Origin of the sequence: Bradyrhizobium sp. 76, assembly GCF_023073025.1 — a bacterium.
In the GTDB taxonomy this organism is placed as follows: domain Bacteria; phylum Pseudomonadota; class Alphaproteobacteria; order Rhizobiales; family Xanthobacteraceae; genus Bradyrhizobium.
The window spans coordinates 57,672-171,595 of the sequence record NZ_JADPIS010000149.1 but is presented as its reverse complement, the minus strand read 5'-3'; the positions used below and the strand labels follow the sequence as shown (position 1 = coordinate 171,595).

At 64.2% G+C, this 113,924-nt stretch carries 107 protein-coding genes, 1 pseudogene and 1 riboswitch (2 of these 109 cut by a window edge); of the genes and pseudogenes, 35 read left to right on the top strand and 73 right to left on the bottom strand.

Annotation, left to right across the window (positions count from 1 at the left end):
- The 4 genes in view from cobG to IVB48_RS36265 are tightly spaced (each overlapping or abutting the next) and all read right to left on the bottom strand, a layout consistent with a single transcriptional unit that may run on beyond the window.
- Positions 1-533, bottom strand: partial view of a precorrin-3B synthase gene (gene cobG / locus IVB48_RS36280; protein ID WP_247407792.1) — the start only. Its footprint begins 631 nt before the window's first position; 533 of the gene's 1,164 nt are visible here — the first part of the coding sequence; the start codon lies at positions 531-533; its stop codon lies off the left edge, out of view.
- A complete protein-coding gene (cobN, locus tag IVB48_RS36275; RefSeq protein ID WP_247407790.1) occupies positions 530-3,778 on the bottom strand; it encodes a cobaltochelatase subunit CobN in 3,249 nt (1,082 codons plus the stop codon). The genes cobG and cobN overlap by 4 nt, the downstream gene beginning before the upstream one ends.
- Positions 3,778-4,812 (bottom strand): cobalamin biosynthesis protein CobW, encoded by a 1,035-nt coding sequence (gene cobW / locus IVB48_RS36270; protein WP_247288998.1) that lies wholly within the window; start codon positions 4,810-4,812, stop codon positions 3,778-3,780. Before cobW ends, cobN begins: the two co-directional genes overlap by 1 nt.
- The gene (locus IVB48_RS36265) at positions 4,809-5,192 is read right to left on the bottom strand and encodes a DUF1636 domain-containing protein (RefSeq protein ID WP_247288996.1); all 384 of its coding nucleotides are present in this window, start codon (positions 5,190-5,192) and stop codon (positions 4,809-4,811) included. Before IVB48_RS36265 ends, cobW begins: the two co-directional genes overlap by 4 nt.
- A gap of 94 nt (positions 5,193-5,286) precedes the next feature.
- A riboswitch (cobalamin riboswitch) is annotated at positions 5,287-5,505 on the bottom strand.
- 40 nt (positions 5,506-5,545) lie between these two features.
- Here IVB48_RS36265 and cobO point away from each other — a divergent pair.
- Entirely contained in the window at positions 5,546-6,181 is a 636-nt protein-coding gene (cobO, locus tag IVB48_RS36260) for a cob(I)yrinic acid a,c-diamide adenosyltransferase (protein ID WP_247407788.1), read from the top strand.
- A gap of 9 nt (positions 6,182-6,190) precedes the next feature.
- Positions 6,191-7,639 (top strand): cobyric acid synthase, encoded by a 1,449-nt coding sequence (locus IVB48_RS36255; RefSeq protein WP_247407786.1) that lies wholly within the window; start codon positions 6,191-6,193, stop codon positions 7,637-7,639.
- On the opposite strand, the gene cobD is transcribed toward IVB48_RS36255, so the two are convergent.
- Both cobD and cbiB read right to left on the bottom strand, forming a co-directional pair.
- Positions 7,628-8,590, bottom strand: coding sequence for a threonine-phosphate decarboxylase CobD (gene cobD / locus IVB48_RS36250; RefSeq protein ID WP_247407784.1), 963 nt, complete (start codon positions 8,588-8,590; stop codon positions 7,628-7,630). The two genes, IVB48_RS36255 and cobD, sit on opposite strands and share 12 nt — an antisense overlap.
- 11 nt (positions 8,591-8,601) lie before the next feature.
- Positions 8,602-9,543, bottom strand: coding sequence for an adenosylcobinamide-phosphate synthase CbiB (gene cbiB / locus IVB48_RS36245; protein ID WP_247407782.1), 942 nt, complete (start codon positions 9,541-9,543; stop codon positions 8,602-8,604).
- Positions 9,544-9,664: 121 nt separating this feature from the next.
- Here cbiB and cobU point away from each other — a divergent pair, with 121 nt between their 5' ends.
- From cobU to bluB, 3 genes are read left to right on the top strand one after another with little or no spacing between them, the layout of a single operon-like run.
- Positions 9,665-10,168, top strand: coding sequence for a bifunctional adenosylcobinamide kinase/adenosylcobinamide-phosphate guanylyltransferase (cobU, locus tag IVB48_RS36240; RefSeq protein WP_247407780.1), 504 nt, complete (start codon positions 9,665-9,667; stop codon positions 10,166-10,168).
- A complete protein-coding gene (gene cobS / locus IVB48_RS36235; protein ID WP_247407778.1) occupies positions 10,165-10,947 on the top strand; it encodes an adenosylcobinamide-GDP ribazoletransferase in 783 nt (260 codons plus the stop codon). The genes cobU and cobS overlap by 4 nt, the downstream gene beginning before the upstream one ends.
- A gap of 4 nt (positions 10,948-10,951) precedes the next feature.
- Positions 10,952-11,584: a 5,6-dimethylbenzimidazole synthase gene (gene bluB / locus IVB48_RS36230; protein WP_247407776.1), complete on the top strand. Its 633-nt coding sequence runs from the start codon at positions 10,952-10,954 to the stop codon at positions 11,582-11,584.
- Positions 11,585-11,712: 128 nt separating this feature from the next.
- On the opposite strand, the gene IVB48_RS36225 is transcribed toward bluB, so the two are convergent.
- On the bottom strand, positions 11,713-13,095 hold the full coding sequence (locus IVB48_RS36225) for a ShlB/FhaC/HecB family hemolysin secretion/activation protein (RefSeq protein ID WP_247408798.1): 1,383 nt from the start codon (positions 13,093-13,095) through the stop codon (positions 11,713-11,715).
- Between IVB48_RS36225 and IVB48_RS36220 the strand changes: the two are divergent.
- Positions 13,036-15,438 (top strand): annotated as a pseudogene (locus IVB48_RS36220) (ATP-binding protein); the annotation flags it as partial. The gene IVB48_RS36225 and the pseudogene IVB48_RS36220 overlap by 60 nt on opposite strands.
- Positions 15,439-15,519: 81 nt before the next feature.
- Here the strand turns inward: IVB48_RS36220 and IVB48_RS36215 are convergent.
- The gene (locus tag IVB48_RS36215) at positions 15,520-17,088 is read right to left on the bottom strand and encodes a hypothetical protein (RefSeq protein ID WP_247407774.1); all 1,569 of its coding nucleotides are present in this window, start codon (positions 17,086-17,088) and stop codon (positions 15,520-15,522) included.
- Between the two features lie 174 nt (positions 17,089-17,262).
- Positions 17,263-18,192 (bottom strand): LysR family transcriptional regulator, encoded by a 930-nt coding sequence (locus IVB48_RS36210; RefSeq protein WP_247407772.1) that lies wholly within the window; start codon positions 18,190-18,192, stop codon positions 17,263-17,265.
- 129 nt (positions 18,193-18,321) lie between these two features.
- Between IVB48_RS36210 and IVB48_RS36205 the strand changes: the two genes are divergently transcribed.
- Both IVB48_RS36205 and IVB48_RS36200 read left to right on the top strand, forming a co-directional pair.
- Positions 18,322-19,260 (top strand): ring-cleaving dioxygenase, encoded by a 939-nt coding sequence (locus tag IVB48_RS36205; RefSeq protein ID WP_247407771.1) that lies wholly within the window; start codon positions 18,322-18,324, stop codon positions 19,258-19,260.
- Positions 19,257-19,883 (top strand): alpha/beta hydrolase, encoded by a 627-nt coding sequence (locus IVB48_RS36200; protein ID WP_247407769.1) that lies wholly within the window; start codon positions 19,257-19,259, stop codon positions 19,881-19,883. Before IVB48_RS36205 ends, IVB48_RS36200 begins: the two co-directional genes overlap by 4 nt.
- Positions 19,884-19,927: 44 nt before the next feature.
- On the opposite strand, the gene IVB48_RS36195 is transcribed toward IVB48_RS36200, so the two are convergent.
- From IVB48_RS36195 to IVB48_RS36175, 5 genes are all read right to left on the bottom strand, one after another.
- Positions 19,928-20,902 (bottom strand): magnesium transporter CorA family protein, encoded by a 975-nt coding sequence (locus tag IVB48_RS36195; protein WP_247407767.1) that lies wholly within the window; start codon positions 20,900-20,902, stop codon positions 19,928-19,930.
- A gap of 158 nt (positions 20,903-21,060) precedes the next feature.
- On the bottom strand, positions 21,061-22,680 hold the full coding sequence (locus IVB48_RS36190) for a methyl-accepting chemotaxis protein (RefSeq protein ID WP_247407765.1): 1,620 nt from the start codon (positions 22,678-22,680) through the stop codon (positions 21,061-21,063).
- A gap of 65 nt (positions 22,681-22,745) precedes the next feature.
- A complete protein-coding gene (locus IVB48_RS36185; protein WP_027569212.1) occupies positions 22,746-23,066 on the bottom strand; it encodes a plastocyanin/azurin family copper-binding protein in 321 nt (106 codons plus the stop codon).
- A 17-nt stretch (positions 23,067-23,083) separates the two neighbouring features.
- Positions 23,084-24,169 carry a cytochrome c peroxidase gene (locus tag IVB48_RS36180; protein WP_247407762.1) on the bottom strand — a complete coding sequence of 362 codons (1,086 nt, stop codon included), beginning with the start codon at positions 24,167-24,169 and terminating at the stop codon, positions 23,084-23,086.
- 491 nt (positions 24,170-24,660) lie between these two features.
- Positions 24,661-25,260, bottom strand: a complete 600-nt coding sequence (locus IVB48_RS36175; RefSeq protein ID WP_247407760.1) for a response regulator — start codon at positions 25,258-25,260, stop codon at positions 24,661-24,663.
- Between the two features lie 181 nt (positions 25,261-25,441).
- On the opposite strand from IVB48_RS36175, the gene IVB48_RS36170 reads away from it, so the two are divergent.
- The gene (locus IVB48_RS36170) at positions 25,442-26,395 is read left to right on the top strand and encodes a helix-turn-helix domain-containing protein (RefSeq protein WP_247407759.1); all 954 of its coding nucleotides are present in this window, start codon (positions 25,442-25,444) and stop codon (positions 26,393-26,395) included.
- Here the strand turns inward: IVB48_RS36170 and IVB48_RS36165 are convergent.
- The 23 genes from IVB48_RS36165 to IVB48_RS36055 all read right to left on the bottom strand — a co-directional run bounded on the left by IVB48_RS36165 (position 26,347) and on the right by IVB48_RS36055 (position 51,208).
- Positions 26,347-26,703, bottom strand: a complete 357-nt coding sequence (locus IVB48_RS36165; protein ID WP_247407758.1) for a hypothetical protein — start codon at positions 26,701-26,703, stop codon at positions 26,347-26,349. The genes IVB48_RS36170 and IVB48_RS36165 overlap by 49 nt on opposite strands.
- Positions 26,704-26,772: 69 nt before the next feature.
- Complete coding sequence (locus IVB48_RS36160) at positions 26,773-28,449, bottom strand: methyl-accepting chemotaxis protein (protein WP_247407756.1); 1,677 nt, start codon at positions 28,447-28,449, stop codon at positions 26,773-26,775.
- Between the two features lie 571 nt (positions 28,450-29,020).
- Complete coding sequence (locus tag IVB48_RS36155; protein ID WP_247407755.1) at positions 29,021-30,517, bottom strand: ABC transporter substrate-binding protein; 1,497 nt, start codon at positions 30,515-30,517, stop codon at positions 29,021-29,023.
- 55 nt (positions 30,518-30,572) lie between these two features.
- Positions 30,573-31,577: an oligopeptide/dipeptide ABC transporter ATP-binding protein gene (locus IVB48_RS36150; protein ID WP_247407752.1), complete on the bottom strand. Its 1,005-nt coding sequence runs from the start codon at positions 31,575-31,577 to the stop codon at positions 30,573-30,575.
- Positions 31,574-32,587 (bottom strand): ABC transporter ATP-binding protein, encoded by a 1,014-nt coding sequence (locus IVB48_RS36145; protein ID WP_247407750.1) that lies wholly within the window; start codon positions 32,585-32,587, stop codon positions 31,574-31,576. The genes IVB48_RS36150 and IVB48_RS36145 overlap by 4 nt, the downstream gene beginning before the upstream one ends.
- Positions 32,588-32,589: 2 nt before the next feature.
- Positions 32,590-33,483, bottom strand: coding sequence for an ABC transporter permease (locus IVB48_RS36140; RefSeq protein WP_247407748.1), 894 nt, complete (start codon positions 33,481-33,483; stop codon positions 32,590-32,592).
- On the bottom strand, positions 33,480-34,430 hold the full coding sequence (locus IVB48_RS36135; protein WP_247407746.1) for an ABC transporter permease: 951 nt from the start codon (positions 34,428-34,430) through the stop codon (positions 33,480-33,482). The genes IVB48_RS36140 and IVB48_RS36135 overlap by 4 nt, the downstream gene beginning before the upstream one ends.
- Before the next feature lie 84 nt (positions 34,431-34,514).
- Positions 34,515-35,936, bottom strand: a complete 1,422-nt coding sequence (locus IVB48_RS36130) for an amidase (RefSeq protein WP_247407744.1) — start codon at positions 35,934-35,936, stop codon at positions 34,515-34,517.
- A 122-nt stretch (positions 35,937-36,058) separates the two neighbouring features.
- Positions 36,059-36,994, bottom strand: coding sequence for a carbohydrate kinase (locus IVB48_RS36125; protein ID WP_247407742.1), 936 nt, complete (start codon positions 36,992-36,994; stop codon positions 36,059-36,061).
- A gap of 5 nt (positions 36,995-36,999) precedes the next feature.
- Positions 37,000-38,646, bottom strand: coding sequence for an FGGY-family carbohydrate kinase (locus IVB48_RS36120; protein ID WP_247407740.1), 1,647 nt, complete (start codon positions 38,644-38,646; stop codon positions 37,000-37,002).
- A 38-nt stretch (positions 38,647-38,684) separates the two neighbouring features.
- Positions 38,685-39,458, bottom strand: coding sequence for an SDR family NAD(P)-dependent oxidoreductase (locus IVB48_RS36115; RefSeq protein ID WP_247407738.1), 774 nt, complete (start codon positions 39,456-39,458; stop codon positions 38,685-38,687).
- A 29-nt stretch (positions 39,459-39,487) separates the two neighbouring features.
- On the bottom strand, positions 39,488-40,495 hold the full coding sequence (locus tag IVB48_RS36110; RefSeq protein WP_027569197.1) for an ABC transporter ATP-binding protein: 1,008 nt from the start codon (positions 40,493-40,495) through the stop codon (positions 39,488-39,490).
- 16 nt (positions 40,496-40,511) lie between these two features.
- Positions 40,512-41,342: a carbohydrate ABC transporter permease gene (locus tag IVB48_RS36105; RefSeq protein ID WP_027569196.1), complete on the bottom strand. Its 831-nt coding sequence runs from the start codon at positions 41,340-41,342 to the stop codon at positions 40,512-40,514.
- A gap of 3 nt (positions 41,343-41,345) precedes the next feature.
- Entirely contained in the window at positions 41,346-42,218 is an 873-nt protein-coding gene (locus IVB48_RS36100; RefSeq protein WP_247288934.1) for a sugar ABC transporter permease, read from the bottom strand.
- Positions 42,219-42,308: 90 nt separating this feature from the next.
- On the bottom strand, positions 42,309-43,622 hold the full coding sequence (locus tag IVB48_RS36095) for a sugar ABC transporter substrate-binding protein (protein ID WP_247407735.1): 1,314 nt from the start codon (positions 43,620-43,622) through the stop codon (positions 42,309-42,311).
- A 315-nt stretch (positions 43,623-43,937) separates the two neighbouring features.
- Entirely contained in the window at positions 43,938-44,888 is a 951-nt protein-coding gene (locus IVB48_RS36090) for a sugar-binding domain-containing protein (RefSeq protein WP_247407734.1), read from the bottom strand.
- 8 nt (positions 44,889-44,896) lie between these two features.
- Complete coding sequence (locus tag IVB48_RS36085; protein ID WP_247407732.1) at positions 44,897-45,562, bottom strand: HAD family hydrolase; 666 nt, start codon at positions 45,560-45,562, stop codon at positions 44,897-44,899.
- A gap of 73 nt (positions 45,563-45,635) precedes the next feature.
- Entirely contained in the window at positions 45,636-47,552 is a 1,917-nt protein-coding gene (locus tag IVB48_RS36080) for a VWA domain-containing protein (RefSeq protein ID WP_247407730.1), read from the bottom strand.
- A 10-nt stretch (positions 47,553-47,562) separates the two neighbouring features.
- A complete protein-coding gene (locus tag IVB48_RS36075) occupies positions 47,563-48,375 on the bottom strand; it encodes a CbbQ/NirQ/NorQ/GpvN family protein (protein WP_247407720.1) in 813 nt (270 codons plus the stop codon).
- Between the two features lie 59 nt (positions 48,376-48,434).
- Positions 48,435-49,781, bottom strand: a complete 1,347-nt coding sequence (locus IVB48_RS36070) for a cbb3-type cytochrome c oxidase subunit I (protein WP_247288925.1) — start codon at positions 49,779-49,781, stop codon at positions 48,435-48,437.
- A gap of 39 nt (positions 49,782-49,820) precedes the next feature.
- The gene (locus tag IVB48_RS36065; RefSeq protein WP_247407718.1) at positions 49,821-50,273 is read right to left on the bottom strand and encodes a cytochrome c; all 453 of its coding nucleotides are present in this window, start codon (positions 50,271-50,273) and stop codon (positions 49,821-49,823) included.
- Positions 50,274-50,369: 96 nt separating this feature from the next.
- A complete protein-coding gene (locus tag IVB48_RS36060) occupies positions 50,370-50,630 on the bottom strand; it encodes a cytochrome C oxidase subunit IV family protein (protein ID WP_027569188.1) in 261 nt (86 codons plus the stop codon).
- A gap of 2 nt (positions 50,631-50,632) precedes the next feature.
- Positions 50,633-51,208: a cytochrome c oxidase subunit 3 family protein gene (locus tag IVB48_RS36055; RefSeq protein ID WP_247407716.1), complete on the bottom strand. Its 576-nt coding sequence runs from the start codon at positions 51,206-51,208 to the stop codon at positions 50,633-50,635.
- Between the two features lie 171 nt (positions 51,209-51,379).
- Between IVB48_RS36055 and IVB48_RS36050 the strand changes: the two genes are divergently transcribed.
- On the top strand, positions 51,380-51,535 hold the full coding sequence (locus IVB48_RS36050; RefSeq protein ID WP_247407715.1) for a hypothetical protein: 156 nt from the start codon (positions 51,380-51,382) through the stop codon (positions 51,533-51,535).
- An 83-nt stretch (positions 51,536-51,618) separates the two neighbouring features.
- On the opposite strand, the gene mmsB is transcribed toward IVB48_RS36050, so the two are convergent.
- The 16 genes from mmsB to IVB48_RS35970 form a co-directional block, all read right to left on the bottom strand.
- Positions 51,619-52,809: a multiple monosaccharide ABC transporter permease gene (gene mmsB, locus IVB48_RS36045; protein WP_027569186.1), complete on the bottom strand. Its 1,191-nt coding sequence runs from the start codon at positions 52,807-52,809 to the stop codon at positions 51,619-51,621.
- Entirely contained in the window at positions 52,806-54,383 is a 1,578-nt protein-coding gene (gene mmsA / locus IVB48_RS36040) for a multiple monosaccharide ABC transporter ATP-binding protein (RefSeq protein ID WP_247407713.1), read from the bottom strand. Before mmsA ends, mmsB begins: the two co-directional genes overlap by 4 nt.
- A gap of 119 nt (positions 54,384-54,502) precedes the next feature.
- A complete protein-coding gene (chvE, locus tag IVB48_RS36035) occupies positions 54,503-55,576 on the bottom strand; it encodes a multiple monosaccharide ABC transporter substrate-binding protein (protein ID WP_247407711.1) in 1,074 nt (357 codons plus the stop codon).
- A 73-nt stretch (positions 55,577-55,649) separates the two neighbouring features.
- Positions 55,650-56,528, bottom strand: a complete 879-nt coding sequence (locus tag IVB48_RS36030) for an SMP-30/gluconolactonase/LRE family protein (protein WP_247407710.1) — start codon at positions 56,526-56,528, stop codon at positions 55,650-55,652.
- On the bottom strand, positions 56,528-57,604 hold the full coding sequence (locus IVB48_RS36025) for an aldose epimerase family protein (RefSeq protein ID WP_247407708.1): 1,077 nt from the start codon (positions 57,602-57,604) through the stop codon (positions 56,528-56,530). Before IVB48_RS36025 ends, IVB48_RS36030 begins: the two co-directional genes overlap by 1 nt.
- A 2-nt stretch (positions 57,605-57,606) precedes the next feature.
- Positions 57,607-58,533 (bottom strand): Gfo/Idh/MocA family oxidoreductase, encoded by a 927-nt coding sequence (locus tag IVB48_RS36020; protein WP_247288915.1) that lies wholly within the window; start codon positions 58,531-58,533, stop codon positions 57,607-57,609.
- Entirely contained in the window at positions 58,530-59,309 is a 780-nt protein-coding gene (locus IVB48_RS36015) for a FadR/GntR family transcriptional regulator (RefSeq protein ID WP_247407706.1), read from the bottom strand. Before IVB48_RS36015 ends, IVB48_RS36020 begins: the two co-directional genes overlap by 4 nt.
- On the bottom strand, positions 59,306-60,286 hold the full coding sequence (gene yjfF / locus IVB48_RS36010) for a galactofuranose ABC transporter, permease protein YjfF (protein WP_247407704.1): 981 nt from the start codon (positions 60,284-60,286) through the stop codon (positions 59,306-59,308). The genes IVB48_RS36015 and yjfF overlap by 4 nt, the downstream gene beginning before the upstream one ends.
- Positions 60,283-61,275 (bottom strand): ABC transporter permease, encoded by a 993-nt coding sequence (locus IVB48_RS36005; protein ID WP_247407702.1) that lies wholly within the window; start codon positions 61,273-61,275, stop codon positions 60,283-60,285. Before IVB48_RS36005 ends, yjfF begins: the two co-directional genes overlap by 4 nt.
- Positions 61,272-62,816 (bottom strand): sugar ABC transporter ATP-binding protein, encoded by a 1,545-nt coding sequence (locus IVB48_RS36000; RefSeq protein WP_247407700.1) that lies wholly within the window; start codon positions 62,814-62,816, stop codon positions 61,272-61,274. The genes IVB48_RS36005 and IVB48_RS36000 overlap by 4 nt, the downstream gene beginning before the upstream one ends.
- Positions 62,817-62,937: 121 nt before the next feature.
- On the bottom strand, positions 62,938-63,903 hold the full coding sequence (ytfQ, locus tag IVB48_RS35995) for a galactofuranose ABC transporter, galactofuranose-binding protein YtfQ (protein WP_249806072.1): 966 nt from the start codon (positions 63,901-63,903) through the stop codon (positions 62,938-62,940).
- Positions 63,904-64,340: 437 nt separating this feature from the next.
- Positions 64,341-65,513: a fumarylacetoacetate hydrolase family protein gene (locus IVB48_RS35990; RefSeq protein ID WP_247407698.1), complete on the bottom strand. Its 1,173-nt coding sequence runs from the start codon at positions 65,511-65,513 to the stop codon at positions 64,341-64,343.
- 111 nt (positions 65,514-65,624) lie between these two features.
- Positions 65,625-66,602 (bottom strand): HEAT repeat domain-containing protein, encoded by a 978-nt coding sequence (locus IVB48_RS35985; RefSeq protein WP_247359804.1) that lies wholly within the window; start codon positions 66,600-66,602, stop codon positions 65,625-65,627.
- Positions 66,603-66,604: 2 nt separating this feature from the next.
- Positions 66,605-66,838, bottom strand: coding sequence for a ferredoxin family protein (locus IVB48_RS35980; RefSeq protein WP_007593252.1), 234 nt, complete (start codon positions 66,836-66,838; stop codon positions 66,605-66,607).
- A gap of 29 nt (positions 66,839-66,867) precedes the next feature.
- Positions 66,868-68,610, bottom strand: a complete 1,743-nt coding sequence (locus IVB48_RS35975; RefSeq protein WP_007608408.1) for a fumarate reductase/succinate dehydrogenase flavoprotein subunit — start codon at positions 68,608-68,610, stop codon at positions 66,868-66,870.
- Positions 68,611-68,714: 104 nt separating this feature from the next.
- Positions 68,715-69,488, bottom strand: coding sequence for a ferredoxin--NADP reductase (locus tag IVB48_RS35970; RefSeq protein ID WP_247288901.1), 774 nt, complete (start codon positions 69,486-69,488; stop codon positions 68,715-68,717).
- Between the two features lie 208 nt (positions 69,489-69,696).
- Between IVB48_RS35970 and IVB48_RS35965 the strand changes: the two genes are divergently transcribed.
- The 5 genes from IVB48_RS35965 (at position 69,697) to IVB48_RS35945 (ending at position 74,392) form a co-directional block, all read left to right on the top strand.
- Positions 69,697-69,993 (top strand): gamma-butyrobetaine hydroxylase-like domain-containing protein, encoded by a 297-nt coding sequence (locus IVB48_RS35965; RefSeq protein ID WP_247288899.1) that lies wholly within the window; start codon positions 69,697-69,699, stop codon positions 69,991-69,993.
- Positions 69,994-70,251: 258 nt separating this feature from the next.
- Positions 70,252-71,031 (top strand): Crp/Fnr family transcriptional regulator, encoded by a 780-nt coding sequence (locus IVB48_RS35960; RefSeq protein WP_247407696.1) that lies wholly within the window; start codon positions 70,252-70,254, stop codon positions 71,029-71,031.
- Between the two features lie 165 nt (positions 71,032-71,196).
- Positions 71,197-72,618 carry an ABC transporter substrate-binding protein gene (locus tag IVB48_RS35955; RefSeq protein WP_247407695.1) on the top strand — a complete coding sequence of 474 codons (1,422 nt, stop codon included), beginning with the start codon at positions 71,197-71,199 and terminating at the stop codon, positions 72,616-72,618.
- A gap of 68 nt (positions 72,619-72,686) precedes the next feature.
- A complete protein-coding gene (locus tag IVB48_RS35950) occupies positions 72,687-73,523 on the top strand; it encodes an ABC transporter permease (protein ID WP_007593263.1) in 837 nt (278 codons plus the stop codon).
- Positions 73,520-74,392 (top strand): ABC transporter ATP-binding protein, encoded by an 873-nt coding sequence (locus IVB48_RS35945; RefSeq protein WP_027569169.1) that lies wholly within the window; start codon positions 73,520-73,522, stop codon positions 74,390-74,392. The genes IVB48_RS35950 and IVB48_RS35945 overlap by 4 nt, the downstream gene beginning before the upstream one ends.
- 77 nt (positions 74,393-74,469) lie before the next feature.
- Here IVB48_RS35945 and IVB48_RS35940 read toward each other — a convergent pair whose 3' ends face one another.
- Both IVB48_RS35940 and IVB48_RS35935 read right to left on the bottom strand, forming a co-directional pair.
- Complete coding sequence (locus IVB48_RS35940) at positions 74,470-75,528, bottom strand: putative sulfate exporter family transporter (RefSeq protein ID WP_247288896.1); 1,059 nt, start codon at positions 75,526-75,528, stop codon at positions 74,470-74,472.
- Positions 75,529-75,658: 130 nt separating this feature from the next.
- Entirely contained in the window at positions 75,659-75,877 is a 219-nt protein-coding gene (locus tag IVB48_RS35935) for a hypothetical protein (protein WP_007593267.1), read from the bottom strand.
- 201 nt (positions 75,878-76,078) lie between these two features.
- Between IVB48_RS35935 and IVB48_RS35930 the strand changes: the two genes are divergently transcribed.
- Complete coding sequence (locus IVB48_RS35930) at positions 76,079-76,714, top strand: DsbA family protein (RefSeq protein WP_247407693.1); 636 nt, start codon at positions 76,079-76,081, stop codon at positions 76,712-76,714.
- A gap of 9 nt (positions 76,715-76,723) precedes the next feature.
- Here IVB48_RS35930 and ald read toward each other — a convergent pair whose 3' ends face one another.
- On the bottom strand, positions 76,724-77,839 hold the full coding sequence (ald, locus tag IVB48_RS35925) for an alanine dehydrogenase (protein WP_247407691.1): 1,116 nt from the start codon (positions 77,837-77,839) through the stop codon (positions 76,724-76,726).
- Between the two features lie 134 nt (positions 77,840-77,973).
- On the opposite strand from ald, the gene IVB48_RS35920 reads away from it, so the two are divergent.
- The 4 genes from IVB48_RS35920 (at position 77,974) to IVB48_RS35905 (ending at position 82,309) form a co-directional block, all read left to right on the top strand.
- Complete coding sequence (locus IVB48_RS35920; RefSeq protein ID WP_247407689.1) at positions 77,974-78,453, top strand: Lrp/AsnC family transcriptional regulator; 480 nt, start codon at positions 77,974-77,976, stop codon at positions 78,451-78,453.
- A 139-nt stretch (positions 78,454-78,592) separates the two neighbouring features.
- Positions 78,593-79,084 (top strand): (2Fe-2S)-binding protein, encoded by a 492-nt coding sequence (locus IVB48_RS35915; RefSeq protein ID WP_247407687.1) that lies wholly within the window; start codon positions 78,593-78,595, stop codon positions 79,082-79,084.
- The gene (locus tag IVB48_RS35910; protein ID WP_247407685.1) at positions 79,081-80,097 is read left to right on the top strand and encodes a xanthine dehydrogenase family protein subunit M; all 1,017 of its coding nucleotides are present in this window, start codon (positions 79,081-79,083) and stop codon (positions 80,095-80,097) included. Before IVB48_RS35915 ends, IVB48_RS35910 begins: the two co-directional genes overlap by 4 nt.
- A 7-nt stretch (positions 80,098-80,104) precedes the next feature.
- The gene (locus tag IVB48_RS35905) at positions 80,105-82,309 is read left to right on the top strand and encodes a xanthine dehydrogenase family protein molybdopterin-binding subunit (protein ID WP_247407683.1); all 2,205 of its coding nucleotides are present in this window, start codon (positions 80,105-80,107) and stop codon (positions 82,307-82,309) included.
- A gap of 57 nt (positions 82,310-82,366) precedes the next feature.
- Here the strand turns inward: IVB48_RS35905 and IVB48_RS35900 are convergent, their stop codons facing one another.
- Both IVB48_RS35900 and IVB48_RS35895 read right to left on the bottom strand, forming a co-directional pair.
- Positions 82,367-82,579 carry a hypothetical protein gene (locus IVB48_RS35900; protein WP_027517015.1) on the bottom strand — a complete coding sequence of 71 codons (213 nt, stop codon included), beginning with the start codon at positions 82,577-82,579 and terminating at the stop codon, positions 82,367-82,369.
- A 185-nt stretch (positions 82,580-82,764) separates the two neighbouring features.
- A complete protein-coding gene (locus tag IVB48_RS35895) occupies positions 82,765-83,814 on the bottom strand; it encodes a hydroxyacid dehydrogenase (RefSeq protein ID WP_247407681.1) in 1,050 nt (349 codons plus the stop codon).
- 278 nt (positions 83,815-84,092) lie between these two features.
- Here IVB48_RS35895 and IVB48_RS35890 point away from each other — a divergent pair, with 278 nt between their 5' ends.
- The 3 genes from IVB48_RS35890 to IVB48_RS35880 all read left to right on the top strand — a co-directional run bounded on the left by IVB48_RS35890 (position 84,093) and on the right by IVB48_RS35880 (position 85,727).
- Positions 84,093-84,659, top strand: coding sequence for a thiamine pyrophosphate-binding protein (locus IVB48_RS35890; protein ID WP_247407679.1), 567 nt, complete (start codon positions 84,093-84,095; stop codon positions 84,657-84,659).
- A gap of 11 nt (positions 84,660-84,670) precedes the next feature.
- Positions 84,671-85,273 (top strand): thiamine pyrophosphate-dependent enzyme, encoded by a 603-nt coding sequence (locus IVB48_RS35885; protein ID WP_247407676.1) that lies wholly within the window; start codon positions 84,671-84,673, stop codon positions 85,271-85,273.
- 76 nt (positions 85,274-85,349) lie between these two features.
- On the top strand, positions 85,350-85,727 hold the full coding sequence (locus IVB48_RS35880) for a VanZ family protein (RefSeq protein ID WP_247407675.1): 378 nt from the start codon (positions 85,350-85,352) through the stop codon (positions 85,725-85,727).
- Between the two features lie 42 nt (positions 85,728-85,769).
- Here IVB48_RS35880 and IVB48_RS35875 read toward each other — a convergent pair whose 3' ends face one another.
- The 11 genes from IVB48_RS35875 to IVB48_RS35825 form a co-directional block, all read right to left on the bottom strand.
- Positions 85,770-86,153 carry a DUF1236 domain-containing protein gene (locus IVB48_RS35875; protein WP_007593296.1) on the bottom strand — a complete coding sequence of 128 codons (384 nt, stop codon included), beginning with the start codon at positions 86,151-86,153 and terminating at the stop codon, positions 85,770-85,772.
- Positions 86,154-86,268: 115 nt separating this feature from the next.
- Complete coding sequence (locus IVB48_RS35870; RefSeq protein ID WP_247407672.1) at positions 86,269-87,153, bottom strand: 2-hydroxy-3-oxopropionate reductase; 885 nt, start codon at positions 87,151-87,153, stop codon at positions 86,269-86,271.
- A 12-nt stretch (positions 87,154-87,165) separates the two neighbouring features.
- Positions 87,166-87,951 (bottom strand): hydroxypyruvate isomerase, encoded by a 786-nt coding sequence (gene hyi / locus IVB48_RS35865; RefSeq protein WP_247407670.1) that lies wholly within the window; start codon positions 87,949-87,951, stop codon positions 87,166-87,168.
- 12 nt (positions 87,952-87,963) lie between these two features.
- Positions 87,964-89,754, bottom strand: a complete 1,791-nt coding sequence (gcl, locus tag IVB48_RS35860) for a glyoxylate carboligase (RefSeq protein WP_247288884.1) — start codon at positions 89,752-89,754, stop codon at positions 87,964-87,966.
- Positions 89,755-89,907: 153 nt separating this feature from the next.
- Positions 89,908-91,710, bottom strand: a complete 1,803-nt coding sequence (locus IVB48_RS35855; RefSeq protein ID WP_247407668.1) for an adenine deaminase C-terminal domain-containing protein — start codon at positions 91,708-91,710, stop codon at positions 89,908-89,910.
- 85 nt (positions 91,711-91,795) lie between these two features.
- Entirely contained in the window at positions 91,796-92,596 is an 801-nt protein-coding gene (locus IVB48_RS35850; protein WP_247407666.1) for an NYN domain-containing protein, read from the bottom strand.
- A 52-nt stretch (positions 92,597-92,648) separates the two neighbouring features.
- Positions 92,649-94,148 (bottom strand): tripartite tricarboxylate transporter permease, encoded by a 1,500-nt coding sequence (locus IVB48_RS35845; RefSeq protein ID WP_027569151.1) that lies wholly within the window; start codon positions 94,146-94,148, stop codon positions 92,649-92,651.
- Positions 94,148-94,633: a tripartite tricarboxylate transporter TctB family protein gene (locus tag IVB48_RS35840; protein WP_085352319.1), complete on the bottom strand. Its 486-nt coding sequence runs from the start codon at positions 94,631-94,633 to the stop codon at positions 94,148-94,150. Before IVB48_RS35840 ends, IVB48_RS35845 begins: the two co-directional genes overlap by 1 nt.
- A complete protein-coding gene (locus IVB48_RS35835) occupies positions 94,630-95,598 on the bottom strand; it encodes a tripartite tricarboxylate transporter substrate binding protein (RefSeq protein ID WP_018458586.1) in 969 nt (322 codons plus the stop codon). The genes IVB48_RS35840 and IVB48_RS35835 overlap by 4 nt, the downstream gene beginning before the upstream one ends.
- 103 nt (positions 95,599-95,701) lie before the next feature.
- Positions 95,702-96,544 (bottom strand): IclR family transcriptional regulator, encoded by an 843-nt coding sequence (locus IVB48_RS35830; RefSeq protein ID WP_027569149.1) that lies wholly within the window; start codon positions 96,542-96,544, stop codon positions 95,702-95,704.
- Between the two features lie 61 nt (positions 96,545-96,605).
- Positions 96,606-98,735 carry an acetate--CoA ligase family protein gene (locus tag IVB48_RS35825; protein ID WP_247288877.1) on the bottom strand — a complete coding sequence of 710 codons (2,130 nt, stop codon included), beginning with the start codon at positions 98,733-98,735 and terminating at the stop codon, positions 96,606-96,608.
- Positions 98,736-99,086: 351 nt separating this feature from the next.
- Here IVB48_RS35825 and IVB48_RS35820 point away from each other — a divergent pair, with 351 nt between their 5' ends.
- The 4 genes from IVB48_RS35820 to IVB48_RS35805 all read left to right on the top strand — a co-directional run bounded on the left by IVB48_RS35820 (position 99,087) and on the right by IVB48_RS35805 (position 103,491).
- Positions 99,087-99,779 (top strand): GntR family transcriptional regulator, encoded by a 693-nt coding sequence (locus tag IVB48_RS35820; protein WP_197031202.1) that lies wholly within the window; start codon positions 99,087-99,089, stop codon positions 99,777-99,779.
- A gap of 79 nt (positions 99,780-99,858) precedes the next feature.
- Positions 99,859-101,592 (top strand): oxalyl-CoA decarboxylase, encoded by a 1,734-nt coding sequence (gene oxc / locus IVB48_RS35815; RefSeq protein WP_247359825.1) that lies wholly within the window; start codon positions 99,859-99,861, stop codon positions 101,590-101,592.
- Positions 101,593-101,657: 65 nt separating this feature from the next.
- Positions 101,658-102,935, top strand: a complete 1,278-nt coding sequence (gene frc / locus IVB48_RS35810) for a formyl-CoA transferase (protein ID WP_247407663.1) — start codon at positions 101,658-101,660, stop codon at positions 102,933-102,935.
- A 373-nt stretch (positions 102,936-103,308) separates the two neighbouring features.
- Complete coding sequence (locus tag IVB48_RS35805; protein WP_007608360.1) at positions 103,309-103,491, top strand: hypothetical protein; 183 nt, start codon at positions 103,309-103,311, stop codon at positions 103,489-103,491.
- A gap of 66 nt (positions 103,492-103,557) precedes the next feature.
- On the opposite strand, the gene IVB48_RS35800 is transcribed toward IVB48_RS35805, so the two are convergent.
- The 3 genes from IVB48_RS35800 to IVB48_RS35790 all read right to left on the bottom strand — a co-directional run bounded on the left by IVB48_RS35800 (position 103,558) and on the right by IVB48_RS35790 (position 104,387).
- Positions 103,558-103,782, bottom strand: a complete 225-nt coding sequence (locus tag IVB48_RS35800; RefSeq protein WP_027569146.1) for a hypothetical protein — start codon at positions 103,780-103,782, stop codon at positions 103,558-103,560.
- 54 nt (positions 103,783-103,836) lie between these two features.
- Complete coding sequence (locus IVB48_RS35795; protein WP_007593322.1) at positions 103,837-104,079, bottom strand: hypothetical protein; 243 nt, start codon at positions 104,077-104,079, stop codon at positions 103,837-103,839.
- A 98-nt stretch (positions 104,080-104,177) separates the two neighbouring features.
- Positions 104,178-104,387, bottom strand: coding sequence for a cold-shock protein (locus IVB48_RS35790; RefSeq protein ID WP_007593324.1), 210 nt, complete (start codon positions 104,385-104,387; stop codon positions 104,178-104,180).
- Between the two features lie 397 nt (positions 104,388-104,784).
- On the opposite strand from IVB48_RS35790, the gene IVB48_RS35785 reads away from it, so the two are divergent.
- Positions 104,785-105,228 (top strand): SRPBCC family protein, encoded by a 444-nt coding sequence (locus IVB48_RS35785; RefSeq protein ID WP_247407661.1) that lies wholly within the window; start codon positions 104,785-104,787, stop codon positions 105,226-105,228.
- A 40-nt stretch (positions 105,229-105,268) separates the two neighbouring features.
- Here the strand turns inward: IVB48_RS35785 and IVB48_RS35780 are convergent, their stop codons facing one another.
- Entirely contained in the window at positions 105,269-106,600 is a 1,332-nt protein-coding gene (locus IVB48_RS35780; protein ID WP_247407659.1) for an Hsp70 family protein, read from the bottom strand.
- A gap of 278 nt (positions 106,601-106,878) precedes the next feature.
- Between IVB48_RS35780 and IVB48_RS35775 the strand changes: the two genes are divergently transcribed.
- The 7 genes from IVB48_RS35775 to IVB48_RS35745 form a co-directional block, all read left to right on the top strand.
- Positions 106,879-107,016 carry a hypothetical protein gene (locus tag IVB48_RS35775; protein WP_007593333.1) on the top strand — a complete coding sequence of 46 codons (138 nt, stop codon included), beginning with the start codon at positions 106,879-106,881 and terminating at the stop codon, positions 107,014-107,016.
- A gap of 252 nt (positions 107,017-107,268) precedes the next feature.
- On the top strand, positions 107,269-108,555 hold the full coding sequence (gene oxlT / locus IVB48_RS35770; protein ID WP_027569143.1) for an oxalate/formate MFS antiporter: 1,287 nt from the start codon (positions 107,269-107,271) through the stop codon (positions 108,553-108,555).
- Between the two features lie 260 nt (positions 108,556-108,815).
- The gene (oxlT, locus tag IVB48_RS35765; RefSeq protein ID WP_247407657.1) at positions 108,816-110,138 is read left to right on the top strand and encodes an oxalate/formate MFS antiporter; all 1,323 of its coding nucleotides are present in this window, start codon (positions 108,816-108,818) and stop codon (positions 110,136-110,138) included.
- Between the two features lie 174 nt (positions 110,139-110,312).
- Positions 110,313-110,738, top strand: a complete 426-nt coding sequence (locus tag IVB48_RS35760) for a CBS domain-containing protein (protein ID WP_247407655.1) — start codon at positions 110,313-110,315, stop codon at positions 110,736-110,738.
- A gap of 103 nt (positions 110,739-110,841) precedes the next feature.
- Positions 110,842-111,861, top strand: coding sequence for a 2-dehydropantoate 2-reductase (locus tag IVB48_RS35755; RefSeq protein ID WP_247407653.1), 1,020 nt, complete (start codon positions 110,842-110,844; stop codon positions 111,859-111,861).
- A complete protein-coding gene (locus IVB48_RS35750) occupies positions 111,861-112,646 on the top strand; it encodes a fumarylacetoacetate hydrolase family protein (protein WP_247407651.1) in 786 nt (261 codons plus the stop codon). Before IVB48_RS35755 ends, IVB48_RS35750 begins: the two co-directional genes overlap by 1 nt.
- A 283-nt stretch (positions 112,647-112,929) precedes the next feature.
- Positions 112,930-113,924, top strand: the 5' portion of a protein-coding gene (locus IVB48_RS35745) for a hypothetical protein (RefSeq protein ID WP_247407649.1). Its footprint extends 412 nt past the window's final position; 995 of the gene's 1,407 nt are visible here — the first part of the coding sequence; the start codon lies at positions 112,930-112,932; its stop codon lies off the right edge, out of view.

Sequence of the window (113,924 nt, the reverse complement as noted above, 5' to 3'; positions counted from 1 at the left end):
GCCTCGCCGCGCGCGACGGAGCGGCCGAGTTTGTCGCCATCAGCCCGCACCAACAGTCCGCCGGAACCATCGCGCTCGATCCGCACGTCCGCGGAATCGCCCGCAAGCACGCGTGAGGTGCCATCGTCGATGGCGAAGCCGAACTTGGTTGGGAGTTCGAGCGTGCTGTCGGCGAGCGCCTCCTCGAGCTCGGCGGCGAGCGATTGGGTCGCGTCGCCGGCACGCCAGAACGGCGTCACAAGGATGTTGCGACGGGATTCGGTGTCAGCGTCCGGATCGAGCAGCGCCAGTTGGGCAAGGCCCTCGAGCAGCAGCCTGTGGCTGGTCTCGTTGACGCCCCTGATCTGGAGATTGGCCCGGCTGGTCACGTCGATCAGGCCGTTGCCATGGCGTTCGGCAAGATGGGCCAGTCCGGAGATCTGGGCCGCGTCGAGCCGTCCGCCGAACGGACGCACGCGGACCACGAGCCCGTCGCCCGATTGCATCGGGCGCAGGGCGCCGGGACACCAGCCCTTGACCACGGAAGCGCTCATGACGCCTCCCGCAGCGCAGCCGCAATCGAATTGCGGCGCGTTCGCCAGAGCGAGGCCTCATGCAGGCGCGTGAAACACGTCTCCATCGCCGCGAGTGCCGCCGGATTTTCGCGGGCCATGAAGGCCCGGACCTCGTCATGTCCGAGCGTCGCATCGTAGTAGAGGTCGAACAGATGCGGCGGCACGGCGCCGGCCAGATGCGCGAAGGCGGCCATATGCTCGAGCGTTGCGGTGATCTCGGCCGCCCCGCGAAAACCGTGGCGCATCATGCCGGCGATCCAGGCCGGATTGGCCGCGCGCGCGCGGACGACACGGGAGATTTCCTCGGTCAGCGTACGCGCATGCGGCTGCTCGGGGCGCGTCGCATCGAGATGATAGAGCGATGGCCCTGCCGCACCGAGATGTGCCGCGGCGGCCGCAATGCCGGCCTCATGTGCGGCATAGTCGGCCGCGAGCAGAAGATCGGTTTCCGGCAAATCCTGCACGTGAACAAAAGCATCGGCCGATGCGAGCCGCTTCTCGATACCGGCACGATCGAGCCTGATCTCGCCATCGGCCGAAAACGCCCATGACGATGCCGAGAGCCAGGCTTCGCCGGCGGCTTCGCGCGTCTCGGGCGTGAAGGCGTCCGGGATTGCCGAGAGGCCGACGCCGTATTGTCCGGGACGCGGCGCGAACACGCGCGATGTGCGATGGCGATATGGATTTTCGTCGCCCTCGTCCTCGCGGGCCGACAGCGCCTCGGCTGCCGCCTCGAACAATTGCGCAAGACCTGAGAAGACGTCGCGAAACAGGCCCGAGACCCGCAGCGTGACGTCGATGCGGGGCCGGCCAAGCTCGGCAGGCGCGATGATGTCGTAGCCGGTGACGCGGCCGGAGGCGTGATCCCAGCGCGGTGCGAGGCCGGCCAGATGCAGCGCCATGGCAAACTCTTCGCCCGCAGTGCGCATCGTCGCCGAACCCCAGAGATCGACGACCAGGCCCTTTGGCCAGTCGCCGTGATCCTGCAGATGACGGCGCAGCAGCTCTTCCGCGAGCTTGACGCCTTGCGCGTGCGCCGACGGCGTCGGTACCGCGCGCGGATCGACGGCGAAAAGATTGCGTCCCGTGGGCAGCACATCGTGACGCCCGCGATAGGGCGAACCTGACGGCCCCGGCGCGACGCGCTGTCCTGCAAGCGCGGCCCGCAAAGCGTCGCGCTCCGCGTCGCCGCATGCGCCACGGCCGAACACGTGGAGGCCGTCACCGAACTGGCTTTCCTTGAGATCGCAGACGAAGCGGTCGATCCGCGGGATCGCTTCGGCCGGTGCGGCGGCTGCATCGAGGCCGAGATCGTCTTCGAGGCCTGCCGCGCGCGCCTCGTCACGGATCGCGGCGATCAGACGCTGGCGGCGGGCGGGATCGAGGCCATCAGCCGTCGAGTACTCGTCGAGGAGCTGTTCAAGCCTGCGCAATCCGTCCGGCACCGCCGATGCTGCGAGCTGCGGCGGCAGATGGCCGATCGTGACGGCACCCAGGCGCCGCTTGGCCTGCGCGGCCTCGCCGGGATCGTTGACGATGAAGGGATAAATGACGGGCACATCGCCAATCAGGGCTTCCGGCCAGCACGCCTGCGACAGCGCCACGGATTTTCCGGGCAGCCACTCCAGCGTGCCGTGCGCGCCCATATGCACAACGGCATCACAGCCCTGCTCGCGCAGCCAGAGATAGAACGCGACATAGGCGTGGCGCGGCGTGCGCGCGAGATCGTGATAGTCGCCATCGCGCGTAGTCGCATCGCCACGCTCCGGCTGAACCGCGATGATCGACCGGCCGCACTGAATCGCGGCGAAATGGAACGCGCCGTCGCGGCAACCGGGATCGGTCTCCGGCGCGCTCCAGGCTTGCGCGAGATCATCCTGCAAGCCTTGCGGAAGGCGCGACAGCGCAGCACGGTAGTCGGCAACGCTCCAGCTCAAGCTCTGCTTGAGCAACGTCTCGCCGAGCGCATGGACCGGCGCAACATCGAAGCCGGCCTCCGAGAGGTCGGACACCAATGCGTCGACCGACGCCAGCGCATCGAGACCCACCGCATGCGCAATCTGATGCGGACGGCCCGGATAGTTCGAGAGCACGAGCGCCATCCCCTTCTCAGCGACGGGCTTCTCCGCAAGGCGCTGCCAGGCCGCAACGCGCGCGGCAACGGCCTTCACGCGCTCCCCGTCGGGCCTGTGTGCCAGATGCGAAAATTGCAAATCGGGATCGCGCATCGCTGCCGATTTGAAGCTCACCACGCCCGCAAACAGGCGGCCGTCGACCTCGGGCAGCACCACATGCATGGCGAGGTCGCCGGGCGAGAGGCCGCGGAGCGAACTCGCCCAGTCCTCGCGGCGTGCCGTGGAGAGCGCGACCTGGAATACCGGGCAGGATGCGGCATCGAGCGGCGTCGTGCCGTCGTCGCCCATCGCCGAGAACGCCGTCGCATTGACGATCGCGGCCGGAGAATTTTGCGCGAGATATTCCCCTAGCCAATCCGCAACGCCTGGAGCCTTCAGCGAGGTGACGAACACACCATGCGCGTCGAACCCCTTCTCGCGCAATGCGGCGATCAGGGCATCGACCGGGCCAGTGTCGGCAGCGGTGAGATAGGAGCGATAGAAGGCCACGAGCGCTCGCGGCCTGCCCTCACCCGACGCCGGCGCGGCAATGACACCGCGCGCCGGATCGTAAAAGCCCATCTCGGGCATGGTCATCTCGCCGATCACGGGGCCGGCATAGAGGCCCGAAGCCAGCGCAAGCTGCGCGATCGCGGCTTGCGATGCGACGGGGCCGCCGGTGTCGCAGAGCACCTTGAGCCGCCGCAGCGTCGAGACCGGCAGGGTCGAATACGCATCCAGGCGCGTGTCGTCGCGGCCGTCGGCCGGCAGCACCGCCAGCACGATGCCGCGCTCCTTCGCCAGTTGCTGCAGGGCCCCGAGCCCATACGACCAATAGGATTCCCCGCCGATCAGACGCACGAGGATGCCGCGCGCCTGCGCAAGCGTGCGCTCGATATAGGTGTCGACCGAGAGCGGATGACGGAGTTCTGCGAGATTGACGAGTCGTAGCGACGGCAGGCTGTCGCGGCCACGGCGCCAGCCGGCCGCGAATGCGGCAAGATCGGAATCCGAATACGAGAGCACCACGAGATCGGCCGGGTCCTGGCCGATGTCCCTTGGTATCGCGGTCTCCTCGAGACCGCGGCTCTCGCGGAAGACGACGTGCATCAGATACCGAGTCCCGCCTTGATCGCGGCTTCATCAATGTTTCCGTGCTCGCCGATCACGACCAGCTTTGACCGTCTCGCACCCGCGCCCCAGGGCTTGTCGAACTGGTGCCGCACGCGCTCGCCGACCGCTTGCAGCAAGAGACGCATCGGCTTGCCCTCTACCGCGATGTAACCCTTGACGCGCAGCACATTCTGCTCGCGCGCCAGACGCTGAACGGATGCAACCAGCGCGTCGATGTCGGTGACTTCAGGAAGATCGATCACGACGGACGCAAAATCGTCGTGCTCGTGATCCTCTTCGCCGTCGTGATGCGAGGGACGCGCGGCGAGATCGTTCTCGGCGGCAGCGCCGAGACCGAGGATGAGGCGCGCGTCGATCGCGCCGTCGGTAATCGCCAGCATCGGCACGCGGCGCGACATCTCGGCGGTGATCGCCGCTTTGGCTGCTTCGAGCCCTGCCGCACCCGCAAGATCGGCCTTGGTCAGCAGCACGATGTCGGCGCAGGCGATCTGGTCCTCGAACACTTCCGACAGCGGCGTCTCATGGTCGAGATTGCCGTCCGCCGCGCGCTGCGCCTCGACCGCAATTGGGTCGGGCGCGAAACGGCCGGCAGCAACAGCTTCGGCGTCGGCAAGCGCGATCACACCATCGACCGTAATGCGCGAACGGATCTCCGGCCAGTCGAATGCCTTGAGCAGCGGCTTCGGCAGTGCCAGGCCCGAAGTCTCGATCAGGATGTGGTCGGGCCTGACCGGCCTCGACAGCAGCTTCTCCATGGTCGGAATGAAATCGTCCGCGACGGTGCAGCAGATGCAGCCATTGGCGAGCTCGATGATGTTCTCTTCCGGGCAATTCGCATCGGCGCAGGATTTCAGAATCTCGCCATCGACGCCCTCGCTGCCGAACTCGTTGACGAGCACCGCGAGCTTCTTGCCGTTAGCGTTGGCAAGCAGATGCTGGATCAGCGTGGTCTTGCCGGAGCCGAGAAAGCCCGTGACGACCGTGACGGGGACTTTTGCGAGCGAATTCATTCGGCGGCCTCCGGCACGACGGCCAAGGGGAGAATGGGGGGAATGCGGGCAAGCGATTGCTTGCGGAAGATCTCCGGGCGGCTGCGCCAGGGCACGAGGCCATCGGGTGCGGCCGCATAGGCCGCGGCGCCCGCGACCACGTCGCTCGCATGCGCATCCGAGAGGCGACCATAGACATAGGACCAGCGGCCGGGTGCGCTGAGCGCGACCGAGCAACCCTGGTTGCATGCAGACAGGCATTCGACCGGAACCACGCTGACGCCATCGGGCACGCCGGCCTCGAGGATCGCACCATGCAGGCGCTTGCCGGGCGTCGTCTCGCCCTCGCCAAGCGTCTGGCCGGCGCGGCAGGTGATGCAGACATGAAGTGTGACGGTCATCGCTTCTTCCAGAATAAACAGCGGGAAGCGAAGAGGCCCACGAACCGTTCTTGCGAAGGCCCGTTTCCCCGTCGCGGAACACCCCGTCCGCCGGTCCAAAATCGTCCACGCTGGCAGGTCTCCCGGCTTCCGGAGCAGGGTTTCCCCTTCGATCCCCGCCTTCCCGATCCCCAGGGGATCAGTGGCTTCGGGCATCTCTCCGGTCACGGTCGCGGGGGCGGCTGCATTTTGGAACCAAATCTTGCCGATTCGGACCCTATCGCATTCCCTCTTCGCCTGTCGTAGGACAGGAACCAACGCAGGGCCACCATTTGCCCCCCACCGCCTCTTGTCAAGCCGAAGGACCCCGTCCGATGACGTCAGAACCGGATACCCAGACGGGCGACCAAACCGACGCCCGTCACGCCTCGAAAATGGCGAAGAAGAAGGTCGCCCGCGACAAGATCATGGCGACCAAGAGCGGCGAAAAGGGCCTCATCATCGTCCACACCGGCGCAGGCAAGGGCAAGTCCTCCTCGGCCTTCGGAATGATCGTCCGCTGCGTCGCCCATGGCTTCCCCTGCGCGGTCGTGCAGTTCATCAAGGGCGCCTGGGATACCGGCGAGCGCCGCATGCTCACGGGCCATTTCGGCGACCTCTGCCAATTCCACGCCATGGGCGAAGGCTTTACCTGGGAGACGCAGGACCGCACCCGCGACATCGCCGCCGCCCGCGCCGGCTGGGAGAAGGCCAAAGAGCTGATCCTTGACCAGAATCTTCGCATGGTCGTGCTCGACGAGATCAACATCGCGCTGCGCTACGACTATCTCGACATCGCGGAGGTCGTCGAATTCCTCACGACGCAGAAGCCGCCGATGACGCATGTCGTGCTCACCGGACGCAACGCCAAGGACGAGCTGATCGAGATCGCCGATCTCGTCACCGAGATGACGCTGGTCAAGCATCCCTTCCGTTCCGGCATCAAGGCGCAAGCCGGCGTCGAGTTCTAAGAACTCGCGATGGCGCGCGCATTGATGATCCAGGGGGCCGGCTCGGACGTGGGCAAGTCGCTCATCGTCGCCGGTCTCGCGCGCGCCTTTGTGCGACGCGGCCTGCGCGTGCTCCCGTTCAAGCCGCAGAACATGTCGAACAATGCTGCCGTCACGGTCGACGGCGGCGAGATCGGCCGCGCCCAGGCGCTCCAGGCGCTCGCCGCCGGCGTCGAACCGCACACGGACATGAACCCGGTGCTGCTGAAGCCCGAGACGGATGTCGGCGCGCAGGTGATCGTGCAGGGAAAGCGCATCGCGACCGCGCGTGCGCGTGAATATGCGGCGATGAAGCCGTCATTGATGGGTGCGGTGCTGGAGAGCTTCGAGCGGCTGAAGGCGCGCGCCGATCTCGTGCTGGTGGAAGGCGCCGGCAGCCCGGCCGAGGTGAACCTGCGCAACGCCGACATCGCCAATATGGGTTTTGCGCGCAAGGCCGATGTGCCGGTCGTGCTGGTCGGCGACATCGACCGCGGCGGTGTCATCGCGCAACTCGTCGGCATCAAGACGGTGATCGACCCGGACGATGCCGCGATGATCCAGGGATTTGTCATCAACAAGTTTCGTGGCGATCCCACGCTGTTCGACGATGGCTACAAGCTGGTCGAAGAAAAGACCACATGGCGCGGCTTCGGCGTGCTGCCCTGGTTCGCGCGCGCCGGCGAACTGCCGGCAGAGGATGCGCTGGGCCTGAGCGATGCGCGCAAGCCGGGCCAATGCAAGATCGCCTGTCTCGCGCTGTCGCGGATTGCCAATTTCGACGATCTCGATCCGCTCAAGCTCGAGCCTGGCGTCGATCTCGTGATGGTGCGGCCGGGCGAGGCCATTCCCGGCGACGTCAGGCTCGTCATCATCCCCGGCTCGAAATCCACCCGCGGCGATCTCGCCTTTCTGCGCGCGCAAGGCTGGGACATCGATCTTCTGGCGCATTACCGCAGAGGCGGCCACGTGCTCGGCCTCTGCGGCGGCTATCAGATGCTCGGACGAAGCGTTGCCGACCCCGATGGGATCGAGGGCCCTGCGGGCGACACAGCGGGTCTCGGACTTCTGGATGTAGAGACGGAGATGAGTGCACAGAAGACGCTGACGCGTGTCGCGGCCGTGCATGCCGCGACGGATCAGCCGATCGAGGCTTATGAAATCCACATCGGCCGCACTGATGGGCCGGATCGCGCGCAGCCATTCGCAAGGCTGAACGGCGAACCGGAAGGCGCGATCTCGCGCGACGGTCGTGTGCAAGGCAGCTATCTGCACGGCCTGTTCACGTCGGACGATTTCCGCAAGGCGTTTTTGGCGAAGCTCGACATTCCCGCCGGCGACGAGCCCTATCACGCCAGGGTCGAGAGCGCGCTCGATGCCCTTGCCGATCACATCGAAGGCCATCTCGACGTCGAAGGCCTGCTCGCGCTAGCGCGCTAGAGCCTCGGCCAGGCGCGTCCATTCGGGTTCGCCGCCCGGAAGCCCGAGGCGTAGCCATGCCGGCTCTCGCGCGAACACGCGCGACCAGATATGGCGACGCGCCAGCTTCTCCTGCGCGGCAAGCGCGTCAGGCGTCGCGTAGAGACGAAACAGCTGCGTCCCGCCAATGACCGTCCAGCCTTGCGCCTGCACCATGCCATCGAGGCGACCGCAGTCACGCACGAGCCGCACGGACGTGGCCTCGGCCCAGGCATCGTCATGCAGAGCGCGGCAGCCGACCGCGATCGCCGCTCCCGAGACCGGCCAAGGTCCCGACATCGAGGCGATCCTGGCGATGTCGGACGAATTGCCGAGCGCGAAGCCGAGCCGCAGGCCGGCAAGGCCGTAAAACTTTCCGAAGGAGCGCAGGATCAGCAGCCCCGGCCGGTCCTCGGATGCAAGCGATAGCTGCGGGGCCACATCGGCAAAACTCTCGTCGACGATGAGACGGCCGACGCGCGGCAGCAGCGTCAGCAAATCCTTTGGCGGATGGCATCGGCCGTCGGGATTGTTGGGATTGACGACAATGACGAGGTCGGCGCCGACCAGCGCGTCGAGCTCCCCGACCTCCTGGACCTCCCAGCCCGCGGCCGAGAGGACCCCGGCATATTCGTTGTAGGTCGGCGCGAGGATGCGCGCGCGGCCGGGTGGTGCGAGTTGCGGCAGCAATTGAATTGCGGCCTGTGCGCCGCCAAGCGCGACAACCGCCGCGCTCGTGCGGTAAGCGTGCCGCGCCGCCCGATGCAGAGCCTCGATCTCGGCGCGCGACGGCAACGCGCTCCACGCGCGCGAACTCACCTCGCCCACGGGATAAGGCAGGCGATTGATCCCGGTCGACAGATCGATCCAGTCTTCCGCGCGACCGCCGAAGCGCTGCTGGGCCTGATCGAGATTTCCACCGTGCTCGCGCATGCGCTGTTCTTTCACGCGAAGGCCAGGATCGCAAGGAGGCCGGCGAGCAGCAGCATGGCGCGACGGTAAACCGTCAATCCCCGATCGATGTCGGCGGCAAGCGGATCGCGCGCACCTTCATTCAACCAGGGCTCGTTGGTGGTGCTGCCGTGATAGATCCGCGGACCGCTGAGCCGCACGCCGAGCGCACCCGCCATGGCGGCTTCCGGCCAGCCGGCATTGGGCGAACGATGACGGCGCGCGTCCCGCGTCATGCACGACAGCGCCTCGGATCGCCGTGGCGCCAGCAGCACGAACAGAAATCCGGTCAGCCGCGCCGGAATGAAATTGGCGACATCGTCGATGCGCGCCGCGGCCCAGCCGAAGGCTTCGTGCCGTTCGGAGCGATGGCCGATCATGGAGTCCAGCGTGTTGATCGCCTTGTAGCCCAAAATGCCGGGCAGACCGAACAGCGCGCCCCAGAACACCGGTGCGACGATGCCGTCGGACGCATTCTCGGCGAGGCTCTCGATCGCCGCGCGCGCGATGCCGGCCTCGTCGAGCGTCAGGGGATCGCGGCCAACGATGCGCGAGACCGCGTCTCGGGCGCCGGCAATGTCACCGGCCCGCATGGGATTTGCGACGGCAGCAACGTGGTCGTGCAAGGAGCGCAGCGCGACCAGCGGCCAGGCGAGGACGCCGACCAGCACGATCTGGATCCAGCCCAAGGGAAGCAAGGACTGAACTGCCCAGCCGAGCGCGACGGAGAGCGCGATCACCAGGAGCGCGCCAGCGATGCCGGCGGCGCGGCGAAATGCCGGCGGATCGGACGGCCGATTCCAGGCGCTGTCGATGGCAGAGATCAGCTGGCCCAGCCAGGTGACGGGATGGCCGATCCGCGCGAACAACCACGCCGGCCAGCCCAACAGGGCATCCACCGCCATCGCCACGACCATCGCACCGGCAAAACCCACGCACGCCTCCTGTCCCGCCCCTGTTGCGCAAACCCCAGCCGGAGCGCAAGCCCCCGGCCGGCGGATTTCGGCTTTGTCTTTGCCCAAGTTTGGTGATTAGTGCTGGCCGACAGGAGACTTCATGGCCGTCATTTTGATCACCGGCGGAGCACGGTCCGGCAAGAGCAAACGTGCGGAAACGCGCACGCGCGCCTTTCCCGGGCAGCCGGTCTATGTCGCAACGGCCGAGGCGCTCGATGCGGAAATGGAGACGCGTATTGCCATACATCGCGCGCGCCGCGGAACCGACTGGATCGAACGCGAAGTGCCGCTCGATCTCGTCGAGTCGCTGCTCGCAACTGATGGCGGCGGCGCAAGGCTGGTCGACTGCCTGACGCTGTGGCTCTCCAACCTCTTGCATGCGGAGCGCGACTGGGAGCGCGAGGTGAGCGAGCTCGCCGCCGCCCTGCTCCGCCTGAAGAGCCCCGTCGTCCTTGTCACCAATGAAGTCGGCCTCGGTATCGTGCCCGACAACGCGCTGGCGCGCAGCTTTCGCGACGCCGCCGGGATCATGAACCAGACCATCGCTGATGTCGCCGACGAGGTCGAGTTCGTCGTCGCCGGCCTGCCGATGAAACTGAAATGATGCCGCGCGCCGAGCTTCTGCGGGATCTCATCGCCGATCTCAGGATCGCGGCGTCCTTTGTCACGATCCTGCCGGTGGCATCGTCGGAGCCAGCCGGCGACGGCGCCATCGCGCGCGCGACCTGGGCGCTTCCCGTTGCGGGACTGGTGGTCGGCCTTGCCGGCGCTTTGGTTTATGCGATTTCCAGCCGGTTCGGACTGACATCGAGCCTCGCCGCCCTGCTCGCGCTGGCCGCGACGGCCCTCGTCACCGGCGCGCTGCACGAGGACGGTCTTGCCGATACTGCAGACGGGCTTGGCGGCGGCCGCACGCGCGAGCGCAAGCTCGAGATCATGCGCGACAGCCGGATCGGCACCTATGGCGTCTGCGCGCTGATCCTGTCGTTCGGCCTGCGCTGGAGCGCGCTCGCGGCGATCGCCAATCCGTGGGCGGTCGCGCTTGCGCTGTGCGCTGCGCATACTGCGGCCCGCGCGGGCTTGCCGGCCTTCATGTCGCAGGTCGCGCCTGCGCGATCTGACGGCCTGTCGGCGAGTGCGGGATCACCGCCGGGCCGCAGCGTTGCGATCGCATTCGCTGTTGGGATCCTCGCGCTCGTGCTCGCGCTTGGGCCGGGCAAGGCGCTGGTGAGCCTGATCCTGCTCTCCCTCGCCGGCCTGATGCTGGCGCGACTTGCCATCCGCCAGATCGGCGGGCAGACCGGCGACATCCTCGGCGCGTTCGAGCAGGCCGGCGAGATCCTGATCCTGCTGGTTGCCGCAGCTGTCCAGATCGGAGGCTGACGCAATGGTCGAGTTCGACGACACCTTCCGCCAGCACTTGCGCGAGCTGTTCGTGTGGCGCCGCGACGTGCGCCGCTTTCGCACCGACCCGCTGCCGGACGGCGCCATCGATCGCCTGATCGAGACGGCCTGTCTCTCACCCTCGGTCGGCCTCAGCCAGCCCTGGCGCTTCGTCATCGTTGACGACGCCGCACGGCGTCGCGCCGTGATCGACGACTTCAAAGCGTGCAACGCCGACGCGTTGAATGCCTATGCCGGTGAGCGCGCCGCGCGCTATGCGACGCTGAAACTGTCGGGTCTCGAACAGGCCCCCGGCCACCTCGCCGTGTTCGCGGACAAGGCCAGCGACATCGGTCACGGCCTCGGCCGCGCGACAATGCCGGAGACGACGGAATATTCCGTGGTCGCGGCGATCACCGCGATGTGGCTCGCCGCGCGCGCCGAGGGCATCGGGCTTGGCTGGGTATCGATCCTCCATCCAGATCGCATCCACGCTAGTCTCGACGTCCCGGACACCTGGAAGTTCATCGCCTATCTCTGCATCGGCTATCCGGAGGTCGAATGCGACCGGCCCGAGCTGGAACAGGCGAAGTGGGAGCAGCGGCGCGGCGCGGAAGAATTTACGTTGCGGCGTTAATCAGACCGCATCGCAGTCCATCGCCTGTCATTGCGAGCGCAGCGAAGCAATCCAGAATCTTGCCGCCGAATCAGTCTGGATTGCTTCGTCGCAAGAGCTCCTCGCAAAGACGACGGAGAGAGCTTCAGCTACGACTTGCTCCTGCCGGCCACTGCCGCGACAGGCGCAGTGCTTTCCTGCTTCTGGAACATCAACAACGGCCGGAAGATGACACGGCCATAAGCCTCGTAATGGTTCTGGGTCGAGACCGCCATCTTCAGCGGCGTCGCGTAGTTCGCCTCGAACGTCATGAACGAGGCGTAGGTCCAGGAGAAGCCGATGCCGACCGAGCCCAACTCGGTGATCCCGGGGAACGTCGAATACACCGCACCCCAGTCGGTGAAGATGTAGGTGTCGAAACCCCTGAGCCATTGCGACCAATTGTAGTGCAGCTCGGCGTTGAAATAATAGCCGCTGTCGCCGGACGCCGAGTTGGAGGGATAACCGCGCACGGTGGTCGGACCGCCGATCGAGAAGATCTGGTCGCCCGGCAGCAGCTTCTCCTGTGTGTACTGCCAGCTCGCCAGCACATTGGTGCTGAAATTTGCAGGCCCTGCGGCGCTGGTCGCGAACATCGAGCCGGTATAGGTGTTGAACGTGCGATTATTGCCGAGCACGTGGTCTTGCCACGTGATGTAGTTCACCGCCGGCGAGACCGTGATCGAATAGGTGTTGCCGGAATTGGTCACCGAGAGGCCCGCCGTGGCCTTGTCGTAATGATCCTGAGTCACGGCGACGGTGGCGAAGCGGCTGACCGTCTTGCCCTCGGTCTCCGCGGCGTTGAGCAGCACCAGCCAGTTCTGCGTCACCCAGACCGGCTGGCTGAAATTGACCGCGGCCTGGCTCGAGCGTCCGGTGACGTCGAGCGCGACGAACGGTCCCTGGATGATCTTGATCTTGCCTTCGGTATAGCTGACGCCGGCGCGGCCGCCCCAGGGATTGACCGGGATGCTGTAGGCGACATTGCCGTTGAGATTGCCGTCGGAACGAACGCCGTAGAAGGTCAGGCGGTCGTCGACGCCGAACAGGCCGTGGCGCTTGTAGAAGGCCCCACCCTCCCAACGCCCGGTGTTTTCCGCGCCCTGGTTGTCGGTGAAGAGCTGCAAGGTGTCGACCGGAGGCTCGATCACGGCGAACTGGAGATCGGTCAGGCCGAAGCTCGTGCCGGGCTGCAGCAGCGCCTTGATCTGCACGTCGTTGGTTCGGTTGAACCAGATCACGTGGCGATTGAGTTTGGGAACGTCGAGGACCTCGCCTTCGGGCTCCTTCACGCGCTGAAGGATGTATTCGGTGCGGGTCTGTTTGTTGCCCTCGATGGTCGTCTTCTGCAGCCGGCCTTCGGTCAGCTTGACGCGGACGATGCCGCCCTTGGCATCCTGCTCGCGCAGCGTCGCGATGCCCGTGACGATGCCGCGCTCGGCCTCCTGCGTCTCTCGCCCGCGATCGCGGAAATCGCCGAGCTCGACGCCCAAGGCCGCGAACAAGTGCGCGTGTCGCGCCGTGTCGCGGACAGGATCGGCAGCAAGGCCGACCTCTCGGCTTCGCAGGCCTTCCGCGGCGCCAATGAAAGCCGCGCCTATTACGGGCCGGTCTATTTCCTCGGCGACACCGAACCATTCATGACGCTCGCCACGCGCGGAACCGGCCTGACGCCCGATGTGATTGTCGCCGAAGTCAATCTTCGCTTCATCTGGGACCTCGTCGCCGGGATCAGGGTGGGCAACACCGGCAAGGCCTATGTGGTCGATCGGATGGGGTTGTTGATCGCGCATCCCGATTTGTGGCCGGCACTGCGTCGCAGCGATCTCTCCGGCCACGCCGACGTCCGCGCCGCGCTCGATGGCGTCGGGCCACCCTCCGGCGGCCTGGTCAAGGAGGATCTGTCCGGTCAACGCGTGCTCTCGACCTATGCGACGGTCCCCTCGCTGGGCTGGCTGGTATTCGTCGAGCTGCCGCTCACCGAGGCCTATGCGCCGATCTATGCGTCGATCGGACGCTCGACTTTTCTCCTGGTCATCCTGCTGGCATGTGCGGTGCTGGTCTCTCTCTTTCTGAGCCGGCGCATGACCGTGCCGATCCAGATCCTGACGCAGGGCGCGCGGCGGATCGGCAGCGGCGACCTCGGCCTGCGGCTCGCGATCAAGACCGGTGACGAGCTGGAGGCGCTCGGCGATCAGTTCAACCGGATGGCCGCTCACTTGCGCGAATCCTATGCGACGCTCGAGCGCAAGGTGATCGAGCGCACCTCCGAACTGGAAAAGACCCGCGACCAGGCCCTTGCCGAGCACGATGCCGCCGAGCGCGCGCGCAGCGCGGCGGTCGCGGCCAACGAGACCAAATCGCGCTTTCTCGCGGTCGTCAGCCACGAGCTGCGCACGCCGCTGAACGGTGTCATGGGGGTGCTGCAACTGCTCGACGACGGCAGCCTCGGCGAAGCGCAGCGGCGCCACCTCACGACCGCGGCCGCGTCGGGCGAAACGTTGATCGCGCTGGTCGACGGCATCCTCGAATATGCGCGCCTGGAGGCCAGCGCCGAGACTCTGGAGACCCGCGATTTCCGCCTCGACCAGCTCGTCGAAACGGCGGCCGATCTGATGCGTCCGCAGGCCTCTCACAAGGGTCTCTCCTTCGATCTCGCCTGCGATGCGACGGTCAATACCTCCGCGCACGGCGACCCGGTTCGGCTCAATCGCATTCTGCTCAATCTGATCGGCAATGCGATCAAGTTCACGCCGCGCGGCGGCATCGGCTTGAGCGCGGCCGCCGAGGCACATGACGATCATGTGCTGCTGCGCATCACCGTTCGCGATACCGGCATCGGCATCGCGCCCGACATGCACGAGCGGATCTTCGAGGATTTCGTCCAGGCCGACGACAGCATCGCGCGGCGGTTTGGCGGCACCGGCCTGGGCCTCGCGATCGCGCGGCGCCTCACCCGCCTGATGCGCGGCGAGTTGACGGTGGCGAGCACGCCGGGTACGGGCAGCTCGTTCATGCTTGAGGTACCGCTTGGCCTCGCCGCGAACGACATCGCGCAAGGGGCGGTTCAGCCGCCATCGCGGCAGCTTCGCGTGCTGCTGGTCGACGACGACCCCGTCAATTGCGAGGTCGGCGAAGCGATGTTGAAGAGGCTCGGCTACCACGCCACCATCGCCACGAACGGCGCGTCGGCCATCGCTCACGCGCGCGATCAGGCATTCGACATCATCCTGATGGATCTGCACATGCCCGACATTGACGGCGTCGAGGCGGCATCGCGGATCCGAACGCTCGGTCTGCCGACCATGCCGCGCATCATCGCGGTAACCGCCGACATGTCGCGCCGCGCCCGCGAGCGGCTCGCGGGGGCAGGCATTGCCAGGATCGTCAGCAAGCCGATCCTGATCAATGCGCTGCGCGAGGCGATCGAGGACGATGCCCAGAACCAGCCGGCCGCGGCGCAGCTCGCGGCAGGCGCTTTGATCGACCGGCATTTCCTCGATGACCAGAAGGAGCTGCTGGGCGCAGCGCAGATCGCAAAACTCCACGACCTGCTGGAAGAGACGAGCGAAAAACTGATCGAGGAGATTGCCATGGCTGCGGCGACTGACGATCCCACGCAACTCGCACGCTGCGCGCATCAACTCGGCAGCGGCGCGAGTGCGCTCGGCCTGGTCCGCCTGTTTGAATTCTGCCGTGAGGTCGAGCTGGCAGCAGTCACGATGACCCCGCCCGAATCCCAGAGCGCCGCCCGCCAAATCGCCGTGCTTCGAGAGGCCTCAATGAGCGCGCTGGACGATCTGCTCCGGCCGGCGGAGCAGCGTACGATCAGCTAGATGCGCTCAAGTTCTTCATTTTGGACCCGAAGAAAAATCTGGCGGAGCCTTACCAGTCCAGATCAAGGCAGGCGCCTTACATCAAACTGCCGGCGCGACCTTTTCCGCACCCGACTGCACCGGCTTTGTCGCCTCCAACTCTCCCCCTCTCATGGTTTTTCGATACCAGTACGGAATCGTGACGCCAAAGAGCGCACCGATTGAGGCGCTGAGCAGGCACGGTATCAACAGCAGGTGCTGTACTGTCGGCTGGTTCACGCTCAACCAGTGCATCACGAGAAAGCCCGAAAAGCCCATGAGTACGGCCAGCCCGGCGCTCTCCGCCCACCTGAGCCACCACGGTTCGTGATCCGCTTCGATTGTATCGTCACACGCAAAAGCCAATGCTATTGAAAGCACGGTGGGGAGCAGCAGCCATTTGGCCTGGGCCACGAACGGCAGGACCGGATGAACGGCATCGACTGGAAAATGCGCCCGGAGCAGATAGAAGCAAAACGAAACAGGCAGCGTTATCGTGAGGGTACATGCGCCGGAGATCAAATAAGACAGAGTAGGCCTTTCCCTGACGCAACGATAATCGGCAAAGTTCCACAACTGCTTCGGTGCGAGGGCACACACCGCCGCGATTGACTGATTGACCGCCACAAGCATCCCGATGCCTAATGCCCTGCCCAAATCGCCGCCGGCCAGGGAAATCGTCACTATGACGAACAGCGCAACGACCCCGGCGAAGTCCAAGCTCAGCAGATTTAACGGCAGGCGGATCAGAGACGGCCGTTGAATGGAAAAGCCAATCCTTGCAAACTGGTGAGCGACTTCGCTGTCGCTATTGCAACTGTACAGGAGCACTCTGGCAAGCATCAACCGAATGTCCTCGTAGGCTTCAAGTGCATAAGAACGAAACTGGTCAACCGGCTCCGCCGCTGGCTCAAGCTGACGCTGAGCGATCTGACTTGTGAGAGTGAAAAACGCCACGGACTGAGCGAAGAAGCTGCTCATCTTCTTCTCGAAAGTAGCTCGCTCTTCGGGAAAGTCGGCGGAATAAGCAGTCCAACCGGGCAGATTGCTCAAGGCAACGTAGAGCGCCAGACATCGCGTAAACCGAAAGCGCACGCTATCCAACGTGAAATCGGCCTGCAGCTGCGCGGCCAGAGAGTCAGGCAGAAGCGTGCTGTTGGCGATATAAAACTTGGTGTCTGCGACCAATCTTTCAGAAATCGTAAGCTGCGTCATGTTGATCCGCTGCGCCCAGCGAACAGCTCCAAGCGGGATCGCGCCCATACGGTGAAAAAAACGCAGCATGGCACCGTCAATATCCCGCAGAACAGGAACCGATGGCAGCAACGTCGTTAGGATAAGCGCGGCCACAAGTGGCGCATCAAGGCTCTTCAATCCGTCAGGGATGGGGCTTGGCGAGTACAGGAGACCAAGCAATTCCGGCTTGTGGGCAAGGGTCCAGCTCAAGAACATCAGAAGCCCGATGCACGATATGATATACGTCACGTAGCTGCTGTAATATTGAAAGCGGGTCGTCTCTGACCTGAGCGTCCTGGGCGTGGCAAAACGATGACCGGCGTAAAAGGCCGTCAACACTCCCGCCACAAGGTGCGCGGCGTCGAGGTGGATTGTTGTGAAAAACTGATCGATCATAGCGTGCCTCCAAAACAATAAGGCATCTGTAATCGGCTGAATCCATTCGCACAGCCGCACTACGCGTTACATTGCCAGAAACACTGGCAGGCGGTTGTGAACCAGCTCACAATGCTCGCGACGTTTGGTATCGGACGGACTCTCGCAAACTCACCTGTCGGCAGATCCATGGATCTATAGCCTGGCCTCCGCATGTCCGCTCCCGCCTGCTTCGTCGCCCTCCCGGCCAAAACGCTCCACCAGGAAATCGATGAACAGCCGCACCTTCACCGACAGATGCTGGGTCGGCGGATAGACCGCATAGAGCGCGAGCGGCGGCGCGGAATAATCGTTCAGCACCGTTCGCAGTTCGCCTTTCCTCAAGGCGTCGGCGGCGATGAACTCCGGGAGCAGCGCGAGCCCCCTGCCCTTGATCGCGACATCACGCAGCACTTCGGCATTGTTGACGCAGAGCGACCAGGCCGGCTGGATCCAGTGATCGCCGTCGGTGCCGGTGAGCTTCCACTGATTGCCCGTCAGCAGGAAGCCGTAGGTCAGCGAGGCGTGGCCGCGCAGATCCTGGGGATGTTTCGGTGTGCCGTGACGTGCGAGATAATCGGGTGAAGCGCAGATCATGCGTGCCACCGGCATGATTTTTCGCGCGATCAAACTCGATGATTCCAATTCCGCGATCCGCAAGGTCACGTCAAAACCGTCCTGGACGGGATCGAGCAGATCGTCGCTGAGCACGAGCTGGAGCTGCAGCTCCGGATATCGCGCCATGAAATCGGCGAGCACCGGCCCGAGCCGCAGGGTGCCGAACGACATCGGCGCGTTGACGCGCAACAGGCCGCGCGGCGCCGACTGGGCTTGCGCCACGGCCTGGTCGGCCGCCTCGATCTCCGACAGGATCACGACCGCGCGCTCGAAATAGCGCTGGCCGTTCTCGGTCGGGCTCGCATGGCGCGTGGTCCGGTTCAGGAGTTGCACGCCGAGGCTTTCTTCGAGGTCGGCGATGTATTTGCTGATCGCCGAGCGTGACAGCCGCAACTGCCGGCCCGCCTCGGCAAAACTGCCGCTTTCGACCACCTTTATGAAGGCCCGGAGGCTGGCGACCTTATCCATGGGCTGGCGCCGGCGATTGTTTCCAAATCGTAGACATAGACGTCATATTTGCATGGATTGTCTCCAATCCAAAGCGGAACGATATTTCCGGTTAGAGCAAGACCGCTCCCCGAGCTTTGGAGGACGACAATGTCTGGACTGCACCACGTGACCGCGATCGCCGGCGACCCGATCAGGAATTTCGGCTTTTACACCCGGGATCTCGGCCTGCGCTTCGTCAAGAAGACGGTCAATTTCGACGATCCCGGCACCTATCACTTCTACTATGGCGACGAGACCGGCCGCCCCGGCACCATCCTGACCTTCTTTCCCTGGGCCGGTGTGCCGGCCGGGCGGCGCGGCGTCGGCGAGACCCACCAGACCGCCTTCCGCGTGCCGCAACGCTCGCTCGGCTATTGGACGCAGCGCTTCGTCGAGAAGGGCATCACCTACGAGGCGCTGGAGAAGCGCTTTGGCGAATCCGTGCTGCCGTTCACAGACCCTGATGGCATGGCACTCGCGCTGGTCGGCATTCCCGGTGCCGAGAGCGAGCCCGGCTGGAGCAATGGCGACGTGCCGGCCGAGCATGCGATCCGCGGCTTCCACGGGGTGACCTTGCTGCTCGACAGCGCGGCGAAGACGGGGGCCGTCCTCACTGACGTGTTCGGCTTCGAGGAAACGGCGCGCGAAGGCTCCGTGATCCGCTTCAAGGCACCGGGCGATGTCGAAGGCAGCGTCGTCGACATCTACGAAGCCAAGGGCTTTTTGCGCGGGCACCAAGGTGGCGGCTCCGTGCATCACATCGCCTTCCGCGCGGCCGACGACGCCGAGCAAGGCAAGATGGCCGAGAGGCTCGTGAGCGATCACGGCTTGCACCCGACCGAGCAGAGGGACCGCAACTACTTCCGCTCGATCTACTTCCGCGAGCCTGGCGGCGTGCTGTTCGAGATCGCGACCGACATCCCCGGCTTCGCGGTCGACGAGCCCGTCGCGACGCTGGGACGCGACCTCAAGCTGCCGAGCTTCCTCGAAGGGCAGCGCAAGCAGATCGAGGGTGTTCTACCGAATTTGGAAGAGAGGGCGTCGTGATCGAGAATTCATTCGTCCATCGCTTCGAGCCCGCGACCGGCGCGGGCTCCCCTCCGCTCCTGCTGCTGCACGGCACCGGTGGCGACGAGAACGATCTGCTCGGGCTTGGCAAGATGATCTCGCCCGGCTCGGCCCTGCTCTCGCCGCGCGGCCGCGTGCTCGAGCATGGCATGCCCCGTTTCTTCCGCCGCCTGGCCGATGGCGTGTTCGACGAGGACGACGTGCGCCGCCGCGCGCACGAACTCGGCGGCTTCGTCGCGGAGGCGCGGCAGCGATATGGCCTCGCCGCGCCGGTCGCGGTCGGCTTCTCCAACGGCGCCAACATCGCAGCCGCGCTGTTGCTGCTGGAGCCGGACGTGCTGGCAGGCGCGATCCTGCTCCGCGCCATGGTGCCGCTGTCGGATCCGCCGAAGGCTGAGCTCGGCGGCAAGCCCGTCCTGCTTCTGTCAGGGCAGGCTGATCCGATCGTTCCGCCGAGCAATTCCGCGAAGCTAGCCTCGTTGTTGTCGGGAGCCGGAGCGCGGGTCGAACACAAGGTGTTGCCGGCGGGCCATCAATTGTCGCAAGCGGACGTGACGCTCGCCCGCGACTGGGTCGGCAAACTCGCCGTCGAAGTCGCCTGATCCGGAAAAAGCGGCGCATCGTTTTCGAACGGTACGCCGCGGCTTCATTCGAACCAGCCGCGCCGCTTGAACCAGATCAGCGGCAGCACGCCGCTGGCGATGATGGCAAGCCACGCCAGCGGATAGCCGAACGTCCAGTCCAGCTCCGGCATGTGCTTGAAGTTCATGCCCCAGATTCCGACCATGATCGTGGGCGGCACGCCGACGACCGAGACGATCGTTAATATCTTGAACAGCTCGTTCTGCTGGATGTTGATGAAGCCGAGCACCGCATCGAGCAGAAGCTGGATCTTGTCCGACAATCGCGTCTCGTAATCGCCGAGCGAGACGACATCCTTGGAGACGGCTTCGAGGCGCTTCTTCGAGGCGGGCGTGATCCATTCACCCCCGACATCGCCGGCAAACGAGGCGACGCGGCCGACGCCAAGCAGGACATCGCGCGCCTTGGCGAGCCGATCCGCCAACTCGCCGATGTTTTCCAGCGCCTCGCGCATCCTGCGGCTGGAGCGGACCGGCCGCTTGGTGCGAACGAGCCCGCCTTTGAAGACGCCCCGCGAGAGCCTGTCGACCTTCGCGCCGAGATGCTCAAGGACATCGGCGCCGCGATCGACCATCGCCTCGACCAGGCTGGTGAACACGCACATGCCGTTCTCCAGGCTGTCATCGGAACCGATGCGCTTGCCGATGTCGTCGAAGATCGGCAGCTGCGCGAAACGCACCGTCACCAGCACGCGCGGGCCGATGACGAATCCCACGGGCGTGATCTCGGCCTCGTTGTCCTCGTTAAGCCGGACCGCAGGCGAGCTGAGATAGAGCGTGCCGTTGTCGAGGATCAGGCGGCTCGACGCTTCGATCTCGCTGAGCGAATCCTCGGACGGAACGCGTATCCCGAGCAATCGTTCGACGAACTGCTTTTCCTCCGCGGTCGCGTCCAAAAGATCAGCCCAGATGATCTCGGACGGCATCTGCGCGCCGATCTTCTGCCAGTCGTCGGACGGCCACCTGTACAGTTTGAGCAAGAATGGAACTCCGTGGCCGCATCGTCAGGCCGGATGGTGCATCCGGCTGCCATCCACCGGGCTAACGTCTGGGGGTTCCAAACGTTCATTGCCTTGCCGCGCAGACCCGCGCTGAATAGCTGGCCGCGATCGCCAACTGAAATCTACGCAAGGACTGCTCAAGCCGCCACGTTGGCGAGGAAGCGATTCACCGACGAGCGCAGCTGTGCCGCCTGGCTGGACAGATCGTGGGCGGTTGCCAGAACCATGTCGGCGGAACGGTTGGCATTATCGGTGGCTTCGGCCGTTCCGGCAATGCTTCGGGCAACCTGGGCCGTACCAGTCGCGGCCTGACCGATACTTCTGGAGATCTCTCCCGCCGCCGCATTCTGCTGACTGACAGCCGCGGCGATCCGGCCTGTGAAACTGTCGATGTCGCCAATGATCAAGGCGATCGCTCCAACGTTGTCGACTGCCTGCCGTGTCGCCAACTGCACCTCGTTGATTTGCGACGAAATCTCCTCGGTTGCCTTCGCAGTCTGGGTGGCAAGCGCCTTGACCTCCGACGCGACGACGGCAAAGCCCCGACCCGCCTCGCCGGCCCGCGCGGCCTCGATGGTGGCGTTGAGCGCAAGCAGGTTGGTCTGCCCGGCAATGGTCCGGATGAAACCGACCACTTCGTCGATCTGCTGTGCCGCGCTTGCAAGCCGGCCGATGGTCTGGTTGGCGGACTCCGCCATACCGGAGGCGCGCTGGACGATTGTGGAGGCGTCGGCCAGCTGAGAGCTAATGGCCTGCACGGATTGACCGAGTTCGCTCGCGGCGCTCGCAACGGTCTGGACGTTGCTGGACGTTTGCTTGGCAGTCGAAGCCGCCTCGCTCGAACGTGTGCCAGCGACGCGCGCCGTCTCGGCCAGGTTCTGCGCCGTGTCCGTCAACTCCCCGGTCATGCGGTCGGTGTGGCTGAGCACGGAGCTGAAGGCGGCGCGGAACGCATCGATCTCGGCCTCCACACGTTGCCGGCGGCCGATCTGCGCGGCGCTGCTCTGATCTTTGGCGGCGATCAAGGCCAAGTCCTCATCGGCGCGGGCTTTCAGGCTGGATTGCATCACGGCCAGAGACTTCAGGAGCCGACCAAGCTCGTCGCGACGACGGACGGATATATCGTCCATGAAGTTGCCGGCTGCCACGCGTTCAGCGATCCGGACTGCGGCCGAAATCGGCCGGCTCATCGAGTAAGTGAAGGCGAGCGCGATGACGAGTCCGATCAGCGCCGTCCCGACCGCCACTGACACCATCGTGGTGCGGGCCGAATTGACCGCTGCTTCCGCCTCCGTGCGATATTCATAGCCGTAAGCCGCGACAAGCTCGACGAGATCGTCGATCGACGTCATCAACCGGTCGCCCTGTTGCGCGAGCAGGAAGCTGGTCGGAATCTCCGTTGTACCGCCGGCGGACGACTTGAGAATCTTCAGCGCGCCGCTGGACCACTCCTTGAGCTGGCCCTCGACCTTCTCGCGGACATTCGTGACATTCGGCGATGAGGTGCGTTCGCGCACGACTTTCAGATCTTCGAAGCTGCTGCGCACCAGATCCTCGAACTTCTTGACCTGTTCGCCCGAGCTGCCCGCGAGCAGGTTTCGCTGGAGCACGAGGCGGGCCTCATGCAGCGCCGCGTGGGCGGCCCGCGCATGGTTGATCCCCATCAGCGGCCCGTCATAGAGACGGATCACCAGATCGCCGGAATTGCCGATGGCGCGTATGCCGTAGAACGCGATCCCGCAGGCCAGCAGGATCACGACACTGAAGGCACCGAATATCTTGTAGCGTATCGACATCATCAATCTCCGGCGCCACGTGGTCGTTAGTCAGTTACCTTCACCATCATCTTCATGCGCGGATGGATGGCGCAGATCACCAGGACCTCGCCGGCATCCTTGAAGCTGACGTCCGTCGAGGTACCGGGCGCCTGCGATCCGAGGTTGAATTCGTTGCCTTTGCTGGCCGACATGATGTTGTGGGGCACCGTGTCATCGTTCAAAAACGTGACGGCAGCGCCCTTCTTGACCGAGATGTTCTCGGCTGAGAAGACGCGCCCCTGCTGGTGGATGACTTCGGTGGCCGCATAAGCGCCTACCGAAAGCCCGCTGACGATGACGCAAGTGAACAGAGCAAGTGCACGCATGGGGTATCCTTTTAAATTTAGCGCGGCAGGACCGGCACGGCCGTCGGGGCGAGTTCGCTGGTCAATGTCTTGAGGAACGCAACGAGATCGGCCTTCTCCTGCGCTGTCAGTTCGAGAGGGCGCATGAGATCCGAGCGGCTAGGTCGATCGATACCCGCGTGATCGTAGTGCTCGATGACCTCTTCGAGCGTTGCGAGCGAGCCGTCGTGCATGAAGGGGCTGCGGCGGCTGATCTCGCGAAGGCCCGGGGTTTTGAAGGCGTGCTTCATCTTGATGACACCGGGAAGGTACTCGCCACGGCCGACGTCGCTGCTCGGCAGCCCGATGTCCTGAAAACCTTCATTGGTGAAGTTCCAGCCTTCGTGACAGGCCGCGCACTGCGCCTTGCCGTTGAACACCGCGAAGCCCCGCTTGGCATCTTCCGAGATCGCCTTCTCGTCGCCGTCGATCCAGCCGTCGAACGGCGCCCGTTCGGAGACGACGGTACGCTCATAGGTCGCGATCGCCTGGCCCAGCGTCTTCGCCTTGATTCCCTCGCCCGGGAAGGCAGCCTCGAACATCGGCTTATATTCGGGAATGCCGGAAAGCCGCTGCATGAGCTCGTCGAGCTTCATGTTCATTTCGCCGGGGGACTGGATCGGGCCGAGCGCCTGCTCTTCCAGCGTCGGAAGACGGCCGTCCCACATGAAGATGGCGCTCCAGGCCGCGTTGACGATGGTCGGCGAATGACGACCGAGCTTCGCCATGCCGTGGCCGACGCCGACCGCCAGCCCGTCACCCCAGCCGAACCCGGGGCTGTGGCAGCTCGCGCAGGACTGCGCCGATGTCACCGACAGACGGGTGTCGAAATACAGCTTCTTGCCGAGCGCCGCTTTCTCGGGCGTGTATGGATTTTCTTTCGGGAACGGGATTGTCGAGGGTCTGCGATACAGCGCCTTGAGCGCGTCGAGCCCGCCCGGCGCCTTCTGTGTGATCTCGACCTTGCGGCTTTCACCAATGACGGCTGCGCCGAAGCCGATCGTGCTGAAGCCGATAACGCCAATACCGGCCGCTGCGACTGCGGCGGCGAAGACGATGTAACGTGAGGAGCCGAACATCGGCATGCAATGTCCCTCGAGAGAGTGTCATTCGCGACACTGGAAAACCTTCGAGGCAATGCACCGCCCTTCTGGCGTGATGAAAATAGAGGCAGATAGTTAAAATAAAATTGTGGGAGCCAGCGAACGGGAGTCTAATTTCGGCAAATCATAACTATAGATTGCAGGAAAAACAGGCAACAACCGCAATGGTACCGAAGTTGTCGGTCCGGTTCTGGAGCTAAGCCGACGCAGAGGCGCCACATGTGAGCTTTTCTGTCGGCGCCGCGCCCGCATGCATAAACTAGGAACTAGTGGCAATCGGCTTGCGGCGCGAAGGCAATCCCCTACCAAGAATGGACGGCCGAAAGACTGCCATCAGGCTTGAGCAGCGATCCTGTTCGGTCCTCGCATCGCTCCCAGGCCTCCTCTTGTCGTGAGGTAATCAACTGCGGCTGGTACGGGTAGTCAGAGACTGCGGCTCGACATGACTGACGATGCCGAGGTCGAATTTGTCTTCAGGTGCCAGGACGCTTCGCCGTGATCGCAAGGCGCACCAACTCGGCGGGATTTTTCGCGCCGACCTTCTGCATGATATTGACCCGATGGCTCTCGACGGTGCGTGGGCTCAGATCCATGCGGTCCGCGATCTCCTTGGTCGACCTCCCGCCGATGAGTTCGAACAGCACTTCCCGCTCGCGAAACGTGAGCGGCGGCCGTCCAGGGAAGTGAAATACAGGCCTCCTGGACTCCTCAGGTTTCAGAGCTGCCACAACCCGCGCAACGAGGTCGTTGCCCCGAAATGGCTTCTCGACGAAATCAGAGGCGCCCTCCTTGATGGCCCGGACAGCCGTCACGACGTCGCTGCGGCCGGACACCATGATGATGGGGCGATCAAACGCTCGGTTCCGAAGTTCCCTCAGTATTTCCAACCCCGAGAGGTTATTCAGAACGACGTCGACGAGGACGCACGAAGGATGGGAGTCGAGGCACAAGGCAATGAACGACTTCGGATCGCTGCAGCCGATCACATCGAACCCCGCCCTGGTGAGCACGAGCGAGACTGTTTGGCAGACGGCGGGTTCGTCATCCAGCACCAGAATAGGGCCGGCAGGCATTTGAACGGAAGGACTTCCCGTACAATTACGTCTCGCGCGATTCATAGGCTGTATGCCAAAAGATCAGTGTTGATGCTCGCCGAATCGAGCAAGGCTTTGCATCGACCCTAAACAGGCGCGGTTCATCCGCTCGGCTCATTGGGTCCAATCAATCGGCCAAGGGGGAATTGGGAGGAGATTTATGGAGGTCGCATTCTCCACCGCAGACGTGCATCCGCGGGACCGTTTTGACTATTGGCAAGCTGCAACGCGCGAGCGGATCGCCGACCACGACTCCTCGACTTCGTCCCGGGACAGCTTCAAAGCAGAGCTGTCGGTCGGACGTGTAGGCTCGCTAGGCCTGGTTAGATCACGTAACTCCGAGATTCAGGTCGCTTCCACAAACCGGCATGCGGCCCGCTCGGACCCCAGCGAAGTACTGTTATTCTGTTTGCTCGCTGGTCGAATCCTGCTCGAACAAAGCGATCGCAGGGTGCATTTAGAGGCAGGCTCACTCGCATGTGTGGACCCGCGGCTCGCCCACACGATGCAGTTTCTCGATCACTCGTCCACACTCATCATCAAAGTTCCTCGAACGGAACTTGAAGCAAGGATCGGTACGAACTTCGACATTGCGGCCTGCCGCATCGCTCCTTTGGGTCCGCAGGATCGCCTAACCCTATTCTTTGCAGCCAAGCTGGGTAAGCTGAGCGGTACGCTCGATAGGTCAAGTGAAGAAACCATCTCGACGCAGGCAATCGACTTGATTGCGCTCTCCCTCGGTAACGCGGTCGATAGACCAACGCAACTTCCAGCAAGCAAATCGCGCCTCGTCTGGGACATTCACCGTGCCATCGACGCGAGATTGCAGAATACCGACCTCACGCCGGAGCGGATCGCCGAACGTGTTGGAATTAGCGTTCGCCAAGCCAACAAATTGCTCGGAACGCAGGGCAGCTCACTTATGCGGCTCGTCCAGACCAAGCGACTGGCTCGATGCCGCCACGCGCTGGAAGACCCAAGACAAATACACCGCTCAGTCAGCGACATCGCTCTCGGCTGGGGATTTTCGGACCTGACCCACTTCAGCCGATCTTTCAAAAGAGCTTATGGAATTTTGCCCAGCGACCTCCGAAAGCTCAAAGAAAGCCGGTGAAAGCGGCCCTCCGTTTCGGCCACGGCTTGCCGCGCAAAATGTCGGCGAATGTCGCAGAGCTGCTTCTCCAACACCATCAGCTCCTCAACGGCAGCTTTTAGCTCGCTTTGAAGCCCTCGAAAGCGTATGCGATAGCCGTGCTGCTTCGCACCGTTCAAGGCTTCGATGGTCGATTCCAGCTCGGCGAAGCACTGTGCAAATTTCGCCGCCTTTTCCCTGGCCTCCTCGCTTTGCGCAATGAGATCGGCTGCGATGAGACGCTGTTTCAACACAGGCTGGCTAAGGTGCAAAGTTGTGACGTTCGACATCTTTGATAATCGATGCTTGAGGGAACGGGATGGCGCCTGGCGTTCACCAGGCGCCCGTTGCTTTTCAGATCAGGCGGCGCGTACGGTGGAGAGGAACCGCTGCACCTGAGCTTTCAGCCTGTTGCTGTCGGAGGACAGTGATTGCGCCGAGGACAGCACCTGGCTGGACGCCCCGCCCGTCTCGGTCGCCCCCCTCTGAACGTCGACGATGTTGGAGGAAACCTGCTGGGTGCCCTGGGACGCCTGCTGGACATTGCGGGCGATCTCCTGCGTCGCCGCGCCCTGTTCCTCCACTGCTGCCGCAATGGTCGACGAGATCTCAGAAAGTCGTTCAATCGTACCGCTGATACTTTTTATCGCCGTGACAGATTCCTGCGTTGCGGCTTGAATGCTGGTGATCTGCTGTCCGATGTCGCCGGTTGCCCGTGCGGTCTGCTCGGCCAACGCCTTCACCTCGGAGGCAACCACTGCAAAGCCGCGGCCCGCATCGCCTGCCCTCGCGGCTTCGATCGTCGCATTCAGCGCCAGCAGGTTGGTTTGTCCAGCGATCGTGTTGATGAGCTCAACCACGTCGCCAATGCGGGTCGAGGCCCGCGACAGCTCGCTGACCTGGCTCATTGTGTTGCGGGCCTGGTCGACGGCTTCGCCCGCCATTCGCGCCGATTCCTGAACCTGCCGGCCGATTTCGTTGACCGACGTCGACAATTCTTCCGTTGCGCTCGCCACCGACTGGACGTTGGCCGAAGCCTGCTCGGACGCGGCGGCCACGGTCGTGGTCACTTCCTGAGCCCGCGTGGCGGAATGGGTCAACGTATTCGCGGAGGCCTCCAGCTCGGTAGAAGCGGACGCCACGGCATCCACGATCTCGCCGACCGCATGCTCGAACTCGTCGGCAAGCTTCTCCATTTCCTGCTTGCGACGCCTTGCTTCCGCCTGCTCGTTGGCCTTTTGCTCGTCCTCCATCTGGCGCACGCGCAAGCCGTTCTCCTTGAAGACGAGGAGTGCCTTGGCCATATCGCCGATTTCGTCGTTGCGCGTCGTATAGACGACTTCGGTATCGAGCTTCCCGTCGGCGATGGTGCGCATCGTTCGGTTCAGACGCTGGAGCGGCGAAGTGACCCGCATCAACACAAAGTATGCAGCGATCAGACCCATCAAGAGTGCGACGCCCGCGACCGTGAACGTCACCAATTTCGCGAGCGAATAGCTGCCGCGTGCGTCCGAAACGGCCTGAGCGGCACCCTTCTCATTGAATTCGACAACGGCGTCGATGGCGTTCTGCGCCTCACTGAACGCTGCACTCCCCGAGCCATTGTAGTCGCTTATCGCCTTGGCCGGATCACTCGCGGCCAGCATCAGGATGCGATCCTGCTCATTCTTATAGAGACCTGACTTTTGCTGGAACTTATCCCAAAGCGCCCTTTCCTGAGGCGATACGATGGTGGTCTCATAGACCTTCGCGGCCTTCTCGGCACTAGCCAGATATTGCGAGAGCTGCCCTTCCGTAGTTTTGCGTTGCAAGGAGTCGGTGGTCATGATCAGGCGACTGCCGGCGACCCGACCACGTGTCGACCAGTACTTGACGTCACCCAGCGCTTTCGTCGCAGGCAGCCAATTGGTGGCAAGGTCTTCCGCATTCGCATTTAGCGCTGCCGCGCGGGAAAGCGCCATCCAGGCCTGCGCCAATAGAAGGAGAACGAGGAGGGAAACGATTCCAAGTAGGCAGATTTTTACGCTCAGGCGCATGTTTGTTCCCGCAAGCAAAGGGCTAATAAAACGCCCCGCATCCTTGTTCGAGATGGTTGACGAAAGCTAACTGATGACCATCGTGTGACTACGGGATTGCCGCAGCAGATCCGGGGCGGCGCTTTCAACTGCGGCGCTCCGGCTCAGACTGACGTGAGACAGACGGTCTGTTGTGAGTCAGCGGGAAAGAAGCGAGAGACGCTGCTTGGAAGACTAAGGTTGGTTTTGGTCTGCCTGGCCACGAGGTCTTGGCGATGTCGCCTGCAAGGTTTGCTCGCGCAATCGAGACGGCCGGTCAGATCTTCACCTCGTCCGGCAAACTTGGCATGTGGTGGCGACGGCGGCCAACGAGTTCTTCGATGATGCCATCATGCCAGTGTTTTGCCCGACGCGTCAACGGCACCGCGCGATGCGCAACTCATCAATCGCGTCGCGCGCAAGTCATTGAAATTACTACCCTCGGCTACTGTGCATGGGGTTGTTTTCAGGTTTTTTGATTGGACCGGCCTCGTGACGATCTCTTCCGTTGGGAGAGATCGTCACCGAAATCAGGCAATCGACCTGCGCGACCCTACTCCCACGCCCATGTCGAGAAATCGTTCTCGTATTGGGGCACGTCCTTCCAGACGCCCTTCAGCTTCTTGTTGGTGATGGTGATCAGCTGCGGCTGGTACAAATAGCCGGAGACGGCGTCGGTGGCCAGCATGCGCTGGGCATCGCCGAGAAGCTTGGCACGGGCGGCTTCATCCGGCGTCGACACGATCTGCTTGTAGAGCGCGTTGAAGGCGTCGTTGTTGTAGCCGAGATAGTAGTCCGGCTCGGTGATCTTGACGAGATCGAACGGCTCGACATGGCTGACGATGGTGAGGTCGAAATTGTGCGGACCATTGCCGGCGAATACCTGCGACAGCCATTGCGCCCATTCGACGTTCTCGATCTTGGCGATGATGCCGACCTTGGCGAGTTGGGCTGCGAGGATCTCGCCGCCCTGCCGCGCATAGGATGGCGGCGGCAGCTTCAGCGACAGCTCGAGCGGCGTGGTGATTCCGGCCTCGGCGAGCAGCTTCTTGGCTTTCTCGGGATCGAACGGGTTGATGCCTGTGGTGTCGACATAGCCGAGCGCGGTCGGGACGTAGAAGCTGCCGATCGGCGTGCCGAAACCATCGACCGCGCCGTCGATCATCGCCTTGCGATCGATCGCGGCGAGGATCGCACGACGCACGCGGACGTCGTCGAGCGGCTTCTTGCGATGGTTGATGCCGACGATGGTCTTCGCCCTGGAGCCGCCGACCATAACGTTGAAGCGCGGATCGGCCTTGAACTGCGCGATGGTGCGCTGGGCCGACACCCGGGGAAACGCGTCGACGTCGCCCGACAGCAGCGCCGCCGCCTGCGCCGACGGATCGGAGATGAAGCGGACCGTCACCTTCGAGAGCTTGATCGCGGCGGCGTTGCGATAGTCGGCCCATTTGGTCAGGGTCATCGAGGAGCCCTTGGCCCAGGCGCCGAGCTGATAGGGCCCGGTCCCGACCGGCTGCGTGATATTGGTGGCAGCGCTCTTCGGCTCGACGATCGAGCCGCTCGCCTGCCCCAGCAGGAACGGCAGGTTCGGCTCCGAATTCTTCAGGCTGATCACGATCGTGTCGGCGTCGGGCGCGGCAACGGACTCGAAGCTCTGGAACAGGCTCTTGTCCTTATTGGTGCTGGTGGCGACGGCGTTGCGCTCGAACGAGAACTTCACGGCGGCGGAGTCGAACGGCTCGCCATTGTGGAACTTGACGCCCTTGCGCAGCTTGAACGTATAGGTCTTCAGATCGGGCGATGCGGTCCAGCTCTCCGCCAGCAGGGGCGACGTGGTGCCGTCCTCGTTGATCTTGGTCAGGGTCTCATAGATGTTGTAGAGCGTGACCTCGGCGATCGCGGCGGCGGCGGCATTGGTGGGATCGAGCCCGGGCGGCTCCAGCGCCATCGCCATGACGACGCTGTCCTTCTTGGACTGCGCCAGCACCGGCAACGGAGCCACGGCAAGCGCGGCGGCGAATGCGACGATCGATAGTTTCCTGAACATGCGTAACTCCCCGGCCTTGTCTCGTCTCAAGCCTACGCCAATCCCGCCGCGGACGCTAACCTTCCACGGGCAATTGCGGCAACGCCATCACGGCTTCCGCCTTATGGCAGGCGGCCAGATGCGTCTCGCCCACCTTGCGTAGCTCAGGCAGAACCTCGCGGCAATGCTGGTCGGCGAGCGCGCATCGCGAGACATAGGGGCACCCGGTCGCCGCCGCCGATTGCGAGGCGATCGCCTGGGCCCCGCGCCGGCGCCGGCCGCCACCGGCGCGCACCCGCGGCACGGCGTCCAGCAGTGCTCGCGTGTAGGGATGGGCGCAGCGCTCGAACAAATCCTCTGGCCTGCCCTGCTCGACGATGCGGCCGAGATACATCACCGCGACCTCGTCGCAGAGATAGTCGACGACGGCGAGGTCGTGACTGATCAGGACGTAACTGAGGCCGAACTGTTCCTGGAGGTCCTGCATCAGATTCAAGACTTGCGCCTGCACGGAAACGTCGAGCGCGGAGACCGGCTCGTCGGCAACGATCAGCTTCGGCTGGGTGATCAGCGCGCGCGCAATAGCGATGCGCTGGCGCTGGCCGCCGGAGAATTCGTGCGGATATTTCTCCATGTCGGCATCGCGCAGCCCCACCTGCCGCAGCACCGCGGAGACGCGGGCACGGAACGTATTCCGGTCGGCGTCTTCCAGCACAGTGAGCGGTTCGGCAACAATGCGCGCGACGGTCTGGCGTGGGTCCAGCGATCCGTAGGGATCCTGGAACACCATCTGGAAATCACGGCGGGCGCGGCGCAGCTCGTCAGCGGAGATGCGGTTGAGGTCGCGGCCGAGCAGCGCGACCTGCCCCGATGTCGGCCGTTCCAGCGCCATCACCACCCGCGCGAAAGTCGACTTGCCTGAACCGGACTCGCCGACGATGCCGAGGCTCTTGCCGGCGTCGACCCGCACGCTCACACCGTTGAGCGCGCGCACCTGCCCCGGCGGGCGAAACACGCTTTCGCGCGGCAGCGTGTAGCGCTGCTCGAGATCCTTCACGTCGAGAAGAGGCGCCGTGCTCATGCGGTCAGCGCTCCGACGCGTTCGGCCATGGAGACGTCCGTCCGGATGCAGCGCACGAAGTGGCCGGGTCCGACGTCCACCATCGGTGGAAGCGCGGCCCGGCACTGCTCGATCACGAGCGGACAGCGATCGGCGAAGGTGCAACCGGAAGGCAGATCGGCGAGCTCCGGCACCGAGCCCGATATCGTCGTCAGCCGCGTCCCCTTGCGTGCGCCGAGTTTCGGTCGGGCGCGGAACAGGCCCTGCGTATAAGGATGGCCCATCCGGCGGAACACTTCGTCGGTCGGCCCGCTCTCGATGATCGTGCCGCCGTACATCACCATCATCCGTTGCACGTTCTCGGCGATGACGCCGAGATCGTGCGAGATCAGGATCATCGACATGCCGCGCTCTTCGACGAGATCGGCGATGAGGTCGAGGATCTGGCCCTGAATGGTGACGTCGAGGGCCGTGGTCGGCTCGTCCGCGATCAGAAGGTCGGGCTCGCAAGCGAGCGCCATCGCAATGGTGACGCGCTGACGCTGGCCACCGGAAAACTGGTGCGGATAGGCGTCGACGCGCCTCGCCGGATCGGGCAATCCAACGCGGTCGAGCAAGGCGATCGCTTCCTTGCGCGCCTGCGATGCCGAAAATTTCCTGTGACGCCGCAGCGGCTCGGCGACCTGGTGTCCGATCGTGTGCATCGGATTGAGCGCGGTCATCGGCTCCTGGAAGATCATGCTGATGCGATTGCCGCGCAAGCGACAATAGTCCGCGTCCGACAATCCAGCGAGTTCGCCTCCATCCAGCTTGATGCTGCCGGTGACGACCGCGCTGTCCGGCAGCAGCCCCATCAGCGACAACGCCGTCACCGACTTGCCGCAGCCGGATTCGCCGACGAGCCCGAGCGTCTCGCCGCGCTTCAGGGCAAAGCTGACGCCACGCACGGCCTGTGCCGGCCCGCGGCTGGTGTTGAGGCGTACGCCGAGACTGGCAACCTCGATCAACGGCATGGTCGAGCGCTCGCCCATCGTCATCGCTCCCGCGCCAGTCGTGGATCGAGCAGATCGCGCAGTCCGTCGCCGAGCAGATTGAGGCCGAGCACCGCGATCGCGATCGCAGCGCCCGGATAGACCGCGAGCATCGGCGACTGGAACAGCAGCGTCTGCGCGTCGTTCAGCATCCGCCCCCAGGACGGCTGCGGCGGCTGCGTGCCGAGACCGAGATAGGACAAGGCGGCCTCGGCAAGAATCGCGAGCGCAAACTGGATCGTCGCCTGCACGATCAGGATCGACATGATGTTGGGCAGCACGTGCTCGATGGTGATGCGAGACTTGCCCTTCCCGGCCGCGCGCGCGGCCAGCACGAATTCGCGCGCCCAGATCGCGTTGGCCGAGCCGCGCGTCAGCCGGATCAGCGTCGGGATCTGGAAGATGCCGATGGCGACGATCGAGGTCACCATGCCGGGCCCCACGACTGCGGCGAGCATGATGGCGGACAGCACGGCCGGAAAGGCGAAGGTGAAATCGGAGAAGCGCATGATGATCTCCTCGGTCCAGCCACGCCTGGCCGAGGCGATCAGGCCGAGACAGACGCCGAAGGTGAGACCGATGCTCACCGCGATGACGCCGACCATGATGGTGGAGCGGGCGCCGGCGAGCAGCAGCGAAACGATGTCGCGGCCGAAGACGTCGGTGCCGAGCCAGTGCGCGGCCGAGGGCGGTCGGAGCTTTGACGCGATGTCGATCTCGTAGGGCGACCAGGGCGTCCACACCAGCGACAGCAGCGCCGAGGCGAGAACCAGCACGCTCAGCGCACCGCCGAGCACGAAGCTGCGATGACGCAGCGCGCGGCGCCAGAAGGTCCGGGCCGGCAGAGGGCGCGCCATGGCCGGCGCCTCGACGAGGGTGGTCAGCGGCGCGCTCACAGATCGTGGACCTTGATGCGGGGATCGACGAAGGCATAGAGCACGTCGACCACGAAATTGACGATGACGACCATGGTCGCGAGCAGCATCACGCAGTTGCGCACCACGATGAGGTCGCGGTTGGCAATCGACTGGAAGATCAGGCGGCCGAGGCCGGGTAGATAGAACACGTTCTCGATCACGATGGTGCCGGCGAGCAGATTGGCGAATTGCAGCCCCATCACCGTCATCACGGGGATCATGGCGTTGCGCAGCACGTGTTTCCACAGCACCTCGCGCTTGCCGAGGCCCTTCGCGCGCGCCGTGCGGACGAAGTCTTCACGCAGCACTTCCAGCACCGCCGAGCGCGTGACGCGTGCGAGGATCGCGGCCTGCACCACCGCGAGCGACACCGCCGGCAGCAGCAGCGATTTGATGCCGGGCCAGATGCCGTCCTCCCAACCGGGAAAGCCGCCCGCGGACAGCCATTGCAGCCGCACCGAAAACAACAGCACCAGCAGGATCGCGAACCAGAAATTGGGCAGCGCGATGCCGACCTGCGTCAGCGACATCACGCCGACGTCGCCGAGCTTGTTGTGGTTGGCGGCGGTGTAGATGCCGGCCGAGAGCGCCAGCGTCACCGTGATCAACATCGACATCATCGCGAGCGGAATGGTCAGCACCAGCCGCTCCGCGATCAAGGCGGCAACCGGTGTGCCGTAGACATAGGAGTTGCCGAGATCGCCGACCAGCAGCCCCTTGACCCATTGCAAATAGCGAACCGCCAGCGGCTGGTCGAGGCCGAGCTTCACCGTGAGCGCACGGACCGCATCTGGCGAGGCATCGGCGCCCATCAGCATCTGCGCAGCGTTGCCCGGGAGAGCATCCAGCACCAGAAAAATGATCACGGATGCGCCGACCAGCGTCGCCAGCAAGGTCAGCATACGTCGGAGGACAAATACGCTCATGCGCGCTCGGATTCAGGGCTCATCCGTTGCACGATCAACATGTCCGGGCACCGGAGGCAAGTGCTTTGCTGCATCCCCATCTGCTCAACCGGGCCAGCGGGACAGAAGGCCTTGCGAGGCCTCGAACAGCGCGCTCACGTGCAGCAAGTCCGCATCAGCGCGGAAGCGGCCGACGAGTTGCAATCCGATCGGCAGGCCGTCGCGGCCGAAGCCGCAGGGCAGGCTGATCGCGGGGTGTCCGGTCATGTTGAACGGCATGGTCCAGGGGAACCAGTGCGGCCGGACGCTGTCAAACTGCTTACCGTCGATCTCGATGGTGCCGAACAGGTCTTGATCGATCGGCAGGGCGGTGCGGGTGATGGTTGGCATCGCCAGCAAATGCCCGCGCGCAAACAGGGATTGCACCCGGCGGAACAACGCTGTGCGCGCGAACATCGCCTCCTGATAGGCGACGCCGCTGACGTCGGTGGCAAGCGCAAGCTGCTTGAGGAAGGCCTCGCTCAGCGCGTCCCCATGCTCGGCCGCGAGTTTGGCAAAGCGCGTGCGCCAGACCGTGTGATTGATGGCGCGCCAGATCGGCTCGATGTCGAACCCCTCGCCCGAAAATTCCTCGAGCTCGGCACCCAGGCCCGCGAGCCGATCGAGGCTCGCCTTGAAGCCGGCCTCGACATCGGCAGAGACAGGGCGTCCGGGCGGCGACAGGCAGTACAGGATTTTCTGCCCACGCAGATCGCCGCGCGGGGCGGCCGCGCCGATGAAGTCGGGCACGGGAACACCGATCGACCAGGGGTCGCAAGAATCCTCGCCGGCCATCGCCTGCATCATCAGCGCGGTGTCGGCGACGGTCCGCGTCATCGGCGTGACATAGGTCTGGTTGCCGAACGCGTCCAGCGCCTGGCCGTGCGGGATTACGCCGTTGCTCTGCTTCAGCCCGACCACGCCGTTGCAGGCGGCGGGAATCCGCGTCGAGCCGCCGCCATCGGTCGCGATCGCAAGCGGCGCGATGCCGCTCGCCACCGCCACCGCCGCGCCGCCGCTGGAGCCGCCCGGCGAGCGCTCGGCGCTCCACGCATTGCGGGTGCGGCCGAACAGGGGCGAGTCGGTCAGGCACTTGCTGCCGAATTCGGGCGTCGTGGTCTTGCCGATCAGGATCGCGCCTTGCGCGCGCAGCCTTGCAACCGCGACGGCATCCTCGTTCGGAACATTGTCCTTGTAGGGAACGGCACCGAAGGTGGTCTTGACGCCCCTGGTGTTGACGATGTCCTTGACGGTGACGGGGATGCCGTGCAGCAGGCCGAGCGGCTCGCCGGCCATCACCTTGCGCTCGGCCTCGCGCGCGGCGGCAAGCGCCTCGTCGCCGCAGATCGTGATGAAGCAGTTCAGTTCAGGCTGGAGCGCCTCGGCACGGGCGAGCACCGCACTGACGAGTTCGACGGGGGAGACCTCCTTGCGGTCGATGCTCGCGCGCAATTCGGTGGCGGACAGGAAACAGAGATCATCGTTCATGGAAGGACCGGCTCGCGTCAGGATGCGCGGACCTTGCCAGCGTGCACCGATCCTGTCCATTTCGGCTTGCGCATGGCCGCTGGCCACCGAAACAACTCGGAAGTGCGCGAGGTCTGCCCTAGCTACCAGCTCCAGGTGACCTCATGGCTCCAGGGCGGATCGGCACCGGGACGGGTGCAGGTGAGACCGGCGCAATTGGCGGCAAAGGACAGCGCGCGGCGAAGATCGTCTGCGCCGATATCCTTCAATTGCTGTCGAGGGAGACGTCCCTGCTTGTGCAGGGCGAACAACAACGCCGCCTGAAAACTGTCGCCCGCGCCGATGGTGTCGGCGACCACGACTTTGGGCGCGGCGACCTCGATCTGCCCTGCCCCCGCATGCCACGCAATCGCGCCGCTGTCGCCACGGGTGATGACGACCAGGCTCGCGCCCCCCGCGAGCAGCGTGCTCGCACGCTGGTGATACGGCTCGTCGCCGAACAAATAGGCAAAATCGACGTCCGACATCTTGATGAGATCGGCGCTGGCCGCAAACGCGGTCATGCGCGCGAGATAGGCCGGTTTGTCCTTCACGAGGTTGGGTCGGCAGTTCGGATCAAAGGAGATTGTCGAGGACGCCCGCGCGTCCGCGATCAGGGCCTTGGTCTCGGTCGCGCCCTGGTCGTTAACGAGTGTGGTCGAGCCGACGTGGAGAACTTCGACCGCGTCGAAGGGAATGGAGCCGCGCTGGTAGACCCAGTTCCGCGCCGCCGTCTCGGCATCGTAGAACGCGTAATGCGACTCGCCCGCGACGATACGAACGAAAGCGAGCGTGGTCTGGTGTTCGCTGCTTGTGGCGAGCGCGAGCTCGACATTGGATGCAGCGGCGTGGTCGGCGATCATGCGCCCGAACATGTCCGTCGAGATCCCGCCGACAAAGCCGGTCGGCGCGCCAAGCCGCGCCATGCCGATTGCGACGTTGAGGCAGGAGCCTCCGACCGCCGGCATCACCGCTTCGCGCCCGTCGGTGATTCGCGTCGGAACGAAATCGATCAGCGCATCGCCGCAGGAAATCAGCATCCGTCTCAACCTCCCGCGATGTCGCGCATCGCGACGCGGCTGCCGCGATCGACCTCGCGCAGCAGCTTGTAGACCTCGCGCTTGCGGGCGTGAAAGGCGGCGATGTCGGGCGTGGTCGGCTCGCTCTTGCGTCCCAGCGCCGACATCTTTGCCATGGTCTCGCCGATCGAGGCGTAGGCGCCGCCGGCGACTGCGCCGAGCATGGCGGCGCCGAGCAGCACGGGTTCTTTGGTCTGCGGCAGCGCGACCGTGAGGCCGGTGGTGTCCGCCATGACCTGCCGCACCAGCGGACTGCGGCTGGCGCCGCCGCCCATGATCATGATGCCGGCATGGACGCCATGCGCGGCAAAGGCCTCGATCACTTCGGCAAGCCCATAGGCGAGCCCGCACAGACCGGCGACGAACAGCCGTTCCATCGAGGCGATACCGGTGTCGAGATCGAGGCCTGCGATCACCGCGCGCGTGTCAGGGTCGGCGTAGGGCGAGCGGTTGCCGATGAATTCAGGAAGTACATGGACGTCGCTGGCCAGCAGCGCGGCACGGCTGGCGCCGCCTGCGCGCGCGATGATGCGGCGCTCGAGGAACTCGATGAGGTCGAGGCTCTCGCTGCGCGCCGCCGCGCTCGCCTCGGCTTGGCCGGGGTGCGACTTGAGAAGATGGTCGATCGCAGCGCCCGCAGCCGACTGCCCGCCCTCGTTGAGCCAGAAATTTGGTACCATGCCGGAGTAATAAGGACCCCACACGCCCGGCACGAAACACGGCTCCCTGGTCGTCGCCATGATGCAGGCCGACGTTCCCATGATGTAGGCGAGGCGGTCGGAGACATCTGTCGCGCCGTCCGATTCATCGCGCCCGCCGATCGCCCCGATGCCGCCGGCATGCGCGTCGATCAGGGACGCTCCGACCGGTGTGCCCGCTGACAGGCCGAGATCGGCCGCGGCAGTGCGGGAGAGACCTGCGCCCAGGCGCGTACCGGGGGCGACGATCTCGGTGCCGATCCGGGCATATTTCTCGTTGACGAAATCCGACAGGCCGATGCGCTTGAAGAATGGCGCGCTCCAGCCGCCGCCGTCGTGGGCGAGATAGTTCCATTTGCAGGTGACCGTGCAGGTCGAGCGCTGCAGCGAGCCGGTTGCGCGCCAGGTCAGGTAATCCGCCAGATCGAAGAAGTGCCCTGCAGCATCGAAGCTCGCGCGCATGTGCCGCTTCAGCCACAGCAGTTTCGGCATCTCCATCTCGGGCGAGATCGAACCGCCGACATAGCGCAGCACGGCATCACCGGTTTCGTTGATCAGCCGCGCCTCGGCCGTGGCGCGGTGATCCATCCAGACGATGACGTTGCGCTGCCTGTCGCCGGAGGCGCTGACGGTGAGCGGTTCGCCTTGCCGGTCGAGCACCACGAGGGAACAGGTGGCGTCGAAACCGATACCGCCGACGCTGTCGGGCGCGATGGCAGCTTCCGCCATCGCGGCCCGCACCGACGCAGTGCAAGCGTCCCAGATATCCTGGGACGATTGTTCGACGATGTCGCCGGCCTCGTGCCATATCCTGATCGGATGCCGTGCGATCGCCAGTAAGGTGCCCGCCTCGTCGAACACCCCTGCCCGCGTGCTCGTGGTCCCTACATCGACGCCGATATACGCTCGCGGCATTGTCGCCCCCGGAAGCTCTCGTCAGTTTTGACGCAAGCCTACCAGCAAGTGTAGCCGCCATCCACCAGCACGATGCTGCCGGTCATCAAGCTCGCGGCCTCCGAGGCCAGGAACAGCACCACGGAGGCGATCTCATCGACCTGCCCCATCCGTGCCATCGGGGTTCCACCGGTCCAGGCGTCGTACATTCTCGGATTGCTTTTCACGAAGGCGTTGAGCGGCGTCTCGATATAAGTCGGCGCCACCGCGTTGACGCGGATGCCGCGCGCGCCCCATTCGGCGGCGAGCGATTTCGTGAGATGGTGCACGCCGGCCTTGGACGCATTGTAGAAGCACTGCTCCTGCGGTTTGTTGACGATGAAACCGGACATCGATCCGACATTGACGATGGCGCCGCTCCTGGCATTGAGCATGTGCTTGCCGAACTCGCGGCAGCACCAGAAGGTGCCGTTGAGATTGACGTCGATGACGTTGAGCCAGTGCTCGTCGGTCACGGTCTCCGCGGGCGTCTCGCTGCGGGCGATGCCGGCGTTGTTGACGAGGATGTCCACCTTGCCGTGGCGCGCGACGAGGTCGCTCGCCACCTCCGCCACGCGCTTGGTGTCGGTGACATCCATGATCGCCGTCTCGGCGTCGAAGCCCTTCGCCTTCAGGCTGGCTTTCGCACTATCGGCGACCTTGCTGTCACGATCGCCGATGACGACCCTGGCGCCGGCTTCAGCCAGCGCTTCGGCGCAGGCGAGCCCGATGCCCTGCCCGCCGCCGGTGATGAACGCGGTCTTGCCGTTCAGCTTGAACTTTTCCAGGTACATGTTGCTCTTCCGCTTCTTGCCGCTTCTTGTCAGTTCCGAATGGCGTTGCCGCTCGCGTCGAAGCGATGGATGCGCGCGGGCTCCGGCACCAGCGACACATGGTCGCCGGCGTGCAGGCTCAATTCACCGATGTAGCGCGCCGTCAGCATGCCGAGCTGTCCGGCATCGACATAAAGGAAGGTGTCGCTGCCGAGGTGCTCGGCCACCGCGATCGTTCCCTGCCAGCCGCCGGCACCGTCGCGTTCGATCTTGAGATGCTCCGGCCGCACCCCGATCGTCGCCGCGCCCTTCTGCAGGGCGTGCTCGCCGGTGACGAAGTTCATCTTCGGCGAGCCGATGAAGCCGGCGACGAAGAGGTTGGCCGGCCTCTCGTAGAGCTCCAGCGGCGAGCCGTATTGCTCGATCTTGCCACCGTTGAGCACCACGATCTTGTCGGCCATGGTCATGGCCTCGACCTGGTCGTGGGTGACATAGATCGCGGTAGTGCCGAGCTGCTTCTGGAGCCGCGTCACCTCGATGCGCATCTGGACGCGCAGCGCCGCGTCGAGGTTGGAGAGCGGCTCGTCGAACAGAAAGGCCTTGGGCTCGCGGACGATGGCACGTCCGATCGCGACTCGCTGGCGCTGGCCGCCGGAGAGCTCGCGCGGCTTACGGTCGAGATAGGGCGTGAGGTTCAGCGTCGCGGCGGCGGCCTCGACCTTGCGGTTGGTCTCGTCCTTGGAAAGGCCCGCCATCTTCAGGCCGAAGCCGATGTTGCCGCGCACGCTCATATGCGGATAGAGCGCATAGGACTGGAACACCATCGACAGCCCACGCTTGGCGGGTGGCGTGTCGACCACGTTCTTGCCGTCGATCAGGATCTTGCCGCCCGAGACGTCCTCGAGCCCCGCGATCAGCCGCAAGAGCGTGGTCTTGCCGCAGCCTGAGGGACCTACGAACACCACGAAGGAGCCGTCGGCAATCTCGAGGTCCGCGCCCTTGATGATGTGCACGGGGCCGAAGGATTTCTGCACGTCCTGAAGTGTGATCTGACCCATGATCCGGCAGCCCTTCCTACTTTACCGCGCCAAAGGTGAGCCCGCGCACGAGCTGCTTCTGGCTGAACCAACCGAGGACGAGAATGGGCGCGATCGCCAGCGTCGACGCCGCCGACAGCTTTGCCCAGAACAGCCCTTCCGGGCTCGAATAGGACGCGATGAACGTGGTGAGCGGCGCAGCGTTCGAGGTCGACAGATTGAGCGTCCAGAACGCCTCGTTCCAGGCCAGGATCAGGTTCAGCAGCATGGTCGATGCGAGTCCCGGGATCGCCATCGGCGTCAGGACATAGACCAGCTCACGGCCGATGGTGGCGCCGTCCATGCGCGCGGCTTCCAGGATGTCGCGCGGGATCTCCTTGAAATAGGTGAAGAGCATCCAGATCACGATCGGCAAGTTTCCCAGGCACAGGATGAAGACGAGCCCGATGCGGGAATCGAGCAAGCCGAAGGACTTGTAGATCAGGTAGATCGGCACCAGCACGCCGACCGGCGGCATCATCTTGGTCGAGAGCATCCAGAGCAGGATGTCCTTGGTGCGTTTGGTCGGCGAGAACGCCATCGACCAGGCGGCGGGGATCGCGATCAGCAGCGCGATCAAGGTCGAGCCGCCGGCGATGATGATCGAGTTCATTGCGTGGAGGAAATAGTCGCTGCGCTCCTGGACCGTTGCGTAGTTCTCGGTGGTCCAGTGGAAGAACAGGAAGGACGGCGGAATCGCGAAGGCCTCAAGTTCGGTCTTGAAGCTCGCCAATACCATCCAGAGGATCGGGAAGAAGATCAGGAAGCCGAAGAACCACGCCCCGATGGTCGAGACCACCACCCGCTGCCTCGTCGCTATCCGCGCCATGTCTCAAGCCTCCAGATTGCGGCCGACGATGCGGACCAGGAAGAAAGCTACGACGTTGGCGATCACGACGGCGACGAGGCCGCCCGCCGAGGCGGTGCCGACATCGTACTGGATCAGTGCCTGCGAATAGATCAGGAAAGCGATGTTGGTGGTCGACAGTCCCGGGCCGCCGCCCGTGGTGACGTAAATTTCGGCAAAGACGGTGAGCAGGAAGATCGTCTCGATCAGGATCACCACCGTGATGGGACGCGCGAGGTGCGGGAGCGTAATGTAGATGAAGGTCGAGACCGCGCTGGCGCCGTCCATTTCGGCGGCCTCCTTCTGCTCCTCGTCGAGCGACTGCATCGCAGTGAGCAAAATCAGCGTCGCGAACGGCAGCCATTGCCAAGACACGATCAGAATCACCGCGAGCAGCGGCGCGTCGGTGAACCAGTCGATCGGCGTCAACCCGAACAGCGACGCGATCCAGGCAAACAGCCCGGACACCGGATGCATCAACAGGTTCTTCCAGACCAAGGCGCTCACCGTCGGCATGACGAAGAACGGCGCGATGACCATCAGCCGCACGATGTTGAGGCCGATCACGGGCTGATCGAGCAGCAGCGCCAGCGGAATTCCGAGCAGGACAGTCAGCGCCAGCACCGAGCCGACCAGCACCAGCGTATTCTGGAGCGAGGCGAGGAACGCGGGATCGGTGAGGAAGTAGCGGAAATTTTCCAGCCCGACGAACGATTCCGAGCCGGGATCGAGCAGGCTGTAATGCAGCGTCGAGAAATAGATCGTCAACGCGAGCGGGACAATCATCCAGATGAACAGCAGCCCGACGGCCGGCGTCAGAAGCGTCCGTGCGAGAAGCTGCGTCTGCCGGGTTGCCATTGTTGGCTTCTCCGCTTGCGGGAAGAAGGCGGCCATCCATCCTTAGCGGTGGATGGCCGCAAGTCTGAGCTCAGGAGGGAGAGCTCGAGCTCACTTGATGTAACCCGCGCGCTTCATCTCGCGCTCGGTTGAGGATTGCGCCGCGGTGAGCGCGGCATCAACCGTCATCGATCCCGCAAGCGCGGCCGAGAATTGCTGCCCGACCTGCGTTCCGATGCCCTGGAATTCGGGGATCGCCGCATATTGCACGCCGACGTAGGGCACCGGCTTCACTGTCGGCTTGTTCGGATCGGCGGCGTCGATCGAGGCCAGCGTCAGCTTGGCGAACGGGGCGACCTTCAGATAATCAGGGTTTTGGTAGAGCGAGGTTCGGGTGCCCGGAGGCACGTTGGCCCAGCCCTCTTTCGCGGCGACGGTCTTGGTGTAATCCTTGCTCGTCGCCCAGGCGATGAACTTCTCGGCGGCTTCCGCCTTCTTCGAACCGGCGGGGATTGCGAGATTCCAGGCCCACAGCCAGTTGGCGTTCTTGCCGAGCCCGGTGTTGGGCGCCATCGCAAAGCCGACCTTGTCGGCGACCTTGGAGTCCTTCGGGTTGGTGACGAAGGAGGCTGCGACTGTGGCGTCGATCCACATGGCGCACTTGCCTGCATTGAACAGCGCCAGGTTCTCGTTGAAGCCGTTCGAGCTCGCACCGGGAGGGCCGGCCTGCTTCATCAGGTCGACATAGGTCGTGAGCGTCGCCTTCCATTCCGGGGTGTTGAACTGCGGCTGCCACTTCTCGTCGAACCAGCGTGCGCCATAGGAATTGGCCATGGCAGAGAGGAACGCCATGTTCTCGCCCCAGCCGGCCTTGCCGCGGAGGCAGATGCCGTAGACGCCGGTGCTCTTGTCGGTGAGCTTCTTGGCGGCGTCGACGACGAAATCCCAGGTCGGCTTTTCCGGCATCTTGAGGCCGGCCTTGTCGAACAGGTCGGTGCGGTACATCACCATCGAGCTCTCGCCGTAGAACGGCGCGGCGTAGAGCTTGCCGTCGACGGAGACCGCATCCTTGATCTTGGGCAGGAGGTCGGCGACGTCGTAGTCGGCGCCGAGATTCGCGAGCGGCACCAGCCAGCCCTTCTTGGCCCAGATCGGCACCTCGTAGGTGCCGATGGTGAGGACGTCGAACTGGCCGCCCTTGGTGGCGATGTCGGTGGTGACGCGCTGGCGCAGCACGTTCTCCTCAAGCGTCACCCATTTGACCGATATATCGGGGTTCTTCTTGGTGAATTCAGCCGTCAGCCCCTGCATGCGGATCATGTCGCCGTTGTTCACGGTGGCGATCGTCAGGGTGATTTCGGCCATCGCAGGGACGGCCAGCAACAGGCAAGACGCGCCGCAGACGGCGCCGAGGACGTGTTTCACGGTGACCTCCCTAGGATCGCGCTTTTGAGCATATGCCCACGCGTTGGGCGTATGTTCGACTGAGGGCGGGCCGTTGTCAAGCAGGCGCAAAGCTGTTCGCGCAACTTATGAGTGCTGCGGTGCGGGAGATGGGCTGAGCTCTCGTCTCACACTCAGTGTCTTGCCCCGCGAAAGCGGGGCATCCAGTACGCCGTGTCGTCTATTGGTTCGCCCTAAGAGGAGCCGCGGCGTACTGGATCGTCCGCCTGCGCGGATGATGACAGTGTGGTGTGGGGAAAGACCGCCTGCCTTGCCAGCGCGAAGAGCGAGCCTGCCTCAGCGCTCCAGAATCGCCGTTGCGGTCGCCTCGTCCGTGATCAGCCCGTTGATCAAGCGTCCATTCAACGCCGCCGCGATCGCCGGCACCTTGGCGGCACCGAGCGCGGCGCCGATCGTCGTGGTCTTCGCGGGCACTTCCGGCGGGATGCTGGTCAGGCGCCTGTTGGTGCCGGCCCTCAGCAGGCGGCCCTTGGAATCATAGGCCCAGCCGGTGATCTCGCCGATTGCCCCTTGCCGCATCATCTCGAACAATTCGTCGCGGGTGACGAAGCCGTCGACAAGGACCTGCGCCTTCTGGTCCATCTGGCCGATGCCGACGAGGCGTAAATCCGCCTTGGCCGCGACCGCCTTCACCTTCACGATCGGCTCGATCCGGACCATCTTGTTGCGCTCGTCCTCGGACGACATCAGGAACGGCAGCGGCATCGGATAGTGCCGTGCGCCGGTGCGATCGGCGAGCCGACCGACGGTGTCGTAGAAGCTCGCAGAACCGTCGGCGGAGATGTTGCCGACCAGCGAGACGATCTGGTGATTGGGCCGGTCGATCGGCGTGACGCGCTCGACCGCGGCGCGCACGGCGCGTCCCGTGCCGAGCGCGACGATGACGGGGGTCTCCGAACGCAGGGTGGAATCGAGCAGATTGGCGCAGCGTTCGGCAATGCCCGCTGTGGCCTGCGGTGCGGCGGAATCTACCGGCACCACCTCGCAATGGGTAAGCTCGAAATGCTCCTTCAGACGCCCCGCCAATTCCATGCACGCGGCGATGGGATGTTCCAGCCGGAAGGTGATGAGCCGTTCGGCGAGACACAGCGACACCAGCCGCTGCGCCGACGCGCGCGACACCTGGAGCATCTTCGCGATCTCGTCCTGGGTGTGACCGGCAATGAAATACAGCCAGCCGGCACGCGCGGCGTCATCGAGCCTGGTCTTTTCGTTCTCGGCGGCCATGGCAGGCGTCAGGCGTCCTTCCAGAAATCAATCATGCGCGCGAAGACCCGGTCGGCCCCCGCACCCGACAGTATAGCGTGCCCGTCGCGTCCGCGATAATGGCTGCCGCCGGCAAATCCCCAGACCATCATGCCGGCCGCCTTACCCGCCTGCACGCCGCTCGCACTGTCCTCGATCACCAGCGTGCGCGCAGGTTGCGCGCCCATCTGCTCGGCCGCGTGGAGAAAGAGATCGGGCGCCGGCTTGCCGTGCCTGACCATCTGCGCGGTGTAAATCCGGTCGCCGAAATGCGCCCGCAAGCCGGTGACGTCAAGGGAGAGCGCGATACGGTCGATGTCGCTGGACGAGGCCACGCAGAATGGTGTCCGCAATTCCGATACCACGGCGGCAACACCCGCGATCGGCTGGAGTGATCCGGCGAACGTGCTCAACACATGCGACTTCAAGCGCGGCAGAAAGCCGTCCGGCACGACCTGCCCGAGATCCCGATAATGCTGCTCGACCGCTTTGGTGCTGCGTCCGAGAAAGAGTTCGAACGCCTGCTCCGGGCTCAGCGCGATGCCGCATTCGGCCAGCACGTCGGACAGACACCGACAGCTCAACAGCTCACTATCGACCAGCACGCCGTCGCAGTCGAAGATGATCAGATCGGGTTTCGGCCGGCCCTGGTCCATCACGCCATTCGATCATATACCCATAGCATGGGCAATAGCTCACCAGAGACGGAAGGCCGCACCCTTTCCCGGATCAGTGCGCCACCTGCCGGTAGATCGCCGGCAGCGCCGCGGGCAGTCGGCGGATATTACCGACGATGGCGTATCCGCCACGCCCGAACAGCGTCGGGAAATAGGATTGCGCGGTTGCGTCCACCGTGACGCCGAAGGCGGCGATGCCGAGCCGGCGCGCCTCCTGCACCGATTTGCGGGTGTCCTCGACCGCGAAGCGGCCTTCGTAGTGATCGACATCGTTCGGCTTCCCGTCGGTGAGGACGAGCAGCAGCTTCTTGCGCTGCGGCTGACGGGCGAGCTCGGCCGAGGCGTGGCGCACCGCCGCGCCGATCCGCGTGTAGTAGCCGGGCTTCAGCGCACCGATACGACGCTCCACTGCCCCGCCCATCGGCTCGCCGAAGGCTTTGACCGTTTCGAGCCGCACCCAGGACCGTCGGCGGGACGTAAAGGTCAGGATGCTGTGGTGGTCGCCGCAGGCCGACAGGCCGTGCGCGAGCACGAGCAGTGCCTCCTTCTCGACGTTGAGCACGCGATGGCCCTCGACCCAGGCGTCCGTCGAGAGCGAGACATCGACAAGCAGCGTGACGGCGAGATCGTGCCCCTGCGGGCGCATCGCGATATGGATACGATCGAGACCGCCGCCGCTGCCGGCGCGAAGATCGCACCGCGCGCGCACGAGCGCGTCGAGGTCGAGGTCGTGCCCATCGGCCTGGGCGCGTATCAATTCGCGGCGCGGCCGCAAGATCTCGAAGCGCCGCCGCACCTGACGGATATGCCGGCGCATGGACTCGTCGGGCGACCAGGTCTCGCCGGTCTCGGACGCGGCGCCCGCGAGCACGTGGCAGTGATCGGGCAGGTAGGAGCTGCTGCGGTAGTCCCATTCGGGATAGGTGAGATCTGCGTTCAGCGGCGAGGCATCAAGGGCTTCCGGCGGCAGGTCGAGATCGAATTTGAGCCGGCTCGCCGGCTTGCCGCTGCGACGACTGAGCGTGATCTCCTCGAGATCGTCGGCGGCCTTCTGCGCGTCCTCGTCCTCGTTGTCGTCGGCCGGACGGTCGACATTGACCATCTCGGCCATCGCGAGGATCTTTTCGAAGCGGTTGAGCACGAAGGGATCGCGGCGATTGGCGTTGTTTTCGCGCTCGCGTACGGCAAAGCGCTTGCGATTGTCCTGGGTCGCGGCCCCCGCGCCCGGCGCGCACGCGTCGTCGCCCGCATGCGCGGGCGAAAGCTCGCGCGTCCAGCAATCGCCCCAGAGCGGACACGGCAGGACCGAGCGATAGCCCGGCGGCGCTTTGTCCGGCAGCGGACCTGTTCCCATCATCGCCGGCCACAGCCGGCCCGCGGGCGCCTTTCCGGCCCCGAGCAAGGCGAGAGCGATCTGCTCGATCTCCTGCTCGAGACGCGGCAACGGACGTCGCGGCCGAGCCTCGGCCATTGCTGCGGCGAGCTGCGCGTAATCGGCGGCGAGCCCGGGAAACTGCGTGAGCACAAAGACCGCCGTCTCGCTCGCCCGGCGCAGGACCAGAAGGTCCCGCCGCAGCGGATCAAGCTCCGTGATCGTCTCGATCGGAGCGACCGCGAACCACGCCGCAAGCCAGCGATAGAGGCATGCGTTGAGGCCGCGGTCGGCGAATATCGCGATGCGATCGGGGAGGAAGACGGTCGCGGCGTCGCGGCCCGGCTGTTCGAGACGTTCGTCTCCAAGGCCGATGCACTGCCGCCAGCCGAGCCGATGGCCCGCTCTGCGTGCGCCTGCGCTTGCGATCTGAACACCCGTCTCGCCCCCAAGCGCACGGAACATCACCGCGAGCCGGCCTCTCACCTCTGCGAGCGCGACCGCGTGATCATCGTGAACCGGATAGCTCGCGGTGCCGCCGACCATCCGGTGCCAGGCACGGCCGACCGTCTCCTCCAATTCGAGGAAGTCGAGCATGGAATCGGCCTCACCCAATCACGGCGCGCGTGACATCCAGCAGCGCCGCCTTGACGTCGGAATCGTCGGTCAGCGGCTCGATCATGCCGGCGAGCACGGCATCGGCGATCGAGGCTCCCGCCGCAATCAAGGTCGCGCAATACACCACGAGCCGGGTCGAGACGCCCTCCTCCAGATCATGCCCCTTCAGCGCCCGCAGACGTCCGGCGAGCGCGACCAGCGGCCGTACGCGATCCGGTGGCAGCCCGCTCTCGGCCGACACCACCGCAATCTCCTGCTCGGCCGGCAGGAAGGCGAACTCGATGGCGACGAAGCGCTGCCGCGTCGAGGGCTTCAACGCCTTGAGCAGGGTCTGGTAACCGGGATTGTAGGAGACGACGAGCATGAAGCTCGCGGGAGCAACAAGCTCCTCGCCGGTTCGCTCCAGCGGCAGGATACGGCGGTCGTCGGTGAGCGGATGCAGCACGACGGTGACGTCCTTGCGGGCTTCCACCACCTCGTCGAGATAGCAGATGCCGCCCTCGCGGACCGCGCGCGTCAACGGACCGTCGGTCCACACGGTGTCGCCGCCCCTCAGCAGATAGCGGCCGGTGAGATCGGCGGCGGTGAGATCGTCGTGGCAGGCGACGGTGTGCAGCGGCAAGCCCAGCCGTGCCGCCATATGCGCGACGAAACGTGTCTTGCCGCAACCGGTCGGCCCTTTCAGCAGGACCGGAAGCCGGTGCCGCCAGGCATGCTCGAACAGCACGCATTCGTTGCCGCTTGCGACATAGGCTGGTAGCGCGGGTGCCGGCGCGGCCAAGGCGTGAAGAGCTGCTTTCATGATCTCTCTCCGAAAATGTCTGAAGCGGCGGCCGCGATGAAACGCGGCCGCCTTCACGCTTACTCGGCCGGCTGCAGCGCGGCGGGAATGGTCGCCTGCCTTTCGCGGCCGGGCACCAGCACGGCCCAGACGAACATCAGCGCGGAGATCGCGACGAACACACCGGAGCCGAGCCGCACCCAGTAGAAGAAGGCGAGCTGGTCCTGCACGTCCATGTAGCCCTGACCGAGCACGCGCTGGAGATGGACCTGGACCACGCCGGCAAAGGTCAGCGCGAATGTCATGGTCATCATGGCCGTGCACATGATCCAGAAGCTCGTCATGCTGAGCCACTGGTTATAGGGCGCGCGTCCCTTGATCTGCGGGATGGCGTAAGCCATCACGGCAAGATTGAGCATCACATAAGCGCCGAAGAAGGCGAGATGGCCGTGCGCGGCGGTGACCTGGGTGCCGTGGGTGTAGTAGTTCACCGAGGACAGCGTGTGCAGGAAACCCCAGACGCCGGCCCCCAAGAACGCCATCACCGAACAGCCGACCGACCACAGCAGCGCGGCGCGGTTCGGGTGCTTGCGGCCGGCCTTCCAGGTCATCTGCACCGTGAAGATCACCATCGTGAAGAACGGCGCGACCTCGAGCGTCGAGAACAGCGAGCCAATCCACTGCCAGTAGCCGGGCGCGCCGATCCAGTAGAAATGGTGGCCGGTGCCGAGAATCCCCGAGAACAGCGCGAGGCCGATGATGACGTAGAGCCACTTCTCGACCACCTCGCGATCGATGCCATTGAGCTTGATCATGAGATAGGCGAGCACGGAGGCCATGATCAGCTCCCAGACACCCTCGACCCAGAGATGGACGACGTACCACCAGTACATCTTGTCGACCGCGAGGTTCGCCGGATTGTAGAAGGCGAAAAGGAAGAAGATCGCAACGCCCCACAGGCCGAACAGCAGGATATTGGTGACCGTGGTCTTGCGCCCCTTGAGCGCGGTCATGGTCACGTTGAACAGGAACATCAGGCAGACGACGACGATGCCGACCTTGATGATGAAGGGCTGCTCAAGGAACTCGCGGCCCTCGTGGTAGTGGAAGAGATAGCCCACCACCGCCACGCCCGCCGCGCCAAAGAACATCCAGAACTGGATCTTTGCGAGCAGCGGGCTGTACAGCTCGGTCTCGGTTTCCTCAGGCAGCAGGAAGTAGGTCGCGCCCATGAAGCCGATCAGCGACCACACGATCAGTGCGTTGGTGTGGATCATCCTGACGATGTTGAACGGCAGCAGCACCGACAGCGTGTTGGGCAGGACGTAGATGGTCCCGGCGAGGAGGCCGAACAGGACCTGGGCCAGGAACAGGGTCAGCGCGCCGTAGAAATACAGCATCGCGACTTTCTGGGTCTGATATTTCATCTCGGATTCTCTCTGTCTTGAAAGAGGAAAGCGGCGGGCTCAGCCGGCCTTGTTCGGCGGCCAATCCTGGCGCTTGATCGTGCTCACCCATTGCAGGAAATCGGCGAGATCGTTGAGCTCCTGGTCGGTGAGGTTGAATTGCGGCATCTGCCGCCGGCCCTCCGCGCCCGAGGGCTGCGACTGCATCCAGGCCTTCAGCGTCTCTCGCGCCCCGGCCGGGTCTTCCTTGCCGCCCCATCGATCCCAGACGTTGCCGACTTCGGGCGCGAAATAGGCGCCTTCGCCGAGCAAGGTGTGGCAGTTGATGCAGGAGTTCTTCTCCCAGACATGCTTGCCGCGGGCGACCGACGACGTCAGCGTCGCCGGGTCCGTGGATGTCGTGGCCATGTAGTAGTGGCTGTGCGCCGTCAGCCCGATGAAGATGGCGAAGAAAAAAGCCGAGCCGCCGTAGAAGACGTTTCGAGCGGCCGACTTGGTCAGGCGTTCAGCCATTGCCAATCCTTTCAATTGAGTCCTGTCGCGTAAATCGGTGATGCGATTTATTGCCGATTGGCCCAGCCCGTTCTTTGTCAGGGCGCAAGGAGTGAGTCAGATCAGGGCGACGACGGCGGATGTGAGCCAGGCAAACAGCACCACGATGAGGATCCAGGCGCTGACGAGGCCGCGCCAGAGCGCGGGCGCCGCGCGAAGATCGAGGAAGTCGAGTACTATCCGGCGGCCCTTGACGGCGGCCAAGGCCAGCAGCAGGGCGTTGCCGAGCAGTGGCCGCGGCACCAGCGGCGGCACCAGGATGGTCGCGAGCGCGAGGCCGATCAGCGCGATCCAGGTGATGTCCAGGCGATCCGGCATCGTCACCGCACCAGATAAAGAATCGGGAACATCACGATCCAGACCAGATCGACCATGTGCCAGAAGGCCGTTCCCGTCTCGACGCCGAACGCTTCAGCGCGGCGGCAGACCAATGCGAGGATGATGATGCCGAGGCAGACGTGCAGGAGATGGAAGCCGGTCAGGAGGAAGTAGAGTGTGAAGAAGGGGCTGGTTTCAATTCCGATGCCGCGTCCGATTTCTTCGGCATATTCGGCGAGCTTGACCGCCACGAACAGGCCACCAAGCCCCATGGCTGTGAGCAGCCAGTATCGTGTCGCCCGCCTCTCGCTGGCCCGCGCGGCCTTCGTAGCCCGGGCCGCGGCCCAACCGCTCGTCACCAGCACAATAGTGTTCAATCCGGCGAGACCCGGATCAAGCGCCGCCTGCCCCGCCGCGAACACGGCGGGATGGATCGCGCGGGCGACCGTGAAGGTACCGAGAAACAGACCGAAGGCGGCGAGTTCGCTGAAGATCAGCACCCAGATCATGGGATCGCCGGGAAGATCGTCCAGAATTCCCCAACCCGTTCCCTGTGGTTCGCAATCGGCTGACGACATCTGCTCTTCCGGATCAGGACACCGGCCAGACCTAGCTCAGCCGTACCGATCCGAGTTTGTTGCCGGACAAGCTTGGGGAATGCCGATCAATTTGTTTGCGCCGTCACAACGTCCAGCCTGCCGGGTCGCGGTACGAAACGCCGAAGGTTCCATGGAGCTGCGAGCGATGACATGAGCGATGCACAAATCGGGCTGATGGCCGCGACGCCCATCATCATCGTCTTCGCCATCGCGCTCCGGCGAATCGGCGTGCTATCGACCGTGGCCACCGTGTCGGCGGTGAGCATCTCCGTCGCGATCGCGGCGGTGCTGTTCACGACGCAGTAACGGCTGCCCCAGCCTGCATGGAGCAGAGCGGAATGCGGATCAGTGGTCCCGTATTGCGATTCGCTCCATCCGGCTACGCAGCCTCATCTCCGCTGATTATAAACGTCGATGCACACTGCCCCGAGCAGGACCAGGCCCTTGATGACCTGCTGATAGTCGATGCCGATGCCGAGGATGGACATGCCGTTGTTCATCACACCCATGATCATGGCGCCGACCACGGCACCGCCGACGCGGCCGACCCCGCCATAGGCTGAGGCGCCGCCAATGAAGCAGGCGGCGATGACGTCGAGCTCGAAGCCGAGACCCGCCTTCGGCGTTGCGGTGTTGAGGCGCGCGGCGAAGACGAGGCCGGCGAGCGCGGCGAGCACGCCCATGTTGACGAAGGTGAGGAAGGTCAACCGTTCCGTCTTGATGCCCGACAGGCTTGCAGCCTTGGCGTTGCCGCCGACCGCATAGATTTGCCGGCCGATCACGGTGCGGCGGGTGACGAAGCCGTAGAGCGCGATCAACGCACCCATGATCACCAGCACGTTGGGCAGGCCGCGATGCGAGGCAATCAGATAGGTGAAATAGAGCACGGCGCAGGCCAGAAGAATGCTCTTGCCGAGGAAGAACGCGTAAGGCTCGACTTCGATGCCGTGCAACTGCTCGCGCGACCTTCCCCTGGCGCTGGCGTAGACGAGGCCGAGCGCGAGCACCGCACCGATCAGCATGGATGTCGGATGCAGGGTGCCGGCCTCCGGCAAGAGCTCCGGAATGAAGCCGGAGGACAGTTTCTGGAAGGTCGCCGGGAACGGTCCGAGCGACTGGCCCTGCAACACCGCGAGCGCAAGCCCCTTGAACACCAACATGCCCGCTAGCGTCACGATGAAGGACGGGATCTTGAAATAGGCCACCCAATAGCCCTGCGCGGCGCCGATTGCCGCGCCGAGCAGCAGGCATGCGATGAAGGCGAGCGTGTAGTCGACCTTGTATGTCACCATCAGCACGGCGGCCACCGCGCCGACGAAACCCGCGACCGAGCCGACCGAGAGGTCGATATGGCCGGTGACGATGACGAGCAGCATGCCCAGCGCCATGATGACGATGTAGCTGTTCTGGAGCACCAGATTGGTCAGGTTGAGCGGCTGCAGCAGCGTGCCGCCGGTCATGACCTGGAAGAACAGCATGATCGCGATCAGCGACATCAGCATGCCGTAGTTGCGCAGATTGTTCTTGATGAAGCTGCCGTTCCGGCGCTCCTCGGGCAGCGAAACCGTCTTGTCGGTCATGGCTGCGATCCTCCCATCTCGGCACCCGCCAGGGCGCGGCTTCCATAATTTCTGTCGTTGCGCATGATGGCGCGCATGATCTTTTCCTGTGTCGCTTCGGTGCCGGGGAACTCGCCGACGAAGGCACCGTCGTTCATGACGCAGATGCGGTCGCAGACACCGAGCAACTCGGGCATCTCCGAGGAGATCACCACCACACCGCGGCCGGCCTCCGCAAGCTCGTTGATGATACAGTAGATCTCGTACTTGGCACCGACGTCGATGCCCCGGGTCGGCTCGTCCAGGATCAAGACCTTGGGATCCGTCATCAGCCATTTCGACAGCACGACCTTTTGCTGGTTGCCGCCGGAGAGCTGGCTGGTCTCCTGATAGACGTCGGAGCAGCGGATGCGCATCCGGTTGCGGTAGTCGCTGGCGACCTTCAGCTCGGCGATGTCGTCGATCACGCGGCGAGGAGCGACCTGGTCGAGGCTTGCGAGCGTGATGTTCTTGCGGACGTCGTCGGCGAGGATCAGCCCGAGCTGCTTGCGGTCCTCGGTGACATAGGCAAGGCCGGCGTCGATCGCGGCCGCGACGTTCGGCAGCACGATCTCATGGCCCTCCAGCCGGATGCGACCGCTGATCGTGGTACCCCAGGAACGGCCGAACAGGCTCATGGCGAATTCGGTGCGGCCAGCGCCCATCAATCCGGCAATGCCGACGACCTCGCCGCGTTTCACGCTGAAATCGACGTTCTTGATCACCTGCCGCTCGGGATGGATGGGATGGTAGACCGACCAGTTCTCGACGGTGAGGACGGGCTCGCCGATCTTTGCGCTGCGCTCCGGAAAGCGATGGGCGAGATCGCGGTTGACCATGCTGCGGATGATGCGGTCCTCCTGGATCGGCTCTGCGCGGCAGTCGATGCCGTCGACGGTGCGGCCGTCGCGCAGCACGGTGATGTGGTCGGCGACGCGGGCGACCTCGTTCAGCTTGTGAGAGATCAGGATCGAGCCGATGCCCTGCTCGCGGAAGGCCATGAGACGTTCGAGCAGCGCGGCACTGTCGGCCTCGTTGAGGCTGGCGGTCGGCTCGTCCAGGATCAGCATCCGCACCCGCTTGGACAGCGCCTTGGCGATCTCGACAAGCTGCTGCTTGCCGACACCGAGATCGGTGATCAGCGTGTCCGGCGATTCCTTGAGGCCGACCTGAGCCAGGAGTTCCCGGGTACGCCGATAGACCTCGTCGCGATCGATCACGCCGAGCTTGGACGGCGGATGCGACAGGAAGATGTTTTCGGCAATCGACATCAGCGGGATCAGCGCCAGCTCCTGATGGATGATGATGATACCGAGCGCCTCGGAATCGTTGATGTCGCGGAAGCGGCGCTCCTCGCCATCGAAGATGATGGTGCCCTCGTAGCTGCCGGCCGGGTAGACGCCGCTGAGCACCTTCATCAGCGTGGACTTGCCGGCACCGTTCTCGCCGACGAGGGCGTGGATCTGCCCGGCTTCAACCGAGAAGTTGACATCGCGCAGCGCCTGCACGCCGGAAAAGCTCTTGCTGACGTTGCGCATCTCCAGCATTGCGGTCATGATTTCACGTCCCTGCAAATTCACCGTCGTTCCGGGGCGCCACAAAGAGCGAACCCGGAACCTCGAAATTCCGGGGTCGATGCTTCGCATCGCCCCGGAATGACTGAGCAAAACAATTCCTACTGGAACTGCGACTTCTTGTAGTAGCCGCTCTCGACCAGGACCTTCTCCCAATTGTCCTTGTAGACCACGACCGGCTTGAGCAGATAGGACGGCACGGTCTTGGCGCCGTTCTCGTAGGTCTTGGTGTCGTTGACGGTGACCTGCTTGCCGGCAAGCGCAGCGTCGACCATGTCGGCGGTCACCTTGGCGAGATCGCGGGTGTCCTTGAAGATCGTCGAATACTGATCGCCGCGCAGCATCGCCTTGATCGAGGGCACTTCGGCATCCTGGCCCGAGATGACAGGCATCGGCTGGCCGGCGCTGCCATAACCGACGCCCTTCAGCGAGGAGATGATGCCGATCGACAGGCCGTCATACGGCGACAGCACCGCGTTGACCTTCTTGTTGCCGTAGTAGGCGCTGAGCAGATTGTCCATGCGGGCCTGCGCGGTGGCGCCGTCCCAGCGCAAGGTCGCGACCTTGTCCATGCCCATCTGACCGGAGACGACAACGAGCTTGCCGCTGTCGATGTACGGCTTCAGAACGCTCATCGCGCCGTTGTAGAAGAAGTAGGCGTTGTTGTCGTCGGGCGAGCCGCCGAACAGCTCGATGTTGAACGGACCCTTGCCATCCTTGAGGCCGAGGCCCTGCACGATCGACTCGGCCTGGAGCACGCCCACCTGGAAATTGTCGAAGGTCGCGTAATAGTCGACGTTCGGCGTGCCGCGGATCAGGCGGTCATAGGCGATCACGGTGATGCCTTTTGCTTTCGCCTGCTTGAGCACGTCGGACAGCGTGGTGCCGTCGATCGCGGCGATCACCAGCGCTTTCGCGCCCTTGGTCACCATGTTCTCGACCTGCGAGAGCTGGTTCGGAATGTCGTCCTCGGCATATTGCAGGTCGGTGTTGTAGCCGCGCTCCTTCAGCACCTTGACCATGTTGTTGCCATCGTCGATCCAGCGCGCCGACGATTTGGTCGGCATGGCGATGCCGACTGTTGCTTTGTCCTGGGCCGAGGCGGTGACGCCCGCGGCGATCGTTGCAGCGCCGGCCACCGCGAGCGCGAGGAAGGTCGTCTTCAGTTTCAACATGTTTCACTCCCTTGGATGTCAGACTGTTTTTTCGTGTCGTCGAGAACTTTGGTCGTGTGCGGCTTCGAGCCTCCTATGCGAGCTTGACGTCAGGCTCCGCGCGACCGCGCGCGGAGGCCTCCAACAGGAAGGTGTAGCCGGCTTGCGGATCGGCAGCACGCGCCGCCGCATCCATGTCCTGCCAGGCCGAGGTGACGAGGAGACGCGACAGATCAGGGCCGACAAAAGCGGGGCAGCTCGCCTGCTTTGCCGGCACGCTGAGCGAGCGCAGCCGCTCGCCTTGCGGAGAGTAGACGTCGACGCGGCTCGCGCCCCAGCAGGCGTTCCAGATATTTCCGTCCGTGTCGCACACCGATCCATCGAGGCCGCCGATGCCGGTGTGGCGCAGCAGCACCTCCGGCTCGCCGCGCGGCAGGCCGGTCGCGGGATTGAGCGGCACCGCGTAGAGCACCGCGCGCGCGGTGTCGGCGAAGTAGCCGGTGGCGCCATCGGGCGAGAAGCAGATCGAGTTGGGAATGCTGATGCGCGGAAACAGCATCGATATCTCGCCGTGATGGAACGCGTAGATCGCGCCTGCCCCTGCTTCCGCCTTGCGGCCCATGGTGCCGATCCAGAACGTGCCGGAGGGATGCACGCGGGCATCGTTGGAGCGGGTCGCGGGATTGTCGGCTTCGAGCGGACAGAACAAGGTCATCACCCCGTCGGCAGTTTTGCGGATATAGAGGCCGTCTTCCGCGACGATCAACTGCCGCTCGGCGTCGATCCGTCCAAGTGCGCTCGCCATCCGGCCCAGCGCATGAACGCGAATGCTGCCGCTGCCGAGTTGCGCCTCGAACAGTCGTCCCTCGCGGATATCGAACCACCAGGCGGTGTCGGTGGTCACGTCATAGGTCGGTCCCTCGCCGAGATGGCAAGGATCGTCTGAAAGAACCGAGGTTGGCACCTGCTCCATCATGACCTCCTCACCGCAAAGCGATAGACGGTGTGATGGCGATAGACCTCGCCGGGCGCTAGGCGCGGGCTCGGGAAATCCGGCCGGTTCGGTGCGTCCGGCCCGATATGCGGCTCCAGGCACATGGCGTCCGACTGCCGGTACAGCTTGCCGCCCTTGCCCGAAATCGTGCCATCGAGATAATTACCTGAATAGACCTGCAGACCGGGCTGATCCGTGAACAGCTCCATGATGCGCCCCGAGCGCGGCGCCTCCAGCCGCGCCGCGAGCGCAAGCTTGCCGTCACGCGCGAGACAGTAGGTGTGATCGTAGCCCTTGCCGCTGCGCAATTGCTGGTCGCTCTCGCGGATGCGCTCGCCGACGGGCCGCGGCTCGCGGAAGTCGAACGGCGTGCCGGCAACGCTGCGCGGCGGCTCGGGCAACGGAATGGCGGTTGGATCGATCGCGAGGAAATGCCCGGCCGCGACCGTCAGCTTGTGATCGAGAATGGGCGAGCCTGATGTCGCGCCTTCCAGATTGAAGAAGCTGTGGTTGGTCAGGTTGACGATGGTCGGTCGGTCGGTCCGCGCCTCCATACGAAGGGACAACTCGGTCGGGCCGGTGACGCGATAGGTCAGGCGAACGTCGAGACGACCGGGATAGTTCTCTTCGCCGTGCGGACTGACATAGGTCAGCTTGACCGCGGGCTCGGCGCCGTCGTCGATCTCCGCAATGTCCCAGAGCTTGCGATCGAAGCCGTCAAGGCCGCCATGCAGCGCATTCGGACCGTTGTTGACGGGAAGCTGCACCGCTTCGCCGTCGAGCGAAAATTGTCCGTTGGCGATACGGTTGGCGTAGCGGCCGACGGTGGCACCGAAGAACTTCCGTTCAGCGAGATAGCCGGCGAACGCGTCATGGCCGAGCACGACATCGTCATGGCCACCCTTCGCATCCGGCGCAATCAAGGCCTGCAAGACTGCACCGTGGGTGATGATGCGCGCTTCGAACCCGCCCTCGCCGCGCAGCACGATGCGGTCCACCTTGCGGCCGTCCGGCAGCGTTCCGAAGACGTCCCTTTCTGTTTTCGATCCAGCCATGATCAATCCACAAACGGTTCGACGATCGTGCGCCTGCCGAGCAGGAAGGCGTCCGCAACGAGACGAAGCGGCGCCAAATCGACATCACTCGCGCCTGTCGCGGCGAGCGTGACGAAGCGCCGGTACAGCTCCCGATATTCCTCATCGGGCGCCTCGGCAACGGTCTTGCCGTCGATCGCCATGATCCGGCCGCCGCGGGATAGCGTCATCCGGCCCTGGTCGGTTTCGACCAGGATATCCCAGCTCTGCGGTCCGGTCTGGCGAAAATCGAACTCGGCGGTCACAGGCAGGCCGTCGATGTCGGTCAGCGTCAGGTTCGCGGCGATCGGCGCCTGGCAATTGGCGGGGAAGGCGAGCTCGGCCGCGGTGACGAACACGGGCTTCGGCAGGATCCGGGTCAGGATCGACAGCGCATTGATGCCGGGATCGAACACCCCGAGCCCGCCCGGCTCCCAGATCCAGGCCTGCCCGGGATGCCAGACGCGGACGTCCTCTTTCCAGTTGATGTGCACGGAACGGACGCGGCGGGCGGCGAGCCACTCGCGCGCCGGCTCGACCGCCGGCGCATGGCGCGAATGCCAGGTCGCGAACAACGTCCGCTTGGCCTCTCTCGCCATCGCGATCAGCGGATCGAGCTCGGCAACGCCGGCGCCCGGCGGCTTCTCCAGCATGACATGCTTGCCGGCCCTAAGCGCTGCGACGGCCTGGGCGCGGCGCACTTGAGGCGGCGTGCAGAGCGAGACCGCGTCGATCGGCGGACCTTTTTCCAGCAGCTCTTCGATGGTCGCGAAATGCGGCAGATCCGGCAGCGAGGCGTTGCGGCTCGCGACGGCTGCCAGCGTCGCGCCGGGAACCGCTGCGATGGCGCCGACATGCTGGTCCCGCGCGATCTTGCCGAAGCCGACGATGGCGATGCGAAGTTCAGTCACGATTTTTCTCCAGCTTCCGCGGACGGCAGCGCTTCGGCCGATACAGTCTCGATCACTGTCCCCTCGTGGCGGCGCATCCCGTTGTGAATGACGTGGACCATCGCCTCCGACGCGGTCGCGGCTTCACCGGCGGCGATGGCATCGACGATCTTCTGATGCCAGAGCAGAACGGTGTCGCGGTCCTCCGGTTCGACCGGTGCGCTGAGCAGGAATGAGGCGCGCAACGCAGCCTCGATGACGTGCCCGATCGAGCGCATGAACAGATTTCCGGAGGCGCGCGCCACACCGACATGGAGCGCAAGGTCGGCATCGGCGAAGCCAACGGAGTCGGAGGCCTCAAGCCGCATCCGCTCCATGCAGCGACGGAGCTCGGAGAGATCCTGCTCCGACCGCTGCGCCGCCGCCAGCGCGGCCGCGCGCGGCTCGACCGCGAGGCGGATCTCGGCGAGGTCGTTGAGGAAGCGCTTGTCGATCCCGGCATCCAGGTGCCAGGCCAGCACGTCGGCGTCGAACATGTTCCAGGCGACGCGCTCGCGCACGACGGTGCCGACCCGCGCCTTGGTAGTAAGCAGGCCCTTGGCCACCAGCGTCTTCACGCTCTCGCGCAACACCGGTCGCGACACGCCAAACATCGCGATCATCTCGGCATCGCCCGGCAGCCGCGTCCCTTCTGCATATCGGCCGGCGATGATGTCAACGCCGATCGAGCGGGCCACTTCCGCGTGATTTGAGTGCGCCCGGCGCGTCGGAATGACGAGGATGCGCGAGGTGGTCATGAGACTGCTCCCGCGCGCTTTGCCACGGGCCGGCGCGCGAGCGCAACCAATCCCTGTTGCAAGGCGATGAAGGCGAACAGTAGCACACCGGTCGCGATCTTGGTCCACCAGCTCGACAGCGTCCCGTCGAAATTGATGTAGGTCTGAATCATGCCCTGGATCAGCACGCCGAGGAAGGTTCCGATCACCGAGCCCTGCCCGCCCGTAAGCAGCGTGCCGCCGATCACGACGGCCGCGATGCTGTCAAGCTCGACGCCGACGGCGGACAGCGAGTAGCCGGCGCTGGTGTAGAAGGAGAAGACGATGCCGGCGATGCCAGCGAGCAAGCTCGACAGCATGTAGATCTTTACCGTCATCCTGCCAACTGCAACGCCCATCAGGCTCGCGGTCGCCCGGCTGCCGCCCAGCGCATAGACATTGGCGCCGAACCGGGTGAGCTGCAGCAGCAATGCGCCGCCGATCACGATCGCAAGCATGATGATCGCGACCGCCGTCAGCCGTCCACCGCCGGGTAGTCGCAGAGCGAAGTCCGACACGGTCGAATAGACCGGTGCCGTGATCGGCACCGATTCCGTCGAGAGTAGGAAGCTGGCACCCCGGGCCAAAAACATGCCGGCGAGCGTCACGATGAAAGGCGGCAGATCGAAGACATGGATCACCGCGCCCATCGCCGTGCCGAAGGCTGCCGAGAGCGCGAGAATGGCGACGAAGGCGACCAAGGGCGGCATTCCCCAGCGCTCGATCGCCAGCGCGACGAACACCGTGGTGAAGCCGATCACCGAGCCGACCGAGAGATCGATGCCGCCGGAAATGATGACGAAGGTCATGCCGGTCGCGACGATGCCGAGGAAGGCGTTGTCAGTCAGGAGGTTGCCGACTACGCGGGTGGAGGCGATGTTGGGAAACTGCATCGCGCAGAGCACGAATCCCGCGACAAGCACGATCGCCGTGATGAGGACGGGCGGCAGGCCTTTCATGCCTTGGTCCCCCGCAGCCGCGTCACAACGCCGGCAAAGCCGGACAGCTTCGGCGATTGCAGCAGCAGCACGGCGAGCACCACCACCGCCTTGACCAGCAAATTGAACTCCGGCGGATAGCCCGACAGCAGAATGCCGGTGTTCATGGTCTGGATGATCAGCGCGCCGAGTACGGCCAGCACGAGGCTGAAGCGGCCGCCGAACAGCGAGGTGCCGCCGATCACCACCGCGAGGATGGCGTCGAGCTCGAGCCAGAGGCCGGCATTGTTGGCATCCGCGCCCATGATGTCGGCCGCTGCGATGACGCCGGCAAGCGCAGCGCAAACGCCGCACCAGACATAGACCGCCAAGATCATCGCGCGCGTGCCGACGCCGGCAAGCTCGCTCGCTCGCGCATTGCCGCCGGTTGCCTCGATCAGCAATCCGAGTGCCGAGCCGCGCACCACCGCACCGGTGAGGATCAGCATGCCCAGCGCAATCGCGACCGGCACCGGTACGCCGAAGATGGAGCCGTTGCCGAGCCAGACCAGATCGGGCGAGGAGAAGGTCACGATGCGTCCCTCGGTGATGAGCTGAGCGATGCCGCGTCCCGCCACCATCAGGATCAAGGTCGCCACGATCGGCTGCATGCCGAGCACCGCGACGAGAAATCCGTTCCACAATCCGCAGATCAGGCCCGCGCCGAGCGCAGCCGCCAGCACCACGGCCAGACTGTGGCTGTCGGCGAGGCTCGCCGCGATCGCGCCCGAGATCGCCATCACAGCGCCGACTGACAGATCGATTCCGCGCGTCGCGATCACCAACACCATGCCGAGCGAGAGCAGCGCCACCGGCGTGCCGCGGTTGAGCACGTCGATCATGCTGCCGAACAGCCGGCCGTCCTGAAGGCGCAAATCGAAGAATTGCGGCGACACCACGCGATCGACCGCCAGGATGACGATCAACGCGAGGATCTGGGCAAGGCCGCGGCGCGGCAACAGCGCGGTCATGCCCGGCCCTCATGCGCGACACTGGCGCCATCGGCGGCGATGGCGGCGAGAATGCTGCCGACGTCGATGGCCTCGCCCGCGAGCTCCTCGACATGCGCGCGGTCGCGCAGCACCACTACGCGATCGGAATAGGTCACGATCTCGTCGAGCTCGGAGGAGATCACGAGCAGCGCGAGCCCGTCGTCGCAGAGCTCGCGGATCAGACGGATGATCTCAGCGTGCGCGCCGACGTCGATGCCGCGGGTCGGCTCGTCCAGCACGAGGAGCCGCGGCGAGGTCGCAAGCCACCGTGCCAGCAGCACCTTCTGCTGATTGCCGCCGGACAACAGGCCGACCGGACGCTCCGGATCGGGCGGACGAATGTCGAGCATCTTGACGTAACGGCTCGCGATCTCGTCCTGCTCGCGCCGCGACAGCGGCCGATGCAAACCGCGCTTGGCCTGAAGCGCGAGCACGATGTTCTCGCGCACGGTGAGCTCGGCGACGATGCCGTCGGTCTTGCGCTCCTCAGGGCAATAGCCAAAGCCGTGGCGCACGCCGTCGCGCGGCGATTGAAGCCGGACAGGCGCGCCTTCCACCCTCGCCTGTCCGCGATCGGCGCGCTCGGCGCCGAACACCAGCCGGGCCGTCTCGGTCCGGCCCGAGCCGAGCAAGCCGGCGAGACCGACCACTTCGCCATGCCGCAGCTCGAGATTGAACGGCGCGACATAGCCGGCCTTGCCGTAACCCTCGAAGCTCGCACAGACTTCACGCGTCGTCTGTGCGCCTGCCGATGCCCGCGCGCTGGTGGTCTCGGCCAGCTCGCGGCCGAGCATCATCCGGATCAGCTCGAGCCGCGACAGCGACGCGGTCTCGCGCTCGCCGACCAGGCGACCATTTCGCAAAACGGTGATTCGATCGGAGATCTCATACACCTGGTCGAGGAAATGGCTGACGAAGACGATGCCAATGCCGCGCTTGGCAAGCTGACGCATGATGCGAAAGAGGATCTCGACCTCATGGCGATCGAGACTCGCGGTCGGCTCGTCCAGGATCAGCACGCGCGCCGAAAGGTCGACGGCGCGCGCGATCGCGGTGACATGCTGGATCGCCACCGAATAATTGCCAAGCGGCGCTGATACGTCGATGTCGAGACCGAAATCCGCGAGCAGCGACTTCGCGCGGCGTCGCATCTCGCCTTCACGCACGATGCCGAAGCGCATCGGCTGCCGGTCGAGGAATAGGTTCTGCGCCACCGAGAGATTCGGCAGCAAATTGACCTCTTGGTAGACGGTGGCAATGCCGGCCTGAACCGCCGCCTTGGCCGAGTGTGGCGCGACCTCTTCGCCGCAGATCCTGACGATGCCAGCATCGCGCGGGAACACACCGGTGATCACCTTGATCAGCGTGGACTTGCCGGCGCCGTTCTCACCGAGCAGCGCATGGATCTCGCCGGCGCGAAGCGTGAAGTCGACCTCCTGCAACGCACGCACGGCGCCAAAGCTCTTGCTGATCCCACGCACCTCCAGCAGGGAAGCAGCGGAATCCGGGCTGTTCTCCATGACAAATTCACTCCCAACGGCGCCCGCTGACGATGCGGACACGGAGCCTGTTCGTTCGCGCGGCGGTTTCGAGCGGGATCGCCGGACTGCCGAAACACGGCCGTCCGGCGACACTCTCGCCTCAGTAACCGAGGCCCTTCTTGCTGTCGTAGATCTTCTGCGGATCATCGGCGGGCGTGTAGAGCTTCGACTCGGTCTGGATCCATTTCGGCGGAACGGTGCCCTTGTCCTTGAAGGCGGCGATGGCATCGAGCGCGGGGCCAGCCATGTTCGGCGTCAGCTCGACCGTGGCATTGGCTTCGCCGGCGACCATCGCCTTGAAGATGTCGGGGACCGCATCGATCGAGACGGTGAGGATCTCCTTGCCCGGCTTGAGGCCGGCTTCCTTCATCGCCTGGATCGCGCCGACCATCATGTCGTCGTTGTGCGCATAAACTGCGCAGATCGACTTGCCGCCGCCTTCGGCCTTGATGAAGCTTTCCATCACTTCCTTGCCCTTGGCGCGGGTGAAGTCGCCGGTCTGGCTGCGTACCACCTTCAGGTTCGCATGCTTGGCGATGGCGGTGTCAAAACCCTTCTTGCGGTTGGCAGCGACGCTGGCGCCGACCGTGCCCTGCAATTCGACGATGTTGCAGGCCTTGGCGCCGACGGTCTTCGCCAGCCAGTCGCCGGCGACCTCGCCTTCGTGAACGCTGTCGGAGGTCACGGCGGTGAGATAGAGCTCCTTCCCGGAGGGATCGATGTCGCGGTCGAGCAGCACGACCGGGATCTTGGCCTCCTTGGCTTCCTTCAGCACCGAGTCCCAGCCGGTCGAGACGACGGGCGCGAGGAAGATCGCATCGGCGTTCTGCGCGATGAAGGAGCGGATCGCCTTGATCTGGTTCTCCTGCTTCTGCTGCGCGTCGGCGATCTTGAGATTGACCTTGCGCTTGGTGGCCTCCTGCTTGGAAACCGAGGTCTCGGCCGCGCGCCAGCCGGATTCCGATCCGATCTGCGAGAAGCCGATGGTGAGCTCGGCGGCGTTCGCCGGCAGCGCGAGCAGCAACGCGGCAGTGGCGCTGGCCGCAAAGAGGGCTTTGAGGATCATCAGGCGTATCTCCCAAATGTTATCCGGGGCGCCGATTGGTAGCATCGCACCCACAGGCCGACCTTTGAGGCCGGCGGGAGGGACTATTTCACGGAAGTTTGGTTCCGACTAGTCATATTATCTGACTATTTGGATCGGTGCGATGGCTGGCAGGAAGGCTCGGGTATGACACGCCCAGCGCGATTTTGTTCCAGCGATGCAACGCGGAGGTGAAAAAATGGTACAGCGGTTGGGATGAGGGCACCTCTGCAAGGACGGTGAAAGACGTACCCGCAACCTCTCTCCCCGTCATTGCGAGCGCAGCGAAGCAATCCAGAGTCTTTCCGCGTAGGGATTCTGGATTGCTTCGCTTGCCTCGCAATGACGGTGGGGAGAGCTTCTTCGTCTATCGAGCAAGGCGACTCGTGGAGAGTCCCCCACACCCGGCGGGCAGTGAGCTAGATCAGCTTCCGCTGCGCCAGATTCTTCATCAGCGCACCGATGCCGAACGTCCAGGGCTCGCACTCGTCGCTGGTCCGCATGCGGTTGACGAGTTTGCCGAGCTGGGGTGCCGAGATCGTGACGATGTCGTCGCGCTTGTGGGTGAACCCCTGTCCCGGCGCGTCGCGATCCTTGACCGGCGCGAACATGGTCCCGAGGAACAGCACGAAGCCATCTGGATATTGGTGCACCTTGCCGATGGTCTGCTCGACCAGATCGGTCGGATCGCGGCTGATCATGCTGATCGAGGAATGGCCGTCGAGGACGAAACCGTCCTGCCCCTTCACGTTCAGGCTGATGTCGAGCTTGCGGGCGTCGTCGAGGGTAAAGCTGTCGTCGAACAGGCGCAGCAGCGGGCCGATGGAGCACGAGGCGTTGTTGTCTTTGGCCTTCGACAACAGCAGCGCCGAACGGCCCTCGAAGTCGCGCAGATTGACGTCGTTGCCGAGCGCGCCGCCCACGATCTTGCCGCGGCTCGAGACGAACAGCACCAGCTCCGGCTCGGGGTTGTTCCAGGTCGACTTCGGATGCAGCCCCGCATCCATGCCGGTGCCGACCGACGACAAGGTCGGCGCCTTGGTGAAGACCTCGGCATCGGGGCCGATGCCGACCTCGAGATACTGGCTCCAGGCGTTCTGGTCGATCAGCACCTGCTTCAGATGCATCGCCTGGTCCGAACCGGGCTTGAGCTTCGACAGATCGTCGCCGATCAGCCGCGTCACCTCTTGCCGGATCGCTTCGGCCGAGGCCGGATTGCCTTTCGCCCGCTCCTCAATCACGCGCTCCAGCATCGAGATGGCGAAGGTCACGCCCGCCGCCTTCAGCGTCTGGAGATCGACCGGCGCGAGCAGCCACGGCTTTTTAGCATCGCGCTGATCGGGCGGCGTGTTGGCGACGATAGCCTCGAGATCGCCGATGCGCTCGCCCTTGATCGCGGCAAGCGCCTTCGCCGGATTGTCTTCCTCGCAGAGTGCGCTGACGGTCGGGAATTTTGCGGTGACGTCGAATACACCATCGCCACGCACGGCGACCACGGCCGGGCCATTCGCCTGCGGCAGCCAGACGCGGCCGACAAGCGTTCCCCGAGTGCCGTCCTCGGGGAGAAGGTCCTTAACCGTCAATGTCGTCATGGGCGCATCCTCGCTCTTTTCGGATCGGCCTCGCTCGCGGAGGCCTATCACATTGGCGAAGACCAATAAACGTCTGGGACGGGAAGTCCAGCGCGGCAGCCCGCCGCGCTTCTATGCCCCCGCCCGCGCTTTTCGCGCCGCAATCTGCTGAAGCGCCCAGCGCGCGTTCTTGCGCACCTCGGGATCGGGATCGTCGGCGATGACGGCAAGGAAGGCTTCGCCGTCGTGGTGGGCGATTTCGCCGAGCGCAGCAGCCGCCTCTTTCCGCAAATTGGCCTGGTCGTGGTTGACGCAATTGCCAATCGGGCGAACCGCGCGCTCGATCTTCATCCGGCCAAGGCTGCGGATTGCCTTCAGACGCACCTGCCAGAACTCGTCACTGAGCGAAGCGATGAGCTGGTCGGCGGCAATCGATCCGTTGACATTGAGGCCCAGCGTTTCCGCGGCCATCTCCCGCACCATCCAGTCCGAATCCTTCAAGGCGCGCGTGATCATCTCGGCCGCGGGCTTCATCTGCGAGAAGGCGAGCGCGCTCACCGCAGCACGGCGCACATGCGCGTCCGGATCGTTGATCAGCGCGGTCAGCGCCGGAATCGATTCCTCCAGCTTGAGGAACCCGATCACGCCGATCGCCTGCACCCGCACGGCGGCATCGGAATCCTGGAGCGCTTCGAGCGCGGGTTTCAAGGTGTCCTTGCAGCGCAGCTCCTTCAGCGCACGCAACGCGCCCATGCGGACGAAGGCGTGGGCATGCTTGACCAGCGGCAGGATGATTTCGGCGCAGGCGGGATCTTTGAACTCCGCCATGCTGTCGGCCGCGGCGGCCGCGACGATTCTTTCGGGGTCGACAAGCAGCTTGACCAGCGCGCTGGCGGCCTCCGGCCCATCGAACTCGCCGAGCGCCATCGCAACCTGCTGGCGGACGCCGGCATCGGGATCGGCGACCATTTTGGCGAGATGGCCGACCGCTGCGGGATCGCCGGAATGGCCGAGCGCGATGATGGCGACGCGGCGCTCCCCTGGATCGGCGGCCTGGAGCCGCTCGTCGGCATCTTCGAGATCGTCGTAGGATTCGAACGGGCTCGACATGATTACCTCAGGAGATATGGAATGTTGACGGTGACGGCGCCGGTCGGGCAATCCGCCTCGCAGGGCATGCAGTACCAGCATTCGTCATAGGCCATGTAGGCCTTGTTGGTCATATCGCTGATACGCAGCACGTCGAGCGGGCAGACGTCGACGCACACGGTGCAGCCCTTGTCCGCGATGCATTTGGCGTCGTCGACGACCACCGGAACCGATGTCTGATAAGAAGCGAGAGGCATCGTATGTCTCCTGTTATTTGTGCGGCGGGTCAGGCGGTGGCGCGGATGCGCTGCTTGTCGTAGAGATCCTTCTCGTCGTCGGCGATCGGCACGATATAGGGCTCCACGGCACGCTTCTCGCTGGTCATCTTGCCGTCCTGCTTGCTGAGCAGCGTGTGGCAGAACCAGTTCTCGTTGTCCTTCTCCGGGAAATCCGTCCGCCAGTGATAGAGGCCCCAGCGGCTTTCCTCGCGGTAGAGCGAGGCATGCACGGCCATGTCCGCGCAATCCATGATCGACTGGACTTCGAGCGCGCGGAGCAGTTCGTGCGCATTGCGCGCGATCATGCGCTCCTGCATGTCTTCCCTCGCTTCAGCGAGCCGGCGCATGCCGAGCTCGTATTTGCGCGTGACTTTCGGCGGCTGGAGATAGTCATTGACGAGACGCCGGGTCTTGTACTCGATCTGGTTCGGCGGAATGCCGTCCTCGCGTTTGGTCGGCGCCATCACGCGGTCACGTTCGCTGGCGACATCGGCCGCGTCGAATTCCGCGAAGTCGTGATTGTCCGCGAACTCCATCGCGTCGATGCCGGCGACCGAACCGTTGGTGAAGGCGCCGAGCATGTAATTGTGCGGCACGCTGGCCATGTCGCCGGCGGCATAGAGGCCCGGCACGGTGGTGCGCGCGTTGTCGTCGACGAACACGCCTGACGCACTGTGGCCGGAGCAGAAGCCGATCTCGGAGATATGCATCTCGATCGACTCGCTGCGATAGTCGACGCCGCGCCCCTGCTGGAACAGGCCGCGAGTGGGACGCTCGACCTTGTGCAGGGTCGATTCGATCTCCGAGATGGTGTCGGGGTGAAGATGCTTGAGCTGGAGAAACACCGGGCCCTTGCCGGACAGCAGCTCGTTGTAGAACTCCAGCATCATCTGGCCGGACCAGTAATCGCATTCGATGAAGCGCGATCCCTCGTTGTTGGCGGTGAAGGCGCCGAAGGGACCAGCGACGTAGGCGCAGGCCGGCCCGTTATAGTCCTTGATCAGCGGATTGATCTGGTAACATTCGAGGTTCGCCAGTGCCGCACCGGCGTGATAGGCCATGGAATAGCCGTCACCGGAATTGGCCGCATTCTCGTAGGTGCCGAACATGTAGCCGGAGGTCGGCAGGCCGAGACGGCCGGCGGCGCCCATGCACAGGATAACGGCCTTGGCCTTGATCACCAGCATCTCGGCGGTGCGGGTATTGACGCTGATCGCGCCGGCAATGCGGCCGTCGGCGGATTTGAGCAGCCGCGTCGCCATGTAGCGGTTGGAGATCAGGATGCGGGCGCGGCGGAGCTGGCGATACAGCGCCTTCTTCACCGTTTCGCCGTTCGGCATCGGCAGCACGTAGGTGCCGATGTGGTGCACTTTCTTGACGGCGTAGTCGCCGTTCTCGTTCTTCAGGAAGCGGATGCCGAAGCTGTCGAGTTCCTCGATGATCGAGTAGCAATTTTGCGCGTATTTGTAGACCGCCTTCTGATCGACGATGCCGTCATTGGCGATGGTGATTTCCTTGGTGTACTGCTCGGGCGTCGCATAGCCGGGAATGACGGCATTGTTCAAGCCGTCCATGCCCATCGAGATCGCTCCGGAGCGCTTGACGTTGGCCTTTTCGAGCAGGACGACGTTGGCCTTCGGATTCTTCAGCTTCGCCTTCAACGCCGCCATCGGGCCGGCCGTGCCGCCGCCGATGACGAGCACGTCGCAGGAAACCTCCGAAAGTCCGTCGACGATCTGATCTAGTGACATCGCTTGCTCCTGGTCCGCCGGCAGATCCGGCGCCTTTGCATCAGATTTGTTCAGCAGGCGTCCCGGCGATAGCAATTAGTTGTCGCCGGGCTGCGATTTGCGCCTCAGCGCTCGACAAAGGCCTTTTCGATCACGAAATGGCCGGGCCTGCTGTGATTGCCCTCGACAAAACCGCGTGCGGACAGCATCGCTGGAAGTTCCTCCAGCATCGCCGGACTGCCGCACAGCATGATGCGGTCAGTCTCGATATCGAGGCCTGATAGACCGATATCGTCGAACAGCTGGTTCGACGCGATCAGGTCGCTGATGCGGCCGCGGTTCCTGAACGGCTCGCGGGTAACGGTGGGATAGTAAACGAGCTTGTCTCGAATCAGCGGCCCGAAGAACTCGTGATCGCGCAGGCCTTCCACGAGGTGCTCGCCGTAGGAGAGTTCGGAGACCTGGCGGCAGCCATGGGCGAGCACGATGGTTTCATAATTCTCGTAGACGTCGGGGTCTTTGATCAGGCTGGCGAACGGCGCGAGCCCCGTTCCGGTCGAGAGCAGCAACAGGCGTTTGCCGGGAATGAGGTTGCCGGTGATCAGCGTGCCCGTGGCCTTGCGGCCGACCAGGATGACGTCGCCCTCCCTGATCTTCTGAAGGCGCGAGGTCAGCGGACCGTCCTGCACCTTGATCGAGAAGAATTCGAGCGCCTCCTCGTGATTGGCGCTCGCCATGCTGTAGGCCCGCAGCAACGGCTTGCCCTCGACTTCCAGCCCGATCATCGCGAACTGGCCGTTCTGGAAGCGGAAGCCCGGATCGCGCGTCGCGGTGAAGCTAAACAGGCTATCGGTCCAGTGCCTGACCGAGAGGACCGTTTCCTTCTGAAATGCGCTCATTGTCTCTCCTGATCTCGATTGCGCACAAGGTTTCGGAGAGACAGGAATCCGGCAATGCCGAACTGAAATTCCCGGTGGATTAGTTTCACATTTCGCGGGCGATGATCGAACAGCAGGCAACGAAGATCAGCTCCTCGCACCTGCGCCTGGCAATTAGTTGCTATCGCAGCAGCGCTGCGGCAACGTAGAGAAGGGTCGGAGACACGTCATGACCTTGGTGGCACCGACCGTGGCAGATTACGAAGCAAGCGCCGACCTCGCGACGCTCCGCGTCCGCACCGCTCAGGACGACACGCTGGACTTGCCCGCGGAAACGCTCCGCCTCTCCTGCAAATGCGCCCACTGTACCCGCGCCCGCTTCGACGGCCGCTTCCCCGAGCGGTTTCCTGGCATCGCGATCACCGAGATCGGCGATCTCGGTTACGGACTGAACATCTCGTTTTCGGATGGGCACAATCGGGGGATTTACCCGAAGCCGTATTTGTTGAGCCTGGCCGGGCGGTAGACGCCACAGGTCGTCCTCCAAACTCCGCTGTCATTCCCCGCGACCCGGCTACGCCAAGGCTTCGCCGGGGTTCAGGCCCAGGGGCGCCGAAGCTTTTAGCGTAGGCGGCAGGCGGGGAATCCAGTACGCCGCAGCTTCTCGATAACCCATTGACGTCTCTGGAATACTAGATCGCCGGTCAAGCCGGGCGATGACGGCGGAGTGAATCTGGCACGGACATTGCTCCTCTTTAGATCGATTTGAACGTTCCGGAGGCAGATGATGTTGCAGGCAGCGGCCAATGTGGTTCGCGGGACGGTTCCCGCAACGGTCCGGCCTGCCGGCGGTTCCTCGCTGCTGCTCACCGAGAACCAGCAATGGATCGGCGGACCGCCGGCGTTGATGGATAAGCTCAGCCAGCGCGAGCGGGAGTTGGTGCTGAAGCAGGGCCGCCGAAAAGTGCTCAACCGTGGCCAGACGCTGTTCAGCCAGGGTGGCAAGCATGACGGTATCTGGCTGATCGAAAGCGGCCGTATCCGGGTGTTCTACACCTCCCCGCTCGGCCGCGAGATCACGCTGGCCTATTGGCATGTCGGCAATTTCGTCGGCGGCCCCGAAGTGTTCGAAGGCACCGTGCATCAATGGTCCGGCGTTGCATCCAGCAATTGTAGCGTGGTGCATCTGCCCGGAAAGGAGCTGCGCTCCCTTGCCCTAGAGATCCCGAACCTCGCGATCGGCCTGATCGAAGGCCTGACGTTCAAGGGCAAGTGCTATTCGGCGCTGGCCCAGATGCTGGGAACACGCTCGATCACACAGCGCCTCGCGCATCTGTTGCTGCATCTCGTCGATCTCTACGGCGTCGAGGACGCCGACGGCCGGGTGATCGCCGCAGCTTTCACCCATGCGGATATCGCGCACATGGTCGGTGCCACCAGGCAATGGGTCACGATCAGCCTGAAGCGCATGCAGGAGAAGGGAGTCGTGCTGACCAAGCGCTCCCAGATCGTGGTCTGCCGGCCCGACGTGCTGGAAGAGATGCGAGGGCAAGGGTCTGACTAGGGCCGGTGCCCATGCAAGCAGCTTTATAGTGCAGGACTGCCCAAGGAGTATGCAATCAACTTTTCCCGGCAACTAATCGACTGTGGCGCTCATTCCGGATTTGCCCTGCCCACGCCCTCACCCAATCATGGCAACCACAGCACATCCAACCGAATGAGGATGAGAATGGTCCGCCATCTTCCCACGCTCTCGATCGCGATGTCGGTGACGTCGCTGGCGCTTCTCCTCGCGCAGCCGGCCGCGGCGGAAGCCGTCACGCTCGGCATCGGAACGCAGGATACCACGACCAACACGGTGACCGCCGGGGTCGTCATCCGCCAGCTCCATCTCCTCGAAAAATATCTGCCGAAGGACGGCAAATACGCCAACATCAAGTTCGAGCTGGAGTGGCAGAACTTCACCTCCGGCCCGCCCGTCACCAACGCGATGATGGCGAACAAGCTGCAGATCGGCATGATGGGCGACTATCCGCTGATCGTGAACGGCTTCACTTTCGACAGCAATCCGGAGAGCAAGAGCCGGCTGATCGGGATCGCCGCCTACAGCCTGTCGGGCTCCGGCAACGGCATCGTCGTTCACAAGGATTCGCCCTATTACGATCTTGCCGATCTCAAGGGCAAGCTCGTGAGCGTGCCGTTCGGCTCAGCCGCGCACGGCATGGTGCTCAAGGCGATGCAGGACCGCGGCTACACGTCGGATTTCTTCCAGTTAGTCAGCCAGAGTCCGGAGGTCGGCTCGACCAATCTCCAGGAAAAGAAGATCGACGCACATGCCGACTTCGTTCCGTTCGCCGAGCTGCTGCCGTTCCGCGGTTTTGCGCGAAAGATCTTTGACGGCGTCGAGACCAATCTGCCGACCTTCCACGGCATCGTCGTGCGCACCGATTTCGCCGAGAAATACCCTGAGGTCGTCGTCGCCTACTTCAAGGCGGTGATCGCCGCCAATCAATGGCTGCGCGACGATCCCAAGCTCGCCGCCGGGAAGATCCAGGAATGGACCGGCATCAGCAAGGAGGTCGTCTACATCTTCCTCGGCCCCAGCGGCAACATGACCACCGATCCCTCGATCAAGCCGGCACTGATCGATGCCGCCACGGCCGACGTCAAAGTACTGCAGAACCTCGGCCGGATGAAGGAGTTCGACCCGAAGAAATGGGTCGATGACAGCTACATCCGAAAAGCGTATGCCGAGATGAAGCTCGACTATGACGCGCAGCTTGCGAGCACCAAGAATTACGAGATCTCCGGCGACGATTCCTTCTGCAAGAAACCGATCTCCGATCCGCGCAAGGCCGGCGAGGTCTGGGTCGAAGATTCAGGCATCCTGCCCTTCTCGTCAGCCAGCTGCACGCTCGGCGCCTATGCAGACTACAAGGCCAAGGGCAAGAAGATCAACGTCGCCTACGTCTTCGATACCACCCGCGGCATCAAGCTGTTCGCAGACCAGGCTTTCTTCGCGGTCGGCAATGGTGAGGTTGCGCCGTTCCTGCTGAAGAAGGATGCCGAAGCCTATGCCGCCAAGATCAGCGGCAAGGTGCTCGGCTTCGACGACGCGGTGAAGGCGGCGGTCGGCGGGGGCAAGACGTGAGCAGTCCCGCCCTCCTCAGACATTCCGAGGACAGCATGCCGGCAAGTGCAATCGCGGAGGCAAGCGCCATGCCCGCCTCCACGCCACCCGCGTCTCCACCCTCCTTCGGCACGCTCGCACTGCGCTGGTACCGGCTCAACCGGGGCGGGCTGCGCGCGACCGCGATCGGCATCATCTCGCTGCTCGCCTTTCTTCTGGTCTGGCATCTGCTGACGACCTATCGCGTCGTGTTCTTCGTGCGCTTCACCAACGTGCCTTCGCCGCTCGCGGTCTATGCGAGCTTCACCAAGGCGATCCACGATCCGAAATTCCTGCTGCACGTCCTCTTGAGCTGCCGGCGCATCTTCTTCGGCTTCTCGCTTGCGGCGATCGTCGCGGTGCCACTCGGCCTGATCATGGGCCGCTTCAAGCTTGTCCACGAGATCATCTTCCCCGTCGCGGAGGTGCTGCGGCCGATCCCGGCGATCGCCTGGGTGCCGATGGCGATCATGCTGTGGCCGACCAACGAGCAGAGCATCGTCTACATCACGTTCCTCGGCTCGTTCTTCCCGATCCTGGTCAACACGCTGCACGGCATGTCGCTGGTCGATCCCGTGCTGGTGCGCGCCGCGCAATGTCTCGGCGCGCGGGAACGCTCGATCTTCCGCGATGTGTATTTCCCGGCCTCGCTCCCGCACATCTTCACCGGCCTGACCGTCGGCATGGGCGTGGCCTGGGTGTCGCTGATCGCCGCCGAGATGATCTCGGGGCAGTACGGCATCGGCTATTTCACCTGGGAGGCCTATTCGCTGGTTCAGTATGCCGACATCGCGCTTGGCATGATCGCGATCGGCGTGCTCGGGCTCGGATCGAGCATGTTGATTCGAGGCGCCGGACAATTGGTGATGCCGTGGAGATCAAGATGAGTGAGATCGTTGTCAAGGCACCGCAGGGCCATATCGAGGTCAAGAACTTCTCCCTCAGCTACGACAGCATCGAGGGGCCGGTCGAAGCCGTCACCGATACGCAGATTCATGTGAAGCCTGGCGAGTTCGTCTCGATCGTCGGACCCTCCGGCTGCGGAAAGTCGACGCTGCTCAACGCGGTCGCCGGCTTCCTCAAGCCGACCACGGGCATCGTCACCGTCGACGGCGAAAAGGTGAACGGCCCCAGCGCGGAGCGCGGCATGGTGTTTCAGCAATATTCGCTGTTTCCCTGGAAGACCGTGCGGGAGAACGTCGAGTTCGGCCTGAAGATGCGCGGCATGCCGCGCTCGCAGCGCGAGCGCGCCGCCCGCACGCTGCTGGGACTCGCAGGCCTCGAAGCCTTCGAAAAGCATTACCCCGAGAAACTTTCGGGTGGCATGAAGCAGCGCGTCGGCATCGTCCGCGCGCTCGCGACCGGACCCAAAGTGTTGCTGCTGGACGAACCCTTTGGCGCGCTCGATGCGCAGACCCGGGTCATCATGCAGCAGATCCTCACCAACATGTGGCAGCGGTTGAAGATCTCGGTGCTGTTCGTCACCCACGACATCGACGAGGCGATTTTCCTGTCCGATCGTGTCTACTGCATGACCGCACGCCCCGGCTCGATCAAGGCGGAGATTCCGATCCCGCTCGAGCGGCCGCGGCAGCAGGCGATGATGATGTCATCGGAGTTTTTGGCGCTGCGCCGCGGACTGATGTCGCTGATCCGCGAGGAGAGCATCAAAGCGATGGGCGGCGAGCTCAACGACATGGGCATGCAGGGGTTGAACATCGAGCTGCACGGGCATTCGCTCGCGGATGTGATTTAGCGATTTCTCGACGCTTACCCTCTTAGTTCCCTTCTCCCCTTGCGCGAAGGAAGAAGAGTTCGCGGCTACAGCCGCCTTCACTTGAACCAGTGCACCAGTGCGATGCTGATGCCGAGCAGCAGCATCAGCGACAGCGTCACGGCCGCCGTCACCCTGCCCCCGACATTGGCCAGCACACGAACGTCGACACCCAGACCCAGCGCCGCCATCGACACCACCGTGAGAAAGCTGGTGATCTTCGTCACCGGACCAACCACCGTGCCTGGCACGATCTCCAGGGATCGCAGGGTCGCCAGCGCAAGGAAGCCGAGGATGAACCACGGGACCAGGCGGAAAAAGCCGACATTGGTCTTCTTGGCGTCGCTGTGCCAGCGCGAGGCCGTCAGCGAGAGGCCGACGACGACCGGCCCGAGCATCAGCACCCGCATCAGCTTGACGAGCGTGCCGATCTGCGTCGAGACGAGCCCCGCCGGCACAGTCGCCGCAAGCACCTGCGGCACGGCATAGACGGTGAGGCCTGCGAGGATGCCGTATTGCGTGGCCGATAGCTGCAGCAGCGGGATCAGCAGCGGCAGGCCGAGCACCATCATCACGCCGAGGATGGCGGTGAAGGAGATCGAGGATGCGATCTCGTCATTGTTGGCGCCGATGATCGGCGCCACCGCCGCAATCGCCGAGTTGCCGCAGATCGAGTTGCCGCAGGCGATCAGGATCGAGAGCCGCGTCGAGAGACCAAGCAGCCGGCTGATGCCGAAGGAAACGCAGAGCGCGACCACAACGACGGCCGCGATCGAGGCCAACAGCGCGACGCCGGATGCCGCGATAGCAGCAAAGCTGATCGAGGCCCCCAGCAGCATGACGGCGACTTCGAGCAGCTGCTTGGCGCTGAAGGCGATGCCGGACTGCCAGCGCGGCGCGGGCTTCCAGAAGCTGCGAACGGCCATGCCGAGCAAGATCGCCATCACCAGCGCCTCGACATAGGGATGTTCGAAGACGCCCAATTCCGCCCGTTCGAGCAGGGCCGAAACACCGGCCACGGCGATGCAGAGGAGGATCCCGGGAATCAGCGCGACAATGCGGCCAGTGGCCGTGGTCGGCTTGGCGTCGGCCGGGCTGGATGCTTGATTCTGCGACACAAATCTCTCCCCGAGGAGAAGGATTTATACGCAGCGCCATCCGATTGGGAAATAAGTTTTCGACATATCAGGGCTCAGGGAAGTTCTATCCTCAGCCCGGGATAATCCGGCTCGGAAGGTCAGGCGCGCCTTAGAAGATCAGGCTCTTGGCCAGCGAGGCGACGCGGCTGAAACCGTCATAGACGCCGGGTTCGAAGAAGGCTGCACGCGCCAGCACGATGCCGGCGACCAGCGACCAGAACAGGCCGGTGCCGACCCGCAGCAGCAGCTTTGACCCGCGCGAGCGCGGCTGGGTGTCCGTTGCGGACACCAATTGCTCGCCGAAAGGTTCAAACCTGGTGCGTTCCATGGCAGTCAATCCATCAATTTCTCGAGGAAATGTCGTCGTTTCGGCCCCAAACAGCAATGGAAGCGATTGGCTTTTTTGCCTCCCGAAGAGGAAACTCCTTCCGCCGGACGGACCCGGGGCAATAGTTTTCTTCTTCCGGCCTATTTGAGCACCGGCGCCACGGCGAGCGGGTAGCGCCGCGCGTATGAAAGGAATCTGCCAATGCCAAACCCCCGCGTGCGTATCTACACCGACTACAAGAGCCCCTACGCATTCGTGGCCAACAAGCGCCTGTTCGAACTCGAGGAGACGCACGGCGTCGAGCTCGAATGGCTGCCCTATACGCTGCGCGTTGCCGAATTCATGGGGACCGTGGAAGAGCGCACGCCGCATTTCTGGCGCAAGGTGCGCTACGCCTATATGGACGCTCGGCGCTATGCCAATGCGCGGGGGCTCGTCATGAAAGGGCCCCGGCGGATCTACGACGCGTTCTATTCCAGCGTCGGCATGCTGTTCGCCCAACAGCACGGCTTCTTCCGTCCGTATCACGACACGGTGTTTCGTCGGTTCTGGAGCCATGAGCTCGAGATCGACGATCTCGCCGCAATCACGGACGTCATCACGTCCTGCGGTGGCTCAGCCAGTGAGTTCAAAGCCTACATCCATGGCCCCGCCCGCGCCGAGCATGACCGCATCATTGACGAGGCCGAAGCGCTCGGCGTGTTCGGCGTGCCGACCATGGTATTCAACGGCGATCTGTTCTGGGGCGGCGACCGCATCGACATGCTGATCGAACGCATCGAGAAGCCTGAGACGATCGAAGCCGCGCTCGGCAGCCGCCATCGCAAGCCGGTATGAGCGGCAACGCTAAGCCGCCAGCCCGCTCCCCACCGGAGCAAACTCCAGCCCGAGGCTTTCGGCCACCGCCTTGTTGGTGATGCGGCCGCGATGCACATTCAGCCCGTTGCGCAGATGTGGATTTTCCAGCACTGCAGCAAAACCCTTGTTCGCAAGCATCAAGCCGAACGGCAGCGTCGCGTTGTTCAGCGCCTGGCTCGACGTCACCGGCACCGCGCCGGGCATATTGGCCACGCAATAATGCACGATGCCGTCGACCAGATAGGTCGGATCGGCATGCGTGGTCGGGTGCGAGGTCTCGAAGCAGCCGCCCTGATCGATCGCGACGTCGACCAGCACGGCGCCCGGTCGCATCGATGTCAACATCGCACGCGTGACGAGCTTGGGCGCGCTCGCGCCCGGCACCAGCACCGCGCCGATCACGACGTCGGCAGCGAACACCTCCTCCTCAACTGATTCGATGGTGGAGAAGCGGGTGCGTACGCGCCCGGCAAAGAGATCATCAAGCTGCCGCAACTGAGGAATAGAGCGGTCGATCACGGTGATCTCCGCGCCAAGGCCCGCGGCCATGCGCGCGGCTTGCGTTCCCACTACGCCGCCGCCGAGCACGACGACCCGCGCCGGCTGCACGCCGGGAACGCCGCCCAGCAGCAGTCCGCGGCCCCCAGCCGAGCGCTTGAGCGCGGCGCCGGCGGCCTCGATGGCGAGGCGGCCGGCGACTTCGCTCATCGGCGCAAGCAGGGGTAGGTGACCGGCCGCGTCGGTGACGGTTTCATAGGCGATCGCAGTACAGCCGGAGGCGAGCAAACCCCTGGCCTGTTCGGGATCCGGCGCGAGATGGAGATAAGTGAACAGGATCTGGCTGTCGCGGAGCTGGGCCCACTCGCTTTTCTGGGGCTCCTTCACCTTCACGATCATGTCGGAGTTCGCGAAGATGTCGCGTGCGCTGTCGGCAATGATCGCCCCTGCCCGCCGGTAGACTTCGTCGGAGGCGCCGATGCCGCCACCCGCACCGGTCTCGACCGTCACCTCGTGCCCCGCCGCGACATATTCGCGGACTGCACCCGGGGTGAGCCCGACGCGATATTCCTGCACTTTGATTTCCTTGGGCACACCGACGCGCATCCCGGGCCTCCTTTTGATTCACCTCATGATCGTAGCGACCTGCCCGGTTTGGTTTCGTGCAAATATCCGCTAGCTTTGGCGTCCCTGCGCCGGTTTCCGGCGCGCAAACGCCCTTTCACGCTGGAAACGAAACTTTGGCCCTCGACCGGAAAGATCTCGCCATCCTCGCGGAACTCACGACCAATGCGCGGGCCAGCCACACCGAGCTCGCCAACAAGGTTGGGCTATCCAGCACCGCGCTCGCGCGGCGGCAGAAGGCACTTGAGGACGACGGCTACATCCAAGGCTATCAGGCCACGCTCGACCTCGCGCAATTCGGCCTCACCACCACGGTACTGGTCCGCATCGCGCTGGAAAGCCAGAGCGATGAGGCGTTGAAGGCGTTCGAGGCGGAGGTGGTGAAATGCCCGTCCGTCGTGCGCTGCTTCCTGATGTCGGGGACCGACGACTACATTTTGATCGTGCTCGCCCGCGACATCCAGGATTTCGAGCGCATCCACCGCATGGAGCTGTCGCGCCTGCCGCGCGTCGCGCGGGTCCAATCGAGCTTCGCGCTGCGCGAGGTCGTCAACCGCGCCGTGCCGAATGTGGTGTTCGGCGAAGCAAGGCGCTGACCGCAACCTCTCGGAAAGGCGAACTGCCTGCAAGGAACCAACCGGTCGGTGGTCCGTTGGGCGCTATTGGCCGGCGGAGGCGTGCCCCCGCGTCAACACGGCTGACGTCCGGCACGGTCGCCGTCGCAGGGAGCAGGACATGGGCGATGTCACGCATCAGATTTCCGAACGAATCCCGATCCATCTTGTCGTCAACGGCGTCAGTCACACGCTCGATCTCGTGCCATGGACCACGCTGCTCGACGCCTTGCGGGACCATCTTGCGCTGAGCGGCACCAAGAAGGGCTGCGACCATGGTCAGTGCGGCGCCTGCACTGTGCTGGTGGCTGGCCGGCGCGTCAATTCGTGCCTCACGCTCGCCGTCATGAAGGACGGCGCGGAGATCACGACTGTCGAAGGTCTTGCCAAGGACGGCGCACTGCATCCCGTGCAACAGGCGTTTATCGACCATGACGCCTTCCAGTGCGGCTATTGCACGCCGGGACAGATATGTTCGGCGGCCGGACTGCTCGCCGAAGGCCGTGCCCGTGATTCCGACGAGATCCGGGAGCTGATGAGCGGAAACCTCTGCCGCTGTGGCGCCTATCCGAACATCGTCGCCGCCATCCAGCAGGCAATGGGCCAGCCATGAACAATTTCCAGTACGCCCGAGCCACTGATGTCGCCGACGCGATCCGCCTGCTCGCCGCCGATCCCGGCGCCAAGCTGATTGCCGGCGGCACCAATCTGATCGACCTGATGAAAGAGAATGTCGAGCGCCCCTCCCGGCTGATCGACATCTCCCGCCTGCCGCTCCGGGAGGTCCAGGAGACGACCGACGGGTCCTTGCGCATCGGCGCCCTGGTGCCGAACTCGGACCTCGCCTACCATCCATTGATCGAGCAGCGCTATCCCCTGCTCGCCAGCGCGATCCTAGCCGGCGCGTCGGCGCAATTGCGCAACATGGCCTCCGTTGGTGGCAATCTGATGCAGCGAACGCGTTGCGCCTACTTCTATGACACGGCCACGCCCTGCAACAAGCGACATCCCGGCAGCGGCTGCTCGGCGATGGACGGGCTGAACCGCAACCATGCGATCCTGGGCACGAGCGCCGCCTGCATCGCGACCAATCCATCCGATATGAGCGTGGCGCTTGCCGCGTTGGACGGGCTCGTGCACGTCGCGGGTCCTTCCGGCGAACGCACCATCGCGCTGACCGATTTCCATCGGCTGCCCGGCGACAAGCCTCATGTCGATACCAATCTCGGCACCGGTGAGATCATCACGGCGATCGAGCTGCCGCCGCGCGGCTTTGCACAAAACTACAGCTACCTAAAAATTCGCGACCGGATGTCTTATGCTTTCGCTCTGGTCTCGGTCGCCGCCGCGCTCGAATTGGAGGGCAACGCGATCAGCGGGGCACGCCTGGCGCTCGGCGGCGTGGCGCACAAGCCCTGGCGCAGCCTCGAAGCCGAAGCGGCGTTGCGCGGCCAGGCCGCAACGCCCGATCACTTCTCGCACGCCGCGGATCTCTTGCTCCAGGAAGCAACGGCCCGCTCACATAACGGCTTCAAGGTCGAGCTCGCACGCCGCGCCATCGTGCGGACGCTCACACAGGCGGCGAACGCCACGCCGCAATCCCAGGCCCACAAGAAGATCGCGTGAGGACCCCATGAACGCTTATGTCGGAACGCCAACGTCGCGTGTCGACGGCCGCGCCAAGGTCACCGGCGCCGCCAAATACGCCGGCGAATTTCCGGCCGACAAGCTCCTCCATGGGTTCGTCGTCGAGGCTACCATTCCATGCGGGCGCATTGCCCGCCTCGACACCAATGCGGCGCTGCAGATCAAGGGTGTGCTCGACGTGCTCACGCATGCGAACCGTCCGCCGCTGGCCGATAAGGACGAGGCGTGGAAGGACGAGGTGGCGCCCGAGGAAGGCTCGCCTTTCCGTCCGCTTTATGATGACAAAATCAAGTTCAATGGCCAGCCGATCGCACTGGTCGTCGCGGAGGACTGGGAAACCGCGAAATTCGCCGCGACGCTTGTGCGGGTCGACTATGAGCAGCATGGTTTTGCGACCGACCTCGAAGGCGAGCGCGGCAACGCTGCCGAGAAGGACAAGCCGCATAAGCCGCGGGGCGACGCCGCAGCCGCCCTTGCGGGAGCTGATGTGCGCCATGTGGCGGACTACGTGATACCGACCGAGCATCACAACCCGATGGAGCTCTATGCGACCACGGCGGTCTGGGACAGCAATGGCAAGCTCACGATCTATGACAAGACGCAGGGCGTCCAGAACGTCCACAAATTTCTCTGCGGCGTGTTCGACAGGAAGCCGGAGGACATTCGGGTGATCTCGCCATACGTCGGCGGCGCCTTCGGTTCCGGCTTGCGGCCGCAATATCAGGTGGTGTTGGCAACGCTCGGCGCGCTCGCGCTGAAACGGTCCGTTCGCGTCGTGCTGACACGGCAGCAGATGTACGGGCTCGGCTACCGGCCAATGACCATCGAGCGCGTCGGGCTCGGCGCAAAGTCAGATGGTACGCTCGATGCGGTCACGCACGAGGCCATTGCCGTCACCTCGCGCTACGAGGATTTTGCCCGCAACGATACCGGCTGGGCCGAACAGCTCTACCGCAGCCCGAACAGCCGCTTGTCCCACAAGCTGGTCCACCTTGACGTCTCCACCCCCTGCGACATGCGCGCACCGGGCGCGGCGTCGGGCGTCTGCGCGCTCGAATGCGCGATGGACGAGCTTGCCGTCGCACTCAAGCTCGACCCGGTCGACCTGCGGCTGAAGTGCTACTCGGACCGCGACCAGAGCGAAAACCTGCCCTACACCAGCAAGCAGTTGCGGGCATGCTACGCGCGCGGCGCGGACGCCTTCGGCTGGAGCAGACGCAATCCTGCGCCGCGCTCGATGCGCGACGGCAAGGAGCTGGTCGGCTGGGGCATGGCCACTGGTGTGTGGGAAGCACTGCAGATGCCAGTCGCCGTCCGTATCGTGCTGACGTCGAACGGACATGCCGAGGTGTCTTGCGCGGCATCCGACATCGGCACCGGCACCTACACGATCGTGGCGCAGGTCGCAGCCGATGCGCTCGGCCTGCCGATCGAGAACATCAGCGTCAGGCTCGCAGATTCCAGTCTGCCGCAGGCGCCTGTCGAGGGCGGCTCCTGGATGGCTGCCTCGAGCGCACATGCGGTGCTCGCAGCCGCCGAGGAGGTGCGCAAGGAACTGTTACGCCTGGCCGGGAAGATGCCAGGCTCGCCGCTCGCCGGCGCCGAGTTGGCCGATACAGTGCTGACCGACGGCAGCATTGCCAGGGCCAGCGACAACAGCCGCGCGGTCTCGATCGCCGACGCAATGCGCCATGGCGGGGTCGAACGCATCGAGAAGGAAAAGCTCAACCAGTTCGATGAGGACAAGAAGCACGCGCGCAACACCCATTCGGCCGTCTTCGCCGAGGTCAAGGTCGACGAAGAGCTAAATGTCGTTCGCGTGACGCGGGTCGTCAGCGCCGTCGCGGCCGGGCGGATTCTGAACACCAAGACTGGCCGCAGCCAGATCATGGGCGGCGTGGTCTGGGGAATCGGGATGGCCCTGCACGAGGAGACGGTGATGGATCACCGCTTCGGCCGGATCATGAATGCGAATATCGCCGAGTACCACATTCCGGTGAACGCAGATGTTCGCGACATCGACGTGATCTTCGTCGACGAGCCGGACGCGCACATCAACGCGCTCGGCATCAAGGGCATTGGCGAAATCGGCATTGTGGGCGTCCCGGCGGCGATCGCAAACGCCGTCTATCACGCCACCGGCAAACGCATCCGCCGCTTCCCGATCACACTGGACAAGCTGCTCGACTGAGACGGTGCAGCGGTCCCGCTCGGCGGCGTCACCTGAGGACGCGCCCGACGCCAGACCTCACGACGGAAAGTCAGCGGGTCTGACCTGGATGCGGTCGGCATGCAACGACCAATGGTGCAACGCCTGGTCCTCACAAAATCTTGCCTTCGCCCGCTCTCTGGCTTCGTCCTCGTCGGAAGCGTCGACCTCGAGCGTGCCTTGGCACACCTCGATCTGCCGGCCGTATTGGCCGAGCACGTCCTTCATGAACCTGACCACATAAGTTGACATGGGACCTCCTGCCTGCCCCGGCGGCGCTCACTCTAATCCCATTTAGCCGGAATCCGGGAGGGAGATTTTGACGCGGATCAAAGTCGGGCGCGGTTCCCGCCCGCCGGTCATTCCATGGCGCGTCGTAGCGCCGGCAGATCGGGCAGCAGCAGCATCGCAAACCGGAAGGACAAAGCGATCTCCGACTACCCCGGCGTCACACCAAACGCCTGCTTGAATCGCTCCGCATAGCGTGGCCAGACCTCGGGATTGATGATGCGCGGCGGGCGCTTGCCGTCGAGCGTCTGCAGCACCTGCTCGGCGGCGATCCGACCCATATTCTGCCGTGCCTCGACCGTGACGCCCGCGGTATGCGGGCTCGCCAGCACGTTGTCGAGCTGGAGCAGCGGATGCTCCGGTGGCGGCGGCTCCTTGGACCAGACGTCGAGACCGGCGCCCGCAATGCGCTTGTCACGCAACGCCTGGAGCAGCGCATCTTCGTCGTGGATGAAGCCACGCGCCGTGGTGATAAAGTACGCATGCGGCTGCATCAACCCAAACTCGCGCACGCTGATCATATTGCGGCTGCCCTTGTCGAGCGGACAGGAGATCGAGACGAAGTCCGCGCAGCGCAAAAGCTCGTCGAGCTCGACCTTCTCGCCACCCCGCTCGGCCATCACCTCGGCCGTCAGGTACGGATCGTAGGCCAGCACCTTCATGCCGAACAGGCCCTTGCACAGCGCGGCGATGCGCCGGCCGACATTGCCGAGGCCGATGATGCCGACCGTTTTGTGCTCGACCTCGTTGCCGACGAGCTCGTTGCGGTTGACGTTGGCCTCCCTGCGAAGCTTGCGGTCGGACTGGATGATGCGCTTGGACAACGTCAGCATCATCGCCAGCGCGTGCTCGGCGACAGAATGGGCATTGCCGCCGGACTGGTTGACGACCAGCACGCCGGCATCGGTGCAGGCCTCGACGTCGACAGGATCGAATCCCGCGCCGTTGCTGGAGACGAGCAGCAGGTTCGGCGCGCGCTTCAGGAAGGCAGCATCGACATGGAAGTGCGGGGCCAGTTCGTCGCGGGCGGCGCCGATCTGGTAGACATGAGCCGCTTCGATGATCGGCGCGAAAAAGTCCTCGGGGCTCTCGTTCTCGATGCGATCGAGCCGGACGTCGGGCCGCGCCTTCAGGATGTCGATGTAGATCGGGTTGGCCAGATATTTGACGTAGAAGACGCGCTTGCTGTTGACGGACATCGGGACCCTTCCGGCTTTCTCCAGGAGATCCGCAGGGCCAGCGCGGCGCGCTCTCCTTCCATGCGTTCCTCCGTTCTCTTGTTATTGCCGCTTATGACACGGTGGCGCCGGCCGCGGCAGGCCGTCTGGCGCAGATCACGGTGCAGCCCGGACATGTTGACAATCCCGCTGCCTGCGTCAAGTTCGGCAGACCGCCGCGACGGCCAAGACGACGCCTAAGACGCCGCCTGAGACAATGGCAAAGACCAAGAAGCATGCGCGGCCGAAGGGAGAACGCAATGGCGATTGCGGAGCAACAGACCTCGTCCAAGGCGGCGCAGACCTCCAGCGACAAGAGCTGGCACGGCATCGTCCTGCAAACCCTGAAGCGGAACGAGATCAGCCTCGTCCCTTACGTGCCCGACCGCGTGCTGACGCCGCTGATCAAGAACCTGCACGCCGATCCGTACTTCACCACCTTTGCCACCGCCCGCGAGGAGGAGGCCGTCGGCATCGTCTCGGGCGCCTGGATGGGCGGACGGCGCGGTGCGGTGCTGATGCAGACCTCGGGCTTTGCGACGCTCGCCAACGTGCTGGCCTCGCTCGCGGTGCCCTACCAGATTCCGCTGATCATGTTCGTGTCCGAACGCGGCACGCTCGGCGAATTCAACTACGGCCAGTCACTGGTCTGCCGCACCATGCGTCCGGTGCTGGATTCTCTGGCGCTGGAGCATCACACCATCACCCGGCTCGACGAGCTCGAATTCATTGCCGACCGTTCGATCAAGCAGGCCGTGACGACGCAGGCGCCGGTCGCGCTGATCCTCAACCCGCTGCTCACGGGCGGCAAGGTGTTCGACAAGTGAGGCCGGCGCAAATGAATACAGACGCGCGCAACACCAAAGTGATGAACCGCTTCGACGTCACCTCGCGCCTGATCGCGAAACTCGAGCACGAGGAAGCCGTGATCGGCGGCATCGGCAACACCAATTTCGACCTCTGGGCCGCCGGCCACCGTCCGCAGAATTTCTACATGCTCGGCAGCATGGGGCTCGCCTTCCCGATCGCGCTGGGCGTGGCGCTGGCGCAGCCGGACCGGCGCGTCTTCGCGCTCGAAGGCGACGGCTCGCTGCTGATGCAGCTCGGCGCGCTCTCGACGATTGCGGCGTTGAAGCCGAAGAACCTCACCATGATCGTAATGGACAACGGCATCTATCAGATCACCGGCGCGCAGCCGACACCGGCCGCGAACGTGGCTGACATCGTCGCCATCGCGACCGGCTCCGGGCTTGCCAACAGCGCCTGGGCCGCGGACGAGGAGGATTTCGAGCGTCTGGTCGAAGAAGCCATGTCGGCCGGCGAGCCGAGCCTGATCGCCGTTCGTATCGATGACAAGCCTGGCGTCGGCGCCACCCGACGCGACCCCGTACAAATCCGGGAACGCTTCATGCACGGCCTGGGCGTGCGTGAGCCGCTTTAACGTTTCGTCATTAACTACACGGCGATCTGATCCCGGCCCCTCGGCAGGCTGCTGCAATCCATGCTAAGCGGTGCGGATGTCCATTTTGGTTCGCTCCTCTGCCTGGCTGCTTGCCGCCGCCGTCGCCTTTGCAACCCTCGGCCCGCCCGGCCTGCGGCCCCATTCCGACCTTGGCCAGGACGGTGAACACGCCCTCGCCTTCGTCCTAGTGGGACTAGCCTTCGGCCTCGCCTATCCGCGCCGCCGCCTGTCGGCTACAGCCATCGCTGTGGTGCTGGTCGGCCTGCTCGAACTGATGCAATTCTGGGCACCGGGACGACATGCGCGGCTGGAGGACTTTCTGGTCGATGCCGGCACCACCTGCATCGGCTTCGCCCTCGCGGCCGTCGCCGATTGGGCCTTGACGCGGTTTCGCGCAAATTCGGCCGTGACGAGCCAAGGCCCCGCGGAGTGATGCTCCGCAGGGCCCGCCTTTCAAAGCTCACGCTCCGATTGATCAGTCGATGATCTTGACGACGCGGCGCGTGCGCGGCTCCACGATCACGCGGCGATCGTTCACGACCGCATAGCGATACTCGGTGTAGTTCGGCACGGGCCGCAGCACCACGGTCGGCGGCAGGGGCTCGCCGACCACGACGCGCTCGTGAACCACGACGGAATCATCACGCGGAATTCCGCCCAGGATCGCGTTCGGAATTTCAAGGCCGGCGCCCACGGCTGCACCGACGGTACCACCGACCATCGCACCGACCGGACCGCCAATGTCGCCGCCCGCGCGTGCGCCGTTCCTGGCGCCCTCTTCGGTCGTCGACTGAGCAAAGGCCGCACTCGACGCCAGCAGCGACGCGGCAGCCAACGAAATCGCAAGACGGGTTTTCATGTGCTTATGTCTCCAGTGATTGTTGTGCGCCTTCAACCGCGGGGCCGGATCATTGTTCCGGTTCCCTCGCCCGATCTAGCCAGAACCACAACGGAGACTGTTACCCGGTAACAGTTCAGGCCGCGGCGATCTCGTGCCTCGCCATCAGTTCCAGCGCGCGCACCATCGCCGAATGGTCCCAGCCCTTGCCGCCATGCGCGGCGCAGGACGAGAACAGTTGCTGCGCCACTGCGGTGCTCGGCAGCGACAGGCCGAGCGCGCGGGCGCCTTCAAGCGCGAGGTTAAGATCCTTCTGGTGCAGCTCGATGCGGAAGCCGGGATCGAAATTGCGCTTCACCATGCGCTCGCCATGCACTTCGAGAATCCGCGAAGACGCAAAGCCGCCCATCAGGGCCTGCCACACCAGCGCCGGATCCGCACCGGCTTTCGACGCGAACAGCAGCGCTTCGCTGACCGCCTCGATCGTCAACGCGACGATGATCTGGTTGGCGACCTTCGTGGTCTGGCCGTCGCCATTGGCGCCGACCCGGGTAACGTTCTTTCCCATCCTGTCGAAGATCGGCTTCATGGTGTTGAAGGCGCGCTCGGGGCCACCGACCATGATGGTGAGGCTTGCCGCCTTGGCACCAACCTCCCCGCCTGACACCGGTGCGTCGAGATAATCCGCGCCGAGCGCCTCGATCTTCTTCGCAAACTCCTTGGTCGCCAGCGGCGAGATCGAGCTCATGTCGACCACGATCTTGCCCTTGGAAATGCCGCCCGCGACGCCGTCCTTGCCAAACAGCACGGCCTCCACCTGCGGGGTATCCGGCACCATGATGACCGCATCCGCCTCCTCCGCAACCTCCTTGCTTGACTTGCAGATGACGCCGCCGGCGGCGATCAGCTCGGGTGCGACCGGCCCGACATCGTGCAGGAGAACGCGATGGCCTGCGGCCAGAAGATGACCGGCCATCGGCCGTCCCATGGTGCCAAGTCCGATAAAGCCGATGTCGATCATGTCAAAGTTTCCTCAGGTCTCGAAAGTCTGCGCCGCGTGCCAGGACAAGCCGTCCAGCGTCGTGGTGCGCGGCTTGTATTCGCAACCGATCCAGCCGCGATACCCGATCGCGTCGAGATGGCGGAACAGGAAGGGATAGTTGATCTCGCCCGTGCCGGGCTCGTGGCGGCCGGGATTATCGGCGAGCTGGATGTGCGCGATCTGCGGGAGATATTCCTGCATGGTACGGGCGAGATCGCCCTCCATGATCTGCATGTGGTAGATATCGTACTGGATGAACAGATTGTTCGAGCGCACCTCGGAGATCAGCTGCACGGCCTGCTCGGTGCCGTTCAGGAAGAAGCCGGGAATGTCGAGCGTGTTGATCGGCTCGACCAGAAGCTTGATGTTCTCCCGCGCCAAGGTCGACGCCGCAAAGCGCAGATTCCCGACCAGCGTTTCGTTGAGCTCACGCGGATCGGCATCGACAGGCGCGATGCCGACGAGGCAATTGAGCTGCTCGCAATCGAGCGCCTTGGCATAGTCGATGGCGCGAAACACGCCGTCCCTGAACTCGCTGACACGATCCGGCAGGATCGCGATGCCGCGCTCGCTCGCGGCCCAATTGCCGGCCGGCAGATTGTGCAGCACCTGCGTCAGCCCATGGCTGTCGAGCTGCTCGCGCAACTGCGCCTTCTCGAAATCATAGGGGAAGAGGTACTCAATCCCGGAAAAGCCCGCCGCTTTTGCCGCGGCGAAACGGTCCATGAACGGCATCTCGTTGAAGAGCATGGTGAGGTTGGCGGCGAATTTCGGCATGATGCTGGTCCCCTATTCCGCCGGCTGCAGCACGCCCGGCCGCGCGGTCGCGACCTCGTCGAGCGGCAGGTCCAGCACCTCCTCGAACTCGACGACGTTGTCGATTTCCGTGCCCATCGCGATGTTGGTGACGCGCTCGAGAATGAACTCGACCATCACAGGCACGCGGTACTTCGCCATCCATTCGCGTGCGGTGGCGAACGCGGCCTGCGCGTCCTTGGGATCGGTGACGCGAATCGCCTTGCAGCCGAGCCCTTCGGCGACGGCGACGTGATCGACGCCGTAGCCGCCGAGCTCGGGCGCGTTGATGTTCTCAAAGGAGAGCTGGACGTGATAGTCCATGTCGAAGCCGCGCTGGGCCTGGCGGATCAGGCCGAGATAGGAATTGTTCACGACGACATGGATGTAGGGCAGGTTGAACTGCGCCCCGACCGCGAGCTCCTCGATCAGGAACTGGAAGTCGTAGTCGCCCGAGAGCGCGACGATATCGCGATCCGGGCACGCCGCGCGCACGCCGAGCGCCGCAGGTAGGGTCCAGCCGAGCGGCCCCGCCTGCCCGGCATTGATCCAGTTGCGCGGCTTGTAGACACCCAGGAACTGCGCACCGGCGATTTGCGAAAGGCCGATCACGGTGACGTAGCAGGTGTCGCGGCCAAACGCCTTGGTCATCTCCTCGTAGACGCGCTGGGGCTTGATCGGGACGTTGTCGAAATGGCTCTTGCGCAACATCGTCTTCTTGCGGTCCCGGCAGGAAGCGGGCCACGCCTGGCGCTCGCGCAACCTGCCTGAGCGGCGCCACTCCCTGGCGACGGCGACGAACAGTTCGAGCGCCGCCTTCGCGTCCGAGACGATGCCGAGGTCGGGATTGAACACGCGCCCGATCTGGGTCGGCTCGATATCCACATGCACGAAGGTGCGACCCTTGGTGTAGGTCTCGACCGAGCCGGTGTGGCGGTTTGCCCAGCGGTTGCCGATGCCGAGCACGAAATCGGATTCGAGCATGGTGGCATTGCCGTAACGATGGCTGGTCTGAAGACCGACCATGCCGGCCATCAGCACGTGGTCGTCGGGGATGGCGCCCCAGCCCATCAGCGTCGGCACAACCGGCACGTTGGCGATCTCGGCGAATTCCACCAGCAAATCCGAGGCGTCGGCGTTGATGACACCGCCGCCCGCGACGATCAGCGGACGCTCGGCCGCATTGAGCATCTCCAGCGCCTTCTCGACCTGCTTGCGGGTCGCGCTGGGCTTGTAGACCGGCAGCGGCTCGTAGGTCTCGTCGTCGAACTCGATTTCGGCGAGCTGCACGTCGAGCGGCATGTCGATCAGGACCGGGCCGGGCCTTCCCGAGCGCATCACGTGAAACGCCTGGCTGAACACGCGGGGCACCAGCGCCGGCTCGCGCACCGTCACCGCCCATTTGGTCACGGGCTTTGCGATCGATTCGATATCGACGGCCTGGAAATCCTCCTTGTAGAGCCGCGCGCGCGGCGCCTGCCCGGTGATGCAGAGGATCGGGATGGAATCGGCGATCGCCGAATAGAGCCCGGTGATCATGTCGGTCCCGGCCGGCCCCGAGGTTCCGATGCAGACGCCGATATTGCCGGCCTTGGCCCGCGTATAGCCCTCGGCCATGTGCGAGGCGCCTTCGACATGCCGCGCCAAGATATGGCGGATTGAGCCGCGCTTCTTCAGCGCCGAGTAAAGCGGATTGATCGCCGCCCCGGGAACGCCAAAAGCAGTCGAGATACCTTCCTTCTCCAGAATTCGCACGGCAGCATCGATGGCTCGCATCTTCGCCATATCGGACCTCGCTTGAGTTGCATTGGCTCGAGCGAGATCATCAGGCCCGCGAGGGCTGCACTCAACGAGATCGATTTTATTTTCCACGATGCGGCAGCCGTGGAAAAATCGCGGCGGTCTCAATCGGTTAGATCGAGACTCGCGTGAAAGCGCTCACTCGAACAGCGGCGCTAGCTGCATCTGCGGCACCAGCACAAGGCCCTTGTCGGTGATACGAATTTTCGGAATAACCGACAGCGGAATCAGATTGAAGCCCATGTAGGGGATGGTGCAGCCGGCTTCCGCCCATTCCTTCTTCAGCACTTTGACCTCTTCCGCCACCTCCGTGACGCGTTTGTCGGACAAGAGCCCAGCGATCGGCAACGGCACCAGGGCCCTCACCTTTCCGTCAGCGACGAGGCAGACGGCGCCCTGTTGCTCCTTGATGGCGGCGACCGCGACCTGCATGTCGGCCTCGTTGGTGCCGGCAACGATGATGTTGTGGCTGTCGTGGCCGACGCTGGAGGCGACCGCGCCGCGCTTGAGGCCAAAGTCCTTCAAGAGGCCATAGGCGACATTGCCGGCCGATTTGCCGTGGCGCTCGACCACCGTGACAAAGCACAGGCCGTAGCGCGCAAACAGCGTCGGCCAGTCCTTTGCGGGCTCGATCGCGATCTTCTCATGGATCAGCGTGATGCCGGGCAACGCGGTCTTGATGGCGTTGACGGTGCAGGCCTTCACCGGCAGTTCCGGCGTCAGCTTCAGCTTCTCCGGCAGCTTCACAGTCGCGTAGGCCGCCTGCGGGTATTGATATCGCTGCGACAATGCCTGATCGAGCCGCGGCGTGATCTTGCGGTTCTCGACCACCAGCTCGCCGCCGTACCAGGTGCATTGCGGCTTCAGATTGTCGTCCATCAGCACCAGATCGGCGCGGCGGCCGCCGCCGAGCCCGCCGATATCGCTGTCCATGTTGAAGCGCGTGGCGCCATGCAGCGATCCCATCGACCAGGCCTGCTCCGGCGACATCCCTGCCTTCACGGCTTCGCGCACCACCCAATCGAGCCCAAACAGCAGGAGATCGTCGGCGTCGCGATCGTCGGTGCATACTGCGGTGCGCTTATGCGAGGCCCCGAGCTCGGTGATGGTCCGGATCGCCTGCGGCAGCGAGTGCCAGGGTGTGGTCGGCGGTCCTCCGCGCAGGAACACCCAGACGCCGGCATCGAGCAAATCGTCGGCGATGTCGCGGTCGATCGCCTCGTGCGTATCGGTGACGCCGCTCGCCGCATAGGCCGCAACGAACTCGCGGCCATAAACATGACCGGATACCGGCCGCCCGCGCTTCAGGGCGGCGGCGAGGATGGCGTGGCTTCGCTCGTCCCCCATGGTGACAGGCACAAAGTCCATCTTCTCGCCGAGCGCGACCGCTTCCGGCCAACGGTCGAACAGGCCGGCGATCTTGTCGGGCGTGAGGTCGCCACCCGCGGTCTCGAGTGCGGCTGAGGTGGCCGGCACCGTGCTTGGCACGGTCAAAAAGATCGACAACGGCGCCTCGCGCGCGTCCTCCAACATCGCCTCGACGCCGGCGACGTCCATGACGTTGCCGATCTCGTGGCTGTCGCAGAAGATCGTAGTGGTGCCGTTGAGCAATGCGGCTTCGGCATAGGCGCAGGCCGTCACCATCGAGGATTCGATGTGGATGTGCGGATCAACTAGGCCCGGCGCGATAATGCCGCCAGCGGCATCGTAGGTCGTGACGCCGCTCCAGGCCTTCTTGGCCGTTCCAGCCGGCTTCACCGCCGCGATGCGGCCGCCGGTGATCCAGACCTCACGTCCCTGATGGACACGCTCCGAATAGGTCGAGAGCACGCGCGCGCCGGTGACGACGAGATCCGGCGCGACACGCGCCGAGGCCACATCGGCGAGACGCCGGGTCATCGAATGCAACGGTGCGACGGCGAAGCGGGTAAGTCTGGTCATCAGGACCCTCGCGTGGCGTTATGGCCCTGCGATGGTTACGCTCCGCGCCCGACCGGGCAAGCGCAAATATAACGGCACGCCCTGCTTACGCCTTAGGCGTCGAACCGCCTGCCGCCGCCGGCCTCGCGGGTCTGCGCGAGTTCCGCCTTCGCGGGGCCGCTGCGGCAGCGGGCTTGACCCGAATCCGCATCGACCTCCCGTTCTGCTCGTCGATCTCAAAGGAATTGGTCTTTCGCACGAGGTCGCTCAGTTTGCGGAAGCCGAACGTTCTCGGATCGAAATCGGACGCGAGATTGGCAAGTTGGCGACCGACTTCCCCGAGCGTCACCCAGCCGTCCTCGCTCTCCATCTGGGTGATGACCTTCTTGATGATGGGGGTTGCGGCATCGGGCGGTTGAAGCGACGTCGATCTCGAGGCGGCGTCCTGGGTGTTCGCCGGCGCGGGAAGCAGGTTCTCCGTGTAGACGAACCTTCGACAGGTCTGCCGGAAGCTCTCCGGCGTCTTCTGTTCGCCGAACCCAAAGACATCGATGCCCTGCTCCCGGATTCGGGCGGCGAGACGGGTAAAATCGCTGTCCGAGGACACCAGGCAAAAGCCGTCGAAACGGCCGCTGTGAAGCAGGTCCATCGCGTCGATGACCAGGGTGATGTCCGAGGCATTCTTGCCGGTCGTATAGGCAAACTGCTGCTGCGGGATGATGGCGTGCTTCGACAGGATGTCGGCCCAGCCCCTCGACCTGGCATTGGAGAAGTCGCCGTAGATGCGGCGAACGCTGGCCTCGCCGATCTTGGCAATCTCCTCGAACAGTCCATCGGCGATCTTTGCCGAAGCATTGTCGGCATCAATCAGGACAGCGAGACGGGGCGAACGGAGCTCTGACGGCATGACTTTTCCCACGAGATGAACGTAGCATTAGAAGACGCTCGCGTCGGGATGGCTAGTCCTCGTTCGCTTTGAAGCGTCCCATCCCTTTCAGCACGAAGGGTGCCAGCAGCGCGATCAACGCCAGCGCAAGCAGCGTCGCCGAGATCGGGCTCTGGAGCAGCGTCATGGGATCGCCGAGGCTGATCGCGAGCGCGCGACGCAGCTGGCTCTCGGCGATCGGGCCGAGAATCAGGCCGACCACGACGGGCGCGATCGGAAAATCGAACCGCCGCATCAGAAAGCCGAGCACGCCGAAGCCGGCCAGCATCGACAGTTCGACCACGGACGGCTTTGCCGCGATGGTGCCCATGGTCGCGAACACGAGGATGCCGGCATAGAGCCACGGCTGCGGGATCGCCAGCAGCCGCACCCACAGGCCAACCAGCGGCAGATTGAGCACCAGCAGCATGCAATTGGCGATGAACAGGCTCGCGATCAGGCCCCACACGAGGTCGGGCCGCTCGGCGAACAGCAGCGGCCCCGGGTTGAGGCCGTATTGCTGGAAGCCCGCCAGCATCATCGCGGCCGTCGCCGAGGTCGGCAATCCCAGCGTCAGGAGCGGCACCAGCGTGCCCGCAGCCGAAGCGTTGTTGGCGGCCTCCGGTCCTGCGACGCCTTCGATCGCGCCCTTGCCGAATTCTTCGGGATGTTTGGTCAGCCGCTTCTCGCAGGAATAGGACAAAAAGGTCGGGATCTCCGCGCCGCCGGCGGGCAGCGCACCGATCGGGAAGCCGAACATGGTGCCGCGCAGCCACGGCTTCCACGATCGCTTCCAGTCTTCCTTGGTCATCCACAGCGAGCCGCGCACCGGCTCGAGCTTCTCCTCGGTGTGGTGACGGCGGGACGCGACGTAGAGCGCCTCGCCCACCGCGAACAGGCCGACCGCGAGCGTCGTCACCTCGACGCCGTCGAGCAGTTCGGGCACGCCGAACGCAAGCCGCGCCTGACCGGTCAGCTTGTCGATGCCGACGAGGCCCAACGTCAGACCAATGAACAGGCTGGTCAGGCCGCGGATCGGGGAATCGCCGAAGGTCGCCGACACCGTGACGAAGGCGACGCACATCAGCGCGAAATAATCCTCCGGGCCAAAGCGCACGGCGAAATCGACTAGCCACGGCGCGAGAAAGGCAAGCCCGATGGTGGCGATGGTGCCCGCGACGAAGGACCCGATCGCGGAGGTCGCGAGCGCCGGCCCGCCGCGGCCGGCCTTGGCCATCTTGTTGCCTTCGAGCGCCGTCGCCATCGAGGCGCTCTCGCCGGGCGTGTTGATCAAGATGGCCGTGGTCGATCCGCCATACATGCCGCCATAGTAGATGCCGGCGAACATGATCAGCGAACCGCCGGGATCGAGCTTGTACGTCACCGGCAGCAGCAGCGCGACCGTCAACGCCGGGCCGATGCCGGGCAGCACGCCCACGGCGGTGCCGAGGAACACGCCGATCAGGGCGTAGAGGAGATTCATCGGCTGGACGGCGACCGCCATGCCATGCGCCAGCGCGGCAAAAGTGTCCATCACAGCAGTCGCTCCAGGGGGCCGGCGGGAAGGCTCAACGTCAACAGCCGGTCGAACGCGAGGTAAATGAGGATCGACATCACCAGGGCGATGGCGGAATCGACCAGGACGGCGCGGCGCCCAAATGCTGCCGAGGTCGTGACGAACAGCGCCGACGTCGCCAGGATGAACCCGCCGCCGAAGCCAATGATGCCGATCAGCAGCGCAAGACCAGCGAGGATCAAGACCACAGGCACAGGATCGGCGCTCTCGCGCGCCGGCAAATGACCGCGCAGCGCGTCGATGAGATTGCCGATCGCGAGCAGCGCGAGGCCGGAGGCGATCACGACCGGCATGGCTTCCGGCCCCATCCCGTACATCGTGGTCGATTGCAGGCCGCGCGCGTCCCAGACCAGCACCGCGGCAAGACCTGCGAGCAACGCAGCAATGACGACGCCGGCGCGATCAACGCGCCGCGGCGGCTGGACCGGATCGCCCGAGGTCATGACTTGACCAGGCCGACTGATCTCAGCACGTCGGTGACGCGCACGGTTTCCTTCTTCAGGAAGTCGGCGAAGGCGTCGCCGCCGAGATACGCATCCTCCCAGCCCTTCTGCTTGAGGATGTCCTTCCAGGCGTCCGACTTCACCATCTTCTCGACCGCGTCGCTCAGCGTCTTGCGCTGCTCCGGCGTGATTCCGGGAGGCGCGACCACCGAACGCCAGTTGGCGATCACGAGGTCGATGCCCTGCTCCTTGAAGGTCGGGATGTCGCTGCCTGGAATGCGCTTCTCCGAGGTCACGCCGATCGCGCGCAGCTTGCCGGACTTGATCTGCCCGTCATATTCACTGAGGCCGGAAATGCCGGCAGTGACCTTCGCGCCGAGAATGGCGGCGAGCGACTCGCCGCCGCCCGAGAACGGGATGTAGTTGATCTTCTTCGCGTCGGCGCCAACGGCGCCGGCGAACAATGCCGCCATCACATGATCGACGCCACCGGCCGAGCCGCCCGCGAAGGTCACCTTGGCGATGTCGGCCTTCACCGCTGCGGCCAGATCCTGCGCGGTCTTGATCGGTGAATTCGCCGGCACCACGATCACCTGGATTTCCTCGGTGAGGCGCGCGATCGGCGTCACCTGTTCGAGCGTGACGGGTGATTTGTTCATGGCGAGCGCGCCCACCATGACGAAGCCGTTGACCATCAGCTGGTTGCCGTCACCCTTGGCGCCGTTGACGAACTGCGCGATGCCGACGCTGCCGCCTGCGCCGGGAACGTTGGTGACCTGCACGCTGCGTGCGACGCCGGCAGCGACCAGCGCCTGCTGCATCGAGCGCGCGGTCTGGTCCCAGCCACCGCCCGGCGCCGCCGGTGCCATCAGCTTGAGCTCGAGCTGCTGGGCAAAGGCCGGCGTCGCTGCCGCAAGGGTCAGCGCGACGGCTGCGCCGACGAGGCGCGCGGGAAGTTGAAACATGGGACGTCTCCGGGCTCATGCGGACGTTTGCCGCATCGTGTCGTTTGGTCGCATATCAGCCAAAACAGCCGACACTGTCCAGTGACATACCCCGGGTTTCCGATTAGCGGGGTGTCGGAACTGCCCCGCCGAGCGCGGCCGTCAGTTCGGCAGCAACATCGCGGACGATCTGCCCGATTTCCGGTAACCGCTGATCGGTCAGCCGGCTCGTCATGCCGGAGACCGAAATCGCCGCGAGCGGCTCGGCGCAGTCGTTGTAGACCACCGCGGCAACGCAGCGCAGGCCCATGCAGGCTTCTTCATCATCCAGCGCGTAGCCTTGCTTTCGGATCTTTTCGAGCTCCTTGAACAGATCGCTCGGCCGCACGATGGATTTCTCGGTCAAGCGTGGCATGCCGTGATGGCGGATGACGGCACCGACGTCCTCGTCGGAATAGGTCGCGAGTACCGCCTTCCCGACGCCGGAGGTCACCATGGGGACGCGGCCGCCGACTTGGGTCAGCGAACGCATGATCTCGCGGCTCTCCATGCGGGTCAGCACGATGATGAACTCGTCGTCGACCATGGCAAGATTAGCGGTCTCGCGGGTAAGATCGCGCAGCTTGCGCAAATAGGGGATGGCCTGGGCGCTGAAATTGCGCCGCCGCGCAAAGCTCGCGCCGACCGTGAAGCTGCGCACGCCGACATGCCATTTGGATTCGGCGCGGTCGAACTGGACGAAGCGGCGGCTTTCCAGCGTGGCGAGCAAGCGGTGCACGGTCGAGGCGGAGAGCCCGGTGCGAACAGCGAGGTCGCTGAGGCGATAGCCCTCGTCGTCCTCGGACAATGTCTCGAGGATCGACAGCGCGCGGTCGACGGATTGCACCCCGCCGTCGCGCGCGTCGTGGTCGGCCTCCGATGGCGATCGGGGCTCGATCGATTTGCGCCGGATCACGTTCCTGCTCATCGCGACCTGACTGTTCTCGCCTCTTCCCGCACGCGAGGAGAGGCGAAGCGGCATCGTCGACTCAGAGCAGCCCTGCCCCGCGCGCCCATTTGTACTTGGCGCCGAGCACTTCCACCGGCAGCTCGGTCGAGTATGCATAGGCCGGGATGCCGTTCTGGTAGAGATATTCGGCGGCCTCCTCGACCTCGACGTCGCCGGCGAGCGAGGCGACGATCGGCTTCACGAAGCCCTTGGCCTCCATCTCCTTCTTCACCTCGACCATGTTGCGGGCGAACACCATCGGCGGCGTGACGATGGTGTGCCAGTAGCCGAGAATGAGCGAATGGATGCGCTCGTCCGTCAGGCCGAGCTTCACCGTATTGACGTAGGTGATCGGCGGCTCGCCACCGGTGATGTCCACGGGATTTCCGGCCGCGCCAAACGGCGGGATGAACTTGCGGAAGGCCGCATCCAGATCCGCCGGCATCGCCATCAGCGACAGGCCGTTGTCGACGCAGGAGTCCGACAGCAGCACGCCCGACCCGCCGGCGCCGGTGATGATCAGCACGTTCTCGCCCTTCGGCGTCGGCAGCACCGGCACGCCGCGCGCGAACTCGAGCAGTTGCCGCAAGCTACGGGCGCGGATCACGCCGGACTGCGCCAGGACATCCTCGTAGATCTTGTCGTTGCCGGCGAGCGCGCCGGTGTGCGACGAGGCCGCCTTCGCACCGGCGGAGGTGCGGCCGGCCTTGAGCACGATGACCGGTTTTTTCTTGGAGACGCGCTTTGCCGCTTCCGCAAAGGCGCGGCCGTCCTTGAGGTCTTCGCAGTGCTGCGCGATCAGGTTGGTGTTCGGGTCCTGCTCGAAGAAGGCGAGCAGATCGTCCTCGTCGATGTCGGACTTGTTGCCGAGGCCGACGATCGCCGACACGCCCATCTTGGCCGAACGGGAGAAGCCGATGATGGCCATGCCGATGCCGCCCGATTGCGAAGACAGTGCCGCATGGCCCTTGACGTCATAGGCGGTGCAGAAGGTCGCGCAGAGATTGGCAGGCGTATAATAGAAGCCGTAGATGTTCGGTCCCATCAGGCGGATGTCGTACTTCTTGCCGACTTCGACGATCTCGGCCTGGAGTTCCGGCGCCCCGGCTTCCGCGAAGCCCGACGGGATCAGAACCGCGCCGGGAATTTTCTTCTCGCCGCATTCGGTGAGCGCCGCGGCCACGAACTTCGCGGGAATTGCGAACACCGCGGTGTCGATCACACCGGGCACGTCCTTGACGCTCTTGTAGGCTTTGTAGCCGAGGATCTCGGCGGCCTTGGGATGGATCGGGTAGATGTCGCCCTTGTAGCCGCCGTTGATGAGGTTCTTCATCACGGAATTGCCGATTTTGCCGTCTTCGGCCGAAGCGCCGACCACGGCAACCGCCTTCGGCTGCATGATGCGGCTCATCGCCGCGACGATCTCTTCGGTCGGGCGCGGCTTCGGCTTGGGCACGTAAGCGAAGTCGACGACGATGCGGACGTCGGCCGCGATCGCGTCCTTGGCCGTCGCGAACACCGGGTTGAGATCGAGCTCGACGATCTCGGGGAAATCGGTGACGAGCTGCGAGACCTTGACGATGACATCGGCGAGCGCGGTGCGGTTCACCGGCTCACCGCCGCGAACGCCCTTCAAAATTTCGTGCGCCTGGATGCCGTCGAGCATCGACAGCGCATCTTGCTTGGTCGCGGGCGCGAGGCGGAAGGTGATGTCCTTCAGGACTTCGACCAGCACGCCGCCGAGACCGAAGGCAACCAGCTTGCCGAACGAGGCGTCGGTGATCGACCCGACGATCACTTCGGTGCCGCCGGCCAGCATCTGCTGCACCTGGACACCCTCGATCTTGGCATCAGACTTGTACTTCCTGGCGTTGCCGAGAATGGTCTCGTAGGCCTTCTCGGCGTCCTCGGCCGACTTGAGGCCAACGATGACGCCGCCGGCTTCGGTCTTGTGGAGAATGTCCGGCGAGACGATCTTCATCACCACCGGGAAACCCATCGAGGCGGCCATCTTGCCGGCCTCGCCGGCCGACTTCGCCACCCCCTCCTTCGGCACCGCAATGCCATAGGCGTCGCAGACCAGCTTACCTTCCGGCGCGGTCAGGCTGGTGCGCTTGTCCGCCTTGACCTGGTCAAGCACCTTGCGGACGGCATCTTTGGAATTGGACATGTGGCTTCTCCCTTGACCTTGGTTCTTGCGTTCTCAAAGCGCGCGCGTGTTGCGGCTGCCCCGTGATGCTTTTCCATTCGCCGCGCTCTGTTCCATGTCGCGGAACGGAGTGGCATAAAGCCGAGATTACTCCGCCGGCTTGGATTAAAAATGGCTGGCGATGGCATTTGGTATGCCAGAAGCCAACTTGTCAAGCTGCAGCGCACCTTAGAACGCTGCAAAAAATAGGCAGCTTGACATTCTGGTATTTGGTATGCCAAAAACTTTCCCGTTAATAATCCTGTAAAAGACGACTCCCACTGGAGGAGATTCGTCGTGTCACTGCGGAAACCAACCAAGGCGTTGCCGAACATGGCCGAGGCAGATATCGCAATCGTTCGTATTGCCCCGGAGTCGAGCTTCAAGAACAAGGCGTATGACGCCTTGAAGGAAGCCATCCTCAAGATGGACATCTACTCGACGCCCGAGCCGGTGATGCTCGACGAGCGCGCGTTGTCCGAGCGCCTGGGCGTGAGCCGCACGCCGATCCGCGAAGCCATCGCGATGCTCGAGCAGGACGGTTTCGTGAAGACGGTTCCGCGCCGCGGCATCATGGTGGTGCGAAGGACCAAGAGCGAGATCGTCGACATGATCCGCGCCTGGGCGGCGCTGGAGAGCATGGCGGCCCGTCTCATCACCGCCACGGCGCGCAAGAAAGACATCACGGCGCTGCGCGACTACTTCAAGGATTTTGGCAAAGACCGCCTCCCCGAGGATCATGTCGAGGAATATTCGCGCGCCAACATCGCCTTCCACCAGGCGCTGATCTCGCTGTCGGAATCGCCGGTGCTGGTCGATCTCACCAACGACCTGCTGCTGCACGTGCGTGGCTATCGGCAACTGACCATCGGACGCAAGGACCGCACCGCGACGTCGTTACCCGAGCATCTCGGCATGATCGAAGCCCTGGAGGCGCGCGATACCGAACTCGCCGAGAAGCGCGCCCGCGATCACACCCTTGGCCTTGCCGCTTACGTCGAAGCGCATGGTCAGGAACTCTTCTAGCCAGCAACGTTCACCAGAAGGGCGAGGCATCGCCCCCAAAAGCCTGAAACGGCATCTTGAGATCAGGGAGACAAGGCCCATGCTGAATACCGCGACCAAGTCCGAAGCACCGGGCACCGAGCAGGAATTGACGGATGGTTTTCATCTCGTCATCGACGCGCTCAAGCTGAACGGCATCAACACCATCTACAATGTGCCGGGCATCCCGATCACGGATTTGGGTCGCATGGCCCAGGCGGCCGGTATTCGCATGATTTCGTTCCGCCACGAGCAGAACGCCGGTTATGCGGCGGGCATCGCCGGCTACCTCACCAAGAAGCCCGGCATCTGCCTCACCGTCTCCGCGCCCGGCTTCCTCAACGGTCTCACCGCACTCGCGCACGCCACCACCAACTGCTACCCGATGATCCTGATCTCGGGCTCCTCCGAGCGCGAGATCGTCGACCTCCAGCAGGGCGACTACGAAGAGATGGACCAGCTCGCGATCGCCAAGCCGCTGTGCAAGGCAGCCTATCGCGTGCTGCACGCCCAAGACATCGGCATCGGGCTTGCCCGTGCCATCCGTGCCGCCGTCTCCGGCCGTCCCGGCGGCGTCTATCTCGACCTTCCGGCAAAACTGTTCGGGCAGGTAATGAACGCCGATGCCGGCCGGAAGTCGCTGGTCAAGGTGATCGATGCGGCTCCCGCGCAGATCCCCTCGCCCGCTTCGATCAAGCGCGCGCTTGATGTTTTGAAGAGCGCAAAACGTCCGCTCATCATCCTCGGCAAGGGCGCGGCCTACGCGCAGGCCGATGAGGAGATCAAAACCTTCGTCGAGAAGAGCGGCATCCCCTTCCTGCCGATGAGCATGGCCAAGGGCCTCCTCTCCGATACGCATCCGCAGTGCGCAGGCGCCGCCCGCTCGACGGTGCTGAAAGAATCCGACGTCGTGCTGCTGATCGGCGCCCGGCTGAACTGGCTGCTCTCGCACGGCAAAGGCAAGAACTGGGGCGAAGCGCCCAAGAAGTTCATCCAGGTCGACATCGAGCCCAGGGAAATGGACTCCAACGTCGAGATCGTCGCGCCCGTCGTCGGCGACATCGGCTCGGTCGTCTCCGCCTTCAATCAGGCGATGGCTTCGGGCTGGACCGCCCCGCCGGCCGAATGGACCAAGGCGATTTCGACCAAGCGCGAAGAGAACGTCGCCAAGATGGCGCCGAAGCTCATGAACAACAAATCGCCGATGGACTATCACGGCGCGCTCGGCGTGCTGAAGAACGTCATCAAGGATCATCCCGAGGCGATCCTCGTCAACGAGGGCGCCAACACGCTCGACCTCGCCCGCGGCGTCATCGACATGTACAAGCCGCGCAAGCGTCTCGACGTCGGCACCTGGGGCGTGATGGGTATTGGCATGGGTCAGGCGATCGCGGCGGCTCTCGAGACCGGCCATCCCGTGCTCGCGGTCGAAGGCGACTCGGCCTTCGGCTTCTCCGGCATGGAGGTCGAGACCATCTGCCGCTACAATTTGCCGATCTGCGTCGTCATCTTCAACAATGACGGCATCTATCGCGGTACCGACGTCAACAGCGTCAACGCCGATCCGGCGACGACCGTGTTCGTCAAGGGCGCCCGCTACGACAAGATGATGGAAGCCTTCGGCGGCATCGGCGTGAACGCGACCTCGCCGGACGAGCTCAAGCGCGCCGTCAACGAAGCCATGGCCTCGGGCAAGCCGACGCTCATCAACGCCGTGATCGATCCAGCCGCCGGTTCCGAAAGCGGTCGCATCGGCAACCTCAATCCGCAGAGCGTTCTGCAGAAGAAGAAGTAAGCACTCCCCTTCAACCCATAAGGTCCCTGCGGGTGCAGGGGTAGATCAGAGTACGGAGCAACACGATGACAAAAGCGCTCGAGGGCGTTCGCATTCTCGACTTCACCCACGTCCAGTCCGGGCCGACCTGCACGCAGTTGCTCGCATGGTTCGGCGCCGACGTGATCAAGGTGGAACGTCCAGGTGTCGGTGACATCACCCGCGGCCAGCTGCAGGACATCCCGAACGTGGACAGCCTGTATTTCACCATGCTCAACCACAACAAGCGCTCGATCACGCTCGACACCAAGAACCCCAAGGGCAAGGACGTCCTCACCGAGCTGATCAAGAAGTGCGACGTGCTGGTCGAGAACTTCGGTCCCGGCGTGCTCGACCGCATGGGCTTCCCCTGGGAGAAGATCCAGGCGATCAACCCGAAGATGATCGTCGCCTCGATCAAGGGCTTCGGTCCCGGACCGTACGAAGACTGCAAGGTCTATGAGAATGTCGCACAGTGCACCGGCGGCGCCGCCTCCACCACCGGCTTCCGCGACGGCCTGCCGCTGGTCACCGGCGCGCAGATCGGCGACAGCGGCACCGGTCTGCATCTGGCGCTCGGCATCGTCACCGCACTCTATCAGCGCACCCATTCCGGCAAGGGCCAGAAGGTGACGGCCGCGATGCAGGACGGCGTGCTCAACCTCGCGCGCGTCAAGCTGCGCGACCAGCAGCGCCTCGCCCATGGTCCACTCAAGGAATACAGCCAGTTCGGCGAAGGCATTCCGTTCGGTGATGCCGTGCCGCGTGCGGGCAACGATTCCGGCGGCGGCCAGCCCGGCCGCATCCTGAAGTGCAAGGGGTGGGAGACCGATCCCAACGCCTACATCTACTTCATCACCCAAGCCCCGGTCTGGGAGAAGATCTGCGACGTGATCGGTGAGCCCTCCTGGAAGACCGATCCGAACTACGCCAAGCCGGCCGTCCGCCTGCCGCGCCTCAACGAAATCTTCGGCCGCATCGAACAGTGGACGATGACGAAGACGAAGTTCGAGGCGATGGAAATCCTCAACAAGGACGACATCCCCTGCGGCCCGATCCTGTCGATGAAGGAGATCGCCGAAGACCAGTCGCTGCGCGCGACCGGCACCGTGGTCGAGGTCGACCACCCCACCCGCGGCAAGTACATCTCGGTCGGCAACCCGATCAAGCTGTCGGACTCCGCGAGCGAGGTGGAGCGCTCCCCGCTGCTCGGCGAGCACACCGACGAGATCCTGCGCACCGTGCTTGGCTTCTCGGACCATCAGGTCGCCGATATCCACAAGTCCGGCGCGCTCGATCCGCCGCAAAAGCAGGCCGCGGAGTAAGCGGGCTTATCTCACGACGCGAAAGGCCGCCGGCTTCGGCGGCCTTTTTGTTGGCGCGCAAAGGCTGCATCGCACGATCGGCGCGCTTGCCGCGCCGCCAAGGCTGGATTAAAGATTGTTTCGCGAGGAACAGATGCGGTGGCCGGCCGTTACTCCTCGACCGGCGTGCTCCCGGGAATGCGAGCATGCCCGGAAAAGCCAGCATGCAATCTCCACGGCGAGTGCAGCACGCCTCGCAAAGACCCTGCCCCACGCTGAAGAACTGGTCGCCTCCGCTTCCGAGGATGGCAAGTCGGCCTTTCAGTTCGGGCACAGGTGGCGTCGCGTCCGGCACTCGCCAGGACCACGCTCGTTGATCAAATTGAGGGCTTAAATGTCGAAAGATCAATCCTCTGATCGCGCCAAGCGTGAAGCCAACAAGGCGTTCAAGCCTGCGACAACGCAGAAGCCGATCAATGACTATGCGAAGGACCAGAACTCCTTCAACGAGAATCGCGAACGGCTGAAAGCGGAGCGATTGGCTCGGGAGGCGAAGCCGGGAAGCGGCTCCGAATAAGAGCGTCGGTCCCAGACTCCGATCGCGGATTGCGCTGAAGGCGCGGCACTGAAATCTGCGCCTGCCCTACAGCATCGATAGCACGACGATTCCGTCTTCGACTGCACCAGAAGCGAGCCGCGCCCGCGCCATGCGCTCGAACTCGGTCCGGTTCTTGCGAAGATAACTGAAAGCCTGCTTCTGCGTCAGGAAGGTCGTCGCAAGACGGCACATCTGTCGTCCCGCGCCAAGCGCGAGAAAGAAGGTGATGGTGCCTCCGCCATCCGACTTGATTCTAGGCACGACCCGCACTCTTTGGCATGTGATCGACCCTCTCCGAGGTGTCGTCGGCGCAATGGAAGCCAGCTATGGCGTCACCTTCTTCTTGCGCTTCGTCGGGGTGGCGGCGGGCAATGATGCCTGAAGGGCGGCGTCTGCCGCTTCCTTGGCTTCGCGCAGCTCTCGAAGCCGCGCCATGTTTTTGCGAACATCGACGGCTTGCTTTCCAACATCCACCATCGCCCGAGCGCCTTCCTCTGCGGCCAACCGCTGACGGTTAGTACGCGCGATGCTTTCGGGTGACGGTTCGGCCGGTCTCTTGGCGCTCATTATTCACCCTGCTCTGCAACGGACAAAAACCCGCTCAATCCTGGGATCGAGCGGGTGGCATGGCCGTTTCAGCACATCCGTGAAACGGCACCAAGGCTTTAGGCCAGCGAGAGATTCTCGGCGCTGACCTTGCCCCGCATCTTGTCGGTCTTGAGCTCGAAGTTGACCTTTTGGCCTTCAGCGAGACCTGCAAGACCAGCCCGCTCGACCGCGCTGATGTGAACGAACACATCGTTGCCGCCGTCGTTCGGCTGAATGAATCCAAAGCCCTTCTGGCCGTTAAACCACTTCACAGTACCTGTCGTCATTTTCTTCTCCAAAGCGCATACGCGCAGGTTCCGCGTGCTCGTCACGCAGAACAAATTCTATTCGTCGATGTCTATGGAAAAGGAGCCCGCGGGCGCATTCAACAAGGCACAGCGGCTGAACGAACAGCCTCAACGTATACCACATCCTCGCTATTTGCAAGGCTTGGCCGAATTTAACGGCTCGGGAGCCCGGCGGTAGGCACAGGACGTGTGCTATTCGGCGCTCATCGTTCGCCGCCGGCGAGCTGCTTTGGGAGGGCTGCCGAGCGCCACATGCGTGGATCCATCAAAAAATTCGAGATGCCCCGTCGGATCGGCGGCACCTCGTCCGTCATCTGGACATGAACGGGCAATAGACGCTGACGTCGAGCCCGGCGCTTCACGAGGAAGACTGATCATGCCCAGCACTGTCCACCTGCACCGCGTTCTCACGACCAGCCCGCAGAAAGTCTATCGCGCCTTCCTGGAGGCGGATGCGCTGGCGAAATGGCTTCCGCCGAACGGCTTCACCTGCACCGTCCATCATTTCGAGCCCAAGGTCGGGGGCACGTTCAAGATGTCGTTCCGCAACTTCACGACGGGCAACAGCCACGCCTTCGGCGGCGAATATCTCGAGCTCGTCCCCGGCGAACGTCTCCGCTACACCGACAGGTTCGACGATCCCAATCTGCCGGGCGAGATCCAGGTCACCGTGATCCTGAAGAAAGTATCCGTCGGCACTGAGCTGGATATCACGCAGGCCGGCATACCCGACGTCATCCCGCTGGAGGCATGTTATCTCGGCTGGCAGGAATCGCTGCGCAATCTGGCGAAGCTCGTCGAGCCTGAGATCAAGCAATAGCGACCGGACGGGACTTAGGGGCGGCCGCGCGTACCGCAGGCTACGCGCCCGCCCTCGACTGGAGGCCGCCACTTGCGGTCCAGCGGTCGGGATCCGGGCTATGTCCGATCAAAGCAAGGCCGTAGGCGATCGACTCGAACTGGTCGCCTGACATCAGCCGTTCGTTGCCGAACCGCTCGGCGAACAGTCTTCGAACGGCTGGCACGAAGGACGTGCCGCCGGTCAAAAACACCTTCTCGATCTCGCGCGCGGTAATGCCGGCTTCGCCAAGCACCTTGTCGACGGTAGCCCCGAGCCTCGCGATATCGTCGGCAATCCAGGCTTCGAAATTCTTCCGCGTGATGGTCGAGCCGATGTCGACGCCACCGCCTTTGAAGCGGAACTCTACCTGGTCCTGCGCCGACAGTGCGACCTTGGCGTCGGACACCGCGCGGTACAGCGCAAAGCCGAGGTCGAGATCGACGATGGTGATGAAATCCTCGAGCAGAGCCGGCTTCACCGCGGTGCGCGCAAGCTCCCGGAGTTCGCGCAGGTCGCCGTTGCTCTTCATCATCGCGAGCTGATGCCAGCGCGCGAGATTGGTGTAGCGGCCGGTGGGGATCGGTAGCACCTTGTCGAACGAGCGGAAGCTCGAGCCCTTGCCCAGCCGCGGCGAGACGACGTGATCGACGATGCGGTAATCGAAGGTGTCGCCCGCAATCCCGATGCCGGCATGGCCGAGCGGCTCGGCGCGCAAGGCCCCGCCGGCACGCGAGAACCGCATCACCGAGAAATCGCTGGTGCCGCCGCCGAAATCCGCGACCAGCACGGTCGCATCGCGCTCCAGCCGGCGGGCGAAGGAGAACGCGGCTCCGACAGGCTCGTAGACGTAGCGGGCGTGGCCGGCGCCAAGGCGCTCGAACGCGGCCCGGTAACGTTGCATCGCCAGCGCCTCGTCGGGATTGCCGCCGGCGAAGCGGACGGGGCGACCGACCGTGATGGTGGACGTCTCGAAGCCGAATTTATCGCCGCCATGACGCGCCAGCGTCCGCAGGAACGCCGCCAAAATATCCTCGAACTTGTAGCGCTGCCGGAACACCTGGGTGGTGTTGAAGCTGGAGCTCGCGGCGAAGGTCTTGAACGACTGGAGGAAGCGGTAGACATGGCGGCCTTCGAGGAACTGCTCGATCGCCCACGGGCCGCCTTCGGCCTGGGCGCCGGCGCCCGGCCGGTCCTCCCAGAAACACAGCGCCGACACGAAGACGCTGTGGCGCTGTCCGCCATGGTCGAAGCGGATGGCCTCGACCCGGCGGTCGTCCGCTGCAAGGGCCACGACCGTGTTGCTGGTCCCAAAATCGATGCCGATCGAGACGGCGGGCGAGGCGCTCGACATGAACCACTCTGACAGATGATTGGAAGGGGGCAGACCACTAACGGCTTCGCGTGCCGCTGCCAAGGCTCCGTTTTTGGACATCGACGGTCAAATGGTTCAGTTTCGGCCGGTTTTGGGCATATCCCACTCAAATCGGCCCATTTAACGGACTATTATACTGCAATGCGAAGAGCTAAATGCTGCTATGCAATGGCATGCATAGACATTGGCATCTGGTATACATAAATTCCCCTTCGAAATGAGACAGCACTACTGACCGTCTCAGAAAGGGATTCCCGATGTCCAAGACCGCTTCCGTCGCTCTCGCCCCCTCCTCCTCGCTGTTCGCCCGCCTGATGGCCACGATCGACCGCCTCCTGATGGCGAGCGCCGAGATCTCGAATCACAACGGCGACCTGCCGCGCTTCGGCCTGTAAGCCGGGCAGCCCGCCCGCGCCTGCGCGCGCAGCGGGAGACGGTTTTAGATCAGTCCGCATACTACTTTTGATGAATGGCCCCGGATGACGGGGCCATTTCTACTTGTGCTGTCCTGAGTCACAGCCGCAACCGGGCAAGGTCCTGCGGCATTTGCGCACGGTGACCGGACCAGCGCTTGAAGCTTGGCATAATGCATACAAGAATGCCGTTCCAGCGCTCGCAGAAAAATGAGAGGCGCCACGGGAGGCTTTATGACGGACATGGTGCAAGCAACCGCCCCGACAGCCGCGCGCGTTAGCGACACGTATCGCTGGACGCAATTGGCGGTCGGTGTCGCGGCGATGGTGATGATCGCCAACTATCAATACGGCTGGACGTTCTTCGTCCCCGACATCCAGAAGAAGTTCGGCTGGGATCGTGCGTCGATCCAATGGGCCTTTACGCTGTTCGTGCTGTTCGAGACCTGGCTCGTCCCGATCGAAGGATGGTTCGTCGACAAATACGGTCCGCGCCTCGTCGTCCTGGTCGGCGGCGTGCTCTGCGCCGCCGGCTGGGCGATCAACGCGCAGGCGACCACGCTCAACGGCTACTATCTCGGCATGATCATCGCGGGCATCGGCGCCGGCGGCGTCTACGGCACCTGCGTCGGCAACGCGCTGAAGTGGTTTCCGGACAAGCGCGGTCTTGCCGCAGGCATCACGGCCGCGGGCTTCGGTGCAGGCTCTGCGCTGACCGTCGCGCCGATCCAGGCCATGATCAAGGACAGCGGTTTCCAGACCACCTTCCTCTATTTCGGCCTCGGACAAGGCATCATCATCTGCATTCTCGCCTTCTTCCTGCTGGCGCCCAAGGCAGGCCAGGTGCCCAGCGTGGTGGCGAACGCCAATCTGCAACAGACCCGCCGCAACTATCAGCCGACCGAGGTACTGCGTCAGCCGATCTTCTGGCTGATGTACTTCATGTTCGTGATCGTCGGCGCCGGCGGCCTGATGGTGACGGCCAATTTGAAGCCGATCGCGGCCGACTGGAAGATCGATAACGTCCCCGTCACGCTGATGGCGGTGACGATGACCGCGGTGACCTTCGCGGCCACGATCGACCGCGTGCTCAACGGCCTGACGCGTCCGTTCTTCGGCTGGATCTCCGACATGATCGGCCGCGAGAACACGATGTTCATCGCCTTCGGCATGGAAGGTATCGGCATCTGGATGCTCTACCTCTGGGGCCAGGATCCGCTCTGGTTCGTGCTGCTCTCGGGCTTCGTGTTCTTCGCCTGGGGTGAGATCTACTCGCTGTTCCCGTCGACCTGCACCGACACGTTCGGCGCCAAGTTCGCGACCACCAATGCGGGCCTGCTCTACACCGCGAAGGGTACGGCCGCGCTGCTGGTCCCGATCGGCAACTACATGCAGCAATCGTCGGGCAGTTGGGACAACGTGTTCATCATCGCAGCCGGCGCCAACATCCTGGCCTCGGCGCTGGCGATCGCGGTGCTCAAACCCTGGCGCAAGGTGGTGGTCGCGCAATCGACTGTCTGACGCGTTCCGAACGCGCCTTCTCGTGCAAAACGCCCGGCCTCATGGCCGGGCGTTTTCGTTTGCGCAACGTCTTCATGAGTCCGCCGTTCCCAAACGGAACCCCGCATATTTTTTGTCAGTGGGGCACCAAGATAGGGCTTGCAATCTGGAATATGGTATACCAAGGTCCTCATCGCGCTTGCGACGATAAGCCACAATATTGCGACATCAGGTCATCTTGCGATCGGTGTCGAACCAGACAGGCGCTTGGGAGGTTCTTGATGATTTCCAGCACCGATGGCGCTGTCACGGCCGCGCCTCTCCGCACAGGTTTCCGTTGGCTCCAGCTGGTCATGGGCATCGTCTGCATGGCGATGATCGCCAACCTGCAATATGGCTGGACGCTGTTCGTCGATCCGATCGATCATGCACACCATTGGGGACGCGCCGCGATCCAGCTCGCTTTCACCATCTTCGTCGTCACGGAAACCTGGCTGGTGCCGATCGAGGCCTGGTTCGTCGACAAATACGGCCCGCGCATCGTCATCATGTTCGGCGGCGTCATGATCGCGCTGTCCTGGATTCTCAACTCCTATGCCGATAGCCTCACCTTGCTCTACGCGGCCGCGATCATCGGCGGCATGGGCGCGGGCGCGGTGTACGGCACCTGCGTCGGCAATGCGTTGAAATGGTTTCCCGATCGCCGGGGCCTTGCCGCCGGTGCGACCGCCGCCGGCTTCGGCGCAGGCGCTGCACTCACCGTCGTGCCGATCGCGACCATGATCGCAACGAGCGGCTATCAGCACGCGTTTCTCACCTTCGGCATCGGCCAGGGCCTGATCGTCTTCGTGCTCGCCTTCTTCATCCAGCCGCCGCGGATTTCGATCCCGCCGAAGAAGAAGCAGCTCAATCTGCCGCAGACCAAGATCGACTTTACCCCGCCCGAGGTGCTGCGCACCCCTGTTTTCTGGGTGATGTATCTTGTGTTCGTCATGGTTGCCTCCGGCGGCTTGATGACCGCGGCGCAGATCGCCCCGATCGCGCACGACTTCAAGATCGCCGACACGCCGGTCACGCTCGCCGGCTTCCAGATGGCGGCATTGACGTTCGCGATCTCGCTCGACCGCATCTTCGACGGTTTCGGACGGCCCTTCTTCGGCTTCGTCTCCGACACGATCGGCCGCGAGCACACCATGTTCATCGCCTTCGGCACCGCCGCGCTGATGCTGCTGACGCTGTCGGCCTATGGCCACGTGCCCGTCGTCTTCGTGCTCGCCACCGCAGTCTATTTCGGCGTGTTTGGGGAGATCTACTCGTTGTTCCCCGCGACCTGCGGGGACACCTTCGGCTCGAAGTTTGCAACCACCAACAACGGCATGCTCTACACGGCGAAGGGGACGGCGTCCCTGCTCGTTCCGCTCGCAAGCGTGATCTCGGCCACCTATGGCTGGAAGGCCGTGTTCGTGGTCGCAGTCGCGCTGAACGCGACGGCAGCCCTGACGGCGCTGTTCGTGATCAAGCCGATGCGCCGCTCCTTCATCCTCGGCAAGGAAGCCGAGAGCGCCAACGCCGCGACGGGGAGCGCCAAGACCGAGACGGCATAACGAACACGCACCTTGCACGGATGAGAAGGGGCGCAGCGATGCGCCCCTTTCTTTTTGGCTCACGATAAATGTCAGCATTGCTGCCGCAAGAATTTTCGGATCAGCCAAACCGACGCTTGACGATTGGCATTATGTATACCACACTTGCCACATCATTCACCCAGGGAGGTTGCAATGCTGGTCGGAGACATTCTGCGCAAGAAGACACCGCGCGTTGTCACGGTGCGAATGAACGAAACGGTGGGTATCGCCGCCAAGCTGATGCGCGCCAACAACATCAGCGCACTGGTGGTGAAGGACGTGGTCCGCTCCGAGGGTAACACCGCGGTCGGCATGTTCACCGAACGCGACGTCGTGCGCGCGGTCGCTGAGCACGGCGCCAATGCCGTCAACGTCAAGGTCTCGCAGCTCGTCTCGGTGCAGCAACTCGTGTCCTGCACCTCGAGCGACACGATCGAGCACGTCCGCCATCTGATGAACCGGAATCACATCCGGCACCTGCCTGTCATCGACGATTACAGCCTCGTCTCGGTCATCAGCATGCGCGACATCACGGCCGTCATCGACGAAGCACTCAACGGCACGCCGCAAGCAGCTTAAAGCGCCTCACTTCCCCTGCGACTACCGGCCCCGGCTCGGACCCTTCCGAGCCGGACCGGATCTTTCGTCCGAAATCCGGCTTCTGCTGCTCCGCGAGGATTCCATGAAGATCTGCATCTACGGCGCCGGCGCAATCGGCGGATATCTCGGGGTTCAGCTCGCGCGTGCGGGCGCCGATGTCAGCCTGGTCGCACGCGGCGCGCACCTTGCCGCGATGCGCGAGCGCGGCCTGACGCTGCTCGCGGGCGAGGAGAAGCACACCGTGCATCCACGCTGCACCGACGATCCGGCCGAGCTCGGCGTGCAGGACTACATCATCATCACGCTGAAGGCGCACTCGATCACCGGCGTGATCGAGACAATGCAGCCGCTGCTCGGCCCCCACACCCGCATCGTCACCGCCGTCAACGGCATCCCCTATTGGTACTTCTACAAGCACGGCGGCCAATACGAGAATTCGACGCTGGAGAGCATCGACCCCGGCGGACGGCAGTGGCGCGAAATCGGCGCCGAGCGCGCCATCGGCTGCATCGTCTATCCCGCCACCGAGATCGAGGCGCCCGGCGTGATCCGTCACGTCTACGGCAACAACTTTCCGCTCGGCGAGCCCTCCGGCGAGACCACCCCGGACGTGCAACGCCTCGCCGATCTCTTCGTCGCAGCCGGGCTGAAAGCGCCGGTGCTCGACCGCATCCGCGACGAGATCTGGCTCAAGCTGTGGGGCAATGTCTGCTTCAACCCGATCAGCGCACTCACCCATGCAACACTTGACGTGATCTGCACCGATCCGGCGACCCGCGCGCTGTCGCGCGCGATCATGATGGAGACGCAAGTCATCGCCGAGACGTTCGGCGTCAAATTCCGCGTCGACGTCGAGCGCCGCATCGAAGGCGCCCGCAAGGTCGGCGCGCACAAGACCTCGATGCTGCAGGATCTCGAGCGCGGCCGCCCGATGGAGATCGACCCGCTCGTCACCGTCGTGCAGGAGATGGGCCGCCTCACCGGCATCGCCACCCCCGCGCTCGATTCAGTGCTGGCGATGGTGACCCAGCGCGCCCGCATCGCCGGTCTCTACGACGGCATCTCGACACGATCGGATCCGCGCGCACTGGCGGTGGCGTGATGGCTGGCGAGGTCAAACAATGGCTCCGCTTCCGCAATAGCGGTGCCACCGGGTTCGGCACGCTGAATTCGTCAGGCATCAGCGTGCACGAGGGCGAGATGTTTGGCCGCCATGTGGCCACCGGCAGGACGCTGGCGCTGTCGGAGGTCGAACTGCTCGCGCCCTGCGCGCCCAGCAAGATCGTCGCGCTCTGGAACAATTTTCACGCGCTCGCGGCCAAGCTCAACCAGCCCGAGCCGCCGGAGCCGCTCTACCTCCTGAAGGCCACCACCAGCATCACGACACCAGGCGCCGTGATCCGCCGTCCCTCTTATTACGACGGCAAGACCACGTATGAAGGCGAGCTCGGCATCGTCATCGGTAAGATCTGCGCCCGGGTGTCGCCGGCGGACGCGGACAGCTTCATCTTCGGGTACACCTGCGTCAACGACATCACTGCCAACGACATCCTGACCAGCGATCCCACTTTCCCGCAATGGGCGCGGGCCAAGGGCATCGACGATTACGGCCCGTTCGGCCCCGTCATCGCCACCGGTCTCGATCCGGCAAAGCTGGTGGTCCGCACCATCCTCAACGGCGCGGAGCGGCAGAACTATCCGATATCGGACATGATCTTTACCGCGCAGGAACTGGTCAGCAGGATCTCCCACGACATGACCCTGCTCCCCGGCGACCTCATTGCCGTCGGCACCTCGGTCGGCGTCGGCGTGATGAAAGAGCCGGTGAACATCGTGACCGTCGCGATCGACGGCATCGGCGAGCTGACCAACGAGTTTCGGCTGTAGCCACCAACGCGGTGCGGTAGCCCGGATGGAGCGAAGCGAAATCCGGGGCTGGCACTCAAGGCTTGCAGAGCCCGGCTTGCGCTTCGCTCCATCCAGGCTACGGAACACTCCATCCAAGCTCGGGAAATCCCGGCAACCAACTTCTCCTCCACCGATCGGCTGACGCATTCAGCCGTGGATCGTGTGACCGGACCTATCCGGCAAGCCCCCGCCGCCCTTGATCTCGGTTCCGCTCTCCAATAGCAATTATGGCGATAATGTGTGCCGGCGTGAGGAAGTCACGATGTGGCTGTTTTTCCTGGTTGCCTGGTTTGTTCTGCTCACCGCCATCGCGATCTTCGCCCAGCAGGCGCTCGGTTACGATGTCGGCCACCTGCCTGCCTGGTTCGGAGGCCTGCCTGTCCCGCAGCGGTTTGCGACCGGCGCGATCCTGGCTCTGGCGCTGGCACTGATCGGCGCCTCCGCCTGGCGGCTCTCGCGCCAGGACCGGCGCCTCGACACATTGCGCGACCGCCTCAAGAAGACCCGCGAGGACGTCGTCGTCGCCCATGCCCTGCAGAACCACCTCGACGCTACCGTCCAGCACCTGATCGAGAGCGATCCCCGGGAGGCCGTCTCCGCCCTCCATGACAAGCTGGGCGAGACCGAGCAGCGCGCCCTGCTGCAGCGGGGCCGCAACGAATCCACCGACATGCACGACCAGCTCGCCGAAATCCGCCGCCGCCAGCAGGAACTGCGCGACATGGTGGGCAAGGTCGCCGAGCAGCGCCGCGCGGTCGAGCCGGTTTTCACCGAGATCCGCGACCGCCAGAATCAGCTCGAACGCTCGCTGCACGACCTCGAGACCGACGACCGCAAGAACAATCTCGCCGACCGGCTCAAGGACATCGCGCGCGACGTATCGACGTTGCTGTCCCGAGTCGGCACGGTCCAAGGCACCTTTGCGACCCTGAACCAGTACAAGGAAGATCTGGCGAAGTCCCACGTCGAGCTGGTGCCGCTGCGCGCCTCGGACGCCGGCCTCAATGCCTTGATCAGCGAGCTGGGCCTCAGCCATGAGCGCCTCGTCAAGAGCGTCGACGAGCTCGAAACCGTCGGTGAAGCGCCGCTTGGCACCCGCGTCGAGACGCTGTCGAAGAACAAGGTCGAGATCGAGCAGCGCCTGGCCCGCATCGACGACAGCTTCCACATCCTGAAAGGGATCGGGCTCGACTTCGAAGAACTCGGCCAGCGTCGGGCCCAGCTCGAACGCTCGCTCGCCGGTGTCGAGATCGACGC

Excerpts from the sequence above, each read along its gene's own strand:
- cobN (WP_247407790.1), bottom strand. The coding sequence starts at position 3,778 with ATGCACGTCGTCTTCCGCGAGAGCCGCGGTCTCGAGGAGACCGCGATA.
- cobW (WP_247288998.1), bottom strand. The coding sequence starts at position 4,812 with ATGAATTCGCTCGCAAAAGTCCCCGTCACGGTCGTCACGGGCTTTCTC.
- IVB48_RS36265 (WP_247288996.1), bottom strand. The coding sequence starts at position 5,192 with ATGACCGTCACACTTCATGTCTGCATCACCTGCCGCGCCGGCCAGACG.
- cobO (WP_247407788.1), top strand. The coding sequence starts at position 5,546 with ATGACGTCAGAACCGGATACCCAGACGGGCGACCAAACCGACGCCCGT.
- IVB48_RS36255 (WP_247407786.1), top strand. The coding sequence starts at position 6,191 with ATGGCGCGCGCATTGATGATCCAGGGGGCCGGCTCGGACGTGGGCAAG.
- cobD (WP_247407784.1), bottom strand. The coding sequence starts at position 8,590 with ATGCGCGAGCACGGTGGAAATCTCGATCAGGCCCAGCAGCGCTTCGGC.
- cobU (WP_247407780.1), top strand. The coding sequence starts at position 9,665 with ATGGCCGTCATTTTGATCACCGGCGGAGCACGGTCCGGCAAGAGCAAA.
- cobS (WP_247407778.1), top strand. The coding sequence starts at position 10,165 with ATGATGCCGCGCGCCGAGCTTCTGCGGGATCTCATCGCCGATCTCAGG.
- bluB (WP_247407776.1), top strand. The coding sequence starts at position 10,952 with ATGGTCGAGTTCGACGACACCTTCCGCCAGCACTTGCGCGAGCTGTTC.
- IVB48_RS36215 (WP_247407774.1), bottom strand. The coding sequence starts at position 17,088 with ATGATCGATCAGTTTTTCACAACAATCCACCTCGACGCCGCGCACCTT.
- IVB48_RS36210 (WP_247407772.1), bottom strand. The coding sequence starts at position 18,192 with ATGGATAAGGTCGCCAGCCTCCGGGCCTTCATAAAGGTGGTCGAAAGC.
- IVB48_RS36205 (WP_247407771.1), top strand. The coding sequence starts at position 18,322 with ATGTCTGGACTGCACCACGTGACCGCGATCGCCGGCGACCCGATCAGG.
- IVB48_RS36185 (WP_027569212.1), bottom strand. The coding sequence starts at position 23,066 with ATGCGTGCACTTGCTCTGTTCACTTGCGTCATCGTCAGCGGGCTTTCG.
- IVB48_RS36180 (WP_247407762.1), bottom strand. The coding sequence starts at position 24,169 with ATGCCGATGTTCGGCTCCTCACGTTACATCGTCTTCGCCGCCGCAGTC.
- IVB48_RS36175 (WP_247407760.1), bottom strand. The coding sequence starts at position 25,260 with ATGCCTGCCGGCCCTATTCTGGTGCTGGATGACGAACCCGCCGTCTGC.
- IVB48_RS36170 (WP_247407759.1), top strand. The coding sequence starts at position 25,442 with ATGGAGGTCGCATTCTCCACCGCAGACGTGCATCCGCGGGACCGTTTT.
- IVB48_RS36165 (WP_247407758.1), bottom strand. The coding sequence starts at position 26,703 with ATGTCGAACGTCACAACTTTGCACCTTAGCCAGCCTGTGTTGAAACAG.
- IVB48_RS36160 (WP_247407756.1), bottom strand. The coding sequence starts at position 28,449 with ATGCGCCTGAGCGTAAAAATCTGCCTACTTGGAATCGTTTCCCTCCTC.
- IVB48_RS36155 (WP_247407755.1), bottom strand. The coding sequence starts at position 30,517 with ATGTTCAGGAAACTATCGATCGTCGCATTCGCCGCCGCGCTTGCCGTG.
- IVB48_RS36150 (WP_247407752.1), bottom strand. The coding sequence starts at position 31,577 with ATGAGCACGGCGCCTCTTCTCGACGTGAAGGATCTCGAGCAGCGCTAC.
- IVB48_RS36145 (WP_247407750.1), bottom strand. The coding sequence starts at position 32,587 with ATGGGCGAGCGCTCGACCATGCCGTTGATCGAGGTTGCCAGTCTCGGC.
- IVB48_RS36135 (WP_247407746.1), bottom strand. The coding sequence starts at position 34,430 with ATGAGCGTATTTGTCCTCCGACGTATGCTGACCTTGCTGGCGACGCTG.
- IVB48_RS36130 (WP_247407744.1), bottom strand. The coding sequence starts at position 35,936 with ATGAACGATGATCTCTGTTTCCTGTCCGCCACCGAATTGCGCGCGAGC.
- IVB48_RS36125 (WP_247407742.1), bottom strand. The coding sequence starts at position 36,994 with ATGCTGATTTCCTGCGGCGATGCGCTGATCGATTTCGTTCCGACGCGA.
- IVB48_RS36120 (WP_247407740.1), bottom strand. The coding sequence starts at position 38,646 with ATGCCGCGAGCGTATATCGGCGTCGATGTAGGGACCACGAGCACGCGG.
- IVB48_RS36115 (WP_247407738.1), bottom strand. The coding sequence starts at position 39,458 with ATGTACCTGGAAAAGTTCAAGCTGAACGGCAAGACCGCGTTCATCACC.
- IVB48_RS36110 (WP_027569197.1), bottom strand. The coding sequence starts at position 40,495 with ATGGGTCAGATCACACTTCAGGACGTGCAGAAATCCTTCGGCCCCGTG.
- IVB48_RS36105 (WP_027569196.1), bottom strand. The coding sequence starts at position 41,342 with ATGGCGCGGATAGCGACGAGGCAGCGGGTGGTGGTCTCGACCATCGGG.
- IVB48_RS36100 (WP_247288934.1), bottom strand. The coding sequence starts at position 42,218 with ATGGCAACCCGGCAGACGCAGCTTCTCGCACGGACGCTTCTGACGCCG.
- IVB48_RS36090 (WP_247407734.1), bottom strand. The coding sequence starts at position 44,888 with ATGGCCGCCGAGAACGAAAAGACCAGGCTCGATGACGCCGCGCGTGCC.
- IVB48_RS36085 (WP_247407732.1), bottom strand. The coding sequence starts at position 45,562 with ATGGACCAGGGCCGGCCGAAACCCGATCTGATCATCTTCGACTGCGAC.
- IVB48_RS36080 (WP_247407730.1), bottom strand. The coding sequence starts at position 47,552 with ATGCTCGACTTCCTCGAATTGGAGGAGACGGTCGGCCGTGCCTGGCAC.
- IVB48_RS36075 (WP_247407720.1), bottom strand. The coding sequence starts at position 48,375 with ATGAAAGCAGCTCTTCACGCCTTGGCCGCGCCGGCACCCGCGCTACCA.
- IVB48_RS36070 (WP_247288925.1), bottom strand. The coding sequence starts at position 49,781 with ATGAAATATCAGACCCAGAAAGTCGCGATGCTGTATTTCTACGGCGCG.
- IVB48_RS36065 (WP_247407718.1), bottom strand. The coding sequence starts at position 50,273 with ATGGCTGAACGCCTGACCAAGTCGGCCGCTCGAAACGTCTTCTACGGC.
- IVB48_RS36060 (WP_027569188.1), bottom strand. The coding sequence starts at position 50,630 with ATGCCGGATCGCCTGGACATCACCTGGATCGCGCTGATCGGCCTCGCG.
- IVB48_RS36055 (WP_247407716.1), bottom strand. The coding sequence starts at position 51,208 with ATGTCGTCAGCCGATTGCGAACCACAGGGAACGGGTTGGGGAATTCTG.
- IVB48_RS36050 (WP_247407715.1), top strand. The coding sequence starts at position 51,380 with ATGAGCGATGCACAAATCGGGCTGATGGCCGCGACGCCCATCATCATC.
- mmsB (WP_027569186.1), bottom strand. The coding sequence starts at position 52,809 with ATGACCGACAAGACGGTTTCGCTGCCCGAGGAGCGCCGGAACGGCAGC.
- mmsA (WP_247407713.1), bottom strand. The coding sequence starts at position 54,383 with ATGACCGCAATGCTGGAGATGCGCAACGTCAGCAAGAGCTTTTCCGGC.
- chvE (WP_247407711.1), bottom strand. The coding sequence starts at position 55,576 with ATGTTGAAACTGAAGACGACCTTCCTCGCGCTCGCGGTGGCCGGCGCT.
- IVB48_RS36030 (WP_247407710.1), bottom strand. The coding sequence starts at position 56,528 with ATGGAGCAGGTGCCAACCTCGGTTCTTTCAGACGATCCTTGCCATCTC.
- IVB48_RS36025 (WP_247407708.1), bottom strand. The coding sequence starts at position 57,604 with ATGGCTGGATCGAAAACAGAAAGGGACGTCTTCGGAACGCTGCCGGAC.
- IVB48_RS36015 (WP_247407706.1), bottom strand. The coding sequence starts at position 59,309 with ATGACCACCTCGCGCATCCTCGTCATTCCGACGCGCCGGGCGCACTCA.
- yjfF (WP_247407704.1), bottom strand. The coding sequence starts at position 60,286 with ATGAAAGGCCTGCCGCCCGTCCTCATCACGGCGATCGTGCTTGTCGCG.
- IVB48_RS36005 (WP_247407702.1), bottom strand. The coding sequence starts at position 61,275 with ATGACCGCGCTGTTGCCGCGCCGCGGCCTTGCCCAGATCCTCGCGTTG.
- IVB48_RS36000 (WP_247407700.1), bottom strand. The coding sequence starts at position 62,816 with ATGGAGAACAGCCCGGATTCCGCTGCTTCCCTGCTGGAGGTGCGTGGG.
- ytfQ (WP_249806072.1), bottom strand. The coding sequence starts at position 63,903 with ATGATCCTCAAAGCCCTCTTTGCGGCCAGCGCCACTGCCGCGTTGCTG.
- IVB48_RS35990 (WP_247407698.1), bottom strand. The coding sequence starts at position 65,513 with ATGACGACATTGACGGTTAAGGACCTTCTCCCCGAGGACGGCACTCGG.
- IVB48_RS35985 (WP_247359804.1), bottom strand. The coding sequence starts at position 66,602 with ATGTCGAGCCCGTTCGAATCCTACGACGATCTCGAAGATGCCGACGAG.
- IVB48_RS35980 (WP_007593252.1), bottom strand. The coding sequence starts at position 66,838 with ATGCCTCTCGCTTCTTATCAGACATCGGTTCCGGTGGTCGTCGACGAC.
- IVB48_RS35975 (WP_007608408.1), bottom strand. The coding sequence starts at position 68,610 with ATGTCACTAGATCAGATCGTCGACGGACTTTCGGAGGTTTCCTGCGAC.
- IVB48_RS35970 (WP_247288901.1), bottom strand. The coding sequence starts at position 69,488 with ATGAGCGCATTTCAGAAGGAAACGGTCCTCTCGGTCAGGCACTGGACC.
- IVB48_RS35965 (WP_247288899.1), top strand. The coding sequence starts at position 69,697 with ATGACCTTGGTGGCACCGACCGTGGCAGATTACGAAGCAAGCGCCGAC.
- IVB48_RS35960 (WP_247407696.1), top strand. The coding sequence starts at position 70,252 with ATGATGTTGCAGGCAGCGGCCAATGTGGTTCGCGGGACGGTTCCCGCA.
- IVB48_RS35955 (WP_247407695.1), top strand. The coding sequence starts at position 71,197 with ATGGTCCGCCATCTTCCCACGCTCTCGATCGCGATGTCGGTGACGTCG.
- IVB48_RS35950 (WP_007593263.1), top strand. The coding sequence starts at position 72,687 with ATGCCCGCCTCCACGCCACCCGCGTCTCCACCCTCCTTCGGCACGCTC.
- IVB48_RS35945 (WP_027569169.1), top strand. The coding sequence starts at position 73,520 with ATGAGTGAGATCGTTGTCAAGGCACCGCAGGGCCATATCGAGGTCAAG.
- IVB48_RS35935 (WP_007593267.1), bottom strand. The coding sequence starts at position 75,877 with ATGGAACGCACCAGGTTTGAACCTTTCGGCGAGCAATTGGTGTCCGCA.
- IVB48_RS35930 (WP_247407693.1), top strand. The coding sequence starts at position 76,079 with ATGCCAAACCCCCGCGTGCGTATCTACACCGACTACAAGAGCCCCTAC.
- ald (WP_247407691.1), bottom strand. The coding sequence starts at position 77,839 with ATGCGCGTCGGTGTGCCCAAGGAAATCAAAGTGCAGGAATATCGCGTC.
- IVB48_RS35915 (WP_247407687.1), top strand. The coding sequence starts at position 78,593 with ATGGGCGATGTCACGCATCAGATTTCCGAACGAATCCCGATCCATCTT.
- IVB48_RS35910 (WP_247407685.1), top strand. The coding sequence starts at position 79,081 with ATGAACAATTTCCAGTACGCCCGAGCCACTGATGTCGCCGACGCGATC.
- IVB48_RS35905 (WP_247407683.1), top strand. The coding sequence starts at position 80,105 with ATGAACGCTTATGTCGGAACGCCAACGTCGCGTGTCGACGGCCGCGCC.
- IVB48_RS35900 (WP_027517015.1), bottom strand. The coding sequence starts at position 82,579 with ATGTCAACTTATGTGGTCAGGTTCATGAAGGACGTGCTCGGCCAATAC.
- IVB48_RS35895 (WP_247407681.1), bottom strand. The coding sequence starts at position 83,814 with ATGTCCGTCAACAGCAAGCGCGTCTTCTACGTCAAATATCTGGCCAAC.
- IVB48_RS35890 (WP_247407679.1), top strand. The coding sequence starts at position 84,093 with ATGGCGATTGCGGAGCAACAGACCTCGTCCAAGGCGGCGCAGACCTCC.
- IVB48_RS35885 (WP_247407676.1), top strand. The coding sequence starts at position 84,671 with ATGAATACAGACGCGCGCAACACCAAAGTGATGAACCGCTTCGACGTC.
- IVB48_RS35880 (WP_247407675.1), top strand. The coding sequence starts at position 85,350 with ATGTCCATTTTGGTTCGCTCCTCTGCCTGGCTGCTTGCCGCCGCCGTC.
- IVB48_RS35875 (WP_007593296.1), bottom strand. The coding sequence starts at position 86,153 with ATGAAAACCCGTCTTGCGATTTCGTTGGCTGCCGCGTCGCTGCTGGCG.
- IVB48_RS35870 (WP_247407672.1), bottom strand. The coding sequence starts at position 87,153 with ATGATCGACATCGGCTTTATCGGACTTGGCACCATGGGACGGCCGATG.
- hyi (WP_247407670.1), bottom strand. The coding sequence starts at position 87,951 with ATGCCGAAATTCGCCGCCAACCTCACCATGCTCTTCAACGAGATGCCG.
- gcl (WP_247288884.1), bottom strand. The coding sequence starts at position 89,754 with ATGGCGAAGATGCGAGCCATCGATGCTGCCGTGCGAATTCTGGAGAAG.
- IVB48_RS35855 (WP_247407668.1), bottom strand. The coding sequence starts at position 91,710 with ATGACCAGACTTACCCGCTTCGCCGTCGCACCGTTGCATTCGATGACC.
- IVB48_RS35850 (WP_247407666.1), bottom strand. The coding sequence starts at position 92,596 with ATGCCGTCAGAGCTCCGTTCGCCCCGTCTCGCTGTCCTGATTGATGCC.
- IVB48_RS35845 (WP_027569151.1), bottom strand. The coding sequence starts at position 94,148 with ATGGACACTTTTGCCGCGCTGGCGCATGGCATGGCGGTCGCCGTCCAG.
- IVB48_RS35840 (WP_085352319.1), bottom strand. The coding sequence starts at position 94,633 with ATGACCTCGGGCGATCCGGTCCAGCCGCCGCGGCGCGTTGATCGCGCC.
- IVB48_RS35835 (WP_018458586.1), bottom strand. The coding sequence starts at position 95,598 with ATGTTTCAACTTCCCGCGCGCCTCGTCGGCGCAGCCGTCGCGCTGACC.
- IVB48_RS35830 (WP_027569149.1), bottom strand. The coding sequence starts at position 96,544 with ATGAGCAGGAACGTGATCCGGCGCAAATCGATCGAGCCCCGATCGCCA.
- IVB48_RS35825 (WP_247288877.1), bottom strand. The coding sequence starts at position 98,735 with ATGTCCAATTCCAAAGATGCCGTCCGCAAGGTGCTTGACCAGGTCAAG.
- IVB48_RS35820 (WP_197031202.1), top strand. The coding sequence starts at position 99,087 with ATGGCCGAGGCAGATATCGCAATCGTTCGTATTGCCCCGGAGTCGAGC.
- oxc (WP_247359825.1), top strand. The coding sequence starts at position 99,859 with ATGCTGAATACCGCGACCAAGTCCGAAGCACCGGGCACCGAGCAGGAA.
- frc (WP_247407663.1), top strand. The coding sequence starts at position 101,658 with ATGACAAAAGCGCTCGAGGGCGTTCGCATTCTCGACTTCACCCACGTC.
- IVB48_RS35805 (WP_007608360.1), top strand. The coding sequence starts at position 103,309 with ATGTCGAAAGATCAATCCTCTGATCGCGCCAAGCGTGAAGCCAACAAG.
- IVB48_RS35795 (WP_007593322.1), bottom strand. The coding sequence starts at position 104,079 with ATGAGCGCCAAGAGACCGGCCGAACCGTCACCCGAAAGCATCGCGCGT.
- IVB48_RS35790 (WP_007593324.1), bottom strand. The coding sequence starts at position 104,387 with ATGACGACAGGTACTGTGAAGTGGTTTAACGGCCAGAAGGGCTTTGGA.
- IVB48_RS35785 (WP_247407661.1), top strand. The coding sequence starts at position 104,785 with ATGCCCAGCACTGTCCACCTGCACCGCGTTCTCACGACCAGCCCGCAG.
- IVB48_RS35780 (WP_247407659.1), bottom strand. The coding sequence starts at position 106,600 with ATGTCGAGCGCCTCGCCCGCCGTCTCGATCGGCATCGATTTTGGGACC.
- IVB48_RS35775 (WP_007593333.1), top strand. The coding sequence starts at position 106,879 with ATGTCCAAGACCGCTTCCGTCGCTCTCGCCCCCTCCTCCTCGCTGTTC.
- oxlT (WP_027569143.1), top strand. The coding sequence starts at position 107,269 with ATGACGGACATGGTGCAAGCAACCGCCCCGACAGCCGCGCGCGTTAGC.
- oxlT (WP_247407657.1), top strand. The coding sequence starts at position 108,816 with ATGATTTCCAGCACCGATGGCGCTGTCACGGCCGCGCCTCTCCGCACA.
- IVB48_RS35760 (WP_247407655.1), top strand. The coding sequence starts at position 110,313 with ATGCTGGTCGGAGACATTCTGCGCAAGAAGACACCGCGCGTTGTCACG.
- IVB48_RS35755 (WP_247407653.1), top strand. The coding sequence starts at position 110,842 with ATGAAGATCTGCATCTACGGCGCCGGCGCAATCGGCGGATATCTCGGG.
- IVB48_RS35750 (WP_247407651.1), top strand. The coding sequence starts at position 111,861 with ATGGCTGGCGAGGTCAAACAATGGCTCCGCTTCCGCAATAGCGGTGCC.